The sequence below is a fragment of the Rathayibacter sp. PhB186 genome, assembly GCF_003751825.1.
Classification (GTDB): domain Bacteria; phylum Actinomycetota; class Actinomycetes; order Actinomycetales; family Microbacteriaceae; genus Rathayibacter; species Rathayibacter festucae.
Map to the genome: position 1 here is coordinate 226850 of NZ_RJKO01000005.1, position 115343 is coordinate 342192.

A 115343-nucleotide genomic window follows, 5' to 3' on the forward strand; every position below is an offset into this window, starting at 1 on the left:
CCCGGATCGCCACCGTCGCCGGCTTCGAGCGCGGCGCGGCGCTCGGCGTCCTGGTGCTGGGCGGCGGCGCCGGCGCCGATCCGGGCACCGCTCTGCGCGACGCCGCCCGGGCACCGCTGCTCGAGCGGGCCGGCCGCGGCGAGCTCGAGGTGGTGCTCGGCCCCTCCTTCCCGCTCGCCTCGGCCGTGGAGGCGCTCGCGCTGGTCGAGTCGGGCCGCGCCGGCGGCAAGGTGGTGCTCCTCCCCTGAACGCCGTCGACCCCAGCGCCGCAGACTCCCGATCCGCGGACCCGCGCCCCGTCGACCTCGTCGCGAACGGCCCCTTCGACGTCGTCGGCGCCGCGAACCTCCTCCTGCACCACGCGCTGCCCGGCGTCGAGCGGGTCTCCGACGACGGGCGGCGGCTCGAGCGGCTCGTCACCGTCGGGTCGCGGGCGGTGCCGCTCGCGCTCGAGCTGACCGCGACCGGCGTGCGGGTCACGACGACCGACCCCGCCGTCCTCCCGCTGGTCCGCGCCTGGTTCGATCTCGACTCCGACGTCGAGGCGATCGGCGCCGCCCTCGCCCGCGATCCGCTGCTGGCCCCGATGGTCGCCGCGCGGCCGGGACTGCGGGCGACGCAGTACCCCGCGCCGTTCGAAGCCGCCGTGATGGCGGTCCTCGGCCAGCAGGTGTCGGTCGCGGCGGCGAGGACCTTCGGCGGGCGCGTCGTGACAGCGTTCGGCAGTGAGGGCGAGTGGGGCCTCCACTCGTTCCCCACGCCCGAGGCCCTCCTCGCCGGACCGATCGAGGAGCTGCGCGCCGCGATCGGCGTGACCCGGGCCCGCGCGGCGACCGTCCGCGCGGTCGCGGCGGCCTTCGCCGACGGGCTGGTGCTCGACCGCGCGGGCGACCTGCCCGAGCAGCGCCGGCTCCTGCTCGCGATCCCCGGCATCGGCCCGTGGACCGCCGACTACCTCGGCCTCCGGCTGCTCGGCGACCCGGACGCGTTCCCCGCGGGCGACCTGGTCCTGCGCCGCGCGCTCGGCGGCATCAGCACGGCGGCGGCCGACGCGGCCTCGCAGGCCTGGCGTCCGCACCGCGCCCACGCGGCCTTCCACCTGTGGGCCTCGACGGGCGCCGTCTGAACCCGTCGGACCGTCCCGAGCGCGTCCCGCCTAGCCCGACGAGGCGCGCAGGACGAGGGTGCCCTCGAGGAGCGTCGAGCCGGTCACGCCGCCGACCAGGCGGTCGAGGGCGGCCTCGGCCAGCGCTTCGAGCGGCTGCCGCAGCGAGGTGAGCGGCGGAGCGCTGTACTCGCCCTCCCAGGTGCCGTCGAAGCTCGCGACCGCGATGTCGTCCGGCACCCGGAGCTCCGCGTCCCGGAGCGCGCGGAGCACGCCGATGCCGATCAGGTCGGAGGCGGCGAAGACGGCGTCGGGCCGGGGCGACAGGCCGGCCAGGACCCGGCCGGCGGCCCGGCCGCCCTCGCGGGAGTAGTCGCTGCGGAGTGCGGGACCCGGCTCCCGCCCGGCGTGGAGGCACGCCGACTCCCAGCCGCGCCGACGGGCCTCGACGCGGCCGCGGTCGTCCCGCTCGAGGTCGCCGACGAAGGCGATGCGGCGCCGCCCCGTCTCCAGGAGGTGGCGGGTCACCGCCGCCGCGCCGGCCTCCAGGTCGACGCCGACGCCGTTCGCCCCGGACTCGTCGCTGCTGTTGAGCTGCAGCCAGGGGACGCCGAAGGAGTCGATCGACCCCCGGTCGACGGGGCCGCCCGCCAGGAGGAGCACCCCGGCGATCTGCCGCGCGGTCAGATCGCGGAGGCGGGCGTGCAGGGCGTCGACGTCCGGGATCGAGGTGACCACGAGCAGATCGAGCCCTCGGGCGCGCGCCGCGTCCTCGACGGCGCTGGCCAGCTCGGTGAAGAGCGGATTGCTGAACACCCGACGGCTGCCGACCGGGGCGAGCAGGGCGATGGTCCGGGAGGTCCCGGTCCGGAGGGCGGCCGCCGTGGCGTTCGGCCGGTAGCCGAGCTCGGCGATCGCCGCCCGCACCCGCGCCGCGGTCGCCTCGGCGACGGGCGCGGTCCCGGTGAGCGTGTACGTCACGACGGCGTCGCTGACGCCGGCCAGGCGGGCGACGTCGCGCCGAGTGACCCGTCGCGAGGTGTTCATCGCAGCGAACCTACCGCGCCCGTGCCCGGAGCGCCCGTGCCCGCCCGCCCGGCGTCACCGGCCTCAGCTCGCGGGCGGCCGCACGCTCCCGACCCGCGACACCTCGTAGAGCACTCCGCGCTCCGGGTGCAGGAGCGGCGGGACGAGTCCCGCTCGGCCGAGCAGGGCGCCGGACAGCTCGAAGGCCCCGCCGTCCTGCGGCCACCAGATCGCCTCGCGGTCGGCGAGGCCCCGCGTGCCGACGACGATCGGGGCCACCCGGTACACCGACTCCGGATCGAGGCCGGGCAGGCGGACCCGCCCGGGGGAGACGACGCCGGCGCGCGCGAGCGAGACGTACGCGTAGACGGCGGCCGAGCGGTCGGGAGCGACGACGCCGTGCACCGCGATCGTCTCGTCCGGGTGGTCCAGGCGGACGAGGTCGCCGCCGTGCAGCAGCGGCCGGAGCCGCTTGTGCAGGGCGATCCACTGGCGCAGCTCCTCGAGCTCCTCGTCGCCGGCGGAGCGCAGGTCCCACTCGACGCCGAGGTGGCCGAACAGCGCCGTCAGAGCGCGGAAGGACAGGTCGTGCACGCGGCCCGTCGTGTGCGAGGCGCCCGACGCGATGTGGGTGCCCATCAGCTCGGGCGGCAGCAGCTGGCCGGTCCAGCGGTTCATCTGCTGGCGGTCGAGCGGGTCGTTGTTGTCGGAGACCCAGACGCGGTCGGTCCGCTCCAGGATCTCCAGGTCGATCCGCGCTCCGCCCGAGGAGCAGGACTCGATCTCGAGCCCCGGGTGCAGGGCCCGGATCTCGTCCATCAGCCGGTAGACCGCGAGCGTCTGGCGGTGCACGCCCGGGGCTCCGTCGGGACGCCGGCCCGCGTCGGTGAGGTCGCGGTTGTGGTCCCACTTGATGTAGCCGATGTCGTACTCGTCGAGGATCGCCAGGATCGCGTCGCGGAGATGGGCGAAGCAGTCCGGATCGCCCAGGTCGAGGACCTGCTGCCAGCGCGACTCGGGCGGCATCCGGTCGCCGGTCGCGAGGATCCACTCGGGGTGCGCCCGGGCGAGGTCCGAGTCCGGGTTGACCATCTCGGGCTCGAACCAGAGCCCGAACTGCAGGCCGAGGGAGCGCACGTGGTCGACCAGGGGGTGCAGCCCGTCCGGCCAGACGTCGCTCGAGACGGTCCAGTCGCCCAGGCCGGAGTGGTCGTCGCGTCGGCTGCCGAACCAGCCGTCGTCGAGCACGAAGCGCTCGATCCCGAGGTCGGCCGCGCGGTCGGCCAGCTCGACGAGGGCGTCGAGGTCGTGGTCGAAGTAGACGGCCTCCCACACGTTGATCGTGACGGGCCGCGCCGAGTGCGGGTGTCCCGGCCGGGCGCGCAGCTGCCGGTGGAAGCGACGCGCGACCTCGTCCAGTCCGTCGCCGTAGACGGCATGGATCCACGGTCCGGTGTAGGTCTCGCCGTGGGCGAGCCGGACCTCGCCGGGCAGCAGCAGCTCGCCGCCGCCGAGGGTCTGCACGCCGGTGTGCACGCGCTCGACCTGATGGACGTGGTTGCCGGACCACGCGGTGTGCACGCCCCAGACCTCGCCGCGGGCGAAGCCGAAGCCGGGCTCGCCGACGCTGAGCAGGGTGGCGGCGTCCGCCCCCGTCCGCCCGTGCCGGCCCTCGCGGCGGTGCGCGCCGATGGTGACGGCCGAGCGCTGCGGCACCCGCTCCTTGCCCCAGCGGCCGGCGAAGTCGAGGATCTCGCTCGCCGAGGCCGGGGTGGGCAGGCTGAGCAGCAGCTCGTCGACCTGGTAGCCGTCACCGCCGAGGTTGGTGAGCGCCGCCCGCATCCGCAGCACGCCGGAGGGGTCGAGGACGATCACGATCTCGAGTCCGAGCGCGGCGAGGTCGTCCCGGGCGCGGACCACGAGCGTCCCCGCGCCGGCGTCCGCGATCTCGCCGGCCGGAAGGGCGGCGCCGTCGAGCTCGAGGCTCGTGGTGCGGAAAGCCGGCGACCAGGCCGCCCCCGCGCGGGATCCGCTGAGGCCGGGCCGGCCGGTCCAGCCGGTGGAGTGCTCGAGGAGCACCGCGAGGCGGATCGGCTCGTCGATGTCGTTCGGGCCGACCGGAGCGACGCCCGAGAGCACCAGCGCGTCGAACGCCGCCCGATCGAGCGGCCCGCAGTCCGCCCCCCAGTGCGCGACCGACGGGAGCCGGGAGTCGCTGAGGTCCAGCACGAGGGCGACTCCGGCGCTGCGGAGGACGACTCCGGTCGAGGAGGTGGCGAGTGTCACGGTGAGTGTTCCTGTTCTGCCCGGATCGGGGCTGTTCTGCCCGGATCGGGGCTGTTCTGCCCGGTCAGGGCGCGGACGACGCGCAGCCGCAGGACTCCCGGAGGAGCAGCTCCCCGCGGAACAGCGTGTGGTGCGCCTTGTCGGGAGTGAAGTCGATGATGGTGTCGATCGCAGCGCGGGCCATCTCGCGGACCGGCTGCTTGAAGGAGGTGAGCCGCGGGACGCTGAACGCGGACTCCGCGGTGCCGTCGTAGGAGACGATCCGGAGGTCCTCCGGGACTCGGAGCCCGAGGTCCGCCGCGCCGCGGAGGACGCCGATGCCGAGGAGGTCCGAGCCGGCGAAGACGGCGTCGGGCCGGTTCGGGGTGTCCAGGAGCATCCGCGCCGCCTCGATCCCGCCCTCGCGCGTCCAGGTGGTGGTGACCACCGGTCCGGGCTCCAGTCCGATCTCCTCGATCGCCTCGGCCCAGCCCAGCACGCGCGGGTCGGTGGTGTCCTGCGAGCTCGCGCCGATGACGAGGCCGACGGAGCGGCAGCCGTGCACGTCGGCGAGGTGCTGGACGACGGTGCGCGCGCTGTGGCGGATGTCGACCCCGACGCTGGCGGCGCCGTCCGCGGGATGGAAGGCGTCGATCCACATCACGGGGACGGGGATCGAGTCGAGGGAGGAGCGGTCGCTGGCGTGCCGGACGCTCGAGAGCATCACGCCGTCGACGCCGCGCTGCGCGATCTCGTCGAGGAGCCGCACCTCCGTCTCGAGGCTCTCGTGCGAGTTGGCGATGAGCAGTGCGTAGCCGCGCTCCGTGGCCGCGATCTCGAGCTGCAGCGCGTACTCGGAGAAGAACGGGTTGCTCACATCGGCGACGATGAGGGCGAGAGTGTGCGTCCGGCCGGTGCGCAGGGCGCGAGCGGTGGAGTTCGGCCGGTAGCCGAGCTCCTCCATCGCCGTCCGCACGCGCTTCGCCGTCTCGGGAGTGACGTGCTTCGCCCCCGTCATCACGTAGCTGACGACGGCCGAGCTCACCTGCGCTCGCTCCGCGACGTCGTTGCGGGTCGGGCGCTTGCGGGGGGTGGTGATGTCCGGCACGGGGTCTCCTCGAGTAAGCGACGATCGGCGGAGAGGGGGACAGGATCGCCCCCTCTCCGCCAGTCTGGCCGAAGCGCTACTGGAACAGCGCGTTCACCTGATCGTTCGCCGACGACAGCGACGACGGCTCAGCCTGGCCCTCGAACACCGCGTCGACCGCCGGCTGCATGATGCCGTTGATCTTGGCCGCGTTGTCGGAGATCGGGAAGAGGAACGTGGTCCCCTCGTCGACCTGCCCGGTGAAGGCCGTGACGTCGATCCCGCGCTCCGCGAAGGCGGCCTGGGCCGCGTCCGAGCCGGAGGGGATGGCCGGGAAGACGACGCCGGCGGCGCCGATGACGTTCTGGCAGTCGGCGGAGGCCATGTACTCGACCCACTTGGCCGAGGCGGCCTTGTTGTCCGAGCCGGACCAGATGGAGTCGGCCAGTCCGTTGAACATCGTGGCGCGCTTGCCGTCGGGGCCGGTCGGGGTCGGGGCGGTGCCGACCTGGATGTCCTTGAGGCCGTAGAAGGAGTTGATGTTCCACGAGCCGTTGGTGATCATCGCGTACTTGCCGGCGCCGAAGGTCTGCGTCGAGTCGCTGCCGGTGACGGCCGCGAGGGAGGGCATGTAGCCCTCGTCGATGACCTTCGCCATCCAGCCGATGGTCGCCTGGAAGCGCTCGTCGTCGTAGTTGTACTTCGTGCCCCAGGGGTTCTTGTCGGTGTAGCTCCAGCCGGTGGTGCCGGCGTACATCGACCACTGGGTCTGGCCGTTGCCGCCGCCGGACTGGCCGTCCAGGCCCAGGCCGTACACGGCGACGCGGGTCTTGTCGAAGCCGGCCTCGTCGCCGCGGACGCCGTTGACGTCGACGGTGAGGTGCGCGATGGCCTTCTCGTAGCTGCCGCCGTCGTCCGGGTTCCAGTCCAGGCCGGCGATCTGGTCGGCGGTGTAGCCGCCGTCCTCGACGAGGGCCTGGTTGTAGAAGATCGCGGTGGTGTCCCAGTCCTTCGGGAGCCCGTAGCGCTCGCCGTCCTCGCCGACCCAGAGGTCCGCGAGGCCCTTCTGGTACTGCGAGACGTCGACGCCGTCCTTCTCGACGACGCCGTCGAGCGAGACGACCTGGCCGTTGTTCACGAAGTCCGCGAACTTCGAGAGGTGGTCGGTGAACACGTCGGGGGCCGTGCCGGCGACGAAGCCGTTGGTGAGCTTCGTCCAGTAGTCGTCCCAGGAGTACTGCGAGATCGTGACGCTCACGTCCGGGTTCGCGGTGTGGAAGTCGTCGGCGCACTGCTGGTAGGCGGCCTTCTGGTTGTTGTCCCAGAGCCAGTAGTCGATGGTGCCGGAGGCGGAGCTGGTGTCGATGTCGGCGCTGTCGCCGCCACCGCTCGCTGCGCCGCCGGAGCCCCCGACGCAGCCGGTGAGTCCGAGGGTGAGGACGGTGGTGCCGGCCAGGACGGCGGCGGATCGTCGGAGGATGCGGGTCATGGTGCTGGTTCCTGTCTGCTGCTTCATTGCACGGGAGGGAAGGGAGGGGGAGAGGGAGGAAGGGGAAGGGGAGGAAAGAGGGGAAGGGGAAGGGGGCGGAGAAGGGGAAGGGGAAGGGGGCGGAGAAGAGGGAGGGGGCGGAGAAGGGGGAGGGGACGGAGAAGAGGGAGGGGGTGGAGAAGAGGGAGGGGCGGTCACTTCACGCCCGAGAAGCCGATGGAGTCGACGATGCGACGGCCGAAGGCGAGGAAGAGGAGGAGGACGGGGATGGCGGCGACGACGGTCGCGGCCATCAGTCCGGCCCAGTCCGGGCTGCCGCCCGGGGTCTGCGAGCGGAAGACGCCCAGGGCCACGGTGAGCACGCGGCTGTCCTCGGTGTTGCCGGCGAGCAGTGGCCAGAAGTAGTCGTTCCAGGTGTTGATGTAGGTGAGGATGCCCAGGGTCGCGAGCGGCGCCGTGCTCATCGGCACGATGAGGCGGAAGAAGATCCGCAGCTTGCCCGCTCCGTCGAGCTCGGCCGCCTCCTCGATCTCGCGGCTGATGCCGAGGAAGAACTGGCGGAGGAAGAAGACCGCGAAGGGGGTCATCAGCAGCGTCGGCAGCGAGAGCCCGATGAAGGAGTTGAGGAGCCCCAGATCGCGCATCAGGACGAAGTTGGGCAGGGCGGTGAAGATCGGCGGGACCATCAGCGCGGTGAGGAAGAGGAAGAAGACGGCGTCGCGGCCGGGCCAGCGCAGTCGCGCGAAGGCGTAGGCGGCGAGGGAGCAGAAGAGCAGCTGGCCGAGGGTGACCAGGGTGGCGTAGGCGACCGAGTTGCGCAGGTAGAGCCAGAAGTTCACGGAGGCGCCCGACCCGCCCTCGGCGAGGGCCTGCTCCTGGGTGGAGAAGCCCAGGACGCGGGCGAAGGCGCCCCAGGTGAAGTCGACGGGCAGCAGCGAGGTCGTGTCGCTGGCGAGGGCGTTCCCGGTCGAGAACGCGGTGCGCACCATCCAGAAGAACGGGAAGAGGGTGACGACGAGGGCGAGGATCAGCGCGATCCAGGCGACGACGCGGCCGAGGGAGGGGCGGCGGGCCGGTCGGGTGCGCGCGGGGACGGGCGCGGGGGACGCGGCGGCGGCGGGATCGAGGGCGACGGGAGCTGCAGTGGACATCGGCGTTCCTTACGCGAGGTCGGACTGGTCGGCGCGCAGCAGCCGGAGCTGGATCAGCGCGACGCCGGCGAGGATGACGAGGAGGACGACCGAGATCGCACTGGCGTAGCCGAAGTCGTTCTCGCCGAAGCCGACCTGGTAGATGTAGTACTGCATGACCCTCGTGGCGTTGACCGGGCCGCCCCGGGTGGTGACGGCGACCGTGTCGAAGACCTGGAACGAGCCGGTCACGGTGACCACGAGGACCAGCGCGAGCACCGGCCGCAGCAGCGGCAGGGTGATCTTCCAGAACGAGCGCCACTCGCTCGAGCCGTCGATCGCGGCCGCCTCGTAGACGTAGCTCGGGATGAGCTGCAGGCCGGCGAAGACCAGCAGCGCGGTGTAGCCCATGTGCCGCCAGACATTGACCAGCGCGATCGTCGGGATCGCCCAGTTCGAGTCGGCGAAGAACGGGATCCGGGTGAGCCCGAGGTTCTCGATGACGCTGTTGACGAGGCCGAGCTGGTAGTCGAGCAGGAGGAACCAGATCATCGCCGCGATGACGTTCGAGATCAGGAAGGGCAGCAGGATCGCCCCGCGGATCACCACGGACTGGGTGAGGCGGTGCATCAGGACGGCGAGGCCGACCGCGACGACCGTCTGGACGACGATGTTGATCAGGACGTACTCGAGGGTGACGCCGACCGAGTTCCAGAACAGCGGGTCCTTCGCCAGGCGGAGGTAGTTGTCGAAGCCGATGTACGACGGCGCGCTCATCAGGTTGTAGTCCGTGAAGCTGAGGTAGATGCCGCGGATCGTCGGGACGACGTAGAAGGCTCCGAAGCCGACGGCCGCGGGGAGGATGAACGCGAGCGCGACGAGCAGCTCGGAGCGGCGCGCCCGGCGCCGGCCGAGCGACATCGTCGGGCGGATCCGGACCGCGTCGGCGCCCTGGCGGGTGCGCCCCTCGCGGAGAGCCGTCATCGTGCGCACCCGGTTCGTCGCGCGTTCGACCGTCGTGAAAGCAGCAAGAGATGACTCCTTCGTCATTGTCCGAGCAGGTGAGGAGGCGCCCGTTCCGCGGTGCGGGGGAGCGTGCTGCGAAGGAAGCTACACGAGTAACCGGGAGGAATTCAACTGTTGAATGATTGTTCTTACATAACTACAGTCGGGCTCGGCTCCGAGCAGTGCTGCCGGGTCGGAGAGAGAGCATCATGACGATTCCGCCCGTGGATCCCGCACGCATCGCCGTGCAGATCGACCCCGACGGCGCCTTCGCCGACGTCCGAGGCCCGGGCGTCCGCGTCCACCTCGTCGAGACCGGCTCCGGCGGTCTGCGGGTCGAGGTCGGAGCCGTCGCCGCCGTCTCGCGGGTGCGGCTGCGCTGGGCCGCGGCGATCCCCGAGGACTGCCTGGTGCTCGGGGACGCGTGGGAGCGCTCCTACGGCGAGCTCGAGTGGCGCGGCGTCCGCGCCGAGCGGGTCCTGCCCTGGACGGCCCTCGTGCACCACCCGCGCACGGGCACGACCGACGGCTGGGGCGTCGAGGTGGGCGGCGCCTCGCTCGCCTTCTGGCAGGTCGACCGGCGCGGAGTCACCCTGACGCTCGACCTGCGCAGCGGCGGTGCGGCGGTCGTCCCCGGCGACCGCGTGCTGACCGCGGCGATCGTGCACGTCCTCTCCGGCGGTCAGGGGGCGCTCGCCGTCCAGCGGTCGCTCCTCCGCCGGCTCTGCCCGCAGCCGCTCACGACGGGCGGTCCCCTGGTCGGCGCGAACAACTGGTACTACGCCTACGGGCGCGACTTCGGCCTCGCCGCCGTCGTCCGCGACGCGCGCACGATCGCGGACCTCGTCGGCGACCACGCGGTGCGCCCGTTCGGCGTCGTCGACGACGGCTGGAGCTCCGCCGGGACCGCCGACGGCCTCGCGGCCTCACCGGGTCCCTGGCGGGCGGGTCGCCCGGACCGCTTCCCCGACATGGCCGAGGCGGCGGAGGCCGTCCGTGCCGAGGGCGTGCGGCCGGGCGTCTGGTTCCGGCCGCTGCTGACGCGCGAGGAGCCGATCGAGGGAGTGCGGGCCGGGCGGGACGGGGCGCTCGCCCTCGACCCCAGCTCGCCCGCCGTCCTCGAGCTCGTCGCGGAGGACACGGCGCGCCTCGGCGGCTGGGGCTTCGAGCTGATCAAGCACGACTTCTCGACCTACGACCTCCTCGGCTCGTGGGGTCCGGACTTCGGCGCGGCGCCCGGTTCCGGGCCCGCGCTGCACGACCCCTCCGTCACCACGGCCGAGGCGCTCGTGCGCTTCTACGCGACGGTGCGCGCGGCCGCCGGCGAGGCGCTGGTGCTGGGCTGCAACGTCGTCGGGCACCTCGCCGCCGGGCTCGTGCACGCCCAGCGGGTCGGCGACGACACCTCGGGCCTGCACTGGGACCGCACCCGCCGCGTCGGCGTCAACGCGCTGGCGTTCCGTCTCGCCCAGCACGACGCGTTCTTCACCCTCGACGCGGACTGCGTGCCCAGCACGACCGCCACCGACTGGGCGCTGAACCGCCGGTTCCTCGACCTCATCGCCCGCAGCGGGACCGCGCTCTTCGTCTCCGTCGATCCCGCGACGCGGACCGACGCCGTCGACGCCGACCTCGCGCAAGCGCTGCGGCTGGCGCTGGACGGCGGCACGCCCGGGGGAGTCGCTCCGCTGGACTGGCTGCACTCGCCGACGCCGTCGCGGTGGTCGGCGGGCGACGACGTCCTCGAGTACGACTGGGTCGGCCCCGGCGGTGCCGACGCCTTCGAGCCGTTCCTCGCCGGGAGTCCGGACCCGGCACTCTGAGCGGGGGCGGGCACGTCGCCCGCCCCCGCTCCGTGCGTCAGACCCGCGCCGACGCCGGGAGCGGCTCGCCGACCGCGACCGGGGCGTCGCCGTGGTCGGGGATGGGCAGTCGCGCCCCGTTCTGCCGGGCGGACTCCATCGCGACGAGCCCCGGCAGGGTGTAGCGGGCGGCGACCCAGGCGTTCACCGTCGGCAGCGTGCCGGTCGAGACGGCGCGGACGAAGTCGTCCACCAGGAAGTGGTGCGAGCCCTCGTGCCCGTTCGGCGCGCCCTCCAGCTCGCCGGGGAGGCGTGCGGCCTCCTCCTCGTGCACCGGTGCGTGGCCGCTGACGAAGGCCGCGCGCAGGGCGGGGGAGACGTTCTCGAGGCGCGGGTCGTCGTCCGCCATCGTCGCGGTCGTCGCGAGCTGCTCGGTCACGTCCTCGACGCCCTCGCCGGTCTGCCAGACGCTCGTCTGCACGAGCTGCTCGAAGACGCCGGTGGTGCCGAAGAAGCGGAAGCGGCTCTCGCGGAGGAAGGACGGGTAGCCGACCCGGCGGAACTCGTTGATGCGCATCGAGCCGCCGCCGTCGAGCTCGAACAGCGCGGTCATGTTCGAGAAGTCGTTGCCGAACATGCTGACGTCGGTGTCGAAGACCCCGTCGTCGAGGTGGTCGCGCATGCCCGTGCAGCTCACGCTGGTCGCGTGCATCGGCACGGCTCCCAGCACGCCGCCGATGGAGTGGGTCGGGTACCACATCGGCGGGTAGCTGGCGGTCGACTTCCAGTCGTCGCCGCCGCTGTAGCGGTAGGCGTCGTAGAAGCCGTGGTCCATGTCGTGCAGGTAGTCGCCCTCGAGGTAGAAGACGCGGCCGAAGGCGCCCTCCTCGTGCTTGCGCCGCGCGAAGACCGTGGCCGGGTTGTACTGGCTGGTCTCGCCCATCATGTAGGTCAGGCCGGTCGCCGAGACCAGCTCGATGATCTCCGCGATCTCGTCGGCGTCGCTCGCCATCGGGACGGCGGAGTAGACGTGCTTCCCCGCGCGCAGCGCCCGGGCGACCAGGGGTCCGTGGGTCCAGCGCTGCGTGAACAGGGCGACCGCGTCGACCGCCGGATCGGCGAGTATCGCCTCGAAGCTCTCGTGCGTCCCGGCCAGTCCCTCCGACTCGACGAGCGTCTCCGCGCGGCCGTCGAGGACATCGGTCACGGTGATCGCGCCGACTCCGGGGTGGCGGTGGAAGAGATCGGCGAAGTGGCGGCTGAACTGGCCGGCGCCGACGATTCCGAGGGTGAAGGTCATGATTTCTCCTTAGAGCCGACGACGATCGGTGGCGCGGCGGACCCAGTTCAGCACGCGGGTTTACTCGTGTCAATAATGCGGAGCACGAGAACCCGGACGGCACGGAGCGGCGCAGGAGCGAGCCGCGCAGGAGCGGCCCGCGTCTAGGTCAGGTACTCGACGTCGTCGTACTGCACCGCGTCGTCCGGCTCGAACTCGTCGACCGGCACGTCCTCGTGCTCGAGGATGACGGCGACACCGGGGGAGACGAGCACGCAGACCTCGCGGTCGCCGGCGACGGTGAAGCTCACCATGCCGCCGCGCTCGCGGACGGCCTCGACGAGCTTCTTCTCCAGCTCCTCGGTGTCGAAGGAGAGGGCGAGCAGGAAGCGGCGACCGTCGATGCTGAGGCTGGTGCGCCGGGTCGTGGGCGCAGGCGTCGGCCCGCGCCGATCGGAGCCGGGGGTGACGGCGCGCACTCGCATTGGGGAGGCGTGCATCCGGATCACGGAGTTCATTCGGGATCCGGCCGGGACTCGTGGTGGCGGAGACCGTGCGAGCGACGGTCCTCCTTCATCTCGGACTCGAAGAGGTGGCGGCGACCGGCGGCGAGCTCGTCGCGCGCGGCGCGCTCCTGGTCGCGGAAGGCGGCGTAGTAGCCGTCGTCGTAGTCCTCGACGATCTGGAACGTCCAGCGGCCCTCGATGACGTTCCGGCCGACCAGCTCCTTCTCCAGGGAGTCGGCCACCTCGTCGCGCCCCGCCTCGCGGAAGGCGTCGACCGCCTCGCCGAGCGCGAGGTCCGCGGCGCCGGTCAGCCGGTGGAAGCCGTAGAGGAGTCCGCGCGCGTGCTCGACGGTCTCGAGCGCCTCGGAGAGCTTGCCCAGCGCAGCGACGGTGGCGTCGTCGAGACCGTCCGGACGCAGGTGCGCGGAATCGGGGTGGTCGTGTGAGCTGGTCATCTCCGAGAGCTTAGGCCGACCGTATTCCGCTGTGACCCCCTTGCGCCGCCGGCCGGAACCGGTCGTGCCGCGGCTGAGCGGTCTCGAAGGCGGGCGTTCAGGCGCGGCGGATCGGCGCGAAGCCGTCGGTCTTTCCGGGGTCGTGGAAGTCGCGGACCAGCCGGGCGACCAAGCCCGGCTTCTCCACGATCACGCCGTGGCTGGCGCGCGGGACGACGGCCAGCTCGGCGTCCGGGATCGCGTCGTACATCGCCAGGACGTGCTCGAAGCGGATCTCGTCGTCGTCGCCGAAGAGGAGGAGCGTCGGCACCGCGAGGCCGCGCAGGTCCGCGGTGGTGAGCTCCGGCTCGGCGGCGTGCAGCGCGTCGAGCTTCGCGACGACGACGTCCCAGTGCGCGGCGCCGTCGGGCGACACCTCGGCGTAGCTCTCCCTCAGGAAGTCGGGAGCCTCGCCGTCGAGCACGCCGGGCAGCCAGCCGTCGTGGTGGAAGACGCCGGAGGAGAAGACCAGGCTCGCCACGAGGTCGGGGCGGCGGAGGGCGACGTGCAGGGCGACGATCGCGCCGTCGCTGTGGCCGAGGAGGTGCACGGGGGCGCCGGGCAGCGACTCGATCAGGGCGATCGTGTCGCGCGCCATCGCGGCGAAGCTCAGGGGAGCGTCGGTGTCGGCCGTGCGGCCGTGGCCGCGCTGGTCGGGCAGGTGCAGCGTGTGGTCGCTCCGCAGCTCCGCCACCAGCGGCTCGAGGGACCGCGAGTCGGTGCCGCCCGGGTGCAGCAGGACGAGGGCGGGGCCGTCGCCGACCCGGTGGCTCACGAGCGGAACGGCGTCCTCGATCATGCGGCGAGCGTAGCCCCGCGCTCGCGCGGCGGGAAGGATCGCTCGGCGGCAGGACGGCGCGCCGTCAGCGGGCGGGGACGCGCACCGGGAGCGCGACGAGGCGCACGTCGCGCAGCTCGCCGTCCTCGGCGACCGCGGTGAGGTAGGTGCAGGCCGGCTGGCGGCGGCGGTCGGTCGGCGAGCCGGGGTTGAGCAGTCGCATCCCGGCCGCGGTCCGCGAGTCCCAGGGGATGTGGCTGTGGCCGAAGACGAGCAGGTCGGCGCCGGCGTGGGCGGCGTCGGCACGCGCCTCGCGGCCCGCCGCGGGGCCGGTCTCGTGCACGACGCGGACGTCGACCCCCGCGATCTCCGCGCGGGCGACCTCGGGGAGGCGCGCCCGGAGCCCGGCGGGATCGTTGTTGCCCCAGACGCCGAGCAGACGCGCGGCGCGGGACTCGAGGGCGTCGAGCGCCGCCTCGTCCACCCAGTCGCCGGCGTGCACGACCAGGTCGGCCTCGTCCACCGCCCGCCAGACCTCGTCGGGCAGCGCCTTCGCGCGCTTCGGGAGGTGCGTGTCGGCGAGCAGCAGCAGCCGCACCGGGCCGTCGAGCCGCAGCATCGGCGCCACGGGTCGCCCGTCCGGCATCAGAGCGCGGGGCCGGGGGTGGGCTCCACTCCGCCATCGGCGCCGGGCTCCTCGGCCGTCGCGGAGTCGCGGAGGCGGGAGTCGAGGGCGTCGAGCGCGGGGACGAACCAGAGGTGGTCGCCGCGGTTCGACTCGACGACGAAGTCGTGCAGGGTGCTCGAGGCCGAGACCTGCTCGGTGATGTCGCCGACGACCACGAGCCGCTTGCCGTACATCACGAAGCGCTGCACGAACTCACCGGCGATGCCGGAGCGGAGCCGGAAGAACTCCGGATCGAGGCGGCCGACCGGGACGACGATCGTCTCGGCGTCGCTGCCGTAGATCTCGCCGATGACCGCGAGCGCGTCCTCCGAGGTGGAGAGGGCGGGCCCGTCGTCGTCGACGAGGAGGAGGGGGACGCCCTGGCGGGTCTCGGTGCGCATGGACCCAGCCAACCACGTCGCTCCGCGCACGTCACTCCGCGCGGAACGAGCGCAGCCGCAGGCTGTTCAGCACCACGAAGACGCTGGAGAACGCCATCGCGGCCCCCGCGACCAGCGGGCCGAGCAGGCCGGCCATCGCGAGCGGGATCGCCGCCACGTTGTAGGCGAAGGCCCAGAACAGGTTGCCCCGGATGACGCCCAGGGTCCGCCGGCCGAGCCGGAGCGCGTCGGGCACGCGGGCGAGGTCGTCGCCGACCAGGGTGACGTCGCTCGCCTCGATCGCCGCGTCGGAGCCGGCGCCCATCGCGATGCCGAGGTCGGCGGCGGCGAGGGCGGCCGCGTCGTTCACGCCGTCGCCGACGAAGGCGACCGTGCGGCCCTCGGACCGCAGCCGCTCGATCACCGCGAGCTTCTCCTCCGGCAGCACCTCGGCGACGACATCGTCGATCCCGACCGCGGCGGCGACGGCCGTGGCCGCGCGCGGGTTGTCGCCGGTCAGCATCAGCACGCGGAGCCCCCGGGAGCGGAGCGACGCGACGGTGCGCGCCGCCTCGGGCCGCGGCTCGTCGCGCAGGACGGCGAAGCCGCGCAGCTCGCCCTCCCAGCCGATCCCGACGACGGTGCCGCCGTCGGCCGCGGCCTGCTCGGCGCGGGCGGCGAGGTCGCCGGGCGCGTAGCCCCACTGCTCGTCGAGCCAGCGCAGGCGCCCGGCGACGACGAGGCGGCCGTCGACCCGTGCGCGCACACCGAAGCCGGCGCTCGCGCGGAATCCGGTCGCCTCGGGGACGGTCAGCCCGCGCTCCTCCGCGCCGCGCACGATCGCCGCGGCGAGGGGGTGCTCGGAGCCGCGCTCGACGGCCGCGAGCAGACGGAGCGACTCGTCGTCGCTCGCCGCCGCCACGGTGAAGGCGCCGGTGGTCAGCGTGCCGGTCTTGTCGAGGACGACGGTGTCGACGCGGCGGCTCGTCTCGAGCACCTCCGGTCCGCGGATCAGGATGCCGAGCTGCGAGCCGCGGCCCGTGCCGACGAGGACGGCGGTGGGCGTGGCGAGCCCGAGTGCGCAGGGGCAGGCGACGATCAGTACGGCGACGGCGGGCGAGACGGCGGCGGCGAGGTCGGCGCCGGCGAGCAGCCAGCCGACGAGGGTCGCCAGTGCGAGCACGACGACGACCGGCACGAAGACGGCGGAGACCCGGTCGGCGAGGCGCTGCACCCGCGCTTTGCCGGCCTGCGCCTGCGAGACGAGGCGGCCCATCCGGGCCAGGGTCGTGTCGGAGCCGACGCGGTCGACCCGGACGGTGAGCACGCCGTGCGCGTTGAGCACGCCGCCGGTGACGACGGAGCCGGGGCCGACCTCGACCGGCATGCTCTCGCCGGTCAGCAGGCTCGCGTCGACGGCGCTCGAGCCGTCGAGGACGGTGCCGTCGGCGGCGACGACCTCGCCGGGCCGGACGCGCAGGCGGTCGCCGACCGCGAGGGCCGTGGCGGGGACGCGCTCCTCGGTGCCGTCGGCCGCGACGCGGGTCGCCTCCTTCGCGCCGAGCTTCAGCAGCGCGCGCAGGGCCGCGCCGGCGTCGCGCTTCGAGCGGGCCTCGAGCCAGCGGCCTGCCAGCACCAGCACGGGGACCGCGGCGGCGACCTCGAGGTAGATCTCGTCGTGGCCGGAGCGGGTGCCGAGCAGCTCGAACGGCATGCTCATCCCGGGCCGGCCGGCGTCGCCGAGGAAGAGGGCGTACAGCGACCAGGCGAAGGCCGCGGTGGTGCCGAGGCTGATCAGGGTGTCCATCGTGGTCGTGCCGTGTCGCAGCGCCCGCCAGGCGGTGCGGTGGAAGGGCCAGGCACCCCAGACGGCGACGGGCGCGGCGAGGGTGAGGCAGAGCCACTGCCAGTTCGCGAACTGCAGCGCGGGGATCATCGACAGCAGCACGACCGGCGCGGCCAGCAGGGCCGAGACCGTGAGGCGGGTGCGCAGGACGCGGCGCTCGGACTCGGCGGCCTCCTCCTCGCGGGAGGGCGCGCCGTCGTCCGTGCCGTCGTCCGCCGCGGGCGCCGCTCCGGTGACCGTCGCCGTGTAGCCGGCGGCCTCGACCGCGGCGATCGCGTCGGCGGCCGTGGTGCCCTCGGGCAGCGCGAGCGTGGCGCGCTCCAGGGCGAGGTTGACGCTCGCGCGGACGCCGGGGAGCGCGTCCAGGCGGCGCTCGACCTTGGCGACGCAGGACGCGCAGGTCATCCCGCCGATCGCGAGCTCGAGCTCGGCGGGCGTCTCCGTGCGGCCGGTCGCGGCTGCGTCGGCCATCGCTGCGTCTGCCATCTCTGAGTCGGCCGTCTCAGGCCAGGGGCGCGAGGCGGTACCCGGCGTCGGCGACGGCGGCCGCGATCTCCTCGCGGCCGAGCGGACGGGAGGAGCCGACGGTGACGGTGGAGACGCCGTCGGGGAGGAGGGAGATGTCGATGCTGTCGACCTCGGGGTAGGCGGCGAGCTCCTCGGTGACGCTGCGGACGCAGTGCTCGCAGGTCATCCCGGCGACGCCGAAGCTCTGCACCGAGGTCCCCGCGGCGGAGCCGTGGCCGGACGCGTGGCCGGAGTCGTGACCGCCGCAGGCGCAGGCGCCACCCGACCCGCAGCCGCCCCCGGACCCGCCCGCGGCTCCCTTGGCGGTGAGTCCGAGATCGAGGTGCGCGGTCATGCTGTTCTCCTTGCGTGGGGCGGGGGACCCGGCGGAGGGATACCCCCCGGGGGTACTCCCATCGTAAGCCCGTCGGCGCTCGCGGGCAAGGCGGAGGCGGAAGGCGGGAGAATCGACGGAGGAGCGCCGCGGTCCCGAGTGCTCCGGGGGAGGGGACATGGCCGCCGCACCGACGCCCGACTGGGGCGCCCCGCCGCCGCACGCCTCCGCGCATCCGCTGCCCTCCGATCCACTGCCCCCGCGGCGCCGCTTCGAGCCGACCGCACTGATCACCTCACCGGCCGAGGTCCGCCGGGCGCGGGGCGCGCTCGCCGCGCAGCTGCGCCAGACGTCCCCGGCGAACCGGCGGCGGCTGGCCGAGTTCGCGGCGGTCGCCGACGGAGTCGCACTGCTGCGCGGCCGCGAGTTCGACCGGGCGCTGCGGCGGATCGCCGCCCCGGCCGCCGCCGTCGCACCGGACGCCACGGGCGTCGTCACCCTGGGTCCGGACGGACCGGCGCTCGCCGGGGAGCGTGCCGACGCCCTGGCCATCGCGGACTGGAGCGACGTCCTCTCGGTCGAGGTCGGCACGGTCGCGCACGGCGCCTTCCGCGTCCGGGCCGTCGTGCTCGCCGTACTGGCGGCCCGGCCGGAGCGGGGTGCCGCCGCGGGACAGGGCTTCCGCGGCCTGGTCTCTGAGGCGGCCCGGTCCTCCGCCGCCGCCCTCGCCGCGCGGGCGCGCCGCCGCGTGCTGGTGCCGCTCGTGGTCGCCACGCCGGGGCCGCTCGGCTGGACCGTCGCCGACGACCGCACCTTCCTCCTCGCCCTCGACCGGGTGCGCCGCGCGCACGGCGCCCGATGAGGGCCCGGCTGCCGTTCGCGCTCGCCGCGATCGGCGCGCTCGCGCTCGGACTCGCCCTGCGCTTCCTCCTGGCCGGCCTGCTCGCCGACCTCGCCGGCAGCGTCCTCTACGTCGTGCTCGTCGCGCTGCTGGTCTGCGTGCTGCTGCCGCGGATCCCGGCGGTGACCGCCGCGGGGATCGCCCTCGCCTGGTCGATCGCGATGGAGCAGCTCCAGGCGATCGGGGCCGCCGCTCGACTGGTCGAGGTGTGGCCGCCGCTGCGGCTCGTCGTCGGCAGCACCTTCTCCTGGCTGGACATCGCCGCGTACGTGCTCGGCGCGGTGGTCGCCGCCGCCGTGCTGATCGCGGTGGCGCCGCGCAGTCGCTTCGAGCGCGAGGAGCCGGGGCGGGACGAGCCGGGCCGCGGGGAGCCGGGGGAGCTCCGCCCGTAGGGTGGGCCCATGCACGAGGCGACACCGGCACTGCCCCCCGCGAACGACCGGGCGCACGCGGACGACCGGGCGCACGACACCCGCCGCGACCGCCGCACGCCGGAGCCCGTCGACCGCTTCGCCACCGGCGAGGAGTTCCCGGAGTACCGGGTCGACCTCGAGCGCATCCGGTTCTCGCCCTACTTCGCCCGGCTCTCCGCGGTGACGCAGGTGATCTCGCCCTCCGGCGTCGGCCAGGTCGTGCACAACCGGCTGACGCACTCGATCAAGGTCACCGCTGTCGCCCGCGCGATCGCGATGCAGCTGACCACCACCGACACCGCCCAGCGCGAGCTGGTCGAGCGCCTCGGCGGCTGCGACCCGGTCGTCGTGCAGGCGGCGGCCAGCGCGCACGACCTCGGCCACCCGCCGTTCGGGCACCTCGGCGAGCAGGCGCTCGACCGCCTGGCCCGCGAGAAGCTCGGCCTCGAGGAGGGCTTCGAGGGCAACGCGCAGTCGTTCCGGATCCTCTCCGAGCTCGACGTCTGCGAGACGGTCGAGGCGGGGCTCAACCTCACGGCCGCCTCGCGCGCCGCGGTCCTCAAGTACCCGTGGGGCCGCACCGTCTGCCGGCCGGACCTCGAGACCGCCGACCCGACCGAGCTGCCGCGCGGCTCGACCGCCAGCCGCTGGGAGACCGCGCCGCCCAAGTTCTCGGCCTACACCCTCGACCTCGACGACCTGCTCGACTCCCGCACCGGCTTCACCGCGATCGCGCCGTGGCAGCAGACGCTGGAGTGCTCGGTGATGGACGTGGCCGACGACATCGCCTACTCGCTGCACGACCTCGACGACTTCTACCGCGCGGGCGTGCTGCAGCAGGCGGCCGTCGCCGTGGAGTTCCGCGCGTTCCTCCGCGAGCAGAACGCGCTGGCCGCCCTCGACGCCGACGAGCTCTGGGCGCGGGCGCCCGGCCACTCGCTGGAGATGCTGCGGCGCCGGCTGGTGGCCCGCGACCCGTGGATCGCCAGCGACGAGCACTTCCGCTCCTCCGTCGAGCGGGTCTCGGCCGAGCTGGTGGAGGGTCTGCTCGCCGTCCCCTTCGACGGCTCCACCCGCACCGAGCGGGCGATCGAGTCCTTCGTCTCCTCCTGGATCGGCCGGCTGCAGCGCTCGGTGCTCGTGCTCGCCGAGCCGAACGTGCGCTCGGGCCACCTGACGCTGCTCCCCGATGCCTGGCACGACGTCGCGGTGCTCAAGTTCGTGCACACCCGCTTCGTCATCGACCGGCCCGACTTCGCGACCTATCAGCGCGGCCAGTCGCAGGTGCTCGGGACCCTGGTCACCCACCTCGACGCCTGGCTCGACGATCCGCGCGACGGCCCGCGCGCCCCGCAGAAGCTGCTCGACCTGATCGAGCTGGCGACCGACGGCTACTTCCGCCTCCGCGCCGACCGCCCCGAGTGGCTGCCGGCCGGCGAGCGTGGCCGCCCGCGCGTCGATGCGGAGTCGCTCCAGCGCCTCGGCCGGGCCCGCGGCGTCGTCGACTACGTGGCGACCCTCACCGACGAGCAGGCGATGGCGCTCGCCGCCCGCCTCCGCGGCGACCGCGAGCCCTGGGCGATGGGCACCTGAGGCGGCTCGCGCCGCCCGCTGCTGTCGTCCGCACCTCCGTCCCTGCTCGCCTCCGCCCGCACCTGCGCCGCACCTCCGCTGCACCTCCGCTGCACCTCCGCTGCACCTCCGGCTCGCGAAACCGGCCCCGGCTCGCGAGACCGGTGAATTCCGACGAGCCGAGGCGGTTCCCGCGAGCCGAACCTCGGCCGCCCGGGCCTCCGCCGACACCTCCGGCTCGCGATTCCGGCCTCGGCTCGCGGGTTCCGCCTGTTCCAGCGAGCCCGAGCTGTTTCTGCGAGCCGAACGTCGGCGGCCCGCACCTCCGGCTCGCACTTTCGGTCACGGCTCGTGGAATCCGCTCGTTCTGGCGAGCCGGGGCGGTTTCCGCGAGCCGCAGCTCGGCCGCCTGTTGTTGCGCCGACACCTCCGGCTCGCGGTTCCGGCCTCGGCTCGCGGGTTCCGGCTGTTCCAACGAGCCGAGGCTGTTTCCGAGAGCCGAGCGTCGGCGGCTCGGACCTCCGGCTCGCGGTTTCGGCTCCGGCTCGTGGAATCCGGCCGTTCTGGCGAGCCGGGGCTGCTTCCGCGAGCCGAAGCTCGGCCGCCTGTTCCTCCGCCGACACCTCCGGCTCGTGATTCCTGCCTCGGCTCGCGGGATCCGCCAGTTCCGGCGAGCCGAAGCTGTTTTCGCGAGCCGAACGTCGGTGACCCGGACCTCCGGCTCGCGATTCCGGTCTCGGCTCGCGAAACCAGGCTGTTTCAGCGAGCCGAGGCTGATAGCGCGAGCCGAACGTAGGCGGCCCGCACCTCCGGCTCGCGGTTTCGGCTCCGGCCCGTCGGATCCGCCTGTTTCGGCGAGCCGAAGCAGTCTCCGCGAGCCGGAGCTCGGCGGCCGTCACGTCCGGCTCGCGATCTCAGGTCCGGCTCGTGGAATCCGGCTGCTCCTGCGAGCCGAAGCCGTTTCCGCGAGCCGGAGGTGCGCCGAGCGCCGGGTGGTTGACACCGGAGGGTCGCCTGTGGCCACCCCGGAGGACACCGTCGAGAACGCGCGCGATTCCGCGCCAGCGCGCGCAGCAGACCCCCGGAGTGTGCATGTCGCCGCCGTCCAGCCCGCGTCCAGCAAGCGTCGGGTGAACGACAGCGTAAAATCACGGGGGCACATGCCGAGATCGACAACTCGATAGGGAGTTCCGTTGGACGGAAACGCAACGACCACGCACCGCAACGTCGCATTGCTGTCCGTCGCTACCACGATGGCCCCCCGGGTGACCACGTCGGAAGAGATCGACGCGCGACTGGCGCCGGCGCTGAAGCGGCTGCGACTCCCCACCGGACTCCTCCAGCGCGTCGCCGGCGTGCAGGAGCGGCGCAACTGGGGTCCCGAGCAGGGCTTCGACGGCGCCGCGATCGAGGCGGGCAAGCGCGCGCTGGCCGAGGCCGGCATCCGGCCCGACCAGATCGGGCTGATCATCAACACCTCGGTCACCCGCAAGCACCTCGAGCCCTCGGTCGCCGTGCGCCTGCACCACGGGCTCGGCCTGCCCTCCTCCGCGATCAACTTCGACATCGCGAACGCCTGCCTCGGCTTCGTCAACGGCATGACGCTCGCGGCCCAGCTGATCGACTCCGGCCAGATCAAGTACGCGATGATCATCGACGGCGAGGACGCCGACGAGATCCAGGTCAACACCATCGAGCGCCTCAGCCGCGAGGGCATCAAGCGCAAGGACTTCATGAGCGAGTTCGCGAGCCTGACCCTCGGGTCCGGCGCCGCGGCCGCGATCCTCGGCCCGGCCGACGAGCACCCCAAGGGCCACCGGATCCTCGGCGGCATCACCCGCGCGGCCACCCAGTTCAACGAGCTCTGCGTCGGCAGCGTCGACGGGATGTTCACCGACGCGAAGGCGCTGCTCAAGGGCGGCATGGAGCTCGTCGTCTCCGCCTGGAAGGAGGCGAAGCGCGACTGGAGCTGGGGCGGGATGGACCGCTACATCATGCATCAGGTGTCGGACGTGCACACCAACGCCTTCGTGAAGGCCGTCGGCATCGACCCCGAGCTGGTGCCCACCACCTACCCGACCCTCGGCAACGTCGGCCCCGCGTCGATCCCGATCACCCTCGCGCAGGAGTCGAAGACCCTCGAGCCGGGCCACCGCGTCCTGCTGCTGGGCGTCGGCTCCGGCATCAACACCGCGATGCTCGAGATCGCCTGGTGAGCGCCGCCGCCGGCCGGCACCCGGCCGCCAGGATCCGCCGCGCACTCGGCTCGACCTCGGCGGCGGAGCTGCCGCCGGCGGGACTGGACGGCCTCGATCCGTCCTGGTCGCGCCTCGTCGACGCGCCCGACGCGCACGGCGTCCCGCGCCGCTGGCACCTGCTCGACACCGCCGACGCTCTGGGGGACGTCGAGCCGCTCGGCACGATCCTCTGCGTGCACGGGAACCCGACCTGGTCCTACCTCTGGCGCGCCCTCGCCGCCGCCACCGTTGCGGCCGCCCGCCGCGGCGAGCCGGCCTGGCGCGTCGTCGCCGTCGACCAGCTCGAGATGGGCTTCTCCGAGCGCACCGGCGAGCTGCACGCCCTCGCCGACCGCGTGCGCGAGCTCTCGAACCTCACCGACGTCCTCGGCCTGACCGACGTCGTCACCCTCGGCCACGACTGGGGCGGAGTCGTCTCGCTCGGCTGGGCGGTCGACCACCCCGAGCTGCTGCGCGGCACGATGCTGCTCAACACCGCGATCCACCAGCCGGCCGACGCGCCGATCCCCGCGCCGCTGCGGCTCGCGCTCGCCTCCGGCGTCCTCGGCGCCTCGACCGTCGGCACGCCCGCGTTCCTCGAGACGACGCTCGCCCTCGGGCACCCGGCGATCCCGGCCGCGGTCAAGGACGGCTACCGCGCGCCCTACCGCTCGGCGGAGCGACGGGGCGGGGTCGGCGGGTTCGTCGCCGACATCCCGGTCGGCCCCGCGCACCCGAGCCACGCCGAGCTGGAGCGGATCGCCGCGGGCGTCCGCGCGCTGGAGACCCCCGCGCTGCTGCTCTGGGGCCCGCTGGACCCGATCTTCTCGGACCGCTACCTCGACGACCTCGTCGACCGCCTCCCGCACGCGCAGGTGCACCGCTTCGAGGGCACCGGCCACCTGCTCGCGGAGGACGTCGACTACTCCGCCGCCGTCCTCACCTGGCTCGGCGACGTCACCGCCGGTGTCCAGGCGCCCGACGTGCAGCGCCCGACCGTGCCGATCGAGCCGCTCTGGCGGCACCTCGACGAGCGCGTCGAGGACGACTCGCTCGCGCTGGTCGAGATGGCGCCGCCCGGCGGAGGCGGACCGCGCTCCGTGTCCTGGCGGCTGCTCTCGCAGCGCGTCCGCGAGCTGGCCGCGGGGCTCCGCGCCTCGGGCGTCGCGCCGGGCGACCGCGTCTCGCTGCTGGTGCCGCCCGGTGCCGACCTCACCGCCCTGCTCTACGCCTGCCTGCGGATCGGGGCCGTCGTGGTCGTCGCCGACGCGGGCCTGGGCCTGCGCGGGCTGACCCGCGCCGTCCGCGGCGCCTGGCCGGACCTCGTCGTCGGCGCGCTGCCCGGGCTCGCCGTCGCCCGCGCGCTCGGCTGGCCGGGCGGTCGCGTCTCGACGCAGACCCTGCCAAGCGCCTCCGCCCGCGCCCTCGGCGTCGACACCTCGCTCGGGCAGCTGATCGAGCTCGGCCGCGCGGAGCTCGAAGCCTCCGCCGACGCGCTCGGCGAGGCTCCCGCGGCCGACGCGACCGCCGCGATCCTCTTCACCTCCGGATCGACCGGACCCGCGAAGGGCGTCGTCTACACGCACCGCCAGCTCGCCGGCGTCCGCGACGCCCTGGCCCGCCAGTACGGCATCGGACCGGGGACCGGACTCGTCGCCGGCTTCGCGCCGTTCGCCCTCCTCGGCCCGGCGCTCGGCACCCGCTCCGCGACGCCGGACATGGACGTCACCTCGCCGCGGACGCTCACCGCGCGGGCAGTGGCCGCCGCGGCGTCGCGCGTCGACGCCACCGTCCTCTTCCTCTCGCCCGCCGCGCTCGCCAACGTGGTCGCCACCGCGGGCGACCTCGACGCCGACGACCACCGCGCGCTCGCCGGCGTCCGCACCTTCCTCTCGGCCGGCGCGCCCGTCGCCGAGGGCCTGCTGGCGCAGGCGCAGGCGCTGATGCCGAACGCCTCGGCCCGCACGCCCTACGGGATGACGGAGGGCCTGCTGCTGACCGACGCGTCGCTCGAGGGCATCCGCGCGGCCGCCGCCGCCGACGATCCGCGCGGGGGAGTCTGCGTCGGGGTCCCGGCCGCGGGTGTCCGCCTCCGGATCGCGCCGCTCGACGACGACGGACAGGCGGCCGCCGAGCCGGCCGAGCTCGTCGGCGTCACCGGCGAGATCGTCGTCTCCGCCGGGCACGTCGAGGACCACTACGAGCGGCTCTGGCTGACCGACCGCGCCGCGCGCCGCGGCGCCGTCCCGGGCGAGCGCTGGCACCGCACGGGAGACGTCGGGCGGATCGACGCCGACGGCCGGCTCTGGGTCGAGGGCCGGCTGCCGCACGTGATCGTCACGGCCGAGGGCGTCGTCACGCCCGTCGGGCCGGAGCAGCGGATCGAGGCGCGCGTCGCCGCGGTCTCCCGCGCCGCGATCGTCGGCGTCGGGCCGCGGGGAATCGCGCAGCTGGTCGCCGTCGTCGAGCGGCACGAGGGTGCCCGCCGCACGCAGCTCGCCTCCGAGGAGCTCGCCGCCGAGGTCCGCGCGGCCGTCGGCGCACCGGTCGCGGCCGTGCTCGTCGTGCCGGCGCTGCCGACCGACATCCGGCACAACTCCAAGATCGACCGGGCCGCGCTGGCGCGCTGGGCGGAGTCGATCCTCGCCGGCGGCCGGATGGTCGCGCCGTGAGGGTCCTCGTCACCGGCACCAGCGGGCTGCTCGGCGGCGCCGTCGCGGCGGGGCTCGTCGCGGCGGGGCACGAGGTCCGCACGTTCCAGCGCCGTCCGTCGGGAGTGAGCGGGGTGGAGGACGTCCGCGGCTCGCTGGCCGACGCGGGCGCCGTCGGGGCCGCGGTCGAGGGCTGCGAGGGAGTCGTGCATCTCGCGGCGAAGGTCTCGCTCGCGGGCGATCCCGCCGACTTCGTCCGGGTGAACGTCGACGGGACCAGGGATCTGCTGGCGGCCGCCGCTCGCGCAGGTGTCCGGAGCTTCGTCCAGGTGTCGTCGCCGTCCGTCGCGCACGCCGGCGCCTCGATCATCGGCGAGGGCGCCGAGCCCGCCGATCCCGAGCGGGCCCGCGGCGATTACGCGCGCACGAAGGCGCGGGCCGAGCTGCTGGCGCTGGCCGCCGACGCGCCGGGCTTCGCCGTGGTCGCGGTGCGTCCGCACCTGGTCTGGGGGCCGGGGGACACCCAGCTCGTGGCGCGCATCGTCGAGCGCGCCCGCACCGGCCGGCTGCCGCTGCTCGGCGACGGCCAGGCGCTCATCGACTCCACCTACATCGACAACGCCGCCTCGGCGATCGTCGCCGCGCTCGGCCGGGCGGAGGCGGTGCCCGGCCGCGCGTACGTCGTCACCAACGGCGAGCCGCGGCCGGTGGCCGAGCTGCTCGCCGGGATCTGCCGCGCCGCCGGCGTGCGGCCGCCGGCCTGGTCGGTGCCCGCGGGCGTCGCGCGCGCCGCCGGCTCGCTCGTCGAGCGCGTCTGGGCGGTGCGCCCGGGCGAGGACGAGCCGCCGATGACCCGCTTCCTCGCCGAGCAGCTCTCGACCGCGCACTGGTTCGACCAGCGAGCGACCCGCGCCGACCTCCAGTGGACGCCCGCGGTCACCCTCGACGAGGGCCTCGCCCGCCTGGCCGCCTCCTACCGCTGAGACGACGGACGCCCCCCCGCGCGAGTGCGCGAGGGGCGTCCATCGGAATGCGGTGGCTTTCTCCCTGCTGATCGAGTAGCCCGCGCAGCGGGCGTATCGAGATCCACCACCGTTCGGAGCTGGGTCTGCAGTCCCGCCCTGCTGAGCACGCCGGGTCTCGATACGCCCCTGCGGGGCTGCTCGACCAGCATGAGGCGGGCCTGCTCGGCCAACATGGACTGCGCGATCTGCGGGGCTACTCGACCAGCATGATCGCCGCCACCGCAGGACCGCGCCCCGTTCATGCTGATCGAGTAGCCCGCTCCGCGGGCGTATCGAGATCCACCACCGTTCGGAGGTGGGTCTGCAGTCCCGCCCTGCTGAGCACGCCGGGTCTCGATACGCCCCTGCGGGGCTGCTCGACCACCATGAGGCGGGGCTGCTCGACCAGCATGAGGCAGGGCCGCTCGACCGGCACACCGGCGGCCGAACCTCGTCAGTCCGCGAGGATCAGGTACAGCGCGCGGCGGGTCTCGTCGAGCTTCGCGGAGGCGGCGGCGCGCTGCGCCTCCGAGGCTCCGCGGAACTGCTGGACGACGCCCATCAGCTTGCCGATGTTCTCGACGAACTCGCGGTCCGCGTCGCTCGCTCCGGGAGTGGCCTCCCAGGCGGCGGCGAGCTCGTCGGCGTGCTCGCGCACGTAGGTGCCGCCCGCGTCGGTGAGCTGGTACTCGGTGCCGCGGCCCTCGCCGACGGCCGTGATGAGGCCCTCATCGACGAGCTGCTGGAGCGTGGGGTAGACCGAGCCGGGGCTGGGGCGCCACGAGCCGTTGGTCTTCTCGGCGATCGCCTTGATCAGGCCGTAGCCGTTCGAGGACTTCTCGGCGAGGAGGGAGAGCAGGGCGGCGCGGACGTCGCCCCGTCGGGCCCGTCCGCCGCCGCGGCCGAAGCCGGGGCCGCCGAAGCCGGGGCCGAAGCCGCCGAAGCCCGGGCCGAAGCCGAAGCCGGGACCGAAGCCGCGGCCGTGTCCGCCGGGGCCGCGGCGCTCGCGGCGGCCGGGCTGGTCGTGGCCGCCGTGGCCGTGGTCGTGGTCGCCGTGCGAGCGGTCGAAGCGGTCGCTGTGGTCGTGGAAGGAGTTCCTGGTGTTCATGGTGTCTCTTCTCGTGTCAGGGGATTCCTCTCGAAATCCGTCTCGCCCGTCGGAGTGAGTGCTCACGATCTGTCGGCGATGTAGTAACGATATATCGGCGACAATCACTCGTCAAGCACGAGTTTCGAACTACGCTCGAGGGACCCCCACCGGAAGGCCCCTCCGCATGCCGCTGTCCGCCGCCGCGCTCGCCGCGATCCTCGACGAGTCGCTCCTCACCGGCGCCGTCCTCACCGGCCGCGCGAGCAACCTCGGCAACCTCCGCCGCCTGGCCGCCCGTGAGCCCGCCCACCTCTACGGCGTCGACGTCGCCGAGCACTGGGACGTCGAGAGCCTGCTCGCCCTGATGGGGGAGCGGGTCGGCATCAGCACCGACCCCGCGTTCGAGCACGGCCAGGACCGGATCGACGCCGCGCTCACCGTCGCCGCGCTCGACGCCTACCGCGACCGCTTCGCCCGCGCCGTCCGCGAGGGCGCGCTGATCCTCTTCGCCACCGCGCACCCCGCGACCCTGCTGGACGTCTACCGTCGGCTCGCCGCGGCCGCGACGGCGGCGGGCGCCCGCGTGATCGACGTGAACGCCCTCCCGTTCGCCCGCCCCGACGGCATCCGGGTCGCTCTGGCCGACGAGCACCAGCGGCTGTGGTGCACCGGCGGCGTCACCTGCGCCTACCGCGGCGGCAGCCTGCAGCACACCCACTCGGCCGAGCCGATGAACGCCCTGCTCGACGAGCTCGAGGCGCTCGGCATCCGCCCTGACCTCGTCGTCGCCGACCACGGCTGGGCGGGCGCGTCCGGGCGGCGCGGCCTCCCGACGATCGCCATCGCCGACTGCAACGACCCCGCCGTCTTCGTCGCCGAGGCGCAGGGCTCGATCGAGGTGGTCGTCCCGATCGACGACGGCCTCGCCGTGCACCTCTACGAGCCGGTGATCGCCTACCTCCTGGACGGCCTCGACGCCACCTCCGAGCCCGCTCGGACCTCCGGCTCGTAGACTCGTCCAATGCTCGTCGGGATCCTGTGATCCGGCGAGCCGTGCGCGTTCCCGCGAGCCCGAGGTCAGCCCTCGCCACCACTTCCCAGACGGAGCATCCGTGACCCAGCCCCAGGACGGCCTCCTCCCGCGCTTCGCCGTCGGCGTCGACATCGGCGGCACCTCGATCAAGGCCTCCCTCGTCGACGTGACCACCGGCGAGCGCGCCGCCCGCCGCTTCGCCGTCGCGAACCCCGTCGGCAAGGAGCCCGAGGACTTCGCCGCGGCCATCGCCGGCATCGTCCGCGACGTCTCGCCGATCGCCGGCACGCCCGTCGGCGTCGGCTTCCCCGGCATCGTCCGCGGCGGCATCGTGCGGCAGACCACCCACGTCTCGCAGCGCTGGGTCGGGATCGACGCGCAGGCCCTGCTGTCCGAGGCGACCGGTGTCGACGTCGTCGTCGTCAACGACGCGGACGCCGCAGGGGTCGCCGAGCGCGAGTTCGGCGCGATGCGCGACCGCGAGGGCCTCTGCCTGCTCACCACCCTCGGCACCGGGATCGGCACCGCGCTGGTCTACGAGGGCGAGGTCATCCCCAACTCCGAGCTCGGCCACGTGCACATCGACGGCCCCGACTTCGAGCCGCGCGTCGGCTTCTCCGCCGTCCGCCGCGAGGGCATCACCCTCGAGGAGTGGGCGGGACGCCTCAACGTCTACTACCGGCACCTCGAGATGCTGCTCTCGCCGCAGCTCTTCGTGATCGGCGGAGCGGCGGCGCACGTCTTCGACGAGTTCGCCCGCTTCCTCGACCTCGGCACCGAGATCGTCTCCGCCCGCTTCGGCAACGACGCCGGCTTCACCGGCGCGGCCATGGTCGCCGTCTCGCCCGACCGCCTCGCCCCCTGGTACCGCTCCACCCGCGGCGCCCACTTCGACCCGGGCACCCCGGCCATCGCCGACTGACCGCCTGCGGAGCCGCGGAGCAGCGCCCCTATGGTGGTCGAGTAGCCGCATCGCGGCGTATCGAGACCCGCGCACCGGACGACGGTGGATCTCGATACGCCCTCTGCGAGGGCTGCTCGATCCGCGTGTCGGCGTCAGCGCCCCCGCAGCAGCCCGCGGTAGAGCGCGTCCAGGCGCGCCGCCGCGGCCGCCCAGGTGTGGGCCGCCGCCCACTGCACGCCGCCGCGGCCGAGACGCGCGCGCTCGGCGTCGTCGGCGAGCAGCCGGCCGATCTCCGCCGCCCACACCGCCGGGTCGCCGGAGTCGATGAGCACGCCGCTCTCGCCGTCGCGCACCGCGTCGACCAGCCCGGTCGTCCGCCGCGCGAGCACCGGCGTCGCACTCGCCGCCGCCTCGAGCGCGATCAGCCCGAACGTCTCCGCCGCCGACGGCACCAGCGCGAGCCGCGCCCCGCGCAGCAGCGCCGCCGCCGTCTCCCGGTCTGCCACGCCCTCGAAGCGCACCCACTCGTCCACGCCGAGCTCCTGCGCCGCCGCGCGCACCTCCTCCAGGTACCCCTCGCGTCCCGGCGCCGGCCCGCCCGCCAGCCGCAGCAGCGGCCGCTCGCCCACCGGGATCCGCGCCAGCGCCTGCACCGCCAGCAGCTGCCCCTTCAGCGGCTGCACTCGCCCGAGCAGCACGATCTCCCGCGCGCGCTCGCCGTCACCCGGCGAGAACCGCGCATCGACCCCCGGCGGCACGACCAGCACGCGCGCCGGATCCACCCCGTAGCCGTCCACGACGTCCGACCGCTCCGACGCCCCCGCGACCACCACCGCGTCCGCCGAGCCCAGCACCGAGCGCTCGGCGCGGATCCGCTCCTCCGGCTCCCGCACGTCGCCCGGCACCAGCCGCACGTTCTTCGCCAGCGAGTTCGAGTGCATCGAGTGCACGTGCGGAGCGCCGGTCAGCGCCCCCGCCAGCCCCGACACCCAGTAGTGCGAGTGCACGACGTCCGCACCCACGGCGGCCTCGGCGAACGCCGGCGCGGAGGCGGCCAGCGCGTACTTGTCGGCCGCCTCGACCGGCACGCCGACGACCGAGACCCCCGGCGCGAGCCGCCGCACGCCCTCGCCGCGGGTGAGCACGGTGACCTCCCAGCCGAGCGCCGCGAGCTCGGGCAGCACCCCGGCGAGGTACACGTTCATCCCGCCGGCGTCGCCGGTCGAGGGCTGCTCGAGGGGCGAGGTGTGCGCCGAGACGATCGACAGGCGGGGCATCCGTCCATCGTAGGAGCGGGCGCGGAGGGCGCGGATCCCGCCCCGCGGCTCCCGGCGCCTCCGGAATCGGGTTGAATGGACGGATGCGCTCCGGTCGGTGCGCGGAGAGCGTGAGGTCCATGGCCCGCCAGAGTCCCCCCGAAGAGGTGCTGCCCCCCTCGGCCGCGCCCGGGGCCGAGGGCCGCGAACCCTTCAGCGAGCAGGACATCCGGGGACTCGTCGGCACCGCCGCCCTCGACAAGGGCGTCGCCTACGCCGACGAGGGCCGCGTCGCCGAGCTGCAGTGGTTCGGCGGGCGCACCCGGCTCTTCGGCCAGGTCCGCGGCTCCGGCCGCTCGCCCTACGCCGTGAGCGTGCAGCTGCGCGACGAGGGCGACCACTCGATCCTCCTCGGCGGCGCCTGCAGCTGCCCGGTCAAGCACGAGTGCAAGCACGTCGCCGCCGTCCTGATCGAGGCGCTGCGCCGCGAGCGCGAGGGCGCCCTGAGCGGCCCGTTCCCCGGCGAGGCCGCCGTCGACGCGGTCCCGGAGTGGCGCAGCGCCCTCGCGCCGCTGCTCGCGGGCGCCGAGCGCTCGCACTCCGGCATCCCGCTCGGCCTCCAGTTCGAGCTCCTCCCCGGCGAGCCCGTGCGCCGCCCGCCCGGCCGCTACAACAGCTACCGTCCGCCGCCCGAGCCGCGCCCGCGCCTCGGCGTCCGCCCGGTGCGGATGGGCGACCGCGACCGCTGGGTCCGCACCGGCACCAGCTGGCGCGACCTCGGCTACCTCCACTACAGCCACGACTACGACGAGCGCCAGATCGACGTCGTCCGCGAGATGCAGGGCCTGCTCTCCGGGCACAGCGCCTCCAGCTACTACTCGCCCGACACCTGGCTCTACCTCGACCAGTGCCGGAGCGAGGCGATCTGGGCGGCCCTGCACGGCGCCGTCCGCGCCGGCATCGGCCTGGTCATGGGCGACCGCGACCAGACCCCGCTTAAGATCCTCGACACCACCGCCACGGCGTCCATCGACGTCACCCGCACCCCGGCCGGCCTCGAGCTGCGCTCGCTCGTCGCGATCGGCGACCACCCGGCGCCCGAGCACTTCGGCTTCATCGGCGACCCCGCCGTCGGCCTCTACACCTGGGACGAGGGCGACGAGCTGCGCGGCAAGGCCGTCACGCTCGTGCCGTTCGCGGCGCCGCTGGTCTCCTCCGCCCGGACCTTCCTCTGGAGCAACGAGCCGATCCGCATCCCGGAGCAGGAGGAGTCGGCGTTCCTCACAGAGCACTACCAGCGCCTGCACCGCCTCTTCGACATCGTCTCGCGCGACGGCTCCTTCGAGGCACCGCCCGTCCCCGAGCCGCGGCTCGGCCTCACCCTCGAGCACACCGAGGGCGCGGGACTCCGCGGCTCCTGGTGGTGGCGCTACGGCATCGAGGGCGGCCGCGGCACCGAGGCCGAGCGCCTGCCGCTCCGGCTGGACGACGAGTCCGGCTACCGCGACGCCGAGGCCGAGCAGCGGATCCTCGACTCGCTCGGCGGCGCCGGCATCGACCCGGAGTCGACGCCCGCCCTGGTCTCGCCGTCGAGCCGCCGCCTCCGCCCCACCTTCGACCTGCGCGGCATGCAGACCGTCGGCTTCCTCACCGGCGAGGTCGAGCGCCTGCGCGAGCTCGGCACCGTCGAGATCGAGGAGATCGGCCAGCGCGTCGAGTACCGCGAGGCGGAGACCGCCCCGGTCGTCGCCGTGCAGACGGTCGCCCAGCCGGACAGCCGCGACTGGTTCAACCTCGAGATCTCGGTCACGGTCAACGACGAGGCGGTCCCGCTCGCCGAGATCTTCCTCGCCCTGGCCCGCGGCGACGAGTACATGGTGCTGCCGAGCGGCGTCTACTTCGCGCTGGACGACGAGCGCTTCGGCCGCCTCCGCGAGCTGATCGCCGAGGCGCGCGAGCTCTCGGACGACCCGAGTGAGACGCTGCGGATCAGCCGCTTCCAGTCCTCGCTCTGGGACGAGCTGGTCGAGCTCGGCGTCGTCGAGGCGCAGGCCGCGGCCTGGCGCCGCTCGGTCGAGGGCCTCTCCGGCTTCACCGCGACCGGCGCCCTCGAGTCGCGCGCCCTGCCCGAGGGCTTCGCCGTCGAGCTGCGGCCGTACCAGCAGCTCGGCTACGACTGGCTGTCCTTCCTCTACGACAACCAGCTCGGCGGCGTCCTCGCCGACGACATGGGCCTCGGCAAGACCGTGCAGTCGCTCGCGCTGGTCACCCGGGTGATGCAGGAGCAGCGCGCGGCCGCCGCGAGCGCCGGCACCTCGCCCCGCCCGTTCCTCGTCGTCGCCCCGACGAGCGTCGTGCCCAACTGGGTCGGGGAGGCCAAGCGCTTCGCCCCCGACCTGCGCGTGGTCGGCATCGACGAGACCTCGAAGAAGAAGCGCAAGGCGCTGTCGACGACGATCGGCGAGGCCGAGCTGGTCGTCACCTCCTACGCCCTCTTCCGCCTCGACTACGAGTCCTACGCCGGGATCCAGTGGTCCGGCTTCCTGCTCGACGAGGCGCAGTTCGTCAAGAACCGCCAGTCGGCCACCCACCAGCTCGCCCGGCGCCTCGACGTGCCGTTCAAGCTCGCCATCACGGGCACGCCGATGGAGAACAACGTGATGGAGCTCTGGTCGCTGCTGTCGATCGTCGCTCCGGGCCTCTTCCCCTCGCCGGCCGGCTTCGCCGAGTACTACCAGAAGCCGATCGAGCGCGACGCCGACACCGAGCGGCTCAGCCAGCTGCGCCGCCGCATCCGCCCGCTGATGCTCCGCCGCACCAAGGAGCTCGTCGCCACGGAGCTGCCGCCCAAGCAGGAGCAGACCATCGAGGTCGAGCTCGGCACCCGCCAGCGCAAGGTCTACGACACCTACCTCGCCCGCGAGCGGCAGCGGGTGCTCGGCCTGATCGGCGACTTCGAGAAGAACCGCTTCGCGATCTTCCGCGCCCTCACCGTGCTCCGCCAGGTCGCGCTCGACGCGGCCCTGGTCGACGAGGCGCACGCCACGGTGCCGTCGACCAAGCTCGACCTGCTCGACGAGCTCCTCGCCGACGCGCTCGCCGAGGGGCACCGGGTGCTGGTCTTCAGCCAGTTCACCCGCTTCCTCGGCCGGGTGCGCGGCCGGCTCGACGCGGCCGGCGTCGAGTACGCCTACCTCGACGGCGCCACCAAGAAGCGCGACGAGGTGATCGACCGCTTCCGCTCCGGCGAGGCGGGCGTCTTCCTCATCTCGCTGAAGGCGGGCGGCTTCGGTCTCAACCTCACCGAGGCCGACTACTGCATCCTGCTCGACCCGTGGTGGAACCCGGCGACGGAGTCGCAGGCCGTCGACCGCGCGCACCGCATCGGCCAGACCCGCTCGGTGATGGTCTACCGGCTCGTCGCGAAGGACACCATCGAGGAGAAGGTGATGGCGCTCAAGGAGGCGAAGGCCGCCCTGTTCGCGGCCGTGATGTCCGACGACGGCGCGGCGGCGACCGGCGGCATCACCGCGGAGGACGTGCGCGAGCTGCTGGGCTGAGCGGCCCGGGTCGGCACGGGTCCGGTCAGCAGGCCGGGTCCGCGAGCGCCTTCACGAACGCGCCGGTCTGGTAGACGTACTCGTAGGCCCAGTCGCCGAGCGTGTACGGCTCGCCGGAGGACACCATCGACAGCTCGCCGTCGAAGCAGCGGCCGAGCAGCAGCCGCGCCCGGGCGATGTGCGGGGTCTGCGTGATGACGACGACGCTGTCCCAGTGGTCCGCCCGCGCGTCGTCGGCCAGGGCGCGCGCCTCGCCCTGGGTGGTCCCGGGCTCGGCGGTGAAGCAGATCACGTCCATGTCCGGCTCGTCGCAGGCGACCACGTCGTTCTCGCCCGGAGCCGCGGCCAGATCCGAGGCCCAGACCGAGATCACCAGGGTGTCGGCCACTCCCGCCTCGACGAGGTCGCGGCCGAGCTCGGTGCGCGCGCGGGTGGGCGGCCCGAGGACGAGCACCGCGTCGGCGTGCTCCGGCACCGGATCGATCGCGGGCAGCACGTAGACGGGGATCCCGGCGCCGACCACCAGCACGAGCGCGGCGAGGGCGCCGACGCCGAGGCGCCGTGCCAGCCGTCCTGCTCCGTGCATGCGTCTCCTCGCGAACCCCGGCGGTCACCGTACCCCAGGGAGGTGACACGGGTGTTTCGGCGGATCGGGACTCCGGCGTCACGCGGACCGCGTCCCGCTGCGCCCGCAAGCCCCCGATCGCAGCCGGCAGTGCGCGGACCGAACTCTGACATCCTGTGTCTTCGGAGCACGGGACGGTGACTCGTGGCGCTCCCGCGACGCCGTGGCGGTCGCTCCTCCTCGACAGAAGGACAGGCGATGGCTGAACCGACACTGGTGGACGTCGCGCGCATCGCGGGGGTGTCCCGCGCGACCGCCGCGCGCGTGCTCGCGGGCCGGACCAACGTCGACGCCGGCATGACCGCCGCCGTGGAGCGCGCCGCGAAGCAGCTGGGCTACGAGGCGAACGGCGCCGCCCGCATGCTGCGCGGGGGACGCGCGGGCTCGATCGCGCTGATCGTCGCTTTCGAGGATCTCGACCGCCTGCCCGGGACGATCCTCACGGCGGTCCTGAAGGGCGCCGCGGCGAGCCTGCACGCCCAGGGGGTCCAGCCGGTCCTGCTGCCCGCGGACTACGACGACAGGGGCCGCGTCGCCCGGCTCCTCCGCACGCGCGCGGTCGACGGGGCCGTCGTGATCCTGCAGAACGAGATGACCCAGGTGACCCAGGAGCTGGCCGACTCTCCGGCCCCGATCGCCTGGGTGGGACGGCCGCGGGTCGCCCTCGCGGACGACGCGCTCGTGATCGATGCGGACAACTACGGGGGAGGGAGGCTCGCCGCACGAGTGCTGGCCGAGTCCGGCCGTCGGCGACTCGGCATCATCACGGGCCCCCACGACATGAAGCCCGCCCGTGAGCGGCTGCGCGGCTGGCGCGACGAACTGGAGCACCTGGGCATCGACTACGCGCCCCTCGCGCACGGTGCGTTCACGGTCGAGAGCGGCGTGACCGCGATGGTGCGCCTCCTGCAGCGCTACCCCGATCTCGACGGGATCTTCGCCTCCTCCGACCTGATGGCGCACGGCGCGATCCACGTCCTCCGGGCCGCGGGGCGGCGCGTGCCGACGGACGTCTCGGTCGTGGGCTTCGACGACGTCGTCATCGCGACCACGACGGACCCGCCGATCACGACGATCCGCCAGCCCCTCGCGGAGATGGGCCGCATCGCCGCCGAGACCGTCGTCGCCGTCCTGCAGGGACGCGAGGTCGACCGGCAGCGGATCCTGCCCGTGAGCCTCGTCCAGCGGGAATCCGCGTAGCGCGGAGGGCGTCCTCGAGAGGCGCGGCGCTCAGGGTCGCCGCCCGCTCAGTCCGCGACCAGCGACCGCAGCTCCCGCACCCCCGCGACCACGTCGGCCCCGACGCGCCCCGCCTGCACCGCCGCGCGCAGCGGCAGCGTGCGGTGCGGCCGCAGCAGCCGCCGCGCCGCCGTGCAGGGCAGCGCGTAGAGCGCGACGACGCCCGCGTCGATCCCGTCGAGTCCGCCGTCGTCGCGGCCGAAGACCAGCTCGCGTCCCTCGCGGGCCAGCTCCTCGGGCAGCGCCGCCTCGCCGACCGGCAGGCGCGCGGCGGCGAGCACGGCGGCCGCGACGATCCGGCGGCGCAGCGGCCGGCCGATCGTGTCCGCCGCGAGCTCGCCGAAGAAGTCGGCGTGCCGCTCGAGGATCGCGGCGACGGTCTCGGCGAGCCGCTCCATCTCGGGGTGCAGTGACAACCGGGCGAGGCGACGGTAGGCGTGCAGCGCGATCTGCGCGTCGACCGCCAGCGCGAGGGCGATGGGCCCCGCGAGCAGCCGGGACGAGCGGTCGCGCAGCACCCGGCTCCGGACCACGGGCTCGGCCGGGCCGGTCTCGACGCCGCGGATCCGCGGCGAGGCCGCCAGCACCTCGCCGAGCGCATCGGCGATCCGGTGCCGCTCGGCGGCCCAGGTCGTCGCGAACGACCGCACCCGCGGATCGGGGTGCGCCCGCGCGAGCGGCAGCACCCGCACGACGGCCGCGTGCTCGAGAGCGCGGAGGTAGGCGGACGCGACGATCGCCTCGCGATCCAGCGGCGCCTCCTCGAACTCGCGGATCGAGAAGTGGTCGCGGAGGCTGCCGTGCGCGCTGCGACGGTAGCTCTCCACGTCGAACGGTTCCGCGATGCCCATGCTCCACCCGCCTTCGCCTCGACCGTACCGCCATCCCGGGCCCGGAACCTGAACGGCGGAAGGTCCGCCGCTGCCAGACTGGAGCCCGCGCGCCGCCCGGCCGCGGGACGGGGCGGAGATGGGGTCTCGCGGGTCCGCGGTCGCCGCGATCCTCCTCGCCGCGGTCTGCTTCGGCACCACCGGCACCGCGCAGTCGCTGGGCGCCCAGGGCGTCGATCCGCTGCTGCTCGGCGCCGCCCGGATCGTGCTCGGCGGGGCGCTGCTGGCCGCCCTGCTCGGCGTCGAGACGGCGCGCGCTCCCCGCCGCGCCGCCCGGAGGCCGCGCGTCTCGACGGTGCTGCTCGTCCTCCTCGGTGCGGCCGGCGTCGCCGCGTACCAGCCCGCCTTCTTCACCGGCACCGCCGAGAACGGCGTCGCGGTCGGCACGATCGTCGCGCTCGGCTCCGCCCCCGCCTTCACCGGACTGCTCGAGTGGCTCCTGCTGCGCTCCGCCCCGAGCCCGCGCTGGTTCGCCTCGACCGCGCTCGCCGCGGTCGGCGTCGTGCTGCTCGCCGGCCTGCTGACCGGCGGCGCCGCGGGCGGAGTCTCCGTGCTCGGTCTCGCCGGCTCGGCCGGAGCCGGCGCCGCCTACGCGCTCTACGCCGTCTGCGGCAAGCTGCTGCTCGAGCGCGGCTTCACTCCGGCCGCCGCGATGGGCGCCCAGTTCGGCACCGCCGCGCTGCTCGCACTGCCGGTCCTGCTCGCGGGCGACCCCGGACGCCTCGCCGGCTCCCTCCCCGCCGTGCTCTGGCTCGGCGTGGTGACCGTCGCGGTCGCCTACACCTTCTTCGCGCGGGGCTTGCGCCTCCTGCCCGCCGCCACGGTCTCGACGCTCACCCTCGTCGAGCCCGCGACGGCGACCCTCCTCGGCGTCGCCCTGCTCGGCGAGCGGCTGACACCGGACGCGGTCGCCGGCATCGCCGTCCTGGTGCTCGCCGTGCTGCTCCTGGCGCTGCCCGCGCGCCGGGGGAGTGCGCGCCGCAGGAGGCCCGAGGTCGTCGCCCCTGAGGCGCCGTCGAGCCTCGCGGAGTAGCCTCTGCCCTGCCGCGGCGCCCGAGCGCCTCACCGATCGACGACGAGGGGCGGATGAGATGACCAACCCCTGGCTCGCCCTGCCCGGCAGCGGTCGTCGCCGCCCGCTGGTCGAGGCCTCCTGGGAGCGGGCGCGCCGCCACCGCCTCGATCCCGAGCGGCTCACGGCCCCGCTGTCCTTCTCGAGCGACGAGCTGCGCGACTACCGGATGGGCCACCCGCTCGCCTCCGTGCTGCCCGTCATCCGGCGCCTCCTCGTCCGCGACGCCGACGAGGACAGCGGCGTGCTCGTCGCGGTCGGCGACGCCCTGGGTCGGCTGCTCTGGATCGACGGCGACCAGGCGCTGAAGAGCTCCGCCGAGCGGATGCTCTTCGTCGAGGGAGCGGCCTGGGCCGAGCCCGACGTCGGCACCTCCGCTCCCGGCACCGCCCTCGTCCTCGATCACGGCGTGCAGATCCACGGCGCCGAGCACTTCGCCTCCCTCGTCCACCCCTGGAGCTGCACCGCGGTGCCGATCCACGACCCCGAGACCCACGAGATCCTCGGTGTGATCGACATCACCGGCGGCGCCGAGGTCGTCGCCCCGCAGACCCTTCCGCTGATGGAGGCGACCGCGGCGGCCGTCGAGAGCCAGCTGATGGTGCAGCGACTGCAGCGCCCGCGCCGCGCGCAGCCCCGCCGCTCGCCACCCCGGCCCGCGGCGGCCCGCGCGCCGAGCCTGCGCGTCCTCGGCCGCGAGACCGGCGTCGTCACCGCCGACGGCGTCGAGCTCGAGCTCTCCACCCGGCACGCCGAGATCCTCACCCTCCTCGCCTGGCACCGCGCGGGGCTGTCCGCCGAGGCGCTCGCCCAGCTGCTCTACGGGCGGGAGGACGCGGTGGTCACCGTGCGCGCCGAGATGGTGCGCCTGCGCCGGATCCTCGAGCCGCGCCTCCCGAGGCTGGTGCCGCTCTCGCGCCCGTACCGCCTGGCCAGTCCGGTCGACCTCGACGCGCGCCAGGTCGTCGGCCTGCTCGACCGCGGCGCGCACCGGCTCGCCCTCGACGCCTACGCCGGCGCCCCGCTGCCCGGCTCCGAGGCCCCGGGCATCCGCGCGATCGCCGACGAGCTGCGCGCCCGCGTCCGCGCCACCGTGCTCACCAGCGCTGCCGCGGAGACGCTGCTCGCCTACGCGCACGGGCCCGACGGCCATGACGACGCGGAGGTCTGGGCCGAGCTGCTGCGGATCCTGCCGCGCCGCTCGCCCCGCCGCGCCGGCATCGTCGCGCACCTGGAGGAGCTCGAGGCCGAGCAGCGCTGACCCGTGTCCGGCCGTCGCCTCCGTCGCCGCGCGGCCGTGCAACGGCGTGCAACCTCCCGCGACGTACGGTCGGACCGAGCGCGACACCCCGCACTCACCCGACAACGACGTCGATGGAGGTCCACATGACGCTGTACGCCGACCCGGTAGCCGACCAGGCACCGAAGGAACCGGAGTCCACGGTCTACGCCAACCCGGGCACGGAGGGATCCGTCGCCTCGTTCCGCTCCCGGTACGACCACTTCATCGGAGGCGAGTACGTCGCCCCCGCGAAGGGCCAGTACTTCGAGAACATCACCCCGATCACCGGGAAGCCCTTCTGCGAGATCGCCCGCGGCACCGCCGAGGACATCGACCGCGCGGTCGAGGCCGGCTGGAAGGCCTTCCCGAGCTGGGGCAAGACCAGCCCCGCCGAGCGCGCGAACGTCCTGCTGCGCATCGCCGACCGGATGGAGGCGAACCTCGAGCTGCTCGCGGTCGCCGAGACCTGGGAGAACGGCAAGCCGGTGCGCGAGACTCTCGCCGCCGACATCCCCCTCGCGATCGACCACTTCCGCTACTTCGCCGGCGCCCTGCGCGCCCAGGAGGGCGGCGTCTCCGAGATCGACCACGACACCATCGCGTACCACTTCCACGAGCCGCTCGGCGTGGTCGGCCAGATCATCCCCTGGAACTTCCCGATCCTGATGGCCGTGTGGAAGCTCGCCCCTGCGCTCGCCGCCGGCAACTGCATCGTGCTCAAGCCGGCCGAGCAGACCCCCGCCTCGATCCACGTCCTGATGGACCTGATCCACGACCTGCTGCCCGCCGGCGTCCTCAACATCGTCAACGGCTTCGGGATCGAGGCCGGCGCTCCGCTCGCCTCGCACCCGCGGATCCGCAAGATCGCCTTCACCGGCGAGACGACCACAGGCCGCCTGATCATGCAGTACGCGAGCGAGAACCTCATCCCGGTCACCCTCGAGCTCGGCGGCAAGAGCCCCAACGTGTTCTTCGCCGACGTGGCCGCCGAGCGCGACTCCTTCTACGACAAGGCGCTCGAGGGCTTCTCGTTCTTCGCCCTCAACCAGGGCGAGGTCTGCACCTGCCCCTCCCGCGCCCTCGTGCAGAAGTCCATCTACGACGACTTCGTCGGCGACGGACTCGAGCGCGTCGGCCGGATCAAGCAGGGCAACCCGCTCGACGTCTCGACGATGATCGGCGCCCAGGCCTCCAACGACCAGCTGGAGAAGATCCTCTCCTACATGGACATCGGCAAGCAGGAGGGCGCGAAGCTGCTCATCGGCGGCGACCGCGCCGACCTCGGCGGCGAGCTCAGCGGCGGCTACTACGTCAACCCGACGGTCTTCGAGGGGCGCAACTCCATGCGCATCTTCCAGGAGGAGATCTTCGGCCCCGTCCTCGCCCTCACCTCGTTCGAGGACTTCGACGACGGCATCGCCATCGCCAACGACACCCTCTACGGCCTCGGCGCCGGAGTCTGGAGCCGCAACGGCGCCCAGCTCTACCGCGCCGGACGCGCCATCGAGGCCGGCCGCGTCTGGTCCAACACCTACCACCAGTACCCGGCCCACGCGGCCTTCGGCGGCTACAAGCAGTCCGGCATCGGCCGCGAGAACCACAAGATGATGCTCGACCACTACCAGCAGACGAAGAACCTCCTCGTCAGCTACGCGGAAGGGCCCATGGGCTTTTTTTGAGTTGTCGTGCGGCGATTCCTCGCTCCGCTCGTCATCACCGCCGCAGTCGGCTTTCCGGGGTGGTCGCGCTGAGTGGAGCGGGGAGCGTCGCGCTCCGCGAATCCGCTGGCACGCGCCGTGCTCTCCTGCGGCGATTCCTCGCTCCGCTCGTCATCACCGCCGCGGTCGGCTGACCGAGGTGGTTGCGCTGAGTGGAGCGGGGAGCGTCGCGCTCCGCGAATCCGCTGGCACGCGGATTCGCGCTCCGCGCTCTCCCTTGCCGGAAATGCTGGTCGAGTAGCCCGCGCAGCGGGCGTATCGAGACCCACGTGACCAGCAGGTGCGGGAGCTCGGCCTCCTCGCTCCGCTTCGCACCCAGGATCCGCGTCGCGCTTCCCGCGGTTGCGGGCCCTTCCATGCTGGTCGAGTAGCCCGCGCAGCGGGCGTATCGCGACCCACGTCCTCCCGCAGCTGCGGCAGCACGCACCCCTCGCTCCGCCTCGCACTTCACGCGAGCATGCTGGTCGAGTAGCCCGCGCAGCGGGCGTATCGAGACCCACCCGGTTAGACACCACCACCGAGAGGACACCGCCCATGGACAGCACGCGAGTCGACGTGACCGAGGCGGCAGCCGGCATGCTGCGGAGGATGAGCGAGCTGCACGGCCCGCTGATGTTCCACCAGTCCGGCGGGTGCTGCGACGGCAGCTCGCCGATGTGCTTCCCGGTCGGGATGTTCCGCACGGGAGCGTCCGACGTGCTCGTCGAGACACTGCACGTCGACGGGCTCGCCCCGATCGAGTTCTACATGTCGCGGACGCAGTTCGAGTACTGGAAGCACACCCACCTCACCGTCGACCTGGTCGACGGGCGGGGGAGCGGCTTCAGCGTCGAGGCGCCCGAGGGCAAGCGCTTCATGATCCGCAGCCGCCTCCTCACCGACGCCGAGCTGGTCGAGTTCGGCCTCCTGCCGGCCGCCGCCGTCCAGCTCTGACCCTTCCCGGTCGCGCGGAATCGCCCGCCTCGGGAATATACCCCCCGGGGGTATGTTGCACCACGGTGACCGACCACGAGGGAGCACCGATGACCGACGCCGCGCACGACCACAGCACGCACACGTCCTCCGCCACGACGTCCTGGCGGACCGCCGCGACGGCCACCCTGCACTGCCTCACCGGCTGCGCCATCGGTGAGGTCCTCGGCATGGTGCTCGGCACCGCACTCGGGCTGCACACCCTCGGCACCGTCGTGCTCTCGATCCTGCTCGCCTTCGCCTTCGGCTACGCCCTGACGATGCGCGGCGTGCTCCGCGCGGGGGTCTCCTGGCGCGCCGCCGTCGGCATCGCCCTCGCGGCGGACACCGTCTCGATCGCGGTGATGGAGGTCATCGACAACACGACGATGCTGGCGATCCCCGGCGCGATGGACGCGGGTCTCGCGACGGGCCTCTTCTGGGGCTCCCTCGCCGGCTCGCTCGTCCTGGCCTTCGTGGTCACCACCCCGGTCAACCGCTGGCTGATCGGCCGCGGCAGGGGCCACGCGGTCGTGCACCGCTTCCACCACTGACGGCGGAACGCGCTGGGGCTCAGACCGACGGCTGCGGCGGGCTCGTCGCGGTCGAGCCGGTGCTGATCCGCACGCCGATCTCCGAGCCGCGGATCACCGAGGTCCCCGCCGAGGGATCCGTCCCGGCGACCTGGCCCTCGGGCACCGACGAGTCGACCTGGCTCATCCCGCCGACCACGAACCCCGCGGCCTTGAGCGCGCTGACGGCCGCGTCGACGCTCTTCCCGGTCACGTCCGGGATCGTCACCATCGGCGCCTTCACCAGCGACTGGTCGGGCTTCGCGAAGGCGGAGCCGCCGTACTCGCGGTCGAAGGCGGTCATCACCGGATTCCAGATCCGGTGCCGCGCGAGGATCGCCGAGCCGCTGTCGAAGTCGATCGAGTCGAGCGCCATCCGCTTGCCGGCGTCGTTCAGCGCCGAGATGCTGCCGACCCAGACCGCGAGCGCGACCTCGGAGGAGGCGCCGAGCGTCCAGCCGTCGGCCGCGCCGTCGGTGGTGCCGGTCTTGGTGATGTGCTCGATGCCGTCGCCGGGGCTCGCCGCCTGACCGGTGCCCTGCGAGGTGACCTCGAGCAGCGCGTACTGCGTGGCGCGGGCGACGGCCGTCGTCGTCGACTGCGTGCAGGTCGAGGCGGGCGCCTCGATGTCCTGCCCCTCGGGCCCGACGATCGAGTCGATGGCCACCGCGCTGCAGGTCCGGCCGTCGTTCGCGACGCCCGCGTAGGCGACCGCCATGGTCAGCGGCGCGATCTCGTTCGTGCCGAGCACGGTCGCCGGGGATTCGAGCAGCGGGGTCGCATCCGCCCGATGCACGCCGAACGCCTCCGCGGTCTTGCGGATGTCGCAGAGGTCGAGCAGGTGCGCCATGCCGATGAAGCCGGTGTTGATGGAGTCGATCGTGGACTCCAGTGCGTTCAGCGAGGCAGGGAAGATCTGCCCGCCGTTGTTGTTCGGATTGAACACCCCGTAGTCCTGCGGGCCCTCGCAGCTGTCCTGGAAGCCGGTCCAGTTCTTGTTCTTCGCGTCGAACTGCTCGAGCAGGGTGTGCCCGTCCTGCAGCCACTCCATCAGCGTGAAGACCTTGTAGGTGGAGCCCGGCTGGAAGCCGTTGCCGCCCCCGTAGGCCGCGTCGACCGAGAGGTTGATCGCCGAGTACTCGGCGCCGTCGGCCGAGGCGATCTGCTCCGGGTCCTGGCTGTACTTCTTGTTCTGCACCATGCTCAGGATCCGCCCGGTCCCGGTCTCCACGCCGACGGCCGCGGCCCCGACGTCGAAGCGCGGGTCGGTCGCGGGCACCTGGTCGGTCATGACCTGCGCCGAGGTGTCCTGCATGGCGAGGTCGATCGTCGTGTAGACCTTGAGCCCGCCGCGCTTGAGCGCCGCGTAGCGCTCGTCGGCGGTGGCGCCGAGGGCCGGGTCGTTGCGCAGCACGTGCGAGACGTAGTCGCAGAAGTAGGCGGCGCTGCCCGCGGTCTGGCAGCCGGTCGACGGGGGAGTGATGACCGGCTCGATCGGCGCGGCCTTCGCGGCGTCGCGGGTCGCGGCGTCGATCTTCCCGTACTCGAGCATCCGGTCGAGGATGTAGTCGCGCCGGCTCGTGGTCAGCGCGTAGCCGTTCGCCTCGCCGTTGTCGGGGTCGTCGGGGCGGTCGAAGCGGAACTTCTCCGGATTGTTGACGATCGCCAGCAGCGCGGCCGACTGCCCGACCGAGAGGTCGGCCGCGTCGATGCCGTAGTAGTACTCGGCCGCGGCCTCGATGCCGTAGACGGTGCCGCCGAAGAGGGCGATGTTGAGGTAGCCGAGGAGGATCTCGTCCTTCGAGTACTCCTTCTCCACCCCGATCGCGAGGCGCATCTCCTTGAGCTTGCGCTCGGGAGTGGTCGCCGTCGCCTCCGCGTAGGCCGCGGCGCGCTCGGTCTCGTCGCTGATCGACTCGGCCTTCTGCACGAGCACGTTCTTGACGTACTGCTGCGTGATCGACGAGCCGCCCTGCGGCGCCGCGTCGAGGAGGTAGGTGCTCGCGACGGCGCGCAGGGTGCCCTGCAGGTCGATGCCGCCGTGCTCGTAGTAGCGCGGGTCCTCGCTCGAGACGAGGGCGTCGAAGACCGGCGCCGCGATCTGGTCGGCGGCGACCTCGATCCGGTTCTGGTCGTAGAAGGAGGCGAGGAGCGTCGGGTCCTCGGGGTCGCCGGCGTAGACGTCGGTCTTCTGCATCAGCTCGCCGACCTCGAGGTAGCTCGGCAGCGACTGGAACGCCGAGATCGTGCCCGAGGTGGCCGCCCCGGTGAGCGCGACCGCCGGCGCCACGACGATCGTCGCGAGCAGCCCGGCCAGCACGCTGACGATCACGAATCCGAACAGCGCGCCGAGAGCCCCGTGGACGGTGCGACGGGGCTGGAAGACGGGAACGTTCGGACGCTTCAGGATGGATCCTCTCGGTGCACCAGCACCCTAGGCGACGCTCCCGACATCCCCGCCCAGGCGCGCCCGCGCATCACACGCAACAGCTACTCCGGGTCGGCTGATCAGTCGCACGACGTCCTGGTTCCTCCGCGCGAGGACCACAGGACCGTGAAGTGGTGCGGGCTCGTGAAGTCACCCGGGGTGTCCTGTGTGAAGACCAGGTTGCCGTCGTCCTGCATGGTCAGAGTCTTGCCCTTTTCAGTGCTGCAGGAGCGCCGTGGATTCGACGACCAGAGGACGACCGAATTGCGATAGATGACGATGTTGCTGTCTCCCTGGAACTTGATGTTCGTCGCTCCACGCCCGGCCGTACCGCTCGACCAGATCGCATTGTCACCGTCGTAGACCACCCAGTTGCCGTCGGCTTGGAAGGTCGAGCGGTACCGTCCATTGAGCGAGCGCGAATCGATCTTCGAGTAGCCCGGCGGGTAGGAGCAGGACGAGTCCGACCACCAGAATGCATTCTCCGGTCCGACGCACGATTCGTTTTGATACCTGTATGACGTCTCGTTGCCGAACTGATCGGTGGCCTGCGCGGCCGGCGCGAAGACTGTGGCCGTCAGGATCAAAGAGGCCACGGCGACCGCGGCCAGCGATCTCCACCAGGGCCGTCGGCCTCTCGCCGTCGCGGGGAGTGCGTCACTCCGACTGCTCGTTCCGCTTCTCTGGGTCCACTGCATGGCTGACTCCTTCGTCACCGGGTACGGCGACGATCGTCGTCCCCAGCGGAGACGCTAGTCAGGCCGAGTCACTCGACTCATCGATGGCACGAGACGCACGCTGGGACGGCGCGCGCCGTCAGGCGCGGCCTGCTCACCGGCGTCCCTAATCGAGCAGGTCTCCATCACGATCGGCGATGTCGTTGACGTTCGTCGGCGCCTCGCCGGTGCTCACCTGCAGGGGGATGATGGCTCCGCGGAGAACCGTCTCGTCCGCGCTGGGCGTCGTCGAGACCACGGAGCCCGCGGGGATGGTCGCCAGTTCGACGGGCTCGCTCTTGCCGACGGTGAAGCCCGCGGCGGTGAGCGTGGCGGTGGCCGCAGCGACCGTCAGGCCGGTCACGTCCGGCACCTCGGTCAGTGTGGCGGTGCGCGGCGAGGACGCGAGCATCGTGGCGGGCGGGGCGATGAAGTCGTCACCGCCGTACTTCTGATCGAGCGCCGTCATGATCGGCTTCCAGATCGCGTGACGCGCGTCAGCGGCACGGATCGTCCCCTCCTCGCCGGTGAGCCGCGTGGTGCGGAGGTTCTGCTTCGACCCGTCGTCGAAGCCCTTGATGCTGCCGACCCAGACAGCGAGTGACGCGGAGCGGCTGGCGCCGGCGGTCCAGACGTCCGCCGCCTCATCGGTCGTGCCCGTCTTGCCGATGTGCTCGATGCCGTCGCGCGGGTCCGAGGCGGTGGCGGTACCCGACGTGATGACGCGCTGCATCGCGTACTGCATGCCCCGCGCGACCTCGGGGGTGACGGACGGCGCGCAGGACGAGGCGGGCGGCGCGACCGCCGCACCGGTGCTGTCCGTGATTCGGTCGATGACGATCGTTTCGCACGTCGCCCCGTCGTTCGCGATGCCGGCGTAGGCGTTGGCGAGGGTGAGCGGCGCGATCGGGTTGGTGCCGAGAACTGAAGCAGGTCTGCTCTCCAGCTCCTTGGCGTCGGCGCGGTGAATGCCGAACGACTCCGCCGTGGTGCGGATGTCGCAGACGTCGAGCTGGTTGGCCATGCCCATGAAGCCGGTGTTGATCGAGTTCGCCGTCGCCTGTACCGCGGTCATGGAGGAGGCGTCCTCGGACGAGTTGTCGTTCTTCGGAGTGAACCGCTCGGTGAAGAGCCCATCATTCGCGACATTGCACTTCTGCGGGTACGAGCGGAACCCCGAGGTCGGCGACGGGAACGACTCGTTCAGCGTGTGACCCGCCTGCAGCCACTGCGCGAGCGTGAAGACCTTGTAGGTCGAGCCGGTCTGCACGCCGGAGGTGCCGCCCATCCCGACGTCGACGTTGAGGTTGATCGCGCTGTACCCGGGGTTCGCGGCGAGGAACTCCTCGTCCTGGCTGTACTTCGTGTTCTGCACCATCGACAGCACGCGGCCGGTGCCCGCCTCGACCGACGCGGCGGTCGCGCCGACCTGGAAGCGGGGGTCGTACGACGGGATGTAGGCGTTGATCGCCGCCTGCGAGACCTGCTGGATGTCGAGGTCGAGCGTCGTGACGATGTCGAAGCCGCCCTGGCGGATCCGCTGGTAGCGCTCGTCGTCGTCGGCGCCGAACGCCTCGTCGTTGCGCAGCACGTTCAGCACGTACTCGCAGAAGTACGCCGCGTTGCCCGCGGTGGCGCAGCCGGTGGAGGGCTCCGTGATGTTCGGCGTGATCGGCTCGGCGATCGCCGCGTCGTAGACCTCCTGGCTGATCTTCGAGTACTTCAGCTCCTCGGCCAGGATGTAGTCGCGGCGCTCCTTGGTCGCGGCGTAGCCGTTCGCGGCGCCGTTCGCCTCGTCCGTCGGGTCGTCGAAGCGGAACTTCGACGGGTTGTTGACGATCGCCAGCAGCGACGCCGCCTGCGAGGTCGAGAGCTGGCTGGCGGGGATGCCGTAGTAGTAGTTGGCCGCGGCCTCGATGCCGTAGACCGTGCCGCCGAAGAGCGCGATGTTGAGGTAGCCGAGCAGGATGTCGTCCTTCGACGTCTCCTTCTCGAGGCCGATCGCGAGGCGCATCTCCTTGAGCTTGCGCTCGGGGGTCGGGTCGGTGGCGAGCTTGTAGGCGGCGTCGCGCTCCGCCTCGTCGGTGATCGACTCGGCCTTCTGCACGAGGACGTTCTTGACGTACTGCTGCGTGATCGACGAGCCGCCCTGCAGGTCGTCGCCGGTCAGCGTGACCGCGAGCGCGCGGAGCGTGCCCTGCAGGTCGATGCCGCCGTGCTCGTAGAAGCGCGGGTCCTCACCGGCGACCGCGGCGTCCTTGGCGGTCTGCGCGACCTCGTCCCAGCCGACCTCGACGCGGTTCTGGTTGTAGACGGAGGCGAGGAGGGTGGTGCCGTCGCCCGCGTAGATGTTGGTGCGCTGCATCAGCTGGCCGGCGTCGAGGTAGCCGGGCAGGTTCTGGAACATGCCGATGGTGTTGCTGGTCGCGAGGCCCGTCAGCGCGAGCGCCGGAGTGACGCCGACGGTGATCAGCACGCCCGCCACGGCACTCATCCCGATGAAGCCCAGCACTGCCCGCAACGACATCCCGAGCGGTCGAGCGGAGCTGCGGGATGCGGTGGGGAGAGCCATGGAGCGGGAGGTCCTTCCGGCGCGGTGGTGCCGCGCGAATGCAGGGTGGCGGGTCGTCGCGCCGGTCGTGCGAATCCCCTCGGTCATGGTACGCGACGCGCCCGGGAGGAGGGGGTCCTCCGAGAGGACGAGATGCACCTGTGACGAGGCGTCCGCGACCTCGGAATCGGTCGGCGACCCGGAGGTGGGAATCCGGCGCGCATGACCGACGGAAGGCGCCCCCGGGCACGCCGCTTCCGTATCGTGGAGGGTGCGTCCCCGCGAGGGGAGCGTCGGCATCACCGCACCACCAGTCGCCCCGGGCCCCCGGGGCGGTCGGCCCCGGCAGAAAGCACACACCATGGCACGCATCCACGACGACGTGACGCAGCTCGTCGGCAGGACCCCGCTCGTCCGCATCAACCGCCTCGACGGAGCGGACAGCGCCGTCGTCCTGGCCAAGCTCGAGTTCTACAACCCCGCGAACAGCGTGAAGGACCGCATCGGCGTCGCGATCGTCGACGCCGCCGAGGCGTCGGGGGAGCTGCCGCCCGGTGGCACGATCGTCGAGGGCACGAGCGGCAACACCGGCATCGCGCTGGCCATGGTCGGCGCGGCCCGCGGCTACAAGGTGATCCTGACGATGCCCGAGACGATGTCGACCGAGCGCCGGGTCCTGCTGCGCGCCTACGGCGCCGAGATCGTGCTGACCCCCGGCTCCGAGGGCATGCGCGGCGCGGTCGAGAGGGCGCAGGCCATCGTCGCCGAGACCCCGGGCGCCGTGCTCGCCCGTCAGTTCGAGAACGCCGCCAACCCCGAGGTGCACCGCCGCACGACGGCCGAGGAGATCTGGGAGGACACCGACGGCGAGGTCGACGTCTTCGTCGCCGGCATCGGCACGGGCGGCACCATCACCGGCGTCGGCCAGGTCCTCAAGGAGCGCAAGCCCGGCGTGCAGATCATCGGCGTCGAGCCGATCGACTCGCCGCTCCTCACGCAGGGCACGGCCGGGCCGCACAAGATCCAGGGGATCGGCGCCAACTTCGTGCCCGCCAACCTCGACCGCGACGTCTACGACGAGATCATCGACGTCACCCTCGACGACTCGGTGCGCGTCGCGCGCGCGATGGCGGCGCAGGAGGGCATCCTCGGCGGCATCTCCTCCGGCTCGATCATGTGGGCGGCGCTCGAGGTCGCGAAGCGCCCCGAGAACGCGGGCAGGACGATCGTCGCGATCGTCTGCGACTTCGGCGAGCGGTACATCTCGACGGTCCTCTACGAGGACCTCCGCAGCTGAGCACCGCCGGACCCCGTCGCGGCACGACGGGACGCCTCACGGCCCTCGCGCGCCTCCGCGAGGACGTGGCGGCCGCGCGCCTGCGCGATCCCGCGGCCCGGAGCGCGGCGGAGGTGGTGCTCGCCTACCCCGGGCTGCACGCGGTCTGGGTGCACCGCCTCGCCCACCGGTGGTGGCGGCGCGGCGCGCGCCTGCCTGCGCGGCTGCTCGCGCAGGCGGCCCGCGCCGCGACCGGAGTGGAGATCCACCCCGGCGCGACGATCGGCCGCCGGCTCTTCATCGACCACGGCATGGGCGTCGTGATCGGCGAGACGGCGCGGATCGGCGACGACTGCATGCTCTACCACTCCGTCACACTGGGCGGGAAGTCGGCGAAGCGCGAGCGGCGCCACCCGACGCTCGGCGACCGCGTGGTCGTCGGCGCGGGGGCCGTGATCCTCGGGCCGATCGTGCTCGGCTCGGACGTGAGCGTCGGCGCGAACGCGGTCGTGGTGAAGGACGCCCCGGACGGGGCCGTGCTGGTCGGGATCCCCGCCCGCGATCTGCGCGCGCTGGGCCGCGCCGACGACGCGCTCGCGGACCCGGCCTTCTGGATCGACCCCGCGATGTACATCTAGGGCCGAGCCGTCGAAGGCCGGTCCGTCCACGGCCGAGGTGGGGTCTCAGTCGTCCTCGTCGCGGCGCGAGATGTCGCGCTTCGCGCTCTTGATCACCGCGAACGCGTCCAGGGCGTGCACCCGCGTCTCCTTGAGGTCGAGGATCGGCGCGGGGTAGCCGTCCGCCTCCGGCGTCAGCGTGTCGCCGAGCGTCCACGGCTCGTGGATCACGGTGCGGTCGAGCTCGGCCAGCTCCGGGACGTACTCGCGCAGGTAGCCGCCCTCCGGGTCGAACTTCTTCGACTGCGTGACGGGGTTGAACACGCGGAAGAACGGCGACGCGTCGGCGCCGGACCCAGCGACCCACTGCCAGTTGGCGGCGTTGCTCGCCGGGTCCGCGTCCACGAGCGTGTCCCAGAACCAGTCCTCGCCCACCCGCCAGTCGACCAGCAGGTTCTTGATCAGGAACGACGCGGTGACCATCCGGACCCGGTTGTGCATGTAGCCGGTCTTCCACAGCTCGCGCATCCCCGCGTCGACGAGCGGGAAGCCGGTGCGGCCCTGGTGCCAGGCATCGATCCTGGCCTCGCCCGGGTGGCCCCAGGGGAAGGAGTCGAAGCGGGAGTCGAAGTTGGCGGTCGCGAGGTCGGGCCAGTGGAAGAGCAGGTGGTAGCAGAACTCGCGCCAGAGCACCTCGGCGAGGAAGCGGTCGCTGCCCTCACCGCGGTGCTGCCCCTTCGCGTGCGCCTCCTCGAGCGCGTGCCAGACCTGGAACGGGCTGATCTCGCCCCAGCGCAGGTGCGGCGACAGGTTCGAGGTGGCATCGCGCGCCGGCAGGTTCCTGTCGTCTGCGTAGTCGTCGAGCTGCTCCGCGAGGAACGCACGCAGCCGCTTCGCCGCCGCCTTCTCGCCCGGCACCCAGCGCTCGCGGAGCCCGCCCGCCCAGTCGGGGCTGGTCGGCAGCAGCTGCCAGTCGTCGAGGTCGTCGGAGGCCGCCTTCGTCGCGATCCCGTCGATCTCGCGCGGCCGCGGCACGGGAGCGCGCGGGGTGTCCCGGTTGCGGCAGGCGCGCGCGAACGGCGTGTAGACGGAGTAGGGGGTGCCGCCGCCGGTCTGCACGGTCCACGGCTCGAAGAGCAGCGAGCCCTGGTGGCTCTCCGCCTCGACGTCCCGGTCGCGCAGCGCCTCCTTGATCGCGGCGTCGACGGTCCGCTCCGCCTTGCCGTAGCGGCGGTTCCAGTGCACCGCGCCCGCGCCCAGCTCCTCGGCGAGCTGCAGGACGACGGCCTCGGCCGGTCCGCGGCGCAGGATCAGGGACGCTCCGGCCTCCTCGAGGTCGCCCGCGAGCGCGAGCAGGCTCCCGTGCAGCCACCAGCGGGCCGCGCCGCCGAGCGGTCGGATGCCGTCGGACTCCTCGTCGAGCACGTAGCAGACGGCGACGGGGCCGCCGCGGTCGATCGCGGCCCGGAGTGCCGGATTGTCGGCGAGACGCAGGTCGTCGCGGAGCCAGACGAGGGTGGGGGAGGAGCTGCTCATGGTCCCTCCATGATCCGCGAGCGCGGCGCCCCTGCGAAGTGCTGGCCGCGCGGCGGCGGGGCGTGCTAGCGGAGGGCGGGGTCGCTCAGGCCGAGGCGACGCGCTCGCGCAGCTTGTCGCAGAGGGCGGTCAGCTGGTCGAGCTCGTCGTCGTCGAGGGCCGCTCCGACGTGGTCCGAGATCGTCTGCATGTGTGTCATCGCCACCCGTCGGAAGAGCGCGTAGCCCTCGTCGGTGATCTGGATGACCGTGCCGCGCGCGTCGGTCGGGTCCTCGCTCTTGGTCACGCAGCCGCGGGCGACCAGGCGGTCGATCAGGCGGCTGACGCTCGGCTGCGTGAGGAGGACGTGCTTGTTCAGGTCCCGGAGCCGGGCCCGGCGCTCGGGCTGGAGCGTGAGGTTGAAGAGGACGTCGTACTCGTTGAGCGAGATCTCCTTCGACGGGAAGTCGGTGCTCAGCGCCCGCATCACGTGCACCTGCGCTCGGAACAGCGACTCCCACGCGGCGACCGCACGTCTCGAGCTCACGCATCCTCCTTGTGTTCCGTTCAGGATACGGCGTCTCGACAGCCGTCAGGCCCGCGGGCGCGGGCGCGACCGCGGGGCGTCGCGCAGAGGCGGGACTCGGTCCGGGAACGACAGAAGGCCGGCCGCTGAGGCGAGCGGCCGGCCTTCATTCCCTTGCACCAAGAGTGTCCTGCAATCACTTCTTGCGCTTCCCGCCACAGCAAACGGTCGACGCACTTGAACTATATAACGGATCGATAACGCCGCAAGGACCGATTTCCTGAGGTTTCCCTGTGACCCCGCGTCGCCCCGGAGGCGGGGTCTCGATACGCCGCGTCCCGCGCCTACTCGACCAGCATGATGGCGCGGCCTCCGTCGACCGAGCGCGGGACCCGCAGGCACGCGGAGCGCTGCCGGTTGCAGACGCGCGAGGCGCCGCTGTCCCTTTCATGCTGATCGAGTAGCCCGCTCCGCGGGCGTATCGAGATCCCCCACCGCAGAGGCGTGGGTCTCGATACGCCGCGTGCCGCGGCTACTCGACCAGCATGCTTGTGCGGCCTCCACCTGCCGGGCTCGGCGTCCGCAGGTGTCGGCAGGCGCGCGCAGCGTCGCCGCCTTCCTGCATGTTGATCGAGTAGCCCGCTCCGCGGGCGTATCGAGATCCACGCTCCGTACGGGGGCGGGTCTCGATACGCCGCGTCCCGCGGCTACTCGACCAGCATGAGCTGCCGCCGACTCCTCGTCCGACTCGGGCCGAACGACCAGCGGCCGCCCGCGAGGCGTCAGGTGGAAAACGCGTGTCAGCGTTTTCCACGAGCCGTACGCAGGACGCTGTATGGAACGCGACCTCCCTCGGAGCCGACCGCGGCGGAGCGAGCGCTCGCGCTCGCGCAGCAATTCAGAACAGATCGGGGCTAGGGGTGGACGCGTAGCGGATGGCGACGTCGGCGTGGCGGTCGAAGCGGTAGCCGACGCCGCGGACGGTGCGGACGATGTCCTCGTAGCGGCCGAGCTTGGCGCGGAGGCGGCGGACGTGGACGTCGATGGTGCGCTCGTTGGGGGCGTCGTCGTCGGCGGCTCCCCAGAGTGAGGAGATCAGCTCGGCGCGCTCGATGGTGCGGCCCTCGCGGAGGACGAGGTACTGCAGCAGCTCGAACTCCTTGTAGGTGAGGGCGGTGGTCTCGTCGTCGAGGATGACGCGCTTGCGCGAGATGTCGATGACGACGCCGCCGGGGGCTCGGTCGAGGTCGGGCTCGGTCTCGGAGCGGCGGCGGGCGACGGCGGCCGGGTCCTGGAGGGCGAGGCGGACGACGTCGACGTCGCGGCCGCCGGCGCCCTGGGGGGCGAGGGCGACGGAGGCGTAGGTCTCGGCGTCGGGAGCGAACTCGGCGGTGACCCGCTTGAGCTCCTCGACCAGGCGGCCGAGGTCGATGCCGGCGGCGCGGGCCTTGGCCTCGTCGATGCCGACGTAGAGGGCGAAGCCGCGGGCCTCGGTGCCCTGCGGCACGGCGCGGAGCCGGGGAGCGGCGGGCGCGGGCTCGGGGGCGGCCTGGAGGCGGGGGGCCTCGGCGGGAGCGGAGACGGGACGGGCGTGGAGGAGGGACATGACGAATCCTTGGGCTGGTCGGATCCGGGACGAGTGTCCGGGGAGCGGATCCGGGTGTGCGCGCGAGAGCCGGTGCACGAGGTGCGGGCCGGCAGGGGCGGATGCGGGGCATCCAGGGGTTCACCGCGCCTGCGACGCCCGGCCGATCGGAGGATCGTGACGATCAGTGCGATCGGGGGCGGAGGCTGTGCGGAGAACCGGCGAGGGTGATTCCTCAGGCGCACATTCGACAGCGCAGGACGAGGCCGCCGGCCATCATCATGCCGGCATCCCCGATGGCCTCAAGGGAGGTCAGGGCGTGCGCGTTGTCAGTCATGGTCGAAAGTAAAGCGGATGGTGGCGGACCCCGTCAACAGATCCGCGCACACTGGCGCGCACACTGGCGCGCTCCGGGCGCCGCGGCGGGCGCCCGGAGCGGCTCAGCCGGCGAGCCCGTAGAGGCGGTCGCCCGCGTCGCCGAGGCCGGGGACGATGTAGCCCAGCTCGTTGAGCTTCTCGTCGAGCGAGCCGAGGACGATGGTCACGTCCTTGCCGACGAACGCCTTCTCCACGGCCGCGAGGCCCTCGGGAGCGGCGAGCAGGCAGACGGCGGTGACGTCCTCGGCGCCGCGGTCGAAGAGGAACTGGATGGCCGCGATCAGCGAGCCGCCGGTGGCGAGCATCGGGTCGAGCACGAAGCACTGGCGGTTGGACAGGTCGTCGGGCAGGCGCTCGGCGTAGGTGGTCGGCTCGAGGGTCTCCTCGTTGCGTGCCATGCCCAGGAAGCCCACCTCGGCGGTGGGGATGAGCTTGACCATGCCCTCGAGCATCCCGAGGCCCGCGCGCAGGATCGGCACGACCAGCGGCTGCGGGTCGCTCAGCGCGAGACCGGTGGTCGTGGTGACCGGCGTCTCGATGGTGACGGTGCGGGTGCGGACGCCGCGGGTCGCCTCGTAGGCGAGCAGGGTCATCAGCTCCTCGGCGAGCTGCCGGAAGGTGGGGGAGGGGGTGCGCTTGTCGCGCAGCACGGTGAGCTTGTGCGTGATCAGCGGGTGGTCGGCTACATGGACGCGCATAAGCTCAATCTACTTGCCGGTCGGAGTCGGCCGGAGCCGGACGAGGGGGGCGCGATGCGCGAGAGCGACCTCCCCCTCCCTCCCGAGGCGGACGCCTGGATGCGGCTCGCGCTCGACGAGGCCCGCCGGGCCGCCGAGTGGGGCGACGTGCCGGTCGGCGCGGTGGTCGTGGACGCCGAGGGTGCGGTGATCGGGCGCGGACGCAACGAGCGCGAGCTGCACACGGATCCGACGGCGCACGCCGAGGTCGTCGCACTGCGGGAGGCCGCGGCGGTCCGCGGCGACTGGCAGCTCGCGGGCTGCACCCTCGTGGTCACGCTCGAGCCGTGCGCGATGTGCGCGGGCGCGATCCTCGCCTCCCGGCTCGAGCGCGTCGTCTTCGGGGCGTGGGACGAGAAGGCGGGCGCGGCCGGCTCGGTGCACGACCTCCTCCGCGATCGACGGCTTCACCACGTGGTCGAGGTGTACCCGGGGCTGCGCGCCGACGAGGGCGCCCGGCTGCTGCTCGACTTCTTCGCGGCGAAGCGCTGAGCGGGCCGGAGCGCGGTCAGCCCTGCGCGCCGACCCACTCGGTCAGCGCCGCCTCCGTCGCCGTCCGCATCCGCTCGAAGCGGCCCTCGCGCACGTCGTCCTCGAGCTGCTCGTGCCCGTAGCCCGCTCCCGCGGCGTACTCGGCGTCGCCCTCGAGCCAGCGCGCGGCCAGCTCGCCGGTGAGCTCCGGGTGGAACTGCACGCCGAGCAGCCAGTCGTCGATCGCGAACGCCTCGACGGCGTAGGAGGGCGAGGAGGCGAGCAGGGTCGTCCCCGCCGGCAGGTCGAAGGTGTCGCTGTGCCACTGCATCACCGGGACCTCGGCGAGGTGGCGCAGCGGCGAGCGGGTCCCCGCCTCGGTCGCGACGATGCCGCGGAAGCCGACCTCGCGGGTCGGGCCCGGCCGGACCTCCTCGCCGAGCGCGGCGGCGATCAGCTGCGCGCCGAAGCAGACGCCGAGGGTCGGCCGGCGGTGGTGCAGCCGGTCCTGCAGCAGGGCGATCTCGGGCGAGATGAAGGGGTGCCGGGCGGTCTCGTAGACGCCGGCGCTCGAGCCGAGGGTGACGACGAGATCGGGCGCGAGGATGTCGACCGAGTCGAGGTCGGTGCCGGCGACCGCGTCGACCGCGAAGCCCCGGTCGCGCAGCATCGGCTCGAGGGCGCCGAGTCCGGCGCCGCGCTCGTTGACGATCGCGAGGACCCGGCGCATCAGCCGGCGCTCCCGCTGGTGGCAGCCGGCTCCGCGGGCGGCGTCGCCCCGCGGTCGACGTCGGGTTCGAGGTAGATGACGTGGGCGGCCGGGACCGCGTCGCGGATCCGCTTCTCCGTCGCGTCGATCCCCGCGGCCAGCTCGGCCATGGTCTCGGCGGCGGGGAAAGCGAGCTTGGCGGCGACGAGGATCTCGTCCGGACCGAGGTAGAGGGTCTTCATGTGGATGACGCGCTCGACGTCCGGACCGGCCTCGATGGCCGCGCGGATCGCCGCGGCGTCGGCCGGGGTCGCGCCCTCGCCGACCAGCAGGCTCTTGGTCTCGACGCCGAGGACGATCGCGACGACGACCAGCAGGGTGCCGATCATGATGGTGCCGATCGCGTCGAAGACCGTGTTCCCGGTGATCACCGAGAGGCCGACGCCGAGCAGCGCGAAGACGAGACCGGTGAGCGCGGCGACGTCCTCGAGCAGCACGACCGGCAGTTCCGGCGCCTTCGCCCGGCGGATGAACTGCAGCCAGGACTGCTGCCCGCGGACCTTGTTCGACTCCTTGACCCCGGTGCGCAGCGAGTAGCCCTCGAGGCAGATCGAGACGAGGAGGACCAGGATCGGCAGCCAGGCGTTCTCGAGCTCGTGCGGCTCGGCGATCTTCTCGACACCCTCGTAGATCGAGAAGACACCGCCGACCGAGAAGAGGATGATCGCGACGACGAAGGCGTAGACGTAGCGCTCGCGGCCGTAGCCGAACGGGTGCTCCTCGTCGGCGGCCTTCCGCGACTTGCGGCCGCCGAGCAGCAGCAGCAGCTGGTTGCCGGAGTCGGCGAGCGAGTGCACGCCCTCGGCCAGCATCGAGGCCGAGCCGGAGAAGAACCAGGCGACGAGCTTGGTCAGCGCGATGCCGAGGTTCGCGGCCAGCGCCGCGATGATGGCGGAACCGCCTCCGGATGCGCTCACGGGGTCTCCTCGGGGTGACTCGTCGGGGTGCTGGTGCTCGGGGGTGGTCGGCCCATCCTAGGAGGCGGGCGCCGGGCAGCAGGCTCCCGCCGTCGACCGAGTCGTGCCCCTTGCGCGGAGATCGCCTTCGTACGATGGGCGGATGACCGACGCACCCGTGCAGCTCCCGTCCATCGCCGTCCTCGGGCTCGGCTCGATGGGGGGCGCGATCCTCAGCGGACTGCTCGCTCCCGGCGTGGAGGTGCAGGGCGGTGTCCGCGTGACCAACCGCGACGCGGAGAAGGCGGCGCGCTGGAGCGGCCACCCGGTGGTGACCGCGTTCGCGACCGCCGACGACCCGGAGGCGAACCGGCGCGCGGTCGACGGCGCCGCCGTGGTGCTGGTGGCCGTGAAGCCGCACATGGTGCCCGCGCTGCTCGACGAGATCGCCGACGCGCTCGCCCCCGGGACGATCGTGGTCAGCGTCGCGGCGGGAGTGACCGTCGCGACGTTCGAGGCGCACCTGCCCGCGTCGGTGTCCGTGCTCCGCTCGATGCCGAACACCCCGGCCGTCGTGGGCCGCGCGGTCACCGGCCTGAGCGCCGGCACCCGCTCGAGCGAGGACGACCTGGCGCTGGTGCGCCGGCTGTTCGAGACCGTCGGCGAGGTGGTGGAGGTGCCGGAGTCGCAGCTCGACGCGCTCTCGACGATCTCGGGATCGGGGCCCGCCTACGTCTTCCTCCTGGTCGAGGAGCTGACCGCCGCGGCGCTCGCGAAGGGCTTCACGCCCGAGCAGGCGGCGACGATGGTCACCGGCACCTTCCGGGGCGCCGCCGAGCTGCTCGTGCACTCCGGCGAGGAGCCGGCCGAGCTGCGCCGCCGGGTCACCAGCCCGAACGGCACGACCGAGCGCGCGATCGCCGTGCTGCAGGAGGCCGACCTCGCCGCCCTCTTCACCCGCGCCACCGACGCGGCCCTGGCCCGCGCCCGCGAGCTCGCCGCCTCCTGACCCCTGCCGCTCCTCCGCGAGATGCCACTTATGAGCCCGACACGCCGTGACGGGAGCTCATAAGTGGCATCTCGCGGGAGGGGTCAGGAGCCGAGGGCCGCGAAGCGCTCGATGTCGGTGGGGGTGCCGCTGACGACGATGAGGTCGTGGTTGGAGACGACGGTCTGCTCGGTCGCGTAGGTGAAGGGCTTGCCCGGGCTCTTCACGCCGACGACGGTGACGCGGTGCTTGCGGCGCACGCCCGACTCGGTGAGGGTCAGGCCGCGGATCGGCTTCGGCGGGTACATCTTGGCCAGCACGAAGTCGTCGTCGAACTCGATGAAGTCGAGCATCCGGCCCGAGACCAGGTGCGCGACGCGCTCGCCCGCCTCGGCCTCAGGGTAGATCACGTGGTTCGCGCCGATCCGCTCGAGGATCTTGCCGTGCGAGCGCGAGATCGCCTTGGCCCAGATCTGCGGGATCTTGAGGTCGACGAGGTTCGCGGTGATCAGCACCGACGCCTCGATCGAGGAGCCGACGGCGACGACGGCGACCTGGAAGTCCTGCGCGCCGATCTGGGCGAGGGCGTCGAGCGAGCGGGCATCGGCCTGGACCGCGTGGGTGACCCGCTCCGACCACTTCTGCACGAGCCCGGCGTCGGCGTCGATCGCGAGCACCTCGCGGTCGAGCCGGTCGAGCTGGCCGGCCGTCGCGGCGCCGAAGCGACCGAGGCCGATCACCAGCACCGGGGCGTCGTACCTGATGCGGTCAACCAACGATGGGCCTCTCTTCCGGTCGTCTGAACAACTGCCTGCGCTGGCTCGCGGCGAGCGCGGCAGCGAGAGTCACGGTACCAACGCGGCCCATGAACATCGTCAGCGCCAGCACGTAGACGCCGGAGGTCGGCAGCTCGGCGGTGAGCCCCGTCGACAGACCGGAGGTGGCGAACGCCGAGATCACGTCGAAGAGGACGTGGTCGAGCGGCGCCTTGGTGATGTGCAGGATCAGGACCGACGAGACGGCGACGGTGGTGGCTCCCCAGAGCACGACGGAGACCCCGAGGCGCAGCACGTCGTTGGGGATCCGGCGGCCGAACGCCTCCATGTCGTTGTTGCCGCGCGCCTCGGCGAACGCCGCGAGGAAGAGGATCGCGAGCGTCGTCACCTTGATGCCGCCGGCCGTCGAAGCCGAGCCGCCGCCGATGAACATCAGCATGTCCGTGACGAGCAGGCTGGAGCCGTTGAGATCGGGGATCGAGATGGTCGAGAACCCGCCCGAGCGCGTCATCGTCGACAGGAAGAAGGACTGGAAGACGGTGTCGCCGGCGTCGAGGGTGCCGAAGGTCGTCGGATTGTCGAACTCGAGCACGATGTAGAGCACCGCTCCCGCGACGAGCAGGATCAGCGAGGTGACCAGCGTGAGCTTCACGTGCACCGACCACTTGCGCGGGCGCCGCCAGCCGCGCGAGAAGGCGTAGATCACCGGGAAGCCGATCGAGCCGAGGAAGACGCCGATCATCAGGATGCCGAGGAACCAGTAGTCGTCCTCGAACGGCGTCAGGCCGGCGGCGTTGGGCGCGAAGCCGGTGTTCGTGAACGCCATGGCGGAGTAGTAGAAGGAGTGCCAGATCGCCTCGCCGATCGGGATCCCGTCGATCAGCATCCGCGGGAAGAGGAGCAGGGCGACCACGATCTCGATCACCGCCGCGCTGATGGCGACCGTCGCGAGCAGACCGCCGATCTCGCCGAGCCGCACGGCCTGGCCCTCGGCGACGGGACCGGAGTGGATGCGGAGCGGGTTCGAGTCGCTCGCGGCCATCAGCTTCGCGCGGAGCCCGAGGCGGCGCGAGATGGCGAGACCCATGATCGACGCGAGCGTCAGCACGCCGAGGGCGCCGATGTTCACGCCGATGAAGACGATCGAGTGGCCGAACGCGGACCAGTGCGTGGCCATGTCGACCGTGGCGAGGCCGGTGACGCAGATGACCGACATCGCGGTGAAGAAGGCGTCGTGCAGCGGAGTGACGGTGCCGGTCGTGCTCGACACCGGCAGCGAGAAGAGCAGGGTGAAGACGAGGATCAGGCCCGAGAAGATCATGATCGCGAAGCGCGACGGCGAGCGGCCGGCGAAGTCGTCGACGAGGTCGCGGGCCCGGGCGAAGCTCGACCACGGCGAGGCCGGCGAGACGCCCACGGGGCTGCGGAACTGCTGCCGAACCACCACGGCGGGCCCTCCACTCGATCGCGGCCATGCTACCCGCTCGCCGGTCGGCGCCCGGGGCGCCGGGACGCCATGCGCCGCGGGGTATACGCACGGGCGACACCCTGCCCGCGGCGGAGGGCGCTGACTACCCTGGGGGGATGGCTGACATCTTCGCGGTGATCGCGGACGGCACCCGCCGCGACATCCTCTCGCTCCTCCTGGAGCAGCGGGTCGAGGGTTCCGGGGGCGCCGGCGGCATGAGCGTCTCGCGCATCGTCGCGAAGCTCGAGCTCAGCCAGCCGACGGTGTCCAAGCACCTCAAGGTGCTGCGCGAGGCGGGGCTCGTCACCGTCCGCGAGAGCGGGCAGCACCGCATCTACGCACTGCAGTACGGGCCGCTCGTCGCCGTCGAGGACTGGCTGCTGCCGTTCGGCGCGGCGGACGAGGCCGACGAGGGCGCCGCCGTGCTCGACGCGGCCGCCGCCGCCCGGGCCGAGTCGCTCGGGCGGGCGCTCGCGGAGCGCACCCACCAGGTCACCGCGGTCGTGCAGGACATCCAGCGCGGCGTGAGCGAGGGAGCGACGAAGGTCGCGGGGGCGCTGCGCATCCGGAAGTGAGGCCGCGTCGGTCGCCGCCAGGGGTGGCGCGACGGCGCGGATTCTCGTCGGTGTCCGCGTCGTGTAAGCTCGCGGGAGCCAGTTTTTCGTAAGCGGCCGTCCGTCGGGCGGTCGACCCCCTGAACGTTGTGAGGTCTTCGTGGGTTCTGTCATCAAGAAGCGTCGCAAGCGTATGGCGAAGAAGAAGCACCGCAAGCTGCTTCGCAAGACTCGTCACCAGCGTCGCAACAAGAAGTAGGCTCGCGCCTCTTCACCCTTCGAGCGTCCGCCCCTCTGGGGTCGGGCGCTCGTCTGCGTTTCCGGGGTCGATCCGTCCCGGGTTCCGCGCGGTGGCCGCGGCTACAGTGGTCACGTGGATGTGGCACTGACTCTCGTGGGCAAGCCCGGCTGCCACCTCTGCGACGACGCCCGCGCCGTTGTCCAGCAGGTCCTCGCTGAGCTCGCGGACGTGCCCGGCGCTCCGAGCGTCTCGCTCGCCGAGGCCTCGATCCTCGACGACGCGGAGCTGCACGAGCGTTTCGTCGAGGAGATCCCGGTCGTCCTCCTCGACGGGCGCGTGCACACCTACTGGCGCGTCGAGCCGGATCGCCTGCGCCGAGCACTGCTCGAGCGCGCCTGACGGCAGCGCGCTGGCGGGACTCCGCCGTGATGCGAATGTTGTAGAAGGCCCCTCGGATGGGGGACCGGAGTGCCTGCGAGTGCTCGCGGTTCGCGCATAGTCTCTTCACGGGGAGGCTCGCTCCCCACGTTCGGGGTGCGTTCGGCGTCTCGCGGGGGAGGAACTTCCATGACTCGACAGCGTCTGCTGAAGCAGCGTCGCCGCTCCACGGCCTCCGCGCTCGCGCTCGCCCTGCTGATCGTCGGGCTCGCGCTGCCCGCGTCGGCCCAGGCCGAGAACCTCCCCGGCGACCCGGCGGCGAGTGTCGCCCCGGCTCCGGCCGACCCCGTGGTGACGGTACCGAGTCAGCCCGTCGAGACGACGCCGTCCGAGGAGCCCGCGCCTACGCCCGCGGAGCCCGCGCCTGCACCCGAGGAGCCGACGACCGTGCCGGTTCCCGAGCCCGAGCCCGAGGCGCCTTCCGAGACGCCCGTCGACGGCCTTCCCGAAACGGAACCCGAGCCCGCGCCCGAACCGCAACCGGGCACCGGCGGCGAGGAGAGCCCGGGTACGGGCACGAACCCCGGAACGGGCACCAGCCCTGGAACGGGCGCGAACCCGGGGACCGGCACGAATCCCGGGACGGGCACGAACCCGGGGACCGGCACCAATCCTGGGAACGGTTCGGGCACGGGCGGCAACCCGGCGCCCGGTTCCGGCTCGAACTCCGGCTCGACCGGTGGCGGCACCGGCGGCGGCAGCACAGGCGGCTCGAACTCCGGCTCGACCGGCGGCGGCAGCACCGGCGGCACCGCGACCACCGAGGCCGGCGCGACGCCGCCCCGCGCCTCCGCGCCCGGCCGGACCCTGCTCTCGACCTCCGCGGGCGACCCCGCCGCGGCACCCGTCCCCGGCACCGAGACCGCCGGCGCCCCCGCCGTGTCGGTCTACCTGACGCGCGACGCCGGCGTCGACCCCGGCGCGCTCACCGTCGACCTGGCCCGCTTCTACGGAGTCGGCGTCGCCTACGCCGGATTCCAGCGCGAGGAGAACGCCACCGCGACGCTCAAGGCGCCGGCCGGCACCGAGACTCCGCTGACCGTCGAGAACCGCCAGGACGGCGAGACGACCAGCACCGGATCGGCCACCGTGCCGACCGCCGCGCTCCTCTCGATCGGCACCTACACGGTCACCGTCACCGGCGACCGCGGCTCGTCGGCGACCACGACGTTCGCTCTGATCGCCTCCTCCGCTCCCGGGATCCTCGTCGAGCCGCGCGAGGCCTCCAGCTCCGAGGCGGCCATGCCGCGCGGCGCAGTCTGGGGCTTCGGTCCGGTCGAGAGCGTCACCGTCGGCGCGTACACGACCGCCGGCGTCCAGGCGGACCTCGCGGCGGGCGACCTCGCGGTCCGCGTCGACGCGCTCGGCTGGTCCGACCTCGACCTCGGTGAGGCCGTCGTCGCGGAGCCCACGGCCGAGGTCTACTGCATCGTCGCGGTCGGCTCGGTCAGCAAGCGCACCGCCGCGGTCACGGTCGCCTATCCGGCGGAGGGCTCGACCGCGACCGCTCCCGATGCCGCGCAGGTGTGCGGCATCGCGATCACCTCCGCCAAGGCCGGCGCCGTGCCGCCCGCGGCCGCCAGCACCGGCGGCCTCTCGGCCGGGGTCGGCCTCACCATCGGCGCCGGTGTGCTCGTCGCGCTGCTGATCGCCGGACTCGTGACGGCCGTCGTCCTGCGCCGTCGCCGCGAGAACGACGACCTGCTCATCGGCGGACCGCTCCCGCACCCGACGGAGCAGTGAGGCGCGCCTCCGCTGCACCGGGGAGCCGGGTGACGACCGCGGGATCCCGGTCCGCGACGACAGCCTGATCGCTGCGCCGCGCCCACGCTCTTCGCGCTGGGAGCGGCCTGGTCGGCGGAGGGGGGCCGAGCGGCCCCGGACGGACCGGCCGAGGTCCAGCGGCGCAGGTCCGATCCGCGCTCCACGGCCCAGGCGCCGGGAAGGGTCCCGACCACTCGGGGAGGGTTCGGGTCGCCCCGAGTGGTCGTCTGCGCCGACCAGGCAGGATCCAGTGTCCGGAGTCGGGCCCGCGCGCCGCAAGCGCCGCTAGCGGACATGTCCGGAAGAGGGCGCCGGGGGATGCGCGCCCCCGTCCTGGTCGAGCAGCCCCGCAGGGCCTGCGCCCTCATGTCGGTCGAGCATCGCAGCGGCGCATGCGCCCCCCATGTTGGTCGAGTAGCCCCGCAGGGGCGTATCGAGACCCGCCGTCCTCAGCACGGCTGGTCTGCAGACCCGGGTGCTGACGGTGGTGGATCTCGATACGCCCGCTGCGCGGGCTACTCGATCAGCATGGTGAGTGCGCCGGCAGCGGCGGGGGCGAGGCACAGGCCTCGAAGGAGCGCGGCGCAGCCGTCCTTCATGCTGGTCGAGTAGCCCGGAGGGCGTATCGAGACCCGCTGTCCGTCAGGCGGCGGCGGTGAAGCGCAGCAGGATCGTGCGGGCCTCCGGGCGCAGCTGGAAGTCGGGCCAGACGTCCGGGCCGCAGGCGCGCGAGCCGAGGCCGTGCTGGGCGGCGTCGATCGTGAGCACCGAGCGGGTCGAGGCGGGCAGCTCGTGCGGGTGACCCGCCGCCGTCAGCTCGTGCGCGGTGTGGCGCGCGAGCGTGAAGCCGGGGAGCCGGCCGTGCAGGTCGGCCGCCGCCTCGATGCGGAGGCGAGCGGACCCGCCCTCGCTGAGGACCAGCTCCCGCACGGCGCTGCGGTGACCGTTCTCCTGCGGGCGCGCGTACTCCGTCTTCAACTCGTCGATGCCGGCCGAGAAGCGGCCGACCCTGGTCGCGCGCATGCTGTCGGGGTACGACTCCCGCGGACCGGTGCCGAACCACTCCGCGCCGTCGACCGACGCCGGGAGGTCGAGCCGGATGCCCAGCCGCGGCCAGACCGAGCCCCAGCCGCGGGTCGGCACCAGGTCGACGCGGAGGACGACCGCGTCGCCGTCGAGGCTCCACTGCTCCTCGACGAGGAGCGCCGCGTCGAGGTCGGCGGCGGACCAGCGGGTGCGCCGGCGGACTCCCGCCGAGGTGTCGACCGACTCGACCCGGCCGACCAGCCGGTCCAGTCCCGCCTCGCGCCAGCGCGACGCGGAGGACGGCGCGGGCACGCCGTTGCCGTTGCCGGTGCGCGGGTCGCCCTCGGTGTAGGCGGGGAAGCCGTCGCCCTCGTCGTTGTCGGTCGGGGCGCGCCAGAGCTCGGCGCGCGGTCCGTCGACCGCCAGCCCGGCCAGCGCGGTGAGCCGGCCGTTCCGGAAGCTCGCGAGCCCCAGAGCGCCCTCGACGGACGCGCCGCCGCGGGGCGAGCGGGCCCAGGCGGGGATCGGTGCGAGCGCGGAGAGACGGCGCTGACCGGTGGAGATCACGTGCCCCTCCTCGGCCCAGACGGTGCTCGACGCGAGCGCCGCGTCGACGGTCAGCCACGCCTCGCCGCCGGTCGGCACGTCGAAGACGGGCAGCGCCAGGCGCGCGGAGTCGCCGGCCGCGATCGCGAGAGCGTCGAGCACACCCTCCGCGGTGACCCGGCCGTCGAGCTCGAGCCGCCACGCGAAGCGCAGGTCGGCGGTCGACGCGTCGTGACGCCGGTTCTCGACCAGCACGGCGTCGGGCTCGACCGCGACGCGCACCGGCGCCACGATCTGCTTCCACTCGAACAGCCCCGGACTCGGCGTGCCGTCGGAGAGGACCATGCCGTCCATCACGAAGTTGCCGTCGTGCACGACCTCGCCGAAGTCGCCGCCGTAGGCGTAGTACTCGACGCCCTCCGGCGTGCGGGCGCGCAGACCGTGGTCGCGCCACTCCCAGACGAAGCCGCCGTGCAGCCGCGGGTAGCGGTCGACGAGGTCCTCGTACTGGTCGATCGCTCCGGGGCCGTTGCCCATCGCGTGCACGTACTCGCAGAGCAGGAACGGCTTCGAGCGCTGGCGCGCCGACTCGCCCGCGGAGCAGCCGAGCAGCGGCGTGCGCGAGTCGTCGCGGCCGATCTGCTCGGTCTCGGGGATCGACGAGTACATCCGCGAGTAGACGTCGGTGTAGGCGCCGGTGTAGTCGCCCTCGTAGTGCACGGGGCGCTCGGGGTCGCGGCCGTGCACCCAGGACGACATGGCGGCGAGGTTCGCGCCGGTGCCGGCCTCGTTGCCGAGCGACCAGATCACGATGCTCGGGTGGTTCTTGTCGCGCTCGACGGTGCGCTCGATCCGGTCGAGGTACGCCTCGCGCCAGGCCGGGTCGTCGCTGGGGTTGCCCTTCCAGCCGTAGCGCTCGAAGCCGTGGGTCTCGAGGTCGCACTCGAGGATCACCCAGAAGCCCAGCTCGTCGGCGAGGTCGAGCAGGCGCGGGTGCGGCGGGTAGTGGCTGGTGCGGATCGCGTTGACGTTGAACCGCTTCATCATCGCGAGGTCCGCTCGGGCGAAGTCCTCGTCGAAGGCGCGGCCGCGGTCGGGGTGCGTCTCGTGGCGGTTGACGCCGTGGAAGACGACGCGCTCGCCGTTGACCAGGAAGCGGTCGCCGCGGATCTCGACGGTGCGGAAGCCCAGGCGGAGCGAGACCGTCTCGCCCGAGGAGGCGACCTCGGCGTCGTAGAGGCGGGGCGCCTCCGCCGACCACGGCTCGACGGCCGGCACCTCGATCGGAGCGACGTCCGCGGCGCTCGCCCAGACCGTCTCGATCCCGAGCTCGGGGACGCGGAGGGTGACCGGGAAGGCCGCGTCGTCCGCCGTCAGCTCGGTCTCGATCCGGCCCGCGCCGGCGGCGAAGGAGGCGCGCACGAAGACGTCCTCGACGCCGCCGACCGGGCGGGCGATCAGGTGCACCGAGCGGAAGATCCCCGGCAGCCACCACTGGTCCTGGTCCTCGACGTAGCTCGCGGCGGACCACTGGTGCACGCGGACGACGACGAGGTTCTCGCCGGGCCGCACCGCCTCGGTGACGTCGAACTCCTGCGCGAGCCGGCTGCCCGAGCCGATGCCGATCTCGACGCCGTTGACCCAGACGCGGTAGCGCGACTCGACGCCGTCGAAGCGGAGCACGACCGCCTCGGCGCCGGCGAACGACTCCGGCAGCTCGAAGCTGCGGCGGTGGTCGCCGGTCGGGTTCTCGTCCGGGACGAACGGCGGCTCGGTCGGGAAGGGGAACTGCACGTTCGTGTAGGCGGGGAGTCCGTAGCGCCCGTCGCCCTGGAGGACCCAGTGCGACGGGACGGGCAGCACGTCCCAGCCGGAGTCGTCGAAGGACTCCGCCCCGACGTCGTCCACCCCCTCGCCCTCGGGCAGCGCGTCGGCGCCGCCGGGCGTGCCCGGTGCGGCGGGGAGCAGGCGGAAGCGCCAGTCCCCGTCGAGCGAGAGCGTCGGTGCGTCGGTGTGCAGCCACGAGCGGGCGGCGCGGCGCCGGCCGGAGCCGGGGCCGGTGTCGGCGAGGTAGTGGAGGGACGTCGGGGCGAGGGTCACTTGACGGATCCTTCGGTCAGGCCGCCGCGCCAGAAGCGCTGCAGCACGATCATGGCGATGGCGAGCGGGATGATCGACAGCAGGACGCCGCCGGTCGTGAGCTCGTAGAACTCGGGCAGCCGGTCCACCTGGCTGAGCCAGTTGTTCAGGCCGAGGGTGATCGGGAAGAGCTCGGTGTCCGAGAGCATCACGAGCGGCAGGAAGTAGTTGTTCCAGATCCCGACCAGCTGGAAGAGGAACACGGTGACCAGCGCCGGGGTGAGGATCCGCAGCCCGAGGGTGTGGAAGATCCGCAGCTCGCTCGCGCCGTCGATCCTGGCGGCCTCGATGATGGCCGTGTCGACCGTCGCCTGCGCGTAGATCCGGCAGAGGAACAGGCCGAACGGCGAGACCAGCGAGGGGATCAGCACGCTCCAGTAGGTGTTCGCGATGCCCATCTGGCTGAAGAGCAGGAACAGCGGGAGCGCGGTGGCGGTCCCGGGGACGAGGACGCCCGCGAGGATCGTGCCGAAGACGAGCTTGCTGCCCTTGAACTCGTACTTCGCCAGCGCGTAGCCGCCCGCGGCCGCGAGGTAGGTCGCGAGCAGCGCGCCGACGCCGGCGTAGAGGACGGAGTTGAGGAACCAGCGGACGAAGATGCCGCCGTCGTAGGTCAGCACCTGGCCCAGGTTGTCCCAGAGCGCGAAGGTCGGCGCGAACCAGAAGCCGTAGGTGGCGAAGAGGTCGCCGGTGGTCTTCGTCGCGGCGACGACGACCCAGTAGACCGGGATCAGGAAGTAGATCGCGACGACGACGAGGATCGCGGTGACGATGATCGTCGAGGCGCGGTTGCGCCCGGCCGAGCGGTCGGGGCCGCGGCCGGCCTTCGCGGGCCGTTCAGCGGTGACGATGCCGGTGGTCGTGGGCGCATCGGCGGTGGCGCGCTCCGTCGTGCTCATGAGGACTTCCTGTTCGAGATCGAGAGGAACGTGAAGGAGAGGGCGAACGCGACGAGCGCGATCAGCACGGCCTGCGCGGCGGCGACGTTGTAGTCGTTGTACGCGAAGGCGGTGGTGTACGCGCTGAGGTTCGGCGTGTACTGGCTGTCGATCGCGGGTGCGACCGTCTTCAGCACCTGCGCCTCGGCGAACAGCTGGAGCGTGCCGATGATCGAGAAGATCGTCGTGAGCACGAGGGCCGGGCGGATCAGCGGGAGCTGGATGCTCCGCGCGACCCGCCAGGTGGAGGCTCCGTCGACCTTCGCGGCCTCGTAGAGCTCGACCGGGATCGACTTCAGCTGAGCGACGATGATCAGCATGTTGTAGCCGGTGTAGCTCCAGAGCGAGATGTTCGCGATCGACCAGAGCACCGAGTTCGCGCCGAGGAAGTCGGGGTCGAGGCCGACGATGTTCGCGGCGTCGATGATCGGGCTGAGCCCGGGCACGTAGAGGAAGGACCACAGGATCGTGGCGATGACACCGGGCACGCCGTAGGGCAGGAAGTAGGCGGCGCGGAAGAAGCCGGGGAAGCGCGCGGAGGCGGACTCGAGCATCAGCGCGAGCACCGTGCACAGCGCGATCATGATCGGCACCTGCACGATGCCGAAGAGGAACATCCGGCCGATCGAGGCGATGAAGTTGCCGTCGGCGAGGGCCTGCGCGTAGTTGTCGAAGCCGGCGAAGCCGCTGGTCACGCCCGCCTCGCCGAAGAGGCCCGAGCGGGTCACCTTCGTGAAGCTCGAGCCGATGGCGACGACGATCGGGATGATGAAGGTGAGGACGAAGAGCGCCAGGAACGGCGCCAGCAGGATCCACGGGGCGCGGGTGACGGAGCGGCTCCGCTTCGAGGCGCCGGGCGCCTTCGAGGTGGCGGCGACCGCGGCGGCGGCGGGGGAGGTCGTGGTGGTCATGCGGAGGCCTTCCTGATGCTGAGGCCCTTGTTCTGGAAGACCGTGATGATCTGCTGCTCCGCCTGCGCGACGGCGTCGACGAGGGAGAGCCCGGACGCCTTCTTGCGGAAGCCGTCGCTGAGGATGTTGAACGACTGCTGGGTCACCGGCCACCAGGACCAGTCCGGGTTCTGCTCCGTCGCGGCGGGGACGAAGACGTCCTCGTTGTAGTTCTGGCCGCTGAAGAACTCGCTCGGGCCCTTCCGGACCGAGCCGATCTCGCCGACCGCCGGGGACCAGCCGATGCCGCTGTTGGCGATCATCGCGTCGATGCCCTCCTGCGTGGTGGTCATCCAGACGGCGAACTCGAGCGCCTCCTTCGGGTGCTTGCTGTTCGCGAAGACCGCGGCCGTCGAGCCGCCGAGGAAGCTCGAGCCGTAGCCCGTGCCCTCCCAGACCGGCATCGGCGCCGCGCGCCACTTGCCGGCGCCGCCGCTGACGCCCTCGATCAGGGCGTCGCCCCAGCTCGCCGTCGTGCAGGAGGCGATCCCGCCGTTCGCGGCGGCCGCGAACCAGGCGGGGGAGTAGGCGCCGTAGCCGACCTCGACCAGGTCCTGGTCGATCGCGGAGTCGAAGAAGGCGGCGACCTTCGTGGTGGCCTCGTCGGTCATGTCGATGACCCAGCCGTCCTCCTCCGCCTTCAGCCACTGCGCGCCGGCCTGCGTCGCGAACGCGGCGAAGACGGAGGCGTCGGCGAGCGGGAAGCAGTCGATGTAGGAGTCGACGCCGCGCAGCTCGGTCGCGACCGCGGCCCAGTCGTCCCAGGTGGTGGGCGTCTCGGCGCCGACACTGTCGAAGATCTCCGGCTGGTAGAACAGCGCCATCGGGCCACTGTCCTGCGGGATCCCGTAGACGCCGCCGGTGTAGCTGACCTGGCCCCAGAGCGTGGGGTCGTAGCGGTCGGCGTAGTCCTCGGCGCCGTAGCGGTTGAGGTCGACGAGGCCGTTCACGAGCAGGAACTCGGGGAGCGAGCGCATCTCGACCTGGCCGAGGTCGGGCCCGCCGCCGGCCGCGAGGGCCGAGTAGAGCTTCTGATAGCCGCCGGCGTTGCCGCCGGGGATCCAGACCGCGTCGACCTGGACCTCGGGGTGCGAGGCGTTCCAGACGTCGCAGACCTTCTGCAGGTCCTTGAGCCAGGCCCAGTACTGGAGCCGGATCGGCCCGCTGGCCGCCGGGATCGCCGCGCCGGCGTTGACCGAGACGGTGCCGGGCGTGGAGCAGGCGGTGAGGCCGCCGAGTGCCGCGGTGCCGAGGCCCGCGGCGAGCAGCTGTCGCCGGGTGAACGGATGCATGTGTCCCTCACTTCATCGTGGTGGAGTCCGGGACCAGTCCGCCCGGCTGATCCGGACGCTATCACAATTTCGAGTGCGTACTCGAAATTGGTGGACGGCACCGCTCGGGCGCTCCGAGCGCGCGCTACGCTGGGCGATCGACCGGCTGCGCAGCCGGCACTTCGAGGGCGAGGAGCGGCTGATGGCGGAGGCGGGCACCACCCGGAGCGCGCGCCGCGGCCCCTACGCGAAGTCGGCCGAGCGGCGGCGCGCGATCATCGAGGCGGCGCACGCGGTCTTCGCCGCCCGCGGCTACGCCCGCGGCTCGCTGCAGGACGTCGCCGACCGGGTCGGGCTCAGCCAGACGAGCCTTTTGCACTACTTCCCGTCGAAGACCGATCTGCTCCTGGCCGTGCTGCAGCATCGCGACCGGATCACCGGAGACGGCTCGACGCCCGCCGATCCCGAGGAGGGGCTCGTCGAGGGCATCGTCCGCCAGACCCGCTACAACGAGACGGCGCCCGGGGTGATCGAGCTCTACGCGGTGCTCTGCGGGGAGTCGACGACCGACGAGCACCCGGGGCGCGACTTCTTCGCGTCGCGCTTCCAGCGGCTGCGCGCGGACTACGCCGGCCAGCTCCGGGAGCTGCGCGCCGCGGGCCGGCTGCGCGAGGGCGCGGATCCGGACCGGGTGGCCGCCTCGATCATCGCGCTCTGGGACGGCATCCAGCTGCAGTGGCTGCTGGAGAACGACGCGGTCGACATGGTGGCCTGCCTGACCGACTACCTCGACCTGATGATCCTGCCCGCGCCGTAGGCTCCGGGCATGACTCTCACCCAAGGCTCCGGCTGGCTCTGGTTCGCTCTCGCCATCGTCACGGCCGGCCTCGCCGAGCAGAAGGGCCGCTCGCGCTGGCGCTGGTTCGTGCTCGGGCTGCTGCTCGGCCCGATCGCGACGGCGCTCGTCGTGCTCTGGGCGCGACCGGAGGCCGGGGTGGCGACCGACGTGCGCTGGAACTTCGCGATCGGCGCCGGCGTCGCCGCGGTGGCGCTCGCGCTCGTCGCGGTCACGTCGGCGCTCTGGCTGCTGCTCGTCCCCGCGGCGGTCGCGGCGCTCGTCGCCGGCCTGCTCGCCTGGCTCAGCCGCCGCGTCCCGTACGAGCACCTGCCCCGCTGACGCGTGGATCTCGATACGCCCTCTGCGAGGGCTACTCGATCAGCAGGGGGCGAGACCCCGGCGCCTACGGCAGCAGGCGCGTCGGGCCACGGAAGAGGTAGGTGACCTCGCGGAGGTTGGCCTGCCCGAGCATCAGCATGATCACGCGGGAGAGGCCCATGCCGAAGCCGCCGTGCGGGGGGACGCCGTAGCGGAAGAAGTCGAGGTAGAACTCGAGCTCCTCCGGCTCCAGGCCCTTCTCGCGCGCCTGCTCGACGAGGACGTCGACGCGGTGCTCGCGCTGCGCTCCGGTGGAGATCTCGACGCCGTTGTAGATGAGGTCGTAGCTGTTGGTGATCGTTCCGTCGCCCTCGCGGCGCATGTGGTAGAACGGCCGGATGCTCGAGGCGTAGTCGGTCAGGAAGACGAAGTCGTGGCCGAACTCCTCCTGCACGTACGCCGCGATGCGGCGCTCGCCCTCGGGGTCCATGTCGTCGTCGGCCCGGGGCACCTCGTAGCCGCGCTCGGCGACGATCCGCTTGGCCTCGGCGAGCGGGATGCGCGGGAACGGCGTGGTCGGCACGCGCAGGTCGATGTCGAAGAGCGCCTTGATCGCCTCGCCGTGCTTCTCGACGACCGCGGTGAGGCCGGCGACGATGAGCTGCTCGTGCAGCTCCATCACGTCCTCGTGCGAGTCGATCCAGGAGACCTCGGCGTCGACGCTGGTGAACTCGGTCGCGTGCCGCGAGGTGAAGCTCGGGTCGGCGCGGAACGCGGGCCCGACCTCGAACACCTTGCCGAAGCCGGCCGGCTGCGCCATCTGCTTGAAGAACTGCGGGCTCTGCGCGAGGTAGGCCTTGGTCTCGAAGTACTCGACCTCGAAGAGCTCGGCGCGCGACTCGGAGGCGCTCGCCATCAGCTTCGGGGTGTGGATCTCGATGAAGTCGTGCTCGATCCAGTACGTGCGCAGCGCGTGCTCGAACGTGGTCTGCACCCGGGCGATCAGGTTCTGCTCGGGGCGGCGCAGGTCGAGGAAGCGCCAGTCCATCCGCTTGTCGATGCCGGAGTCGGCCGCGATCGGCGCCTCGGGGATCGACGCGCTGACGATCTCGAGCGTCTCGAGCTTGACCTCGAGGCCGCCGAGCTTGACGCGCTCGTCGTGCTTGAGCTGACCGGTCACGCTGACGAACGAGCCCTGCGCGAGCCCGGAGATCGCCTCGGTGATCGCGAGCTTCGCGGCGGAGGCGTCGTCGCCCTCGACGGCCTCGCGGACGGCCGGGTTCACCAGCTGCACGGCGCCGGACTCGTCGCGGAGGACGACGAACTGCACCTTCTTCTGATCGCGCACGGTCTCGACCCAGCCGGCGACGCGCACCGGCCCGTCCTCGAGCGCGGCGAGCTTGCTGACGGTGGTTCGGGGGAGGCGGGTCTCGTCGGTCACGGTAGGGGAGTCTACCCGCGGGGTCCGCTGAGGGGTCAGCGCAGCACGCCCAGGCGGCGGGCCGCCGAGACGGCGGCGGTGCGGGAGGCGACGCCGAGCTTCGCGAACACGTGCGCGAGGTGCGACTTGACCGTGGTCTCCGTCACGAACAGCCGGGCGGCGACCTCGGTGTTGCTGAGGCCCTGGGCGACGAGGGCGAGCACCTCGGTCTCGCGGGCGCTGAGCCGCGGGGCGGGGGAGCGGAGGCGCTCGAACAGCCGTGCGGCGACGGCGGGGGCGAGCGCGCTCTCGCCGGCGGCGGCCGCGCGGATCGCCGCGAGCAGCTCCTCCGGCGGCGCGTCCTTGAGCAGGTAGCCGCTCGCGCCGGCCTCCACCGCGCCCAGGATGTCCGCGTCGGTGTCGTAGGTCGTGAGGACGAGGACGGAGGGCGGCTCGGCGGAGGAGCGCAGCGCCCGCGTCGCGTCGACGCCGGTCTCCCGGTCGGCGCCGAAGCGCAGGTCCATCAGCACCACGTCCGGGTGCAGGTGGGCGGCGGCGTCGATCGCCTCCGCGGGGGAGCCGGCCTCGCCGACCACGGTCAGTCCGTCCTCCGCGCCTATCAGCGCGCGCAGCCCGGCGCGGACGATGGGGTGGTCGTCGACGAGGAGCACGCGGATCACGCGGCGCCCCCCGCGGGGAGCTCGGCGCGGACCGTCGTCCCGGCCGGCGAGGAGTCGACGTCCAGCCGCCCGCCGAGCTGCTCGGCCCGCTCGCGCATCGCCCGCAGGCCGAAGGAGTCGCGCCGGGCCGAGGGGGTGTCCGCCTCGGGATCGAAGCCGGCCCCGTCGTCCGCGATCTCGAGGCGGGCGGTGCGACCGTCGCTGCGGAGCGTCAGCGCGACCGTGCTCGCTCCCGAGTGCTGCAGCGCGTTCGCGACCGCGCCCTGGGCGAGCCGGAGCAGCGCCGTCTGCGTCTGCATCGGCAGCGCGCGGCCGTCCTCGGCGTCGACCGTCACGACGACTCCCGAGCGCTCCCAGTGCGTGGCGGCCAGTCGCCGCAGCGCTCCGTCGATGCTCTCGCTGTCGAGGGCGGGCGGGGAGAGCTCGCGGATGAAGCGCCGGGTCTCGTCCAGATCGGCGGCGGCGGTCTCCCGGGCGAGGCGGACGTGCTCGATCCCCGGCCGCCCCGGGTCCGCGCGCTCGGCCGCGTGCAGCAGCATCTGGATGCTGGAGAGGCCCTGCGCGACGGTGTCGTGGATCTCGCGGGCCAGCCGGGAGCGCTCCTCGGCGACGGCGGCCGCGCGCTCGCTCGCGCCGAGTCGGTCGCGGGTGGCGAGCAGCTCGGCGAGCAGCTCCTCCCGCTCGCGCGCCTCCCGGGCGAGGGCGCGCGCGGCGAGGCCGATCAGGATCGCGATCCCGGCGGCGATCACCGGCCCGACGACCCCGCCGATGCTCCACCGGCCGTCCCAGCCGAGGGCCGCGACGGCGATGCCGGTGAGGCCGAGCACCGCGGCGATCGCCGCCCGCGGGGGCAGCACGTGCATCGCCAGGAAGAACAGCGGGAACGCGAGGTAGGCGGCGTCGGACTCGAGCAGGACGAGCGCGGCCCAGGCGACGGTCACTCCCGCGAGCCACAGCATCCCGCGGCGGCGCGAGCGGGCCGTCCAGCGCGGCCCGGCGAGGTACGCGCCGAGCAGGAGGAGGCAGAGCAGGAGCACCGCCGGAGTGCGCGGGCCGGGCTCGACGACCGTGCGCACGGCGACCAGGGCGAGCAGGCCGCCGACCAGGAGGTGCAGTCCCGCGCGCAGTCCCGTCAGGACGGGGGCGAGCGGAGTGTGCGGCACGGGGGAACGCTACGCACCGCGGGGCTGCCTGTCATCGTGCGAAAGGAGGAGGCGGCCGTCCCTCGAAGAGCGGGCGGCGGCCCCGCTCGACCGCACGATGCGCCGGATCCGCGCCGCTTCCAGGCTGGAGGGGCTGCCGATCCCCGCGGCATCGACTCCCTGGAGGTCCCCGTGTTCGTCGCCTGGCGCGAGCTGCGTTCCGCACGCGGCCGATTCCTGCTCATCGGCGCGGTGGTCGCGCTGCTCACCCTCCTGGTCGGGTTCCTCTCCGGCCTGACCGGCGGTCTGGCCCTGCAGAACGTCTCGGCGGTGCTGAGTGTCCCCGCCGACCGCCTCGTCTTCTCGGCCGGCGACGACGCACCCTCGTTCGCCGACTCCTCGGTCACCGCGCAGCAGGAGGCGGAGTGGGCGGCGCTGCCGGGCGTCGCGTCCGTCGAGCCGCTCGGCGTGCTGCAGGCGCGGGCGGAGGCGGGCGGGGCGCGCGTCGCGGTCGCCGTCCTCGGCGTCGACGCGGCGCTCGGGGCTCCCGCCGACCCGGGCGGCATCGCGCTCTCGGCCCCGGCGGCGAGAGCGCTCGGCGTCGGAGTGGGGGACACCGTGAGCATCGCCGGCACCTCCGCCGTCGTCTCCTCGATCGGCGGCGACGACTGGTACAGCCACACCCCCGTCGTCCGCCTCCCGCTCGCCGCCTGGCAGGCGCTCGCGGCCTCGCTCGGCACACCGGCCGACGCGACCGTCCTCGCGGTGCGCGGCTCGCCGGACTGGGCGGCGGGGGAGGCGGCGACCAGCATGGTCTCGCGCGCTCCGCTCGCCGCGCTCACCGCGATCGGGTCGTTCCGGTCCGAGATCGGCTCGCTGCTGCTGATGGTCGCGATGCTCTTCGGGATCGCCGCGCTGGTCGTCGGCGCGTTCTTCACGGTCTGGACGATGCAGCGCTCCGGCGACATCGCCGTGCTGAAGGCCCTCGGAGCGTCGACGCGCTCGCTGCTCCGGGACTCCCTCGGCCAGGCTCTCGTCGTGCTGATCGCCGGGACGGGGGCGGGGCTGCTCGCCGTGGTCGGGCTCGGGAGCCTGGCCGGCTCCGCCCTGCCCTTCCTGCTCAGTCCCGTGACCACGCTGGCTCCGGCCGCGCTGATGATCGCGCTGGGGCTGCTCGGCGCCGCCGCGGCCCTGCGCGCCGTCGTCTCCACCGACCCCCTCACCGCACTCGGGAGCGCACGATGATCGAACTGCACGACGCCACCCTCACCTTCGACGACGGCGGCTCGCGCCTCACCGCGGTCGACCGGGCCGACCTCGAGTGCCGGCCGGGGACCACGACCGGGCTGACCGGCCCGAGCGGCTCCGGCAAGTCCAGCCTGCTCGCCCTGGCGGCGACGCTGATCCGCCCGGACTCCGGCCGCGTGCTGATCGACGGCGACGACGTGTCGCGCCTGTCCCGGGCGGGGGCGGCCCGGCTGCGCCGCTCCCGGATCGGCATCGTCTTCCAGCAGGCCAACCTGCTGCCCGCGCTGACGGCCCGCGAGCAGCTGCTGGTGATGGACCGGCTCGGCGACCGGCGGCGCTCCTCGGCGTCGGCGCGGGCGGACGAGCTGCTCGCGGAGGTCGGTCTCGCGGACCGCGCCCACGCCCGCCCGGCGCAGCTCTCGGGCGGTCAGCGGCAGCGGGTGAACATCGCCCGCGCGCTGATGAACGCGCCGTCGGTCCTGCTGGTCGACGAGCCGACGAGCGCCCTGGACACCGAGCGCGGCGCGGCGATCATCGACCTGATCGTCCGCCTCACCCGCGAGCGCGGCACGGCGACGCTCTTGGTGACGCACGAGGAGGCACACCTCCCGCGACTCGACCGCGTCGCGACGATGCGGGACGGGCGGTTGTCGGCGGGCGAGCCGTGCGCCGCGGTGCCGGAAGGGCGGCGGTCCGCGGCGCGGTAGCACGGCCACTCGTCGAGACGACGCGCAAGGGGGCCGGCTCCTTATCCGCAGCCGCCGGAGATCGACCGTCCTGTCCGGCGCGAAGGCGAGCAGCATCTGCCGCTTTCCGCTGAGATTCTTCGCCTTTCACGAATTCACGAATGACGTGAGTGAGAAGGCGGGCGAGAAAGGATGTCCGAAAGGTCCCGTAAAATCGGCCGATGATCACACTGGGCCTGTCGCGATCCCCGAGTGGGAGGATAGCGCTCGCCTCTCTCTGCTCGCGAATACTCGGTTTCGTGCGACTCTCCCTTCTCATCTCCGCCGTCGGGGGGACCAGCAGTGCCGTCGGCGGTCAGGTCTTCGAAGTCGCGAACTCGGCGCCCACTTATCTGTACGGACTCATCGCCGGCGGAGTCCTCGGTGCCGTGTTGATTCCGAAGATCGTGCATGCGCGAATGAGTGGATCGGAGGGAGTCGCTCTTCTCGAGCGCATGCTCACGGTCTGCCTGCTGGGCGCCGCGGTGGTGACCGTCGCCCTCACCTTCGCGGCGCCCCTCGTCGTCTCGCTCTATGCGAGTCGCTGGTCGGAGAGCTGGTCCGGACTCGCCACTCAGATGGCGTACTGGTGTCTACCGCAGGTGTTCTTCTACGTCGTCTTCGCGGTGGGGGCCCAGTTGCTCAATGCTTCCGAGAAGTACGGTCCCGCCGCCTGGGCGCCGGGAGCTGCGAATCTCGTCTCCATTCTCGGTATCGCGGCTTTCATGGTGGCTTACCCGGAGGCTGCGGAGAAGCCGGTCGCCGAATGGACGTCCGGCATGGTCGCCCTCCTCTGCGGCACGGCTACCGCGTCGATCGCGGTGCAGGGGCTGATCACTGTCCTGTTCCTCCGCTCGACGGGATACACGTTCCGGCTGCGTCTGGGGTTCGGTGGGCTCGCGTCCGTCTCCCGAGACGCGTCGTGGGTCTTCGGCGGAGTCCTGGCGGCTGAAGCCGCCTACATCGTCGTCTCGAACGTCGCGACCGCGGCCGGGGAGTCCCTGAACGAGCGGGGCGTCGACGGCGCCAGCCTCAACTCCTACTCGAGCGCTCTGCTGCTCTTCCTGCTGCCGCACGGCATCGTGGTCGCGTCGGTGGCTACCGCGATGTTCACTCCGCTCAGCACGGCTGTCCGCGACGGCGACCTCTCTTCCGCTGTCGGGAATCTCCGGCGGACGGAGGACGTCGTTCTTCTGCTCACGTCTCTCTCGACGGTTCTGTATCTCGGTGCCGCGCCGCTCCTGACGGACGTGCTCTGGGGAACGCCGCTCATCGGTGAGGTCCTGCAGATCCTCGCCGTCGGACTGATCGGCTTCAGCCTCACCTACGTCCTGAATCGAGCGATGTTCGCTCTCGGACGAGCTCGGGACTCCCTCGTCACCCAGTTCGTCTCATCGGGTTGCGTCGCCCTCGCGGCCGGCCTCGGTGGATCGTTGCTCGAGCCCGCGCTCGTGATCCCTGCGATCGCTGCTGCGACGTCCGTCGGATCTCTCGCGTCCTGGGGTGTGGCGCACCGCCTCGTCCGGCGGCGTCTCAGAACACTCACCGGCGGCGCGTCCGGCCTCCTCGACCACCGGTCAGGCAGGCGACGATGGGCGCCCTTCGCGGCGTTGTCGGGGAGTGGGAGCCTGGCGCTGCTGATCGATTCGACGGTCAGCTCTCCGGGAGACCTGGTCGCCGAGGTGGGCCTCCTCACCGGAACGGTGCTCGTCATCGCCGGCGCCTACTGTCTCGTCCACCGTCTCGTCGGACAGATCTGGCCGTGGGCAGCTCTGCGCGAGCACTGACGAGGAAGCGAACCACGGCGCCGACAAGGCGCTTCGTCCTCGGCCTGCGTCGATCAGTGAATGTCGCAGCGAGGACGGGCGCATTCTCGTCGAGTCGCGTCAGGTAGGGGCGCGGGGGAGGCGGCCCCCGTCTCGGTCACGTCCGACGAGTGGTCAGCGTCCGGTGCCCGAGTTCCAGAGGGCAACCGTTGAGCCACCGGATCCGGCATAGATGACGAGGTTGCCGTCGGCCTGCATCACCATCCTGTGATGAGGACGTAGCGGACTGGTGTTCGAAGCCCAGTCGACACCACCGACCGTGGTGACCCCGGGCCCTCCATCGTACGACGGTCGATAGTTGTTCCTGTAGATGACGGCGTTTCCGTCCTCCTGCATGTTGAGACCAGTCGGGTGCAGGAGCAGGTCCAGGCCGCCTCGATCCGTTTTCGTCGCCCAGATCGGCCTGTCCCCGCGGTAGATGACGAAGTTCTGATCGGATTGGAACTCAGCACGGTAGTCACCGGATCGGAGGCAGAAATCACCGCGACCGAAGTAGTACCCGGATGCCTGGAAATAGTACGTCGATCTACCGCAGTCTGCGGCGCTCGAAAGTGGTGCGACTGCCGTCGCGCCGATGCAGAGGCAGACTGCTGCGACTGATGCCGCGGTTCTCGACAGCCTTCTCGTGAAATTCATTTCTTCTCCCTAGTGATGTCCTTATCTCTTCGAGGCGAGCGCCAGCAACCGGCTGCGAGCGCCATTCTTCAAGGCGGAGCGGCCTCGGCGGAACCGTGGGGTTCCAGCCCGTCTAGAACGACATTAACTCTGAGATTATGAAATCCCTCATAAGGGGGACAGTGTGTGAATAAACGACGTTTCACGCCATTTCACGCGCAGGCGCGAAATGCGTCTAGTGGTGGTCTTCGTGTTGCTATCTTCATTGTTGAGATCGGTCTGAAGAACGTGTGTCGCTGCTCGAGGTCAGCGTTTTCACCCCTCCGCCTGGGGTCCCTAAGGGAAGGCATTGTGGTGTCGAAGATTCTCGGGCTGAAGTGCGGGGTCGGAGTTCGGCGAACGGCCGTCCCGGTTCGGCGAAACCCTCTCTGCTGGAGGCGGAGTGGCTGCCCGCCGGGCGAACGGCAGCGTCGCCGCGGAGGTGCAGGGTGCTGGAATCCCTCTGCGGCTCGCTGACACTCCGCGGCAGACTTGACGCGCGGCCCGAGAAGCATCGGCGGACGGTCGCACCGAGGAGACCCGCATGAGCACCGCACTGATCACCGGAGCGTCCACGGGCATCGGCGCCGCGTTCGCGCGCGCCTTCGCCCGCCGGGGCTTCGACCTCGTCCTCGTCGCGCGCGACCGGGGCCGGCTCGAGGAGGCGGCCGCCGCCTTCCGCGCGCTCGGCGCCCCGCGCGTCGAGGTGCTGCCCGCCGACCTCTCCGACCGCGAGGACGTCGAACGGGTGCGCGTCCGGCTCGTCGACCCCGAGCGGCCCGTCCGGGTGCTGGTCAACAACGCCGGCTTCGGGATCGACGGCAGCTTCGCCGAGCCCGACGTCGCGGCGCAGGACGAGGCGTTCGAGGTGATGGTCCGCTCCGTGTCCGTGCTCTCGGGGGCCGCCGCGCAGGCGATGGTCGGCCGCGGGCGCGGGGCGATCCTCACCGTGTCGAGCGTCGCCGGCTTCGTGCACCTCGGGCCGTACTCGGCGATCAAGGCCTGGGCGACGGCCTTCACCCAGTCGCTGGCGGTGGAGCTGCGCGGTACGGGCGTGCGGGCCGCGGCGCTCTGCCCGGGCTGGGTGCGCACCGAGTTCCACGAGCGCGCGGCGATGGACACCGCCTCGATCCCCTCCTTCCTCTGGCTGGACGCGGACGCGGTGGTCGAGGAGTTCCTGCGCGACGTGGCGCGCGGCTCGGTCGTCTCGATCCCCTCCTGGAGGTTCGGCGTGCCGATCAGCGTGGTGCGCCACCTGCCCGGCTCCCTGGTCCGCCGGCTCTCCGCGGCGGTGAGCGCGCGGCGCTGAGGGCCCGCCGCAGCCGGGCACCGCAGAGGTGCGGATCGGCCGTCCCTATTCCCGGCGTTCCTCCACGCGGCGTTCCGTACACTTGACGCTCGTGGTTGCCGATCAGATCCATCTCGTGCGGCACGGCGAGGTCTTCAACCCCGACCGGGTCCTCTACGGGCGACTCCCGCACTTCCGGCTCTCGGACCTGGGCAACCGGATGGCGCGCTCCGCCGCCGACGACCTGCTCGAGCGCCGCCGCCCCGTCACGGCGCTGTTCGCCTCGCCGCTGCAGCGCACGCAGGAGTCGGCTCAGCCGATCTCGCAGGCCTTCGAGCTCGAGATCGTCACCGACGAGCGCCTGATCGAGCCGACCAACCGCTTCGAGGGCAAGCGCGTCGCCGCCCGCAACTCGGCGCTCAAGGACCCGCGCAGCTGGCCGCTGCTCCGCAACCCCTTCGAGCCCAGCTGGGGCGAGCCCTACCTCTCCATCTCGGCGCGGATGTACGCGGCGCTCGAGTCCGCCTGGCAGGGCACGGCCTCCGGCGACGCCGCGCTCGTCAGCCACCAGCTGCCGATCTGGACCACCCACCGCGCGATCGCGGGGGAGAAGCTCTTCCACGATCCGCGCAAGCGCCGCTGCGCGCTGTCGAGCATCACCACCTTCGAGCGCCGGGGCGACCGCTTCGTCGAGGTCGGCTACTCCGATCCGGCGGCCGGCCTCCAGGGCCTCGCGACCGACGTCGGAGCCGTCTGATGCGCCGGACCCGCGCGCTCGGCGTGCTCGTGCTCGTCGGCGCCCTCGCGCTGAGCGGCTGCACCCGCGACAAGCTCGCCGAGGACTACCGGCAGGGCACGAACAACGGCTTCATCTCGGGCGACGGCACGATCAAGGAGGTCCCCGTCGACCAGCGGGGCGAGGCGATCGAGTTCACCGGCACCGACGAGGACGGCGCGACCATCGACTCCGCGGATCTCGCCGGCCGCGTCGTGGTGGTCAACTTCTGGTACGCCAGCTGCGCTCCCTGCCGTGCCGAGGCGGCCGATCTCGAGACGGTCAACACCGAGTTCGCCGACCAGGACGTCTCGTTCGTCGGCGTGAACGTGCGCGACCAGGCGCCGACGGCTGCCGCGTTCTCCGCGAACTACGGACTCACCTACCCCTCGATCGTCGACACCGACTCCTCGGTGCAGCTCGCCTTCACCGGCGAGGTGCCGCCGAACGCGGTGCCCACCACGATCGTCCTCGACAAGGAGGGCCGGGTCGCCTCGCGCATCCTCGGCCAGCTGCAGGAGGCGTCGATCCTCTCGACGCTCGTGGGCGACACGCTCGCGGAGTCGGAGTAACGCGGTGAGCGAGGTCGTCATCAGCGGCCAGCTCCTCCTCGCGGTGCCGATCGCGCTGCTGGCCGGGCTGGTCTCGTTCGCGTCGCCCTGCGTGCTCCCGCTCGTGCCGGGGTACCTCGCCTACGTCGGCGGCTTCACCGACGCCGGCGAGCGCGCCGCCCGGGGCCGCCGCCGGGTCGTGCTCGGCGTGCTGCTGTTCGTGCTCGGCTTCTCGCTGGTCTTCGTGCTCTTCGGCGTCGCCGCCGGCTCGATCGGCTTCTGGCTGCGCGCCTACGCCGACGTCATCACCCGCGTGCTCGGCGCCTTCGTCATCGCGATGGGGCTGGTCTTCATCGGCCAGCTCTCCTTCCTGCAGCGCACCGTCCGGCCCGGCTTCCGCCCGGCGACCGGGCTGATCGGGGCCCCGCTGCTCGGCATCGTCTTCGGCGTCGGCTGGACTCCCTGCCTCGGCCCGACGCTGACCTCGATCCTCGCCCTGAGCTACGGCGCCGGGTCGCCCTGGCGCGGCGCGCTGCTGACGGTCGTCTACTGCCTCGGCCTCGGCATCCCCTTCCTCCTCGTGGCGTTCGGCTTCAGCTGGGTGACCACCACCCTCGCGTTCGTGAAGCGTCACATCCGCGTCATCAACATCGCCGGCGGCGTCGCCCTCGTCCTGATCGGAGTCCTGATGGTCACGGGCCTGTGGAACACCCTCGTCTACGGAGCACTCTTCGAGGTGATCAATGGCTTCCAGCCCGCGCTCTGAGTCCGACTCGAGCACCGAGTCCGACTCGAGCACCGAGTCCGATTCGAGCACCGACGCCTCGACAGGCGCCGACGCGACCCAGCAGAAGGCGGACGCCTCCTTCCGCCCCGCCGACCACTTCGACTCCGACGGCTCGATCACGCAGCCGACCCTCGGCTTCACCGGCTGGGTCCGCTGGATGTGGCGCCAGCTCACCAGCATGCGCACGGCACTGTTCCTGCTGCTGCTGCTCGCGATCGCGGCGGTGCCGGGCTCGCTCGTGCCGCAGCGCTCCTCCGACCCCAACGGCGTCACCCAGTACTTCGTCGACAACCCGGACCTCGCGCCGCTGCTCGACAAGGTCCAGGCCTTCGACACCTACACCTCGGCGTGGTTCTCGAGCATCTACCTGCTGCTGTTCGTCTCGCTGATCGGCTGCATCATCCCGCGGACGAAGCACCACTTCGAGGCGATGCGCTCCCGCCCGCCGAAGACGCCGGCCCGCCTGCAGCGTCTGGCCGGCTACACCGTCCGCGAGGTCGAGGGAGCGAGCGAGGAGGAGGCGATCGCCTCCGCGCAGGCCGTCCTGCGCCGGGCGGGCTACCGCACCGAGCGCCACGACGACGCGCGCGGCCGCTGGTCGAGTGTCTCCGCCGAGCGCGGCTACCTCCGCGAGACCGGCAACCTCGTCTTCCACTCCGCCCTGGTCGGCATCCTCGTCGCCGTGGGCGTCGGCGGCGGCTTCGGTTACAGCGGCCAGCGCGTGCTGGTCGAGGGCTCGCAGGGCTTCGCGAACAACCTGGCCGGCTACGACTCGTTCAACCCGGGGCGCTTCTTCGACAGCGGCCAGCTCGATCCGTACCAGCTGACCCTCGACTCGCTCGACGTGCAGTACGAGGAGCGGAACCAGCAGGCCCTCGGGCAGCCGGTCGACTTCACCGCGCACGTGACGACCACCCAGCGCGGCGGCGACTCCTCCGACGAGACGATCAAGGTCAACGACCCGCTCGCGATCGGCGGCACCAACGTCTACCTGCTCGGCAACGGCTACGCGCCGACGATCACGGTGCGCGACCCCTCGGGCACGGCGATCTTCACCGACTCCGTGCCGTTCCTGCCGCAGGACGCGAACCTCACCTCGGTGGGCGTCGTCAAGGTGACCGACGGCCTCGCGGAGCAGGTGGGGCTCACCGGCTTCTTCTACCCGACGCAGGACGAGCTGCCCTCGGGAGCATCGACCTCGATCTTCCCGGACCTGCAGTACCCGGTGCTCTCGCTCAACGTCTTCGAGGGCGACCTCGGCCTCGACGGCGGCGTGCCGACCTCGGTCTACGTGCTGAACACCGACTCGCTCACCCGCCTCACCGGCGGGAAGACCGGCGTGCCGTCGATCACGCTCAAGCCGGGCGACTCCGCCGACCTGCCGAACGGCCTCGGCACGGTGACCTTCGACAACGTCGGAGCGGACACCTCCGTCGTCGGGACTGACAGCGTCAAGCGCTTCGCCTCGTTCGACATCCACCACGACGCGACCCAGGGCTGGGTGCTGCTCTTCGCGATCCTCGTGCTCGCGGGGCTGCTCACCTCGCTGTTCGTGCCGCGGCGCCGCGTGTGGGTGAAGGCGACGAGCGGGGCGGACGGCGGACTGACAATCGAGTACGCCGGGCTCGCCCGCGGCGAGGACCCGCAGCTGACGCGCGCGGTCCGGACGATCGCGGACCGGCACGCGCCGCTCGACCAGCCCTGACGCCGGCAGGCTCGACGTCGATCTGCTCCGACGCCGGCCGGCGCTGACTCCGGCCGGCCCTGACGTGGCCGGGACCGGACTCCTCGGGGGCCGCGGTCAAGTGATCCAACCTGTGCATGTGTGCAGGGGCGCCTCACGGCGCCGTCGCTTACCCTGGAGGGGTGATCGAGACCCTCTCGCAGTACTCCGTGCTGTGCCTCTACTCCGCCATGGGCATCTACGCCCTGGCCTTCATCTTCTTCGCCATCGACCTGGCCCGGCGCTCGTCGGTCGCCGACGGCGACTCGATCGAGGTCGTCCGCGAAGCCGAGCGGGTCGCCTCCAGCGCCGCCGCCGACCGCGCGGCGAGCGGCAAGGCCACCGTCGCCTCCGGAGCAGCCTCCGCCGGCGGCAACGGGCGCACCGCGACGCTCTCCCGCCTCGGCAGCCGCGTCGAGGACGAGGTCTACAACGCCCCGTCCCGCTCGAAGGCCATGCGGATCGGCTTCTCGCTCACGCTCCTCGCCTTCGTCCTGCACCTCGGCGCCACCGTCCTCCGCGGCATCGCCGCCGGCCGGGTGCCGTGGGCCAACATGTACGAGTTCTCGATCACCGGGACCGTCCTCATCATCGGGGTCTTCCTCGCCGTCCAGCTGCGCTGGGACCTCCGCTTCCTCGGGGCGTTCATCACCGGTCTCGTGCTCGTGCTGCTCGGCGTCGCGACCGTCAACTACTACGTCGCCGTCGTCCCGCTGCCGCCGGCACTCCAGTCCTACTGGCTCGTCATCCACGTGCTCGTCGCGATCCTCGGCACCGCCTTCTTCGCGCTCGGCTTCGCGCTCTCCGTCACGCAGCTGCTCCAGTCGCGGAGGGAGACCAGCGGCGAGAGCGCGCCCTCCGTCCTCCGCTTCCTGCGCACCCTGCCCAGCTCGCTGACGCTCGAGAACCTCGCCTACCGCGTCACGATCATCGGCTTCATCCTCTGGACCTTCACCCTCATCGCCGGCGCCGTCTGGGCCGAGAAGGCCTGGGGCCGCTACTGGGGCTGGGACACCAAGGAGGTCTGGACCTTCATCATCTGGACCATCTACGCCGGCTACATCCACGCCCGCGCCACCCGCGGCTGGCGCGGCACCCCCTCCGCCTGGCTCGCGATCATCGGCTTCTCCGCCGTCATGTTCAACTTCGGCGTCGTCAACGTCTTCTTCAAGGGGCTTCACGCCTACTCCGGCCTCGACACCGGCATGTGATCTGCGGGCGCTGGTGGGCGCGCTCGCGGCGTTGTCGTCGGGGTCCGTAGCTCCCGCTACGCACCCCTCCTCCGCCTTGCGATCACACCCACCAGCACCCGCAGATCGGTACTGACGGGGGTGGGGCCGTCGCTGCGCGACGAGCCTCATGAGCACGGCCGTCGCTGCGCGACGAGCCTCCGCGGCAGGGCCGTCGCTGCGCGACGAGCTCCTCCTGGGGACGGCAGCGCCGTTCGCAGAACGGTCGGCGCAATCATGCTGGTCGAGTAGCCCCGCAGGGGCGTATCGAGACCAGCTGTTGCCAGGAGGCTGGGTCTGCAGACTCGACCTCGGGCAGTGGTGGATCTCGAGACGCGCCCGGTGCGCGCTACTCGATCAGCATGGGGTGCGGAGGCGGTCAGGCGCCCGTGATCACGTCGATCAGGTGGGGGGCGAACGGCTCCGCCAGCGCGAGGACGAAGCGGGTGCGGGCGCCCTCGGGGTGGACGTCGCGGTAGAGGCCGCGGAGGTCCGGGAGGGTCTGGCCGCGGCCGGGACCGAAGGAGGTGTCGACCTCGACGGGGACGCGCGGGGCCGAGGTGAGCTCCAGGGCGCCGACGGCGATGGCCGCGGCCATCGGGTCGTGCAGCGCGGCGGTCCGGTCGCCGAAGTGGCCGACGTAGAAGTCGAAGTAGTAGTCCAGCGCGTGCCCGATCGCGGACGCCAGCGGATCGGCGGACCGGATCAGGACGTCGCGCTGCTCCTCGTCCAGCAGGTGCTTCATCGTCACGTCCAGCGGGACGAGCGTGAGATCCCAGTCCGCGGCGACGACCTCGGCGGCCGCGGCCGGGTCGTGCCAGATGTTCGCCTCCGCGACCGCGGTCACATTGCCCGGTGCGAGCCCGGCGCCGCCCATCACGGTGACCGAGTGCAGCAGCGACGGCAGCTCCGGGTGCTTGCGCAGTGCGAGCGCCAGGTTCGTCAGCGGCCCGATCGCGACCAGCCGCAGCTCGCCCCCGTGCTCGCGGGCGAGGCGGAGCAGCAGGTCCGCGGGGTCCTCGTCGACCGGTTCCGCGCCGACGGGCAGCATCACGCCGCCGATGCCGTTCTCGCCGTGCACGTGCGGGGACCCGCCGGAGTAGGGCTCCTCGAGGAAGTCGTGCGCGCCGATCGCGACCGGGACGTCGGTCCGGCCGGCGAGGGCGAGCAGGCCGAGGCTGTTCACGGCGGCCTGGTGGGCGTCGGTGTTGCCGCTGACGGTGCTGATGCCGACGAGCTCGGCGAGCGGCGAGCGCAGCAGATAGGCCAGGGCGAGTGAGTCGTCGATGCCGGTGTCGCAGTCGAGGAAGACGGGGACGGTGGGTGCGGTCACGGGACTCCGATGCTCGAAGGGGGAGGGGTGCGGCGGGCATCGGCGGCCGGAGCAGATCCATTCTGGCCCTCCGGCGGCGCCGCCCCGACCGCGGGTAGCCTGAACCGGTGCCCGCCGTCCGGCCGGTGCCCGAGACGAGGAGGGGCCCGTGCCGCGTCCGTCCCTCGTCGCGACCGTCGCCGACGCGCTGCTCGACGAGATCGTGGCCGGCCGCATCCCGATCGGCTCCGAGCTGCCGAGCGAGGGCGAGCTGGCCCTCGCGCACGACGTCAGCCGGGCGACCATGCGCGAGGCGCTGGGCCGCCTCCAGGGCCTCAACGTCATCGATGCGCGCCGGGGCAAGCGCGGCACGGTCAATCCGGTCGCGCGCTGGAGCGACCTCGAGCCGATCCTGCGGGCGACCGCCTCCGGCACGGACTCCGCCGAGGCGTCGCTGCACCTGATCGAGGTGCGCGAGATGATCGAGACGGGCGCCTCGGCGCTGGCCGCGGTCCGCCGCTCCGACGCCGACCTCGCGCGGCTGGAGGAGGAGCTGGCGCGGATGACCGCCGCGCACGAGGCCGGCGACCTGGCCGCCTTCGTCGCCGCCGACATCGCCTTCCACGACGTGATCCTCGCCGCGACGGGCAACGTCTTCGTCGCCGCCGTCTTCGCGCCGCTCGCGAAGGTCATGCGGGCGAAGCGCGAGCAGACCTCCGCGCTGGTGCAGATCCAGCGGAACGCCCTGGTCAAGCACCGCGCGGTGCTCGAGGCGATCCGCGCTGCTGACGCCGATGCCTCCCGCGCGGCGATGGCCGACCACATCGCCCAGACGGCCGAGGATCTGCGGCGCTACGTGCTCTCCGGCCCCACGTCCGACGGCCCTGCCTCCTCCGGTCCCGACGCCGACTCCCCGAGGGCGGCCCGCGCGTAGCCGAGCGCGGTGACGACGTGCGGTCGCCAGCGCTCCAGTGCCGCGGTGTCGGGAGACTCGCGCGGCACGCTCACCCACTCGCGGAGAGTCCGCCTGCCCATCACGACCGGGTCGGCGTCGCCGCGCCCAGTCAGCTCGACGGCGTCCTGCCGCGTCAGCTTCACGATGAGCCGGTCGTCGGCGCCGAGGAAGCAGACGATCCGCCCGCGGTGCCGGATCGCGGGGGAGCCGAACATCGTCGCGATGTCGACGTCGTCGAGCGCGGCGTGCTCGATGAGGTCCTCGAGCAGCTGCCGCCGGGCGGGGAGGGGGCTCGTCATGCCCGGAGGCTACTCGGGCGGGCACGCCCACTGCACGGCGATCCTGCTGGTCGAGTAGCCCCGGAGGGGCGTATCGAGACCCGCCCGCCGCCAGCAGCGTGGTCTGCAGGCCGGCGTGCAGACGGTGGTGGATCTCGATACGCCCGCTGCGCGGGCTACTCGATCAGCATGGGTGGGCGCGCTGCGTAGGCCGCTCAACCTGCTGCCGTGCGCTCTTCCTTCGAGGCGCGGAGTACTTGTAAGATATCTGATACCCCAGGACGAAGGAGTACCGGTGATCTCGGAGACGACGCTGCTGCAGCAGTACCCCGCGCAGGTGCCGGTCGAGGCCGCCGCCGTCGCCGCCACGCGGACGGCGCGCACGCCGGTGCTGGTCGTGCTGGACGACGACCCGACCGGCACGCAGTCCGTCGCCGATCTGCCGGTGCTGACCAGCTGGGCGGAGGAGGACCTCCGCTGGGCGCTCGCCACCGGCGCACCGGCCGTCTACGTCCTCAGCAACACCCGGAGCCTCGCGCCCGAGGACGCCGCCGAGCGCAACCGGGAGATCGTCGCGAGCGCGCTCGCCGCCGCTCGAGCCCTCGAGGTCCCGGTCGCCTTCGTCAGTCGCGGTGATTCCACGCTGCGCGGCCACTTCCCGCTCGAGACCGACACCATCACGGACGCCCTCGACGGCGCGGTCGACGCCGTCCTCCTGGTCCCCGCCTTCCCGGATGCCGGCCGGGTGACGATCGGCGGCGTCCACTACATGCGCGGCACGGACGGGCTCCAGCCGGTCGCCGAGACGGAGTTCGCCCGCGACTCGACCTTCGGCTACGCGCACTCCGACCTGCGCGAGTGGGTGGCGGAGAAGACCGAGGGCCGCTGGCCGGCCGACCGGGTCGTCGCGCTCGGCCTCGACACGATCCGCGCGGGCGCCGACGCGATCGCGGCCGTGCTGGCTCCGCTCCGCGGCGGCGTGCCGGTGGTCGTCGACGCCGTCACCGAGGACGACCTCCGGCTGCTGGCCCTCGGGCTCGCGCAGGCGGAGGAGGCGGGCCTCCGCGTGCTCTACAGGGTCGGCCCGCCGTTCGTCCGGGCGCGCATCGGCCAGGCGGTGCGCCCACCGCTCACCGCGGACGAGGTCTTCCCGAGCGGGTCCGACGCGGCCGATCGGACCCGCGGCGGCCTCGTCGTCGTCGGCTCGCACGTCGGCCTCACCTCGCGGCAGCTCGAGCGTCTCGCGGCGACCGGATCGCTCCGCGCGACCCTCGAGCTCGACGTCGACCGCGCCGTCGACCCCGAGCGGGCGCCCGCGCACCTCGCCGAGCTCGTCGAGCAGGCGGTCGCCGCCCTCGCGGACGGCGACGTCGCCGTGCACACCAGCCGCTCGCTCCGCCGCACCGACGACCCGCAGGAGAGCCTCGACCTCTCCCGGCGCGTCTCGGCCGCGGTCGTCGCCGTGGTGCAGGGCGTCCTCGCCCGCGTCCGCCCGCGCTTCGTCATCGCGAAGGGCGGCATCACCTCGAGCGACGTCGCCTCGAAGGGCCTCGGCATCCGGCGCGCGATCGTGCGCGGACCGATGCTGCCCGGCCTGGTCTCGCTCTGGGAGCCGGTCGAGGGGCCGGCCGCAGGCATCCCCTACATCGTCTTCGCCGGCAACGTCGGCGACGACGAGTCGCTGGCGCAGGTCGCCGCGACGCTCCGCGCTCCCGCGCTCTGACCGCGCACCCGCATCCGCCCCGATCCCCTGGAGGACCCCGTGACCACGCCCGACACCACCCCCGCCTCCGCTTCGGACTACACCGTCGCCGTCCTCGGCCTCGGCGCCATGGGCCTGCCGATGGCGACCCGCCTGGCCGGCTCGCTGACCGTGCACGGCTTCGACATCGCCGAGCCGCGTCTCGCGCTGGCCCGCGAGGCCGGCATCACCCCCTTCGGCTCGGCCCGCGAGGCGGTGGCCGGCGCCGACGCGACGCTGCTCGCCGTCCGCAACGGCGCCCAGCTGCGCGAGGTGCTCTTCGGCGGCGCCGACTCCGAGGGGATCGCGACCGCGCTGCGCGCCGGCTCCGTCGTGATCATGACCAGCACGGTCGGCATCACCGAGGTGACCGAGGTGGCGGCGGCGCTCGCCGAGCACGGGGTCGACCTGGTCGACGCCCCGCTCAGCGGCGGACCGGTGCGCGCGGGGGAGGGCGACCTCCTGATCGTCGTCGGCGCGACCCCCGCCGCCCGCGAGCAGGCCCGTCCCGTGCTCGACCTGCTCGCCTCCACCCTCAGCGTCATCGGCGACCGCCCCGGCGACGGCCAGGCCTTCAAGACCGTCAACCAGCTGCTCTGCGGCGTGCACATCGCCGCCGGGGCGGAGGCCCTCGCGCTGGCCGCGAAGCTCGGCCTCGACCCGGCGGCCACGCTCGAGACGCTCTCCGCCGGCGCGGCCGGCTCGTTCATGCTCGGCAACCGCGGGCCGCGGATGCTGCAGGCCGGCGACGAGGGCGGGGCCGAGGTGCTGAGCCGCCTCGACATCTTCGTCAAGGACCTCGGCATCGTCACCACGGCCGCGCGCGGCGCGGGTCTCGCCACCCCGGTCGCCGCGGCGGCCGAGCAGCTCTTCCTGCTCGGCGCGGCCCAGGGACTCGCGGCGGCGGACGACTCCGCGATCATCTCGGTGCTCGCGCCGCCCGACTGATCGGGCCCAGGCAGCCTCAGCGGCTCAGAGCAGCGCCCACGTCTCGCGGAGGCGGTCGCGCCACCAGGCCAGCCGCTCCGGCGAGACCGCGTGGCGCAGCAGCAGCGCCTCCGACACCTCGACCCGCTCGACCGGGATCGCGCCGTGGACGGGCCGCAGCGGCCGCTCGGTCACGTCGGCGGCGAGCAGCGAGGCCGTGCCGAGCCCGCAGTCGTAGGGCAGCTCGGGCAGCGCCGCGGCGAGCGCCGCTCCCATCGCCAGCCCGACCGAGCTGTCGAGGGCGCTGGAGACCACCGCGGGCAGCCCCGCCTCGGCGACGATGTCGAGAGCCCGCCGCACCCCGCCGAGCGGCTGGGCCTTGACCACGAGCAGGTCGGCGGCACCGGCGCGCGCGACGGCGAGCGGATCCGCGGCCTTGCGCACGCTCTCGTCGGCGGCGACCGGGATGCCCATCCACTTCACCCGGCGGCGCAGATCGGCGAGCTCGTCGACGCTCGCGCACGGCTGCTCGACGTACTCGAGGTCGGCGGAGGCGAGCGCGTGCACCGCGTGCTCCGCCTCGTCGACGTTCCAGCCGCCGTTCGCGTCCACGCGGATGCGCCCCTCCGGACCGAGCACCCGGCGCACCTCGGCGACCCGCGCCACGTCGTCGGCCAGGGTCTGCCCGCGCTCCGCGACCTTCACCTTGGCGGTGCGGCAGCCGTGGTAGCTCGCGAGGATCGCGGCGACCTCGCCGGCGTCCATCGCGGGCACCGTCGCGTTCACGGGGATGCGGTCGCGCAGCGGCGCGGGCTGCTCGCTCCAGCCGTAGTCGAGGGCGGCGCGCAGCCAGGCGGCCGACTCCGCGGGCCCGTACTCGAGGAACGGCGAGAACTCGGTCCAGCCCTCCGGCCCGCGGACCAGGGCGATCTCGCGGTGGTCGACCCCGCGGAAGCGCGTGCGCAGCGGCAGCGCGACGACGCGCAGTCCGGCGTCGACCTCCTCGAGGGTGGGCAGTTCGGCGGGGAGGGGAGCGGGCACGACATCGTCCATCCCGCCATCATCCTCCGCCGGGCGGACCGGCCCGGACGGGCGGCGCTCAGCCCGCGTCGTCGAAGGCCGCGGGCAGTCCGCCCTCGCCACCCGCGCTGCTGAGCACGAGGCCGGTCGCGGCGTCGATCGTGTAGACCAGGTGGTCGAGTGTCAGCGGAACCATCGTGTACGGCGCCGGGATGTCGCCCGTGTAGCCGACGAGCCAGAGTCCGTCGGCGGGGGAGAGCCCGGGCGGTGCGGCGATCTCCTCGCCCGCGGCTCGCAGTGAGCCGCTCTCGCCGTAGACGGACTCGGCGCTGACCCGGACGGCGCGCTCGCTGCCCGCGTCGACGCCGGGACCCTCGAGCGGGCGCACCACGGCGATGGCGGCCTCCGCGGAGTCGACCGGCGTGCCCGTCGGGGCGGCCGGGGCATCGGCGGCCGGCGTGCTCCAGATCTCGACCCCCTCGGCGATCGGCACTCCCGCGGGCGTCTCGGCACTCGGACCGGACCCGGCCGCGGCGCCCGCCTGCGGAGTCGTCTCCGCGACGGCGACCGTCTGCACCGTGGCCTCCGCCTCCCGAGCGCCTCCCGCTCCCGCGACCGAGGCGAGCGCCGTCATCGCTCCCACGGCGATCACGCCGACCACCACTCCGAAGCCCGCTTCGATCCGGTTCACGACGCCTCCCACCGCGGTCGGTCGTCTCCGGCGCGCGGGGCCAGAGTGGCACATCGCGCGCCGCCTGCCCAGGGGGCATCGGCGCGACGGCGGGCCGCCCGCCCCGTGCGAGACTGGCGTCGACGACGCTCGACCCCGGAGGGACGCGATGAGCCAGGTACCCGTGAGCCCGCCCCCGATGTCCCCCGCCACCCGGCCCGGCGGCCCCGGGGCCCCGCGGCCACTCGGCACCGGCGGCTGGATCGCCCTGGGCGCGAGCATCGTCGTCGGCGTCGTCTACACCGGCGTCCTCGGCACGCTGCTCGCTCTCGGCATCGGCACCGCGATCGACGCGACCGCCGACGCCCTGCCGACCGCGGCGCCCGGCTTCACCGACGAGCCGTTCGGCGAGGCGACCGAGGGCCCGGACGCCGGCGACCCGGCCGACCCGCTCTACGACTACCCCGGCTACCAGGACGGCGACGCCGCCTTCGTGCTCGCGCAGCCCTCGGCCGAGGCCGCGATCGCGCAGTCCGAGGCGGCCGTCGCGGCGATCGAGTCGACCGTCCTCGACGGCTGGACCTCGGCCGACGACGAGTACTACGAGCGCTCGGAGAACGGCTACGGCGGCCCGTCGCTCCTCTACGACTACATCTCGGCAACGAGCTACGCCGACGCCGACCTCGGCTCCGTCGCCGCCAAGCAGGCGGTCGTCGACGTGTTCACCGCCGCGGTCGCGCCGCTCGGCTTCGACGCCGTCGACGTCGCCGACACCCCGGCCGAGTGGTCCGAGGTCGGCTACGAGTACGAGGGCGATCTGAGCGACGAGGAGGCGGGCGCCGCGCTCTGGGTCGTCACCGCCTACTCCACGGTGGAGGACGTGCCCGCGATCGAGATCGGCCTCGTCGATCTCGGTGCGGACAGCACCGGAGAGGTCGAGCGGATGCTCGACGACGTCGGGCTGACGCCGCCGGACAGCGGCGCGTTCCTCGCCGGCTACGCCAACGCGATCCTCGAGGAGGGCGACCGCGCCGAGTTCACGGAGCGGATGCAGGCCTACGGCGGAGTCGCCGCCACCTGAGCCTCCGGTACCGGCAACCGGGTGACCTCGCAAGCCCGAGCCGACGACCCGCGTGCCGCCTAGCGTGAGGGCATGGCCCAACCCCGAGCGACCAGACCCCTGCGCGACTACGCGGCGATCGGCGACGGTCGCACCGTCGCGCTGATCGCGAGCGACGGGAGCGTCGACTGGCTGCCCGTCCCCGACCTCGGCTCGACCCCCGCGTTCGCCGCGCTGATCGACGCGAGGACCGGCGGCTGCATCGAGCTGTCCCCGGAGGAGCCCGCGGAGACGACCCGCCGCTACCTGGGCGACACGAACGTGCTCGAGACCACCTTCACCACCGAGTCCGGCACCGTGACGGTGACCGACGCGCTGGTGACGGGTATCGCCGGGCGCCTGCCGTGGGCCGAGCTGGCGCGCCGGGTCGAGTGCACCGACGGCGAGGTCCGGATGCGCTGGGTCGTCCGCCCCGGGACCGGCCTCGGCACCTTCTCCCCCTGGATCCAGAACGCGGACGGCCGCTCGCTGATCCGGGCCGGCGACATCACGATCGGCGTCACCGGGAAGGACCACGGACCGGTCGACGAGTCGGCGCCCTCCGGCGCGGGCGACGAGCTCGCCGGCGGCTTCGTCGCGACCGCGGGCGGCGAGCGGCACGTCCTGGTCGTCTCGGCGACGCACGACGAGCCCCTGCACTTCCCGGTCGCGGTGAACGTCGACCGCGGGATCGACCGCACGCTCGCCAGCTGGCAGTCCTGGTCCGACGAGTTCTCCTACGACGGGCCCTGGGCCGGAGCGGTGCAGCGCAGCGCGCTCGCGCTGAAGCTGCTGATCTACTCACCCACCGGCGCGATCGCGGCCGCCGCCACCACCTCGCTCCCGGAGTCGCCCAACGGCGGCAAGAACTGGGACTACCGCTTCGCCTGGGTGCGCGACGCCGCGTACACGGCGCACGCGCTGGTGCGCTTCGGCCTGCGCGAGGAGACGCACGCGGCGCTCTCCTGGCTCCTGCGCACGATCAAGGAGCACGGCCCGGATCTGCACATCTTCTACGGCCTCGACGGCTCGCTGCCGACCGAGCAGACCGAGTACGACGTCCCCGGCTACGCGGGCATCGGCCCGGTCCTCGCCGGCAACGGCGCGCAGAGCCAGCTGCAGCTCGGCGTCTTCGGTGACCTCTTCGACATCTGCCGCATCTACGTCGACGAGGGCAACGTCCTCGACATCGAGACCGGCCGGCTGCTCGCGCGGATCGCGGACACCACCTGCGACCTCTGGCGCAACCGCGACGCCGGGATGTGGGAGCTCGAGGAGGAGCAGCACTACACCTCCTCGAAGATGGGCTGCTGGCAGGCGCTCGACGCCGCCGTGCACCTCGCCGAGCTCGGCCAGGTGGCGGGCAGCCCCGACCGCTGGCGCTTCGAGCGCGACCGCATCCGCGACTGGATCGAGGAGAACTGCTGGTCCGAGGAGCTCGGCTCCTACGTGATGTACCCGGGCAGCGAGGAGCTGGACGCCTCCGTCCTGCTGCACGCGCCGAGCGGCTACGAGCGCGGTGAGCGGATGGTCTCGACCATCGACGCGCTGGTGAAGGAGCTGGGCCGCGGCGCCCTGCTGTTCCGCTACTCCGGCATGGAGGCCGAGGAGCACCCGTTCGTCGCCTGCTCGTTCTGGCTCGCCGGTGCGCTCGCCTGCGTCGGCCGGCACGACGAGGCGATCGCGCTGATGGACGAGCTGGTCGAGACGGTGCCGAACGACGTCGGCATCATGTCCGAGATGGTGGCCGTCGACGACCTCGCGTTCTGGGGCAACCTGCCGCAGGGCCTCAGCCACCTCGCGCTGATCAACGCCGCGATCACGATCGAGGAGCTGGCGCCGGAGAAGGTCGGCGAGCGCTGACGGCGGCGTCCGGGCCCCCGACGATCGGCGCGGCGCACCGCTAGACCCGGCGACGGGTTCGCGCAACCCGGTTGAGGGGCTCCCGCCGCGGCGCGTAGACCGGACTCATCACCCCGGACCGTCCTGCGCGGCGTGCCCGGGAGCGGCAGGAAGGAAGACCAGATGGATCTCGGCATCTCCGGGCGCACCGCCCTCGTCACCGGCGGCGACTCCGGTATCGGCTGGCACACCGCCCAGCTCCTGCTCGCGGAGGGCGTCACCGTCGTCCTGAGCGACAAGGACCAGGGGAAGCTCGACGAGGCGGCCGCCCGCCTCGGCGCCGCGGACGGGACGTTGCACGCCTTCGCCGCCGACGTCACCAGCGTCTCCGAGCTCGCCGCCCTGCACGAGCGGACGGCCGAGGCCGTCGGCGAGATCGACATCCTCGTGCAGTGCGCGGGCGTCACCGGCGCCCAGGGCCTCTTCCACGAGATCGACGACGAGGGCTGGACCAGCACGCTCGAGACCGACCTGCTCGGCCCCGTCCGGCTCGTCCGCGAGTTCCTGCCCGACCTGCGCTCCGGAGGCTGGGGCCGCCTCGTGCTCACCGCCTCCGAGGACGCGGTGCAGCCCTACGACGACGAGCTGCCCTACTGCGCGGCGAAGGCCGGCGTGCTGGCGCTCGCCAAGGGCCTCTCCCGCTCCTACGCCCTCGAGGGCCTGCTCGTGAACGCGGTGTCGCCGGCCTTCATCCACACGCCGATGACCGACGCGATGATGGACAAGCGCGCCGACGAGAACGGCACCTCGAAGGAGGAGGCCATCTCGTCCTTCCTCGACGAGGAGCGGCCCTACATGGAGCTGAAGCGACGGGGCCGGCCCGAGGAGGTCGCCGCGGTCATCGCGTTCCTCTGCTCGGAGCGCGCCTCGTTCGTCAACGGCTCGAACTACCGCGTCGACTCGGGCTCGGTCGCGACGATCTAGCCCCGGGTACCCGGCCCCCGCAGTCCCGGCGCCGTCCAGGTCGCGCACCCCGCGCGTCCGGGCGACGTCCAGCCGAAAGAGTCACAATCGAAGTCGGGTTTTCCGCATCCCGGCACTGTCAGAGAAAGGAACGGTCCATGACCACTACCCTCGAACGCCACGTCGAAGCCCCCGCGGGCTCCGGAGCGAAGACCAGCCGCCGCCAGAACGCCGAGAAGGGCTTCAAGGCCTCGAAGGAGCTGCTCGACAGCCTCCAGATCGTGCTCGTCGACCTGATCGAGCTCCACGTCCAGGGCAAGCAGGCGCACTGGAACGTCGTCGGCAAGAACTTCCGCGACCTCCACCTCCAGCTCGACGAGATCATCGAGGCCGCGCGCGAGTTCAGCGACGACATCGCCGAGCGCATGCGCGCGCTGCACGGCATCCCGGACGGCCGCAGCGACACCGTCGCGGCGACCACGACGCTCCCGGAGTACCCGCACGGCGAGATCGACACCGCCGAGACCGTCGACCTCATCACCGTCCGCCTCGAGAACACCGCCGCCACCATGCGCGAGGTGCACGACCAGGTGGACGACGAGGACCCGACGAGCGCCGACCTCCTGCACGCGATCATCCAGAGCCTCGAGCAGTACGCCTGGATGGTGTCGGCCGAGAACCGCACCACCTCCGCCGCGAAGTAGCACCACCGCACCACCCGTCGAGGGACCCCGCCTGCGCTGGGTCCCTCTTCGCGTCCCCGGGGTCGGCGCCGACGGAGGAGCCCGCGGAGCGGGCGCACTTCATGCTGATCGAGCAGCCCGCCTAGCGGGCGCACTTCATGCTGATCGAGTAGCCCGCGCAGCGAGCGCACTTCATGCTGATCGAGTAGCCCGCGCAGCGGGCGTATCGAGATCCCCGTCATCCGCAGTCCTGGTGCCGTGGGTCTCGATACGTCCTGCGGGCTACTCGACCAGCATGCAGAGGCGGCCTCGCGCAACCGGCCCGATCCCGCCCCCAGCCCCCGACAGTAGGGTCGAGGCCATGAGCACGCAGGTTTCCGAGCTGTTCGACGCGCGCCGCTGGGCGCCGGTCGACGGGTTCGACGGTCTCGAGGACATCACCTACCACCACGACCGCTCCGGCCGCATCGCCCGGGTCGCGTTCGACCGGCCGGAGGTGCGCAACGCCTTCCGCCCGCGCACGGTCGACGAGCTGTTCCGCGCACTCGAGGACGCGCGGACGAACCCGCGCATCGGCGTCGTCATCCTGACCGGCAACGGCCCCAGCCCGCGCGACGGCGGCTGGGCGTTCTGCTCGGGCGGCGACCAGCGCATCCGCGGCCGCGACGGCTACCGCTACTCGGACGGCGAGACCGCCGAGGGCATCGACGCGGCGCGCAACGGCCGCCTGCACATCCTCGAGGTGCAGCGGCTGATCCGCTTCATGCCCAAGGTCGTCATCGCCGCCGTCCCCGGCTGGGCGGCCGGCGGCGGGCACTCGCTGCACGTGGTCTGCGACCTGACGATCGCCTCCGAGGAGCACGGCCGCTTCAAGCAGACCGACGCCGACGTCGGCTCGTTCGACGCCGGCTACGGCTCCGCCTACTTCGCCCGCCAGATCGGCCAGAAGAACGCCCGCGAGGTGTTCTTCCTCGCCCGCGAGTACTCCGCGCAGCGCGCCTACGAGATGGGTGCCGTGAACGCGGTCGCCCCGCACGCCGAGCTCGAGGCGACCGCCCTCGAGTGGGCCGAGACGATCCTGACCAAGTCGCCCACCGCGATCCGGATGCTGAAGTACGCCTTCAACGCGGTCGACGACGGACTGGTCGGCCAGCAGCTCTTCGCCGGCGAGACCACCCGCCTCGCCTACGGCACCGACGAGGCCGTCGAGGGGCGCGACTCCTTCCTCGAGAAGCGCGCGCCCGACTGGTCGCCCTTCCCGTGGCAGTTCTGACGGTGGCGGCGCGGCGATGACCCGCCCGCTCGCCTCCGTCGATCCGGCTCCGGAGAAGGTGCTCATCGCCCTGCGCGCGGCGCTCGACGGCAGCGGCCCCGCGGTCCGGATCGCGGCCCCGGGGGCGGAGAGCTCCGAGGCGGACGCGGTCGTCCCGCAGCGCGTCGCCGTCGTCGTCGAGACCTCCGGCTCGTCCGGCCCGCCCAAGCGCGTCGCGCTCGCCACCTCTGCGCTGCTGACCAGCGCCTCCGCCACCCTCGCCGAGCTCGGCGGCCCCGGCCGCTGGCTGCTCTGCCTGCCGACGCACTACGTGGCGGGAGTGCAGGTGCTGGTCCGCTCGCTGACCGCCGACGCCGACCCGGTCGTGCTGCCGGCCGGCGGCTTCGACGCCGCCGCCTTCCTCGCCCTCGCCCGGACGATGCCCGCGGGGGAGCGGCGCTACTCGTCACTCGTCCCGGTGCAGCTCGCCCGGCTGCTCGACCTCGCGGAGAGCGTGCCCGCCGAGGCCGCGGTCCTCGCCTCCTTCGACGCGCTGCTGATCGGCGGCCAGTCGACCCCGCAGACGCTGCGCGACCGGGCCGCCGCGCTCGGAGTGCGGATCCGGCTCACCTACGGCTCGAGCGAGACCGCCGGCGGCTGCGTCTACGACGGCGTCCCGCTGCGAGACGTGCGGATGCGTGTCGTCGACGGCCAGGTCCTCCTCGGCGGCCCGACCCTCGCGGAGGGCTACCTCGACGCGGACGGCTACCTCGACGCGGAGCGCACAGCCGTCGCCTTCGTCTCGCTCGACGGCGAGCGCTGGTACCGAACCGGCGACGCCGGCGTCGTCGAGGACGGCCGCCTGAGCGTCACCGGCCGCCTCGACCGGGTGATCGTCTCGGGCGGGGAGAAGGTCTCGCTGGACGCGGTCGAGCGAGTGCTGCGCGACGGACTCCTGCCCGACGCGGTCGTGGTGCGCCGCTCGGACGCGCAGTGGGGCGAGGTGCCGGTCGTCGCGACGACCGCGCCGGACGCAGACCTGGCGCGGGTGCGCTCCGAGGTGGTCGAGCGGCTCGGCCGAGCGGCCGGCCCGGCGGCGGTCCTGGCCCTCGCGGAGATCCCGCTGCTCGCCTCGGGGAAGCCCGACCGCCGCACCCTCGAGAGCCTCGCCGCGGACGGAGCGGTCTGACCACGGGACCGGACGGGGGCGGAGAACGACGCGTCGCCCGGCGGCCGACGGCCCGGGACGGGCAGGGACCACTCGGTAGGATTCCCTCCGTGTCGAGTTCGAGTCGCAAGAAGAAGCCGTCGGCGAAGCCCCGGAGCGGTCGCCCCGGCGGCGACCCACGCCGCGTCGTCGTGCAGCCCGCCGGCCCGCGCGAGTGGATCGCCGGAGCCCGGCTGCGGACCCTCCCGCTCGCGATCGCCCCCGTCCTGATCGGCACCGGAGCGACGCAGGTCACGGACGAGGGCTGGCACTGGGTGCGCGCCCTGCTCTGCCTCGTCGTCTCGCTCGCCCTGCAGATCGGCGTGAACTACGCCAACGACTACTCCGACGGCATCCGCGGCACGGACGCGAACCGCGTCGGCCCCTCGCGGCTCACCGGATCGGGTGCCGCCAAGCCGCGCGCGGTGCTCACGGTCGCGCTGGTCTTCTTCGGGATCGCGGGCGTCGCGGGCCTCGTGCTGACCTTCCTGTCCGGCTTCTGGTGGTTCCTGATCATCGGCGCCGCGGCGATCGCCGCCGCCTGGTTCTACACCGGCGGCCGGCGCCCCTACGGCTACCTCGGCCTCGGCGAGCTCTTCGTCTTCGTGTTCTTCGGACTCGTCGCCACCGTCGGCACGACGTTCGTGCAGATCGGCCGCGCGAACCAGGAGTCCTGGCTCGGCGCCGTCGCCGCGGGCCTGTTCGCCTGCGCCGTGCTGATGGTCAACAACATCCGCGACATCCCGACGGACCGGCTCTCCGGCAAGCGGACCCTCGCGGTCGTCGTCGGCCCGACCATCGCGCGGGCGATGTACAGCGCCTTCGTGCTGGTGCCGTTCGGGATCGCGGTCGTGCTGGCGCTGTTCTACCCGCTCGCCTGGCTGACGCTCTTCGTCCTGCTGGCGGTCCTGCCGGCCATCCTGATCACCCTGACCGCGCGCACGGCCAAGGAGCTCATCCTCGCCCTGCAGCTGACCAGCCTGAGCGGCCTCGCCTACGCCGCGATCCTCGGCGCGGCCCTCGCCTTCTGACCCACCCCGCATGCGCGTCGCGCGCATCCATCGCTGGTCGAGTAGCCCCGGAGGGGCGTATCGAGACCCCTTGTGGTCAAGTGGTTGTTGCAACGAGGAGTTGGTCGAGGCGTTGGGCGGGGGTGGCCCAGTCGAGGGTTTTGCGGGGGCGGGTGTTGAGTTCTTCGGCGATGGCGTCGAGTTGTGTCTGGGTGTAGGTGCGGAAGTCGGTGCTGCTGCGGGGGAAGTATTGGCGCAGGAGTCCGTTGGTGTTCTCGTTCGATCCTCGTTGCCAGGGCGAGTGGGGGTCGGCGAAGAACACGCGGCAGTCGGTGGCGAGGGTGAAGGTGGCGTGGCGGGCCATCTCGATGCCCTGGTCCCAGGTGAGGGTGCGCCGCAGATGCTCGGGGAGTCGGTGCATGAGGGTGGTGAGCACGGCGGTCACGTTTCCGCTGGTGCGGTCCTCGGGGAGTGAGCCGAGCATCACGTAGCGGGTGGAGCGTTCCACGAGGGTGATGATCGCGGAGGTGCCTCGCGCGCCGATCACGAGGTCGCCTTCCCAGTGCCCGGGAACGGCGCGGTCTTCGGCCTCGGCGGGGCGGGTGCTGATGTTGAAGTCCTTCGCCCAGAGCCGGCCCGATCGAGCGGCCCTAGCTCCTCGGGACTGCGGGCGGCGAGAGGCGCGTGCTGAGCGCAGCAGCAGTTCGTGCGCGAGTTCTCGGCGCAGCTCTCCGCGGGTCTGGTAGTAGATCGCCTGATAGATCGTCTCGTGAGACACGTGATACTCCGGTCGGTCAGGGAACTCGCTCTTCAGCCAAGCAGACACCTGCGACGGGGACCACTTGCTGCGCAGCTTCTGCTCGACCAGACCCCATAACAACGGCGACGCGGCCGGCCGCCTCGCTATGAGCTTGCGTGGTTTCGGGCGCTTCGCCCGCTCATCCGCTTTGCGCTGCGCGACGGACGCGGAATACGCCCACCGGTACTCACCCCCCAACCCCGGACCTGTCCCCGAGGCCACGGACCGGCGACGATCAGGATGCCGCGCGAGCATTCCGGCGGTGTGAGCACCCCGATACACGTTGTTGCGTTTGAGCTCCCGCCACACCGTTGACCGATCACGTTTGATCAACTCCGCGATCTCCGGGAACCGCAGCCCCCGAGCGAACAACACAGCGATCTGACCCCGCTCACCCGCATCCAACCGACGACCCGGCATGCAACCACCCCTCCGTTGCAACAACCGTATGAAACCGCCCCCACCGTCACCGAGACGCTGAGTCTGAGACCACCGTGCCGACGACGGTGGGTCTCGATACGCGCGCTCCGCGCGCTACTCGATCAGCGAAGGTCGCCCGCTGCGCGAGCGACGTCTCTCTTCATGCTGGTCGAGCAGCCCCGGAGGGGCGTTTCGAGACCCACTTTCACCGAGAGGCGGGGTGAGCAGGCCGATCTCGCGGCGGGGTCAGGCGCCCGGGCGGCCGTCGCGGGCCGCGTCGACCGCGGCGTCCTCGATGTCGTCGTCGGTGGGCGTGCGCGGGACTTCCTTGCGGCGCTCGTAGATGGCCTCGGCGATCCGCTCGCGGGGCTTGCGCAGCACGATGTAGGAGAGCGACATGCTCGCGATGGCGGCGACGAAGCCGGCCGTCACCGCCGCCGTCAGCTCGGAGTCGACGAAGGAGCGCGCCGGCAGGTACACCAGCACGAAGACGCCGGCGAACATGGCCAGACGCAGGAGCGAGTAGACGACGACCGCGCGGCTCAGTTTCACCGGGCAAGTGTACGTCGGCCCCTGCATGCGCGTCCGTGAGCACCCCGGGAGCTCCCTGTCCAGCATCCGTGCGCCCGGTTCCTTCGAGGACCCCGGACGTACACTGGACACCATGATCCGCCTGTTCATCGGCCTGCTCGTGGCCCTCGCCGTCTTCACGGTCTACACCGTGATCGACGTCGCCCTGAGCAATCGCCACTCGGTGCGCGCGATCCCCAAGTGGTCGTGGGTCCTCGTGGTCCTCCTGCTGCCGATCATTGGTGCGGGCCTCTGGTTCTGGATCGGCCGCCCTCGCAAGCAGCGCTCCGAGGGCCGCCGTTTCACGGCTCCGGACGACGACCCCGACTTCCTCGGCACCCTCCGCCGCGAGCGCGACCCGGAGAAGGAGCGCGAGCAGGCCGAGCGCATCGCCCAGCTCGAGCGCGACCTCGCCGATCTCGACGACTCCGGCGAGTCGGACGGCACTGGCCGTCGGGATGCCTGACGCGGCTCCGGTCGCCCCCTCCACCCGTTTCGCGGTCGACCTCCTCACCCGCTTCGTCGCGCTCGGCGTCCGCGACGTCGTCGTCTCACCCGGCTCCCGCTCCCAGGCACTCGCGCTCGTCGCGGCCGAGCTCGAGACCCGCGGCCGCATCCGGCTGCACGTCCGGATCGACGAGCGCTCCGCCGGATTCCTCGCCCTCGGCCTCGCGCTCGAGACCGGTTCGCCCGCCGTCCTGATCACGACCTCCGGCACCGCGACCGCCAACCTGCACCCCGCCGTGCTCGAGGCCGACGCGTCCGACGTGCCGTTGATCGTGCTCACGGCCGACCGACCCGGCGAGCTGCGCGGCATCCGCTCCAACCAGACCACCGACCAGGTCGAGCTGTTCGGCCGCGCCGTCCGCCTCTTCGAGGACGTCGCGGCCCCCGACGCGCAGACGCCGGCGGAGTCGGCCTGCGCCCTCGCCGACCGCGCGCACGCCGCGGCGCTCCGCCCGGGCGGCCCCGTGCACCTCAACCTGGCCTTCCGCGACCCGCTGTCCTCGCGCCTGCCCGCCTTCGACGTGCCCGAGCCCGGATCCGCCGCACCGGCCCCGGACGAGGCCGCGGTCGCCCCGGAGACGATCGCCGCCGGCCCGCTCGAGCCCCTCACCGTCGTCATCGCCGGCGACAAGGCCGGGGCCGAGGCCGAGGCGCTCGCCCGCGCCGGCGACTGGCCGCTGCTCGCCGAGGTCTCCTCCGGGGCTCGCTTCGGTCCGCAGCTCGTCGTCACCTGGCGACGCCTCCTCGCCGAGCCCGGGTTCGGCGGCCGCGTCCGCCGGGCGATCGTCCTCGGCCACCCGACCCTCTCCCGCGAGGTCCCGGAGCTGCTGCGCCGCGAGGACGTCGAGGTCATCGTCGTGGACCGCGGTCGCCGCGAGTTCTACAACCCCGGCCGCCGTGCGCGCAGCGTCCGCGCCCTCGCCGTCGTCCGTCCCGAGGACTCGCCGCGGCCCGAGCGGTCGGAGCGCGCCTGGGCCGGCTCCTGGGTGTCGGCGAGCCGCGCGCTCGTGGCCGACGCCGACCCCGACGCGATCCCCGAGGCGCCCGACGGCGGCTCGATGTCGATCGAGGACCGCCGGGGCTACGCCCGGAACGCCCTGACCGCGATCCGCGCCCCGCTCACCCGCGAGTTCGTCGTCGCCGCGGTCTGGCGCGTCACCTGGCCGCACGACCGCCTGCTCTTCGGTGCCTCCCGCCTCATCCGCGTCGCGGACGGCTCGCTGCCCGGCAAGCGGATCACCGTGCACTCCAATCGCGGGCTCGCCGGCATCGACGGCACGGTCTCGACCGCTCTCGGCATCGCCGTCGCCTCGCAGTCCGCCGACGCGGGCTCGGGAGGCGCCACCCGCGTCGTCCTCGGCGACCTCACGCTCCTGCACGAGGCGGGCGGACTGCTGCTCGCCCCGGGCGAGCGCCGCCCGCGCGTGCAGCTCGTCGTGGTGAACGACGGCGGCGGCACCATCTTCGACGGCCTCGAGGTCGCCACCAGCTCGGCTCCCGACGCCTTCGACCGCGTGCAGTTCACGCCGCAGACCGTCGACATCGCGTCCCTGGCGACGGCCTACGGCTGGTCGCACCGCCTCGTCGCCACCCGCGGCGAGCTGGAGCAGGCCCTCACCTCGCCGGGCGAGGGCCCGGGCATCGTCGAGATCGCGCTCGAGCGCTGATCTCCCGCCCCGGCGGCCGCGGCCGTCAGCTCAGGGCGTCGAGGATCGGGCGGAACTTCATGCCCGTCTCCGCGAGCTCGGTGGCGGGGTCGCTGTCCGCGACGATGCCCGCACCGGCCCACGCGGTGACCGCGCCGTCGGGGGAGACCTGCGCGCTGCGCAGCCCCACGGCCCACTCGCCGTCGCCGTTGCCGTCGATCCAGCCCACCGGACCGGCGTAGCGGCCGCGGTCGAACGGCTCGAGCTCCTCCAGCAGGGCGAGCGCGCGGTCGGTCGGCGTGCCGGCGACGGCGGCGGTCGGGTGCAGGGCGTCGACCAGGTCGAGCGCGGTCGAGGCGTCGTCGAGCGTCCCGCGGACGTCGGTCGCGAGGTGCCACAGATTCGGCAGCTTCAGAGCGAAGGGCTCCGGAGTGGTCGTGAGCGCGCCGGTGTGCGGCCGCAGCTCGCGCAGCAGGCTGGCGATGGCGAACGCGTGCTCGGAGCGGTCCTTCGGGCTCGCCAGGAGGGCGCGCACGATCGCGGCGTCCTCCTCCGCGTCGCCGCCGCGCGCGCTGGTGCCGGCGAGGACGCGCGCGGTGATCGCGCCGTGGTCGACCCCGACGAGCGTCTCGGGACTGGCACCGAGGAAGCCGTCGACCGCGAAGGTCCAGCAGTCCGGGTAGCCGTTCGCGAGATCACGGAGCAGCCGACGGCGGTCGGCGTCCCGGGGGAGCCGTCCCTGCAGGTCGCGCGCGAGGACGACCTTCTCGAGGGCGCCCGAGCGGATCGAGCCGACGGCCGACGCGACCACGGCGCGATACGCGTCCGGCGTCATCGCACCGGGGAGGAGGGGGAGGCGGAACTCGTCGCCGAAGGGCAGCGGAGCGGGGACCGCCGTCGAGCCGGCCGTCTCGTCGGCCGTCCCGATGCGGGTCAGCCACGACCGCCCGCCCCGCGAGCCGATGACCACGCGGGGGACGATCAGGACGCTCGTCGCGCTCGACCGGCTGGAGAAGGCGAAGGCCCCGAAGGCCACCAGTCCCGTGCCCGGGACGCCGAGCGGATCAGCGACGACGGCCGCAGCCGACAGTTCGCGCCACGCTGCGGAGGCCTCGCGGATGCGATCCGGGCCGGAGAACTCCAGCCGCAGCGCCTCGCCGAGCCCGGCCAGTCCTGCGCCGCCGCGCTGCCAGAGCAGCGGCTGCCGCGGATCGACGCGGGTGATCAGCTCGTGCGGGCCGTCGAGCGGTGTCGTCTCGGCATGGAGGGGAGGAGCTCCGGCCCCGGTCGATGTCACTGCTCCACAGTACGCCCGCCGCAGAAAGCGAGACGTTGTGCGCCGGGACCACCCTCGCCCGGGGGTCCGCTGCTACGGTTTCCTCGTCCGGGGCCGCCGCAGCTAGGCGGAGCAAGGCGGCCCCGGCACCTCCGCCCCGTCCCGCTCCCTCCGCGCGGCTCCGCCGGTCCGGCGCCGGTCGCCTGAGCGGATGTGCAAGGGCAGTGGATGCACAGCCGCCACTCCGCTCCTCGCCCTAGACTCGTTGATCGTGACAAAGGCAGACCTCACCAAGCGGCCCGACGAGGTCGCTGCCATGTTCGACACGGTGGCGCCCGCCTACGACCTGACGAACACCGTCCTGTCCGTCGGCAACGACCACCTCTGGCGGATCGCCACGACCCGCGCCGTCAACCCGGCGCCGGGCGAGCGGATCCTCGACGTCGCGGCCGGCACCGGCACCTCGAGCGCCTCGCTGGCGCGCTCCGGAGCGCAGGTCGTCGCCGCCGACTTCTCCCGCGGGATGATCTCGGTCGGCCGCCGCCGGCACGCCGAGAACGAGCTCATCGAGTTCGTCCTCGCCGACGCGATGAAGCTCCCCTTCGAGGACGACTCCTTCGACGCCGTCACCATCTCCTTCGGTCTGCGCAACGTCTCCGAGCCGCGGACGGCGCTCGCCGAGTTCTTCCGCGTCGTCAAGCCCGGCGGCCGCGTCGTGATCTGCGAGTTCTCGACCCCGCCGCTGAAGCCCCTCGCCGCTGCCTACGACTTCTACCTGTCGAAGGTCATGCCCGTGATCGTCGGCCTCGCCTCCTCCAACGACCCGGCCTACGACTACCTCGGCGACTCCATCCGCGCCTGGCCCGAGCAGAAGGTCGTCGCGGGCTGGCTCCGCGCGGCCGGCTTCGAGCGCGTCGCCTACCGCGACCTCACCGCCGGGATCGTGGCCCTGCACCGCGGGATCAAGCCGATCGCGGCGACCTGATGCGCGCCCAGGGGCCTGCCGGGCCGAGACGTTAGGGTTTGAGTGTGAACGCCAGTGCGCCCGTCGCCCGCCGCAGTCCGTCTCTGACGGCGCAGCTCGGCCTCTCCGAGCGCATCTTCTCGACCGCTCCGGACCGCGCTCTCGCGCGCGCGATCGACGACGGGCTGGAGCGGGTCGAGGCCGGCATGGTCCAGCAGCTGTCCTTCGCGGACGCGGTCGCCGACGTCTCGACGCGCTACCTGCTCGAGGCGGGCGGCAAGCGGGTGCGGCCGATGCTCACCCTGCTCACCGCGCAGCTCGGCCGGGGCAACACCCCCGAGGTGCTCAGCGCCGCGCAGGCCATCGAGATCACCCACCTCGGCTCGCTCTACCACGACGACGTGATGGACGAGGCGGAGAAGCGCCGCGGCGTGCCGTCGGCGCAGACCGTCTGGGGCAACAACGTCGCGATCCTCACCGGCGACCTGCTCTTCGCCCGGGCGAATCAGCTGATGACCGAGCTCGGCGAGCGCGCGATCCGGCTGCAGACCGACACCTTCGAGCGCCTCGTGCTCGGGCAGCTGCACGAGACCGTCGGCCCGGGCACCGGCGAGGACCCGGTCGAGCACTACCTCGGCGTCCTGGCCGACAAGACGGGCTCGCTGATCGCCGCCGCCGCCCGCACCGGCGTCGTCTTCTCCGAGGCGCCCGCGCCCTTCGAGGAGGCGGTGCGCGTCTTCGGCGAGAAGATCGGCGTCGCTTTCCAGATCGTCGACGACGTGATCGACCTCTCGCCGCAGCCGGAGGAGACCGGCAAGAACCCGGGCACCGACATCCGCGCCGGCGTCTCGACGCTGCCGATCCTGCGCCTGCGCGAGCGGGCCGCCGCCGACCGCGACGCGGCCGTGCTGCTGGCCCGGATCGAGAGCTATGTCAGCCGCACGAACGACGCGATCGCGCACACCGACGAGCAGAGCGCCGACATCTCCGACGCCATCGCGCAGCTGCGCGACCACCCCGTGACGGCGCAGACCCTCGCCGAGGCCCACGCCTGGGCCGATGAGGCCGTCGACGCTCTCGCCCCGCTGCCCGACGGGCCGGTCCGCAAGGCGCTCACGCGCTTCGCCGACACGGTCGTCGACCGCAACGGCTGACCGAATCGTCGCGGCGCGCATTCGAGCGCCGCAGGAATGAGTCCGGAGACGCGCCTCGGCGCCCCGGCAGGAGGAATGCAATGACCAAGCTCAGGCTGGCCATCGTCGGCGCGGGTCCCGCGGGCATCTACGCCGCCGACCTCATGATCAAGGCCGAGAAGAAGTACGACGTCTCGATCGATCTGTTCGAGCACCTGCCGGCGCCCTACGGACTCGTCCGCTACGGCGTCGCGCCCGACCACCCGCGGATCAAGGGCATCATCACCGCGCTCCGCGAGGTGCTCGACCGCGGCGACATCCGCATCTTCGGCAACGTGCACTTCGGCACCGACATCACGCTCGAGGACCTCAAGCGGCACTACAACGCCGTCATCTTCTCGACCGGCGCGATCCGCGACGCGCCTCTGGACGTCCCCGGTGTCGAGCTCGAGGGCTCCTACGGCGCCGCCGACTTCGTCAGCTGGTTCGACGGCCACCCCGACGTCCCGCGCACCTGGCCGCTCGAGGCTTCCTCCGTCGCCGTGATCGGCAACGGCAACGTCGCGCTCGACGTCTCGCGGATGCTCGCGAAGCACGCCGAGGACCTGCTGCCCACGGAGGTGCCGCCGAACGTCTACGACGCGCTGGCCGCCTCGCCCGTCACCGACGTGCACGTCTTCGGCCGCCGCGGACCGGCGCAGGTCAAGTTCACTCCGCTCGAGCTGCGCGAGCTCGGCGAGCTGCGCGACGTCGACATGATCGTCGCCGACGAGGACTTCGTGCTCGACGCCGCCTCGCAGGCCGCCATCGAGACGAACAAGCAGGTCATGGTGATCAACCGGGTGCTGAACCAGTGGCGCACCCGCGAGGTCGGCTCGGCCTCGCGCCGCCTGCACCTGCACTTCTGGGCCAAGCCGCTCGAGCTCGTCGACGACGGCACCGGCCGCGTCTCGGCCATCCGCTACGAGCGCACCGAGCCGGACGGCGAGGGCGGCACCCGCGGCACCGGTGAGATCCGCGAGATCGCGGTCCAGGCCGTCTACCGCGCCGTCGGCTACTTCGGCTCCCCGCTCGACGGCCTGCCGTTCGACGAGATGCGCGGCGTCATCCCGAACCGCGAGGGCCAGGTGCTGGACGACAACGACGAGCCGGTGCACGGCGTCTACGCCACCGGCTGGATCAAGCGCGGACCGGTCGGCCTGATCGGGCACACCAAGTCGGACGCGATGGAGACCGTCGGGCACGTGCTCAACGACCAGGCGTCCTGGTGGACCCCGGCGCACCCCGAGGAGTCGGCGGTCGTCGCCCTGCTCGAGGAGCGCGGCGTCGCCTACACCGACCTCGACGGCTGGCACCGCCTCGACGAGCACGAGCAGGCGCTCGGTGCTCCGCAGGGCCGCGTGCGCGTGAAGGTCGTCCCGCGCGAGGACATGATCTCGATCTCGCGCGGCGAGACCGTCTCGAGCTGACGTCCGCCGTCGAAGGGCCTCCGGAGCGATCCGGGGGCCCTTCCGTGCGTGCGCCGCGCGCCAGGACGCCGAGCAGGCCCGCCGTGGACTCCCAGGGATCGCTACCGTCCCTGGGATGAGCGCACGAGCAGGGGTCGAGGGTCGGACGAAGCGAGCGAGGACGGCAGCCGTGGTCGTGGTCCTGACACTGCTGGCCGCGCTGCTGGCACCGCCGGCACAGGCGATGACTCAGCCTCCTCCGCCCGGCGCGAGCGCGCCGACGCACCGCGTGGACGTCCGCCGTCCGGGCGCGGACGGGCTGACCCTGAAGCATCCGTTGTCGGACCTTCCGTACCGCGTCGTCCGCGTGGCGCCGGGCATCGGCGTCACGGACATGATCCCGTCCGCGCGAACGCGGGAGAACGGAATGGACCCGGACGGAGCGGTGCTGTCGGAGGACCGCTTTCAGACGCTGGTCGATCGGGTCTCGGACGTCCTCGATCGCATCCGAGCGACTCCGACGGGCGACCTCGAGCTGAAGGCGATCCCGCATCTCGTCGGCCCCGACGCGACGTCCGTCTGGACCGTGTCCGGGCCGGACGGATCCGCGCCGGTGAGGTCGGACGTGCAGATCGTGTTCGCGGGACGCGCCCACAGCGGGCTCGACGGGACGACGGCGACGACCTTCGACCCCGACCTCGCGGGAGTGGGCAGCATGATCAGCCTGAGCCCGGACTTCTGGGAGGAGGGGGACTCGGCACGGTCGATGTGGTTCGACCCCGCCTCGGGGGAGGGCCGGATCCTGAGCACCGCGACGGCCGTGCACCACGAGCTCATGCACGCGGTGGCGGCGGCGGCGGGAGCCGAGCCGACGGGCGAGATCTGGGTCCTCACACCCGAGTGGACGAGGTGGCCGCTGACCGGTTCCGCGGACGGTGACGGTGAGATCCAGGAGAACTTGACGGAGGTGTTCGCGCACGGGGGTCCACGCGGGTTGACGGAGGCGCGGGCGGTGCTCACGTCGCGCGGCCCGAAGGGTGAAGCGCCGGTGTTCACGACGGAGGAGTTCCCCTCGATCGGCGTGGATCCGTGGTTCCTGCGGGCTCAGAGGCATGCGACGGACAGGTCTCTCGCCGCCGGCACTCCGGCGGCGCAGCGGGAGGCCTGGCGCCGCACCGCGGCGGCCCGGTTGAGCATGGCCCTGCATCCGCCGACCGAGCTCACCTTCGCGCGCGAGCGGGGCGTCGTGACGCGCCCCGAGTACAACGCCAGCACGTTCGAGCTCAAGGGAGAGCTGCTGACGACGCTCGATGTCACCGTCCATCACGGCTTCGCCGACTGGGAGGCGCCCGATCTGCGGGGTCGGACCGACGTCGTGCCGATGAGAGGGACGTGGGAGGCGCCGGAGCCGCCCGATTCTCCGCCTGCCGCGCCGGCGGGGGCGACGAGCCGGTCCGCTTCACCCGGCGGGTCCGAGGACCGACTCGGGGCGCGCTCGGGGGAGTCGTGCCTCACGTGCGCGGTCACGGCGCACCGGCGTCCGTCCCAGGAGGACGCGGCGGCCTTCACGGCGCGGGTGGCGGCGGAGGTGGGGTCGGCGTTCGAGGGTCCGCGGGCGGTGCAGCGGCGGGTGCTGGCGGATCCGGTGGGGGATGCGATCCGGCAGGTGCACGGGCCGGGGCTGGCGTCGGGGGTGTGGGCGCGGTATCCGAAGGTCGTGTCGGGGTTGGAGCGGGCGTCGTTCCGGTTCCTCGCGGGGTCGGACTCGCTGAGCGCGGCGGGCATCGGGCTGGATGTTCTGGGGTTGATGCAGGGGGATGTGAGTGCGCTGTCGATCACGAACACGACGGCGGACATCGTCACGACGATCGCGCCGATGCTGGGGTCGCGGATCGCGACGACGGTCGGTGGTGCGGGCGCGGTGGTCGGGTTCATCACGTCGACGATCGCGTTCAATCAGGGTGGCAGCTCGACGGATTACATCTTCTCGATGGTGGGGTTGGTGGCGAGCGCGATCCCGGAGCTGGCACCGCTGATGATCCTGTACACGGCGGCGTCGATCTGGTCGCGCACGTCGCCCGTTGAAGGGGCGATGGATGCGGGCCAGCAGATGGCGATCGCGTTCAAGGACTGGGCGCTGCCGTCGCTGGAGAAGCAAGCGGGTGCGATGGCCGACGCGATGCGCGACGCGGTCTCGGACCGGATGGAGGAGGCCCGCTACCGGGCCGACTATCTGCAGACGAAGGTGGATCTGGAGCAGCTCAGCGCGGGCGAGGACCTCACGACCGGCGGTGGCCCCGGGGACGGTCAGGAGCAGAAGCGCCTGATCCGGGAGGCGACCGATCAAGAGCTCGCCCGGATCGCAGAAGCGGGGGTGCTCAGTCTGGACCAGGGGTTGGATGCTCTGCTGGACGTGTACAACAACGGTGCCGTGTTCACCGAGTTCCGCAAGAAGTGGGCGGACACGATGAACGAGAACGGGGGCGTGTCGATCAACGGGTTCAAGCACCACGTCGACCTCGACGCCCTGCCCACGACCGACCCGACCCCCGTGCACGTGGACGAGTTCACGACCCCGCTGGGCTCGATCCGGACGACCATGCAGAGCCGCTACCGGCACGCACTCGACGCGCTGCCGCTGTGGGCGCCGTCGAAGAACGCGTTCGCGACGCCGATGGTGACCGAGGAGAAAGTGCTCGCCACCGTGACGAAGGTGCAGCGGGACTGGGGCTTCACCGCGCCCGCAGCTGCGGCGACCGTCGACTCGGTGACCTCGTTCACCGGGACAGGAACGCCGGGCTCGTTCGTGCAGATCTGGAACCCGAACACCCACGCCCTCGTCTGTGGGGCGACGAAGGTCAACACGGTCGGACTCTGGGTCTGCCGCAACGAGAAGGGCTTCCAGGAACCGGGGACGAGCGCGACCTACGAGCTGTACTCCTCGACGACCGACACGGGCGGGTTCGCGAGCACCGGCAAGACCGTCACCGTGACGACGACGGGGAAGGCGAAGCCCGAGCCCGTCGTCGAGTGGGGACCCGACCTCCGGGTCGAGGGCCGCACCGTGATCGGCACCGTCACCGCGGGCGCGGTCGTGCAGCTGCAGTCCATGCCCCAGGACAGCACCGACGCCGACAAGAACGGACTCCCTGTTTCCGATCCGGTCACCGCGGCGGACGGGCACTTCACCCTGACCGCGCGACCGGATGCGCCCGGTGGCAGCACCCGTCTCGTCGCCACGTTCAAGGACCACACGATCGCCGAGCGCATCGTCCTGGACGGCGGACCGACCGTCCCGGCCCGGATCCCGGAGAGCGTCGAGGGCTCGCCGATCCGCATCCTCCACCTCACCGCGACCGGCATCGAGGGCGTCGTCCCCGCCGGTCAGAGCGTCCAGCTCCGCCTCGGCGAGGACCCAGCGCTGCCCTCGGTCGCGACCGACGTGACCGGCGCCTTCCGCGTCACCTTCGACCGGCCGATGCCGAATCCGCAGACCATCACCCTGCGCACCTGGCCCACGGACAAGCCCTGGCAGCAGAGCACCCGCACTGTCGCGTGGGCCGGCCACGACCAGTGAGCACCAGACCGCGGTGCTGAGGAGGCCCTTCCGGCCCGGTCGCCCTCAGCGTCTCCCGGACGTCGGAGGCCTCCTCTAGGCTTCGGGCACCGCTGACGGACGGAGACCCGATGACGATGCCCGACCTGCCCGCGCCGAGTCCCGGCAGCAGCCCGCACGACGTCATCCGGGTGCGCGGAGCCCGGCAGAACAACCTGCGCGGCGTCGACGTCGACATCCCGAAGCGCCGGATCACGGTGTTCACCGGCGTCTCGGGCTCCGGCAAGTCCTCGCTGGTCTTCGGCACGATCGCGGCCGAGTCGCAGCGGCTGATCAACGAGACCTACTCCGCGTTCCTGCAGCAGTTCATGGGCTCGCCGGCCCGGCCGGACGTCGAGTCTCTCGACGGGCTGTCGGCGACGATCGTCGTCGATCAGGAGCGGATGGGTGCGAACGGCCGCTCCACCGTCGGCACCGCGACCGACGCGTACACGATGCTCCGCATCCTCTTCAGCCGGATCGGCGATCCGCACGTGGGCACCAGCGGGGCGTTCTCGTTCAACCTGCCCGAGGGCATGTGCCCGCGCTGCGAGGGCACCGGCCGAGTCTCCGACATCGACCTCGACTCGCTGCTCGACCGCTCGAAGTCGCTCGAGGGCGGCGCGCTCGACGCGATCCCGAACTTCGTCGTCGGCGGCTGGTACTGGAAGAGCCTCGCCGAATCAGGGCTCTATCCCGCCGACGTGCCGATCGCCGACTTCACTCCGCAGCAGCTCGAGGACTTCCTGTACAAGCCGGCCGTCAAGATGCCGATCGCCGGCATCAACATGACCTACGAGGGCCTCGTGGTCAAGGTCACTCGCCTGTACCTCGCGAAGGAGGCGGCTCAGGCACACATCCGGGCCTTCGCCGAGCGGGTGGCCGCCTTCGGCCCCTGCCCGGAGTGCGGGGGAGCGCGGCTCACCCGCGCGGCGCTGGGCTCGCTGATCGAGGGCCGGAACATCGCCGAGTGCTCCTCGATGCAGGCGACCGACCTCGCGGAGTGGCTGCGCGGGGTGCGCGACCCCTCCGTCGCGCCGATCGTCGAGGCGCTGCTGGGCACGCTGGACGCGCTCGTGCAGGTCGGGCTCGGCTACCTCTCGCTCGACCGCGAGTCCGGGACGCTCTCCGGCGGCGAGGCGCAGCGGGTGAAGATGGTGCGGCATCTGGGGTCGAGCCTCACCGACATCACCTACGTCTTCGACGAGCCGACCGCCGGGCTGCACCCGCACGACGTCTCGCGGGTGATCGAGCTGCTGCGGCGGCTCCGCGACAAGGGCAACACCGTGCTCGTCGTCGAGCACAAGCCGGAGATCATCGCGGTCGCCGACCACGTCATCGACCTCGGGCCGCGGGCCGGCTCGCACGGCGGCGAGATCCGCTTCGAGGGCTCGGTCGAGGCGCTGCGCGGATCCGACACCCTCACCGGGCGCCACCTCGACCACCGGGTGCCGCTCAAGAGCGAGGTGCGCCGGCGCACGGGCGTCGCGGAGATCCGCGGGGCCTCGACGCACAACCTGCGCGGGGTCGACGTCGACGTGCCGCTCGGGGTGCTCACCGTCGTCACGGGCGTCGCCGGGTCGGGGAAGTCCTCGCTCATCCACGGCTCGCTGGCGAAGCGGCCGGGGGTGATCGTCGCCGACCAGTCGCCGATCCGCGGCTCGCGGCGCAGCAACCCCGCCACCTACACCGGCGTGCTCGATGCGATCCGCACCGCCTTCGCGAAGGAGAACGGCGTCAAGGCGGCCCTGTTCAGTGCGAACTCCGCGGGCGCCTGCCCGGTCTGCAAGGGCGCGGGGCTGATCTTCACCGAACTCGGCCCGGCGGCGACCGTCTCGTCGATCTGCGAGGAGTGCGAGGGCAAGCGGTTCACCGCGGAGGTGCTCGAGTACCGGCTGCGCGGGAAGAACATCCACGAGGTGCTCTCGATGCCGATCGTCGAGGCGGCCGAGTTCTTCGGCTCCGGGCCGGCGCACACGATCCTGGCCCGCCTCGTGGACGTGGGGCTCGGCTACCTCACCCTCGGGCAGCCGCTGAACACGCTGTCCGGCGGCGAGCGGCAGCGGCTGAAGCTCGCGATCAACATGGCCTCGAAGGGCTCGGTCTACATCCTCGACGAGCCGACGACCGGCCTGCACCTGGCCGACGTCGACAACCTGCTCGGCCTGCTCGACCGCCTCGTCGACTCCGGCTCTTCGGTGATCGTGATCGAGCACCACCAGGCGCTGATGGCGCACGCCGACTGGATCATCGACGTCGGTCCCGGGGCGGGGCACGACGGCGGGTCGATCGTCTTCGAGGGGACGCCGGCCGACCTCGTCGCCGGTGCGCAGACCCGTACCGGCGACGCGCTGCGGGCGTACACGGCCTGACCGGACGGCGCTCGAAGAGCCTCTTCTGGTCGAGCCGCCGCGAAGCGGCGTCTCGAGACCCGGACTCCGAACGACGGTGGATCTCGATACGCCCGCTTCGAGGGCTACTCGATCAGCATGAGTCGCGCTCTCTCCGGGGCTGCTCGGTCAGCAGGAGATTCATGCTGGTCGAGTAGCCCCGCCGGGGCGTACCGAGACCCGCCGTCCTCCGCAGGG

The 115343-nt window shown here is 72.8% G+C and carries 98 protein-coding genes (1 of these 98 cut by a window edge); 54 read left to right on the top strand and 44 right to left on the bottom strand.

Annotated features, from left to right (window positions below; genetic code table 11):
- Both EDF45_RS14345 and EDF45_RS14350 read left to right on the top strand, forming a co-directional pair.
- Positions 1-248 carry the 3' portion of an NADP-dependent oxidoreductase gene (locus EDF45_RS14345; protein ID WP_243581259.1) on the top strand. It extends 694 nt beyond the left edge of the window, so the window shows 248 of its 942 coding nt (coding positions 695-942); the start codon falls outside the window, past its left edge; it ends in the stop codon at positions 246-248.
- The gene (locus EDF45_RS14350; protein ID WP_260312227.1) at positions 245-1126 is read left to right on the top strand and encodes a DNA-3-methyladenine glycosylase; all 882 of its coding nucleotides are present in this window, start codon (positions 245-247) and stop codon (positions 1124-1126) included. The genes EDF45_RS14345 and EDF45_RS14350 overlap by 4 nt, the downstream gene beginning before the upstream one ends.
- 30 nt (positions 1127-1156) lie before the next feature.
- Here EDF45_RS14350 and EDF45_RS14355 read toward each other — a convergent pair whose 3' ends face one another.
- The 6 genes from EDF45_RS14355 to EDF45_RS14385 all read right to left on the bottom strand — a co-directional run bounded on the left by EDF45_RS14355 (position 1157) and on the right by EDF45_RS14385 (position 9023).
- Positions 1157-2152: a LacI family DNA-binding transcriptional regulator gene (locus EDF45_RS14355; protein WP_123736730.1), complete on the bottom strand. Its 996-nt coding sequence runs from the start codon at positions 2150-2152 to the stop codon at positions 1157-1159.
- A gap of 63 nt (positions 2153-2215) precedes the next feature.
- Positions 2216-4417 (bottom strand): alpha-galactosidase, encoded by a 2202-nt coding sequence (locus EDF45_RS14360; protein WP_123736731.1) that lies wholly within the window; start codon positions 4415-4417, stop codon positions 2216-2218.
- Between the two features lie 64 nt (positions 4418-4481).
- Complete coding sequence (locus EDF45_RS14365; protein ID WP_123736732.1) at positions 4482-5504, bottom strand: LacI family DNA-binding transcriptional regulator; 1023 nt, start codon at positions 5502-5504, stop codon at positions 4482-4484.
- A 76-nt stretch (positions 5505-5580) separates the two neighbouring features.
- Complete coding sequence (locus EDF45_RS14370) at positions 5581-6972, bottom strand: sugar ABC transporter substrate-binding protein (RefSeq protein ID WP_123736733.1); 1392 nt, start codon at positions 6970-6972, stop codon at positions 5581-5583.
- A 194-nt stretch (positions 6973-7166) separates the two neighbouring features.
- The gene (locus EDF45_RS14380; RefSeq protein ID WP_123736734.1) at positions 7167-8123 is read right to left on the bottom strand and encodes a carbohydrate ABC transporter permease; all 957 of its coding nucleotides are present in this window, start codon (positions 8121-8123) and stop codon (positions 7167-7169) included.
- Positions 8124-8132: 9 nt separating this feature from the next.
- Positions 8133-9023 carry a carbohydrate ABC transporter permease gene (locus EDF45_RS14385; protein ID WP_123732896.1) on the bottom strand — a complete coding sequence of 297 codons (891 nt, stop codon included), beginning with the start codon at positions 9021-9023 and terminating at the stop codon, positions 8133-8135.
- 308 nt (positions 9024-9331) lie between these two features.
- On the opposite strand from EDF45_RS14385, the gene EDF45_RS14390 reads away from it, so the two are divergent.
- Positions 9332-10930 (top strand): hypothetical protein, encoded by a 1599-nt coding sequence (locus tag EDF45_RS14390; RefSeq protein WP_221181134.1) that lies wholly within the window; start codon positions 9332-9334, stop codon positions 10928-10930.
- 37 nt (positions 10931-10967) lie between these two features.
- Here the strand turns inward: EDF45_RS14390 and EDF45_RS14395 are convergent, their stop codons facing one another.
- The 8 genes from EDF45_RS14395 to EDF45_RS21810 all read right to left on the bottom strand — a co-directional run bounded on the left by EDF45_RS14395 (position 10968) and on the right by EDF45_RS21810 (position 17721).
- Positions 10968-12209 (bottom strand): Gfo/Idh/MocA family protein, encoded by a 1242-nt coding sequence (locus EDF45_RS14395; RefSeq protein WP_123736735.1) that lies wholly within the window; start codon positions 12207-12209, stop codon positions 10968-10970.
- A 143-nt stretch (positions 12210-12352) separates the two neighbouring features.
- Positions 12353-12706, bottom strand: coding sequence for a hypothetical protein (locus tag EDF45_RS14400; protein WP_123736736.1), 354 nt, complete (start codon positions 12704-12706; stop codon positions 12353-12355).
- Positions 12703-13149, bottom strand: a complete 447-nt coding sequence (locus EDF45_RS14405) for a hypothetical protein (RefSeq protein WP_123736737.1) — start codon at positions 13147-13149, stop codon at positions 12703-12705. Before EDF45_RS14405 ends, EDF45_RS14400 begins: the two co-directional genes overlap by 4 nt.
- A gap of 97 nt (positions 13150-13246) precedes the next feature.
- Positions 13247-13987: an alpha/beta fold hydrolase gene (locus EDF45_RS14410; protein WP_123736738.1), complete on the bottom strand. Its 741-nt coding sequence runs from the start codon at positions 13985-13987 to the stop codon at positions 13247-13249.
- Positions 13988-14051: 64 nt separating this feature from the next.
- Positions 14052-14585, bottom strand: a complete 534-nt coding sequence (locus EDF45_RS14415; RefSeq protein WP_221181136.1) for a metallophosphoesterase — start codon at positions 14583-14585, stop codon at positions 14052-14054.
- 26 nt (positions 14586-14611) lie between these two features.
- Positions 14612-15034: a DUF4180 domain-containing protein gene (locus EDF45_RS14420; RefSeq protein WP_123736739.1), complete on the bottom strand. Its 423-nt coding sequence runs from the start codon at positions 15032-15034 to the stop codon at positions 14612-14614.
- Between the two features lie 31 nt (positions 15035-15065).
- Positions 15066-17330 (bottom strand): cation-translocating P-type ATPase, encoded by a 2265-nt coding sequence (locus tag EDF45_RS14425; RefSeq protein ID WP_123736740.1) that lies wholly within the window; start codon positions 17328-17330, stop codon positions 15066-15068.
- 31 nt (positions 17331-17361) lie between these two features.
- A complete protein-coding gene (locus EDF45_RS21810; RefSeq protein WP_123736741.1) occupies positions 17362-17721 on the bottom strand; it encodes a heavy-metal-associated domain-containing protein in 360 nt (119 codons plus the stop codon).
- Between the two features lie 157 nt (positions 17722-17878).
- Between EDF45_RS21810 and EDF45_RS14435 the strand changes: the two genes are divergently transcribed.
- The 6 genes from EDF45_RS14435 to EDF45_RS14460 all read left to right on the top strand — a co-directional run bounded on the left by EDF45_RS14435 (position 17879) and on the right by EDF45_RS14460 (position 26457).
- Entirely contained in the window at positions 17879-18562 is a 684-nt protein-coding gene (locus EDF45_RS14435; RefSeq protein WP_123736742.1) for a hypothetical protein, read from the top strand.
- The gene (locus tag EDF45_RS14440; RefSeq protein WP_123736743.1) at positions 18559-18993 is read left to right on the top strand and encodes a DUF2809 domain-containing protein; all 435 of its coding nucleotides are present in this window, start codon (positions 18559-18561) and stop codon (positions 18991-18993) included. Before EDF45_RS14435 ends, EDF45_RS14440 begins: the two co-directional genes overlap by 4 nt.
- 9 nt (positions 18994-19002) lie before the next feature.
- Positions 19003-20607: a deoxyguanosinetriphosphate triphosphohydrolase family protein gene (locus tag EDF45_RS14445; RefSeq protein ID WP_123446646.1), complete on the top strand. Its 1605-nt coding sequence runs from the start codon at positions 19003-19005 to the stop codon at positions 20605-20607.
- Between the two features lie 1232 nt (positions 20608-21839).
- Positions 21840-22802, top strand: coding sequence for a 3-oxoacyl-ACP synthase III (locus EDF45_RS14450; protein WP_372487889.1), 963 nt, complete (start codon positions 21840-21842; stop codon positions 22800-22802).
- Positions 22799-25495 (top strand): alpha/beta fold hydrolase, encoded by a 2697-nt coding sequence (locus EDF45_RS14455; protein ID WP_260312214.1) that lies wholly within the window; start codon positions 22799-22801, stop codon positions 25493-25495. Before EDF45_RS14450 ends, EDF45_RS14455 begins: the two co-directional genes overlap by 4 nt.
- The gene (locus EDF45_RS14460; protein ID WP_123736744.1) at positions 25492-26457 is read left to right on the top strand and encodes an NAD(P)-dependent oxidoreductase; all 966 of its coding nucleotides are present in this window, start codon (positions 25492-25494) and stop codon (positions 26455-26457) included. The genes EDF45_RS14455 and EDF45_RS14460 overlap by 4 nt, the downstream gene beginning before the upstream one ends.
- 475 nt (positions 26458-26932) lie before the next feature.
- Here EDF45_RS14460 and EDF45_RS14465 read toward each other — a convergent pair whose 3' ends face one another.
- Complete coding sequence (locus tag EDF45_RS14465) at positions 26933-27586, bottom strand: PadR family transcriptional regulator (protein ID WP_123736745.1); 654 nt, start codon at positions 27584-27586, stop codon at positions 26933-26935.
- Between the two features lie 166 nt (positions 27587-27752).
- Between EDF45_RS14465 and EDF45_RS14470 the strand changes: the two genes are divergently transcribed.
- Positions 27753-28580, top strand: coding sequence for a phosphatase (locus EDF45_RS14470; protein WP_123736746.1), 828 nt, complete (start codon positions 27753-27755; stop codon positions 28578-28580).
- A 100-nt stretch (positions 28581-28680) separates the two neighbouring features.
- Entirely contained in the window at positions 28681-29523 is an 843-nt protein-coding gene (locus EDF45_RS14475; RefSeq protein ID WP_123446641.1) for an ROK family protein, read from the top strand.
- A gap of 134 nt (positions 29524-29657) precedes the next feature.
- Here EDF45_RS14475 and EDF45_RS14480 read toward each other — a convergent pair whose 3' ends face one another.
- The gene (locus tag EDF45_RS14480; RefSeq protein ID WP_123736747.1) at positions 29658-30782 is read right to left on the bottom strand and encodes a glycosyltransferase; all 1125 of its coding nucleotides are present in this window, start codon (positions 30780-30782) and stop codon (positions 29658-29660) included.
- A 119-nt stretch (positions 30783-30901) separates the two neighbouring features.
- On the opposite strand from EDF45_RS14480, the gene EDF45_RS14485 reads away from it, so the two are divergent.
- Positions 30902-34321, top strand: a complete 3420-nt coding sequence (locus EDF45_RS14485; protein ID WP_148060297.1) for a DEAD/DEAH box helicase — start codon at positions 30902-30904, stop codon at positions 34319-34321.
- A 25-nt stretch (positions 34322-34346) separates the two neighbouring features.
- On the opposite strand, the gene EDF45_RS14490 is transcribed toward EDF45_RS14485, so the two are convergent.
- Positions 34347-34907, bottom strand: coding sequence for a hypothetical protein (locus EDF45_RS14490; RefSeq protein WP_123736749.1), 561 nt, complete (start codon positions 34905-34907; stop codon positions 34347-34349).
- Between the two features lie 237 nt (positions 34908-35144).
- On the opposite strand from EDF45_RS14490, the gene EDF45_RS14495 reads away from it, so the two are divergent.
- Complete coding sequence (locus tag EDF45_RS14495; protein ID WP_123736750.1) at positions 35145-36146, top strand: LacI family DNA-binding transcriptional regulator; 1002 nt, start codon at positions 35145-35147, stop codon at positions 36144-36146.
- 47 nt (positions 36147-36193) lie between these two features.
- On the opposite strand, the gene EDF45_RS14500 is transcribed toward EDF45_RS14495, so the two are convergent.
- On the bottom strand, positions 36194-37036 hold the full coding sequence (locus tag EDF45_RS14500; protein WP_123736751.1) for a ferritin-like domain-containing protein: 843 nt from the start codon (positions 37034-37036) through the stop codon (positions 36194-36196).
- A 118-nt stretch (positions 37037-37154) separates the two neighbouring features.
- Between EDF45_RS14500 and EDF45_RS14505 the strand changes: the two genes are divergently transcribed.
- The 5 genes from EDF45_RS14505 (at position 37155) to EDF45_RS14525 (ending at position 42652) form a co-directional block, all read left to right on the top strand.
- Entirely contained in the window at positions 37155-38108 is a 954-nt protein-coding gene (locus EDF45_RS14505; protein WP_123736752.1) for a DMT family transporter, read from the top strand.
- Between the two features lie 58 nt (positions 38109-38166).
- Positions 38167-39408, top strand: coding sequence for a helix-turn-helix domain-containing protein (locus EDF45_RS14510; RefSeq protein WP_123736753.1), 1242 nt, complete (start codon positions 38167-38169; stop codon positions 39406-39408).
- Positions 39409-39533: 125 nt separating this feature from the next.
- Complete coding sequence (locus tag EDF45_RS14515) at positions 39534-41108, top strand: aldehyde dehydrogenase family protein (protein WP_123736754.1); 1575 nt, start codon at positions 39534-39536, stop codon at positions 41106-41108.
- Between the two features lie 573 nt (positions 41109-41681).
- Positions 41682-42080, top strand: a complete 399-nt coding sequence (locus EDF45_RS14520) for a DUF779 domain-containing protein (RefSeq protein WP_123736755.1) — start codon at positions 41682-41684, stop codon at positions 42078-42080.
- A gap of 89 nt (positions 42081-42169) precedes the next feature.
- A complete protein-coding gene (locus EDF45_RS14525) occupies positions 42170-42652 on the top strand; it encodes a DUF4396 domain-containing protein (protein WP_123736756.1) in 483 nt (160 codons plus the stop codon).
- Between the two features lie 19 nt (positions 42653-42671).
- On the opposite strand, the gene EDF45_RS14530 is transcribed toward EDF45_RS14525, so the two are convergent.
- The 3 genes from EDF45_RS14530 to EDF45_RS14540 form a co-directional block, all read right to left on the bottom strand.
- Positions 42672-45002 (bottom strand): penicillin-binding protein, encoded by a 2331-nt coding sequence (locus tag EDF45_RS14530; RefSeq protein WP_123736757.1) that lies wholly within the window; start codon positions 45000-45002, stop codon positions 42672-42674.
- 176 nt (positions 45003-45178) lie between these two features.
- The gene (locus EDF45_RS14535; RefSeq protein ID WP_123736758.1) at positions 45179-45796 is read right to left on the bottom strand and encodes a hypothetical protein; all 618 of its coding nucleotides are present in this window, start codon (positions 45794-45796) and stop codon (positions 45179-45181) included.
- A gap of 145 nt (positions 45797-45941) precedes the next feature.
- Complete coding sequence (locus EDF45_RS14540) at positions 45942-48386, bottom strand: transglycosylase domain-containing protein (RefSeq protein WP_185020199.1); 2445 nt, start codon at positions 48384-48386, stop codon at positions 45942-45944.
- Between the two features lie 340 nt (positions 48387-48726).
- On the opposite strand from EDF45_RS14540, the gene cysK reads away from it, so the two are divergent.
- On the top strand, positions 48727-49662 hold the full coding sequence (cysK, locus tag EDF45_RS14545; RefSeq protein WP_123736823.1) for a cysteine synthase A: 936 nt from the start codon (positions 48727-48729) through the stop codon (positions 49660-49662).
- 65 nt (positions 49663-49727) lie between these two features.
- Positions 49728-50279, top strand: coding sequence for a serine O-acetyltransferase EpsC (gene epsC / locus EDF45_RS14550; RefSeq protein ID WP_260312215.1), 552 nt, complete (start codon positions 49728-49730; stop codon positions 50277-50279).
- Between the two features lie 45 nt (positions 50280-50324).
- Here the strand turns inward: epsC and EDF45_RS14555 are convergent, their stop codons facing one another.
- From EDF45_RS14555 to upp, 4 genes are all read right to left on the bottom strand, one after another.
- Positions 50325-51794: a deoxyribodipyrimidine photo-lyase gene (locus EDF45_RS14555; protein WP_123736760.1), complete on the bottom strand. Its 1470-nt coding sequence runs from the start codon at positions 51792-51794 to the stop codon at positions 50325-50327.
- Positions 51795-51879: 85 nt separating this feature from the next.
- Positions 51880-52260, bottom strand: a complete 381-nt coding sequence (locus EDF45_RS14560; protein ID WP_123736825.1) for a MarR family winged helix-turn-helix transcriptional regulator — start codon at positions 52258-52260, stop codon at positions 51880-51882.
- A 937-nt stretch (positions 52261-53197) separates the two neighbouring features.
- On the bottom strand, positions 53198-53905 hold the full coding sequence (locus tag EDF45_RS14565) for a winged helix-turn-helix domain-containing protein (RefSeq protein WP_123736761.1): 708 nt from the start codon (positions 53903-53905) through the stop codon (positions 53198-53200).
- Positions 53906-54324: 419 nt separating this feature from the next.
- Positions 54325-54960, bottom strand: coding sequence for a uracil phosphoribosyltransferase (upp, locus tag EDF45_RS14570; protein WP_123446624.1), 636 nt, complete (start codon positions 54958-54960; stop codon positions 54325-54327).
- 54 nt (positions 54961-55014) lie between these two features.
- Between upp and tadA the strand changes: the two genes are divergently transcribed.
- The gene (gene tadA, locus EDF45_RS14575; protein ID WP_260312216.1) at positions 55015-55491 is read left to right on the top strand and encodes a tRNA adenosine(34) deaminase TadA; all 477 of its coding nucleotides are present in this window, start codon (positions 55015-55017) and stop codon (positions 55489-55491) included.
- A gap of 16 nt (positions 55492-55507) precedes the next feature.
- Here tadA and EDF45_RS14580 read toward each other — a convergent pair whose 3' ends face one another.
- On the bottom strand, positions 55508-56200 hold the full coding sequence (locus EDF45_RS14580) for a glutamine amidotransferase-related protein (RefSeq protein WP_123736762.1): 693 nt from the start codon (positions 56198-56200) through the stop codon (positions 55508-55510).
- Positions 56200-57156, bottom strand: a complete 957-nt coding sequence (locus tag EDF45_RS14585; protein WP_123736763.1) for a cation diffusion facilitator family transporter — start codon at positions 57154-57156, stop codon at positions 56200-56202. The genes EDF45_RS14580 and EDF45_RS14585 overlap by 1 nt, the downstream gene beginning before the upstream one ends.
- 142 nt (positions 57157-57298) lie before the next feature.
- Here EDF45_RS14585 and proC point away from each other — a divergent pair, with 142 nt between their 5' ends.
- Positions 57299-58144: a pyrroline-5-carboxylate reductase gene (gene proC / locus EDF45_RS14590; RefSeq protein WP_123736764.1), complete on the top strand. Its 846-nt coding sequence runs from the start codon at positions 57299-57301 to the stop codon at positions 58142-58144.
- Positions 58145-58227: 83 nt separating this feature from the next.
- Here proC and EDF45_RS14595 read toward each other — a convergent pair whose 3' ends face one another.
- The gene (locus EDF45_RS14595) at positions 58228-58899 is read right to left on the bottom strand and encodes a TrkA family potassium uptake protein (protein WP_123446620.1); all 672 of its coding nucleotides are present in this window, start codon (positions 58897-58899) and stop codon (positions 58228-58230) included.
- Positions 58892-60316 (bottom strand): TrkH family potassium uptake protein, encoded by a 1425-nt coding sequence (locus EDF45_RS14600; RefSeq protein ID WP_374204742.1) that lies wholly within the window; start codon positions 60314-60316, stop codon positions 58892-58894. Before EDF45_RS14600 ends, EDF45_RS14595 begins: the two co-directional genes overlap by 8 nt.
- Positions 60317-60483: 167 nt before the next feature.
- Between EDF45_RS14600 and EDF45_RS14605 the strand changes: the two genes are divergently transcribed.
- The 4 genes from EDF45_RS14605 (at position 60484) to EDF45_RS21340 (ending at position 63343) form a co-directional block, all read left to right on the top strand.
- The gene (locus tag EDF45_RS14605; protein WP_123736765.1) at positions 60484-60942 is read left to right on the top strand and encodes a helix-turn-helix transcriptional regulator; all 459 of its coding nucleotides are present in this window, start codon (positions 60484-60486) and stop codon (positions 60940-60942) included.
- 139 nt (positions 60943-61081) lie between these two features.
- Complete coding sequence (locus EDF45_RS14610) at positions 61082-61180, top strand: 30S ribosomal protein bS22 (RefSeq protein WP_003792170.1); 99 nt, start codon at positions 61082-61084, stop codon at positions 61178-61180.
- Positions 61181-61294: 114 nt separating this feature from the next.
- Positions 61295-61561, top strand: coding sequence for a glutaredoxin family protein (locus EDF45_RS14615; RefSeq protein WP_123736766.1), 267 nt, complete (start codon positions 61295-61297; stop codon positions 61559-61561).
- Positions 61562-61729: 168 nt separating this feature from the next.
- Positions 61730-63343 carry a hypothetical protein gene (locus tag EDF45_RS21340; RefSeq protein WP_185020200.1) on the top strand — a complete coding sequence of 538 codons (1614 nt, stop codon included), beginning with the start codon at positions 61730-61732 and terminating at the stop codon, positions 63341-63343.
- Between the two features lie 663 nt (positions 63344-64006).
- Here the strand turns inward: EDF45_RS21340 and EDF45_RS14625 are convergent.
- The 4 genes from EDF45_RS14625 to EDF45_RS14640 are packed head-to-tail and all read right to left on the bottom strand — an operon-like array spanning position 64007 to position 70255.
- Positions 64007-67036 carry a glycoside hydrolase family 2 TIM barrel-domain containing protein gene (locus EDF45_RS14625; RefSeq protein ID WP_123736767.1) on the bottom strand — a complete coding sequence of 1010 codons (3030 nt, stop codon included), beginning with the start codon at positions 67034-67036 and terminating at the stop codon, positions 64007-64009.
- A complete protein-coding gene (locus EDF45_RS14630; protein WP_123705362.1) occupies positions 67033-67974 on the bottom strand; it encodes a carbohydrate ABC transporter permease in 942 nt (313 codons plus the stop codon). Before EDF45_RS14630 ends, EDF45_RS14625 begins: the two co-directional genes overlap by 4 nt.
- Positions 67971-68924: a carbohydrate ABC transporter permease gene (locus EDF45_RS14635; protein ID WP_123736768.1), complete on the bottom strand. Its 954-nt coding sequence runs from the start codon at positions 68922-68924 to the stop codon at positions 67971-67973. Before EDF45_RS14635 ends, EDF45_RS14630 begins: the two co-directional genes overlap by 4 nt.
- The gene (locus EDF45_RS14640) at positions 68921-70255 is read right to left on the bottom strand and encodes an ABC transporter substrate-binding protein (protein WP_123736769.1); all 1335 of its coding nucleotides are present in this window, start codon (positions 70253-70255) and stop codon (positions 68921-68923) included. The genes EDF45_RS14635 and EDF45_RS14640 overlap by 4 nt, the downstream gene beginning before the upstream one ends.
- Positions 70256-70328: 73 nt before the next feature.
- Between EDF45_RS14640 and EDF45_RS14645 the strand changes: the two genes are divergently transcribed.
- Together EDF45_RS14645 and EDF45_RS14650 are read left to right on the top strand one after the other, a co-directional pair.
- On the top strand, positions 70329-71051 hold the full coding sequence (locus EDF45_RS14645; RefSeq protein WP_260312217.1) for a TetR/AcrR family transcriptional regulator: 723 nt from the start codon (positions 70329-70331) through the stop codon (positions 71049-71051).
- Between the two features lie 9 nt (positions 71052-71060).
- Positions 71061-71411, top strand: a complete 351-nt coding sequence (locus EDF45_RS14650) for a hypothetical protein (protein WP_123736771.1) — start codon at positions 71061-71063, stop codon at positions 71409-71411.
- Between the two features lie 64 nt (positions 71412-71475).
- Here EDF45_RS14650 and aspS read toward each other — a convergent pair whose 3' ends face one another.
- From aspS to EDF45_RS14665, 3 genes are read right to left on the bottom strand one after another with little or no spacing between them, the layout of a single operon-like run.
- Entirely contained in the window at positions 71476-72831 is a 1356-nt protein-coding gene (gene aspS / locus EDF45_RS14655; protein ID WP_243581297.1) for an aspartate--tRNA(Asn) ligase, read from the bottom strand.
- 35 nt (positions 72832-72866) lie between these two features.
- On the bottom strand, positions 72867-73490 hold the full coding sequence (locus tag EDF45_RS14660) for a response regulator transcription factor (protein ID WP_123736772.1): 624 nt from the start codon (positions 73488-73490) through the stop codon (positions 72867-72869).
- On the bottom strand, positions 73487-74653 hold the full coding sequence (locus EDF45_RS14665; protein ID WP_123736773.1) for a sensor histidine kinase: 1167 nt from the start codon (positions 74651-74653) through the stop codon (positions 73487-73489). Before EDF45_RS14665 ends, EDF45_RS14660 begins: the two co-directional genes overlap by 4 nt.
- Before the next feature lie 171 nt (positions 74654-74824).
- Between EDF45_RS14665 and EDF45_RS14670 the strand changes: the two genes are divergently transcribed.
- The 3 genes from EDF45_RS14670 to murJ all read left to right on the top strand — a co-directional run bounded on the left by EDF45_RS14670 (position 74825) and on the right by murJ (position 78392).
- A complete protein-coding gene (locus tag EDF45_RS14670; RefSeq protein WP_123736774.1) occupies positions 74825-75877 on the top strand; it encodes an ABC transporter permease in 1053 nt (350 codons plus the stop codon).
- Positions 75874-76587: an ABC transporter ATP-binding protein gene (locus tag EDF45_RS14675; RefSeq protein ID WP_123736775.1), complete on the top strand. Its 714-nt coding sequence runs from the start codon at positions 75874-75876 to the stop codon at positions 76585-76587. Before EDF45_RS14670 ends, EDF45_RS14675 begins: the two co-directional genes overlap by 4 nt.
- 200 nt (positions 76588-76787) lie before the next feature.
- On the top strand, positions 76788-78392 hold the full coding sequence (murJ, locus tag EDF45_RS14680) for a murein biosynthesis integral membrane protein MurJ (protein ID WP_123736776.1): 1605 nt from the start codon (positions 76788-76790) through the stop codon (positions 78390-78392).
- 153 nt (positions 78393-78545) lie between these two features.
- Here the strand turns inward: murJ and EDF45_RS14685 are convergent, their stop codons facing one another.
- Positions 78546-79067: a hypothetical protein gene (locus tag EDF45_RS14685; RefSeq protein ID WP_123736777.1), complete on the bottom strand. Its 522-nt coding sequence runs from the start codon at positions 79065-79067 to the stop codon at positions 78546-78548.
- Positions 79068-79629: 562 nt separating this feature from the next.
- Between EDF45_RS14685 and EDF45_RS14690 the strand changes: the two genes are divergently transcribed.
- From EDF45_RS14690 to ccsB, 6 genes are all read left to right on the top strand, one after another.
- The gene (locus EDF45_RS14690; RefSeq protein WP_123736778.1) at positions 79630-80394 is read left to right on the top strand and encodes an SDR family oxidoreductase; all 765 of its coding nucleotides are present in this window, start codon (positions 79630-79632) and stop codon (positions 80392-80394) included.
- Between the two features lie 91 nt (positions 80395-80485).
- The gene (locus EDF45_RS14695) at positions 80486-81130 is read left to right on the top strand and encodes a histidine phosphatase family protein (RefSeq protein WP_123736779.1); all 645 of its coding nucleotides are present in this window, start codon (positions 80486-80488) and stop codon (positions 81128-81130) included.
- The gene (locus EDF45_RS14700; RefSeq protein WP_123736780.1) at positions 81130-81720 is read left to right on the top strand and encodes a TlpA family protein disulfide reductase; all 591 of its coding nucleotides are present in this window, start codon (positions 81130-81132) and stop codon (positions 81718-81720) included. Before EDF45_RS14695 ends, EDF45_RS14700 begins: the two co-directional genes overlap by 1 nt.
- Before the next feature lie 4 nt (positions 81721-81724).
- A complete protein-coding gene (locus EDF45_RS14705; protein ID WP_123736781.1) occupies positions 81725-82465 on the top strand; it encodes a cytochrome c biogenesis CcdA family protein in 741 nt (246 codons plus the stop codon).
- Entirely contained in the window at positions 82443-84191 is a 1749-nt protein-coding gene (locus EDF45_RS14710; RefSeq protein WP_123736782.1) for a cytochrome c biogenesis protein ResB, read from the top strand. Before EDF45_RS14705 ends, EDF45_RS14710 begins: the two co-directional genes overlap by 23 nt.
- A gap of 161 nt (positions 84192-84352) precedes the next feature.
- Positions 84353-85420 (top strand): c-type cytochrome biogenesis protein CcsB, encoded by a 1068-nt coding sequence (gene ccsB / locus EDF45_RS14715; protein WP_397460053.1) that lies wholly within the window; start codon positions 84353-84355, stop codon positions 85418-85420.
- 397 nt (positions 85421-85817) lie between these two features.
- On the opposite strand, the gene EDF45_RS14720 is transcribed toward ccsB, so the two are convergent.
- Entirely contained in the window at positions 85818-86771 is a 954-nt protein-coding gene (locus EDF45_RS14720) for a nucleoside hydrolase (RefSeq protein WP_123736783.1), read from the bottom strand.
- A gap of 148 nt (positions 86772-86919) precedes the next feature.
- Between EDF45_RS14720 and EDF45_RS14725 the strand changes: the two genes are divergently transcribed.
- Positions 86920-87684, top strand: coding sequence for a FadR/GntR family transcriptional regulator (locus EDF45_RS14725; protein ID WP_123736784.1), 765 nt, complete (start codon positions 86920-86922; stop codon positions 87682-87684).
- On the opposite strand, the gene EDF45_RS14730 is transcribed toward EDF45_RS14725, so the two are convergent.
- Positions 87603-88004: a hypothetical protein gene (locus EDF45_RS14730; protein ID WP_123736785.1), complete on the bottom strand. Its 402-nt coding sequence runs from the start codon at positions 88002-88004 to the stop codon at positions 87603-87605. The two genes, EDF45_RS14725 and EDF45_RS14730, sit on opposite strands and share 82 nt — an antisense overlap.
- A 274-nt stretch (positions 88005-88278) precedes the next feature.
- Here EDF45_RS14730 and EDF45_RS14735 point away from each other — a divergent pair, with 274 nt between their 5' ends.
- Positions 88279-89706 (top strand): four-carbon acid sugar kinase family protein, encoded by a 1428-nt coding sequence (locus EDF45_RS14735; protein WP_123736786.1) that lies wholly within the window; start codon positions 88279-88281, stop codon positions 89704-89706.
- A gap of 39 nt (positions 89707-89745) precedes the next feature.
- Positions 89746-90672 (top strand): NAD(P)-dependent oxidoreductase, encoded by a 927-nt coding sequence (locus EDF45_RS14740; protein ID WP_311316342.1) that lies wholly within the window; start codon positions 89746-89748, stop codon positions 90670-90672.
- A gap of 24 nt (positions 90673-90696) precedes the next feature.
- On the opposite strand, the gene EDF45_RS14745 is transcribed toward EDF45_RS14740, so the two are convergent.
- On the bottom strand, positions 90697-91704 hold the full coding sequence (locus tag EDF45_RS14745; protein ID WP_123736787.1) for an o-succinylbenzoate synthase: 1008 nt from the start codon (positions 91702-91704) through the stop codon (positions 90697-90699).
- Positions 91705-91750: 46 nt separating this feature from the next.
- Entirely contained in the window at positions 91751-92362 is a 612-nt protein-coding gene (locus EDF45_RS14750; protein WP_148060298.1) for a hypothetical protein, read from the bottom strand.
- Positions 92363-92525: 163 nt separating this feature from the next.
- On the opposite strand from EDF45_RS14750, the gene EDF45_RS14755 reads away from it, so the two are divergent.
- From EDF45_RS14755 to EDF45_RS14785, 7 genes are all read left to right on the top strand, one after another.
- On the top strand, positions 92526-93422 hold the full coding sequence (locus EDF45_RS14755) for a hypothetical protein (protein WP_148060299.1): 897 nt from the start codon (positions 92526-92528) through the stop codon (positions 93420-93422).
- A gap of 72 nt (positions 93423-93494) precedes the next feature.
- Entirely contained in the window at positions 93495-95303 is a 1809-nt protein-coding gene (locus tag EDF45_RS14760; protein WP_123736790.1) for a glycoside hydrolase family 15 protein, read from the top strand.
- A gap of 162 nt (positions 95304-95465) precedes the next feature.
- A complete protein-coding gene (locus EDF45_RS14765; RefSeq protein ID WP_123736791.1) occupies positions 95466-96266 on the top strand; it encodes an SDR family NAD(P)-dependent oxidoreductase in 801 nt (266 codons plus the stop codon).
- Between the two features lie 137 nt (positions 96267-96403).
- The gene (locus EDF45_RS14770) at positions 96404-96949 is read left to right on the top strand and encodes a Dps family protein (RefSeq protein WP_123732843.1); all 546 of its coding nucleotides are present in this window, start codon (positions 96404-96406) and stop codon (positions 96947-96949) included.
- Between the two features lie 340 nt (positions 96950-97289).
- Positions 97290-98201: a 1,4-dihydroxy-2-naphthoyl-CoA synthase gene (locus EDF45_RS14775; RefSeq protein WP_123736792.1), complete on the top strand. Its 912-nt coding sequence runs from the start codon at positions 97290-97292 to the stop codon at positions 98199-98201.
- 16 nt (positions 98202-98217) lie between these two features.
- Positions 98218-99369, top strand: coding sequence for an AMP-binding protein (locus EDF45_RS14780; RefSeq protein ID WP_123736793.1), 1152 nt, complete (start codon positions 98218-98220; stop codon positions 99367-99369).
- 89 nt (positions 99370-99458) lie between these two features.
- Positions 99459-100418: a 1,4-dihydroxy-2-naphthoate polyprenyltransferase gene (locus tag EDF45_RS14785; RefSeq protein ID WP_372487876.1), complete on the top strand. Its 960-nt coding sequence runs from the start codon at positions 99459-99461 to the stop codon at positions 100416-100418.
- Positions 100419-100494: 76 nt separating this feature from the next.
- On the opposite strand, the gene EDF45_RS14790 is transcribed toward EDF45_RS14785, so the two are convergent.
- Together EDF45_RS14790 and EDF45_RS14795 are read right to left on the bottom strand one after the other, a co-directional pair.
- On the bottom strand, positions 100495-101616 hold the full coding sequence (locus EDF45_RS14790) for an IS30 family transposase (RefSeq protein ID WP_123736794.1): 1122 nt from the start codon (positions 101614-101616) through the stop codon (positions 100495-100497).
- Positions 101617-101862: 246 nt separating this feature from the next.
- Positions 101863-102168 carry a DUF4229 domain-containing protein gene (locus tag EDF45_RS14795; protein ID WP_185020202.1) on the bottom strand — a complete coding sequence of 102 codons (306 nt, stop codon included), beginning with the start codon at positions 102166-102168 and terminating at the stop codon, positions 101863-101865.
- A 112-nt stretch (positions 102169-102280) separates the two neighbouring features.
- Between EDF45_RS14795 and EDF45_RS14800 the strand changes: the two genes are divergently transcribed.
- Both EDF45_RS14800 and menD read left to right on the top strand, forming a co-directional pair.
- Entirely contained in the window at positions 102281-102652 is a 372-nt protein-coding gene (locus tag EDF45_RS14800; RefSeq protein ID WP_123447864.1) for a PLD nuclease N-terminal domain-containing protein, read from the top strand.
- Positions 102645-104360, top strand: a complete 1716-nt coding sequence (gene menD / locus EDF45_RS14805) for a 2-succinyl-5-enolpyruvyl-6-hydroxy-3-cyclohexene-1-carboxylic-acid synthase (protein WP_123736796.1) — start codon at positions 102645-102647, stop codon at positions 104358-104360. Before EDF45_RS14800 ends, menD begins: the two co-directional genes overlap by 8 nt.
- Before the next feature lie 25 nt (positions 104361-104385).
- Here the strand turns inward: menD and EDF45_RS14810 are convergent, their stop codons facing one another.
- Positions 104386-105636, bottom strand: coding sequence for an isochorismate synthase MenF (locus tag EDF45_RS14810; RefSeq protein ID WP_123736797.1), 1251 nt, complete (start codon positions 105634-105636; stop codon positions 104386-104388).
- Between the two features lie 250 nt (positions 105637-105886).
- Here EDF45_RS14810 and ubiE point away from each other — a divergent pair, with 250 nt between their 5' ends.
- The 5 genes from ubiE (at position 105887) to EDF45_RS14835 (ending at position 115127) form a co-directional block, all read left to right on the top strand.
- Positions 105887-106600, top strand: coding sequence for a bifunctional demethylmenaquinone methyltransferase/2-methoxy-6-polyprenyl-1,4-benzoquinol methylase UbiE (gene ubiE / locus EDF45_RS14815; RefSeq protein ID WP_123705614.1), 714 nt, complete (start codon positions 105887-105889; stop codon positions 106598-106600).
- A gap of 44 nt (positions 106601-106644) precedes the next feature.
- Positions 106645-107733, top strand: coding sequence for a polyprenyl synthetase family protein (locus tag EDF45_RS14820; protein ID WP_123736798.1), 1089 nt, complete (start codon positions 106645-106647; stop codon positions 107731-107733).
- 80 nt (positions 107734-107813) lie between these two features.
- Positions 107814-109181, top strand: coding sequence for an FAD-dependent oxidoreductase (locus EDF45_RS14825; RefSeq protein ID WP_123705336.1), 1368 nt, complete (start codon positions 107814-107816; stop codon positions 109179-109181).
- A 316-nt stretch (positions 109182-109497) separates the two neighbouring features.
- Complete coding sequence (locus EDF45_RS14830) at positions 109498-112737, top strand: hypothetical protein (protein ID WP_148060300.1); 3240 nt, start codon at positions 109498-109500, stop codon at positions 112735-112737.
- A 116-nt stretch (positions 112738-112853) separates the two neighbouring features.
- Positions 112854-115127, top strand: coding sequence for an excinuclease ABC subunit UvrA (locus tag EDF45_RS14835; protein ID WP_123736831.1), 2274 nt, complete (start codon positions 112854-112856; stop codon positions 115125-115127).
- The last annotated feature ends 216 nt before the right edge of the window (positions 115128-115343 follow it).

Bases quoted from the DNA above. Each gene is read 5' to 3' on its own strand.
- EDF45_RS14380 (WP_123736734.1), bottom strand. From the start codon at position 8,123: ATGTCCACTGCAGCTCCCGTCGCCCTCGATCCCGCCGCCGCCGCGTCC.
- EDF45_RS14500 (WP_123736751.1), bottom strand. From the start codon at position 37,036: ATGGGCATCGCGGAACCGTTCGACGTGGAGAGCTACCGTCGCAGCGCG.
- EDF45_RS14535 (WP_123736758.1), bottom strand. From the start codon at position 45,796: ATGCAGTGGACCCAGAGAAGCGGAACGAGCAGTCGGAGTGACGCACTC.
- cysK (WP_123736823.1), top strand. From the start codon at position 48,727: ATGGCACGCATCCACGACGACGTGACGCAGCTCGTCGGCAGGACCCCG.
- EDF45_RS14605 (WP_123736765.1), top strand. From the start codon at position 60,484: ATGGCTGACATCTTCGCGGTGATCGCGGACGGCACCCGCCGCGACATC.
- EDF45_RS14495 (WP_123736750.1), top strand. From the start codon at position 35,145: ATGGCTGAACCGACACTGGTGGACGTCGCGCGCATCGCGGGGGTGTCC.
- EDF45_RS14505 (WP_123736752.1), top strand. From the start codon at position 37,155: ATGGGGTCTCGCGGGTCCGCGGTCGCCGCGATCCTCCTCGCCGCGGTC.
- EDF45_RS14520 (WP_123736755.1), top strand. From the start codon at position 41,682: ATGGACAGCACGCGAGTCGACGTGACCGAGGCGGCAGCCGGCATGCTG.
- EDF45_RS14440 (WP_123736743.1), top strand. From the start codon at position 18,559: ATGAGGGCCCGGCTGCCGTTCGCGCTCGCCGCGATCGGCGCGCTCGCG.
- EDF45_RS14630 (WP_123705362.1), bottom strand. From the start codon at position 67,974: ATGAGCACGACGGAGCGCGCCACCGCCGATGCGCCCACGACCACCGGC.
- EDF45_RS14745 (WP_123736787.1), bottom strand. From the start codon at position 91,704: ATGGACGATGTCGTGCCCGCTCCCCTCCCCGCCGAACTGCCCACCCTC.
- EDF45_RS14420 (WP_123736739.1), bottom strand. From the start codon at position 15,034: ATGCGCACCGAGACCCGCCAGGGCGTCCCCCTCCTCCTCGTCGACGAC.
- EDF45_RS14435 (WP_123736742.1), top strand. From the start codon at position 17,879: ATGGCCGCCGCACCGACGCCCGACTGGGGCGCCCCGCCGCCGCACGCC.
- EDF45_RS14480 (WP_123736747.1), bottom strand. From the start codon at position 30,782: ATGCCCCGCCTGTCGATCGTCTCGGCGCACACCTCGCCCCTCGAGCAG.
- EDF45_RS14700 (WP_123736780.1), top strand. From the start codon at position 81,130: ATGCGCCGGACCCGCGCGCTCGGCGTGCTCGTGCTCGTCGGCGCCCTC.
- EDF45_RS14525 (WP_123736756.1), top strand. From the start codon at position 42,170: ATGACCGACGCCGCGCACGACCACAGCACGCACACGTCCTCCGCCACG.
- upp (WP_123446624.1), bottom strand. From the start codon at position 54,960: ATGCGCGTCCATGTAGCCGACCACCCGCTGATCACGCACAAGCTCACC.
- EDF45_RS14760 (WP_123736790.1), top strand. From the start codon at position 93,495: ATGGCCCAACCCCGAGCGACCAGACCCCTGCGCGACTACGCGGCGATC.
- menD (WP_123736796.1), top strand. From the start codon at position 102,645: ATGCCTGACGCGGCTCCGGTCGCCCCCTCCACCCGTTTCGCGGTCGAC.
- proC (WP_123736764.1), top strand. From the start codon at position 57,299: ATGACCGACGCACCCGTGCAGCTCCCGTCCATCGCCGTCCTCGGGCTC.
- EDF45_RS14485 (WP_148060297.1), top strand. From the start codon at position 30,902: ATGGCCCGCCAGAGTCCCCCCGAAGAGGTGCTGCCCCCCTCGGCCGCG.
- tadA (WP_260312216.1), top strand. From the start codon at position 55,015: ATGCGCGAGAGCGACCTCCCCCTCCCTCCCGAGGCGGACGCCTGGATG.
- EDF45_RS14800 (WP_123447864.1), top strand. From the start codon at position 102,281: ATGATCCGCCTGTTCATCGGCCTGCTCGTGGCCCTCGCCGTCTTCACG.
- EDF45_RS14355 (WP_123736730.1), bottom strand. From the start codon at position 2,152: ATGAACACCTCGCGACGGGTCACTCGGCGCGACGTCGCCCGCCTGGCC.
- EDF45_RS14650 (WP_123736771.1), top strand. From the start codon at position 71,061: ATGACTCTCACCCAAGGCTCCGGCTGGCTCTGGTTCGCTCTCGCCATC.
- EDF45_RS14635 (WP_123736768.1), bottom strand. From the start codon at position 68,924: ATGACCACCACGACCTCCCCCGCCGCCGCCGCGGTCGCCGCCACCTCG.
- EDF45_RS14790 (WP_123736794.1), bottom strand. From the start codon at position 101,616: ATGCCGGGTCGTCGGTTGGATGCGGGTGAGCGGGGTCAGATCGCTGTG.
- EDF45_RS14385 (WP_123732896.1), bottom strand. From the start codon at position 9,023: ATGTCGCTCGGCCGGCGCCGGGCGCGCCGCTCCGAGCTGCTCGTCGCG.
- EDF45_RS14825 (WP_123705336.1), top strand. From the start codon at position 107,814: ATGACCAAGCTCAGGCTGGCCATCGTCGGCGCGGGTCCCGCGGGCATC.
- EDF45_RS14540 (WP_185020199.1), bottom strand. From the start codon at position 48,386: ATGGCTCTCCCCACCGCATCCCGCAGCTCCGCTCGACCGCTCGGGATG.
- EDF45_RS14450 (WP_372487889.1), top strand. From the start codon at position 21,840: ATGGCCCCCCGGGTGACCACGTCGGAAGAGATCGACGCGCGACTGGCG.
- EDF45_RS14835 (WP_123736831.1), top strand. From the start codon at position 112,854: ATGCCCGACCTGCCCGCGCCGAGTCCCGGCAGCAGCCCGCACGACGTC.
- EDF45_RS14515 (WP_123736754.1), top strand. From the start codon at position 39,534: ATGACGCTGTACGCCGACCCGGTAGCCGACCAGGCACCGAAGGAACCG.
- EDF45_RS14560 (WP_123736825.1), bottom strand. From the start codon at position 52,260: ATGCGGGCGCTGAGCACCGACTTCCCGTCGAAGGAGATCTCGCTCAAC.
- EDF45_RS14370 (WP_123736733.1), bottom strand. From the start codon at position 6,972: ATGACCCGCATCCTCCGACGATCCGCCGCCGTCCTGGCCGGCACCACC.
- EDF45_RS14730 (WP_123736785.1), bottom strand. From the start codon at position 88,004: ATGACGAGCCCCCTCCCCGCCCGGCGGCAGCTGCTCGAGGACCTCATC.
- EDF45_RS14780 (WP_123736793.1), top strand. From the start codon at position 98,218: ATGACCCGCCCGCTCGCCTCCGTCGATCCGGCTCCGGAGAAGGTGCTC.
- EDF45_RS14685 (WP_123736777.1), bottom strand. From the start codon at position 79,067: ATGAATTTCACGAGAAGGCTGTCGAGAACCGCGGCATCAGTCGCAGCA.
- EDF45_RS14555 (WP_123736760.1), bottom strand. From the start codon at position 51,794: ATGAGCAGCTCCTCCCCCACCCTCGTCTGGCTCCGCGACGACCTGCGT.
- EDF45_RS14465 (WP_123736745.1), bottom strand. From the start codon at position 27,586: ATGAACACCAGGAACTCCTTCCACGACCACAGCGACCGCTTCGACCGC.
- EDF45_RS14445 (WP_123446646.1), top strand. From the start codon at position 19,003: ATGCACGAGGCGACACCGGCACTGCCCCCCGCGAACGACCGGGCGCAC.
- EDF45_RS14395 (WP_123736735.1), bottom strand. From the start codon at position 12,209: ATGACCTTCACCCTCGGAATCGTCGGCGCCGGCCAGTTCAGCCGCCAC.
- EDF45_RS14690 (WP_123736778.1), top strand. From the start codon at position 79,630: ATGAGCACCGCACTGATCACCGGAGCGTCCACGGGCATCGGCGCCGCG.
- EDF45_RS14765 (WP_123736791.1), top strand. From the start codon at position 95,466: ATGGATCTCGGCATCTCCGGGCGCACCGCCCTCGTCACCGGCGGCGAC.
- EDF45_RS14510 (WP_123736753.1), top strand. From the start codon at position 38,167: ATGACCAACCCCTGGCTCGCCCTGCCCGGCAGCGGTCGTCGCCGCCCG.
- EDF45_RS14640 (WP_123736769.1), bottom strand. From the start codon at position 70,255: ATGCATCCGTTCACCCGGCGACAGCTGCTCGCCGCGGGCCTCGGCACC.
- EDF45_RS14770 (WP_123732843.1), top strand. From the start codon at position 96,404: ATGACCACTACCCTCGAACGCCACGTCGAAGCCCCCGCGGGCTCCGGA.
- murJ (WP_123736776.1), top strand. From the start codon at position 76,788: ATGATCACACTGGGCCTGTCGCGATCCCCGAGTGGGAGGATAGCGCTC.
- EDF45_RS14405 (WP_123736737.1), bottom strand. From the start codon at position 13,149: ATGACCAGCTCACACGACCACCCCGATTCCGCGCACCTGCGTCCGGAC.
- EDF45_RS21340 (WP_185020200.1), top strand. From the start codon at position 61,730: ATGACTCGACAGCGTCTGCTGAAGCAGCGTCGCCGCTCCACGGCCTCC.
- EDF45_RS14580 (WP_123736762.1), bottom strand. From the start codon at position 56,200: ATGCGCCGGGTCCTCGCGATCGTCAACGAGCGCGGCGCCGGACTCGGC.
- EDF45_RS14415 (WP_221181136.1), bottom strand. From the start codon at position 14,585: ATGCTGCGGCTCGACGGCCCGGTGCGGCTGCTGCTGCTCGCCGACACG.
- EDF45_RS14675 (WP_123736775.1), top strand. From the start codon at position 75,874: ATGATCGAACTGCACGACGCCACCCTCACCTTCGACGACGGCGGCTCG.
- EDF45_RS14490 (WP_123736749.1), bottom strand. From the start codon at position 34,907: ATGCACGGAGCAGGACGGCTGGCACGGCGCCTCGGCGTCGGCGCCCTC.
- EDF45_RS14400 (WP_123736736.1), bottom strand. From the start codon at position 12,706: ATGAACTCCGTGATCCGGATGCACGCCTCCCCAATGCGAGTGCGCGCC.
- EDF45_RS14425 (WP_123736740.1), bottom strand. From the start codon at position 17,330: ATGGCCGACGCAGCCGCGACCGGCCGCACGGAGACGCCCGCCGAGCTC.
- EDF45_RS21810 (WP_123736741.1), bottom strand. From the start codon at position 17,721: ATGACCGCGCACCTCGATCTCGGACTCACCGCCAAGGGAGCCGCGGGC.
- EDF45_RS14775 (WP_123736792.1), top strand. From the start codon at position 97,290: ATGAGCACGCAGGTTTCCGAGCTGTTCGACGCGCGCCGCTGGGCGCCG.
- EDF45_RS14565 (WP_123736761.1), bottom strand. From the start codon at position 53,905: ATGTCCCTCCTCCACGCCCGTCCCGTCTCCGCTCCCGCCGAGGCCCCC.
- EDF45_RS14410 (WP_123736738.1), bottom strand. From the start codon at position 13,987: ATGATCGAGGACGCCGTTCCGCTCGTGAGCCACCGGGTCGGCGACGGC.
- EDF45_RS14470 (WP_123736746.1), top strand. From the start codon at position 27,753: ATGCCGCTGTCCGCCGCCGCGCTCGCCGCGATCCTCGACGAGTCGCTC.
- EDF45_RS14710 (WP_123736782.1), top strand. From the start codon at position 82,443: ATGGCTTCCAGCCCGCGCTCTGAGTCCGACTCGAGCACCGAGTCCGAC.